Raw genomic sequence first — 110,502 nt, 5'->3', positions numbered from 1 at the left:
GACGACGGTCAGCCTGCGCTTGCGTTCATCAAGCGAGACGATGGTCAGCCCGCTCGCAACCACCAGCAGGATGCCGCAGACCGCCAGGGCATTCGGGAACTGGCCGAACACCAGAACGCCTGAGNCCGCTCGCAACCACCAGCAGGATGCCGCAGACCGCCAGGGCATTCGGGAACTGGCCGAACACCAGAACGCCTGAGATGACCGCCCAGACGGTGAAGCAGTAGTAGAACGGCGCCACGACGCCGGTGGGACCGACGCGATAGGCCATGAAGATGAAGAAATGGCCGAAGATCAGGAAAAATCCGGCGCCGGCCATGAGCAGCAGGTGCCGGGCTTCCGGCATCACCCAGCGCTCGGAAACGAGATGCGCGGCGCCCGCGCCGATCAGCACCACCACGACGGCGGAAATGGCGACGATCATGCCCGGCACCTCGGCCGCGACCCGCCTGCCGGCAAGATCGCGCGCCGCCGCCAATGCCGCGTTGCCGAGCGCCAGCAACGCATAGACCGAGATGCCCTGCATGGTCGGCTGGGCCACCATGAGCGCACCGATGAAGCCAAGCCCGATCAGCGCCATGCGCACGCCGCCGATCCGTTCGCCGAACAGGATGGAGGAGCCGACCAGCATCAAAAGCGGGGTGATCTGCCCGAGTGCGGTCGAATCGGCGATCTGCATGTTGGCCAGCGCCACGACGTAGCAAAGGATGGCCGCCAGCTCGAGCAGGTTGCGGCGCAGCACGCGTTTGTCGAAGATCAATGGAATCTGCCTGCCATAGCCCAGCAGGAACAGCAGCGGCATGCCCCATAGCGTGGCCGCGACCCCGCGCAGGAACAGCACTTCATAGGACGGCAAGCCCGCGGTCGCGAGTTTCATCATCGTGTCGTTGACGAGGTACGACCCCGTCGAAACGATCATGAACAGCGGGCCGCGTATGGAGGTCGGTATGAATTGCATGGGGCAACCAAATCAGACCGCCGCCGTAGCGGCAATGGGCCAGGCGCTGGCTGCACATCCGGCAGGCAAAGGCCAGGACATGGGCGGGACAGGACATGGGCGGGAATAGCAAACAGGTGCTGGAGCCCGCAGCCCCCATTTCATTTCCGCTCGCGCGTTCCTATATCAGCGCCACATCCCGCAATCGGATCATCGGTTCGCACCGAGTGGACAGCGCACCCGGCCACAAGGCACTTGTGTTTTTCGGCCGTAGTCGCTAATCGCCCCGCATTCGACTGAACTGAAGGTCAAGGCCGTCCAAGGAAAGAGACTATGGCAAAAGGTAAATTCGAGCGTAACAAGCCTCATGTGAACATTGGCACGATTGGCCACGTCGATCATGGCAAGACGTCGCTGACGGCGGCGATCACGAAGTATTTTGGCGAGTACAAGCGCTACGACCAGATCGATGCGGCGCCCGAAGAGAAGGCCCGCGGCATCACGATTTCGACGGCGCACGTCGAATACGAGACNTGACCAGATCGATGCGGCGCCCGAAGAGAAGGCCCGCGGCATCACGATTTCGACGGCGCACGTCGAATACGAGACGGCAGCGCGCCACTACGCCCATGTCGACTGCCCCGGCCACGCCGACTATGTGAAGAACATGATCACGGGTGCTGCGCAGATGGACGGCGCGATCCTGGTCGTGTCGGCCGCCGACGGCCCGATGCCGCAGACCCGCGAGCACATCCTGCTTGCCCGTCAGGTCGGCGTGCCGTCGATCGTGGTGTTCCTGAACAAGGTCGACCAGGTCGACGATGCCGAGCTGCTCGAACTGGTCGAGCTCGAGGTTCGCGAGCTTCTGTCGAAGAACGAGTTCCCCGGCGACGACATTCCGATCGTCAAGGGTTCGGCGCTGGCTGCTCTGGAAGATTCCAACAAGACCATCGGCGAAGATGCGATCCGCGAGTTGATGGCTGCGGTCGATGCCTATATCNCTCTGGAAGATTCCAACAAGACCATCGGCGAAGATGCGATCCGCGAGTTGATGGCTGCGGTCGATGCCTATATCCCGACGCCGGTTCGTCCGCTGGACAAGCCGTTCCTGATGCCGATCGAAGACGTGTTCTCGATCTCGGGCCGTGGCACGGTCGTGACCGGCCGCGTCGAGCGCGGCATCGTCAAGGTCGGCGAGGAACTGGAAATCATCGGCATCCGCCCGACGACCAAGACGACCTGCACGGGCGTCGAGATGTTCCGCAAGCTGCTCGATCAGGGCCAGGCCGGCGACAACATCGGCGCGCTGCTGCGCGGCGTTGATCGTGAAGGCGTCGAGCGCGGCCAGGTTCTGGCCAAGCCCGGTACGGTGAAGCCGCACAAGAAGTTCGTGGCCGAAGCCTACATCCTGACCAAGGACGAAGGTGGCCGTCACACGCCGTTCTTCACCAACTACCGTCCGCAGTTCTACTTCCGCACGACCGACGTGACCGGCATCGTGTCGCTGCCGGAAGGCACGGAAATGGTTATGCCCGGCGACAACATCACGGTCGATGTCGAGCTGATCGTGCCGATCGCCATGGAAGAGAAGCTGCGCTTCGCCATCCGTGAAGGCGGCCGCACCGTCGGTGCCGGCATCGTCGTCACCATCAAAGAGTAATTTGGACTTAAACCGATCTGTCGCGGGCGCAGGATTTGCCCGCGCCGCGCCAGAACAAGGAAGTGACGCATGAACGGACAGAATATCCGCATCCGCCTGAAGGCGTTTGATCACCGCGTGCTTGACGCCTCGACGAAAGAAATCGTGTCGACGGCCAAGCGCACCGGAGCAAACGTCCGCGGCCCCATTCCGCTGCCGACGCGGATCGAAAAGTTCACGGTCAACCGGTCGCCTCACGTCGACAAGAAGAGCCGCGAGCAGTTCGAGATGCGCACGCACAAGCGTCTGCTCGACATCGTCGATCCGACCCCGCAGACGGTCGATGCTTTGATGAAGCTCGATCTGGCCGCCGGTGTCGACGTCGAGATCAAGCTCTAAGGGAATGAGAGCGCGGTAAGGGGCGGTGCCCCTGGCCCGGAACTCTAAAGGAATTGAACCGATGCGTTCAGGTGTGATTGCAAAGAAGGTGGGAATGACCCGCATCTATAATGATGCCGGGGAACATGTTCCCGTCACCGTTCTCCAGATGGAGAACTGCCAGGTCGTGGCTCAGCGCACGCAGGAGAAGAACGGCTATACCGCCGTCCAGCTCGGCGTTGGCCTTGCCAAGGTGAAGAACACGTCGAAGGCGATGCGCGGCCATTTCGCGACCGCTTCCGTCGAGCCGAAGGCGAAGGTCGCCGAGTTCCGCGTCTCCGCCGACAACATGATCGATGTCGGCGCCGAGATCACCGTCGAGCACTTCGTCGCCGGCCAGAAGGTCGATGTGACGGGCACGACGATCGGCAAGGGTTTCCAGGGCGTCATCAAGCGCCATCACATGGGTGGTGGCCGCGCGACGCACGGTAACTCGGTTTCGCACCGTACGCACGGTTCGACCGGCCAGCGTCAGGACCCGGGCAAAGTGTTCAAGGGCAAGCATATGGCTGGCCACATGGGCGACACCCGCGTCACCACACAGAATGTCGAGATCGTTTCGACCGACGCCGACCGCGGCCTGATCCTGATCCGCGGTGCGGTTCCCGGATCGAAGGGCGCCTGGATCCTGGTCCGCGATGCGGCCAAGGTGGCACTGCCGGCCAACGCGCCGAAGCCTGCCGCGATCCGCGCCGTTGCCGCCGAGAGTGGCGCCAAGAACGAGGCTCCGGCCGCAGAGGGAGCAGAATAATGGATCTCAAGATCACAACGCTTGGCGGCAAGGACGCCGGCAAGGTGAAACTCTCCGAGGAGATTTTCGGCCTTGATCCGCGCGAGGACATCCTGCAGCGCGTCGTGCGCTGGCAGCTGGCCAAACGGCAGCAGGGCACGCACAAGGCCAAGGGCCGCGCCGAAATCGCGCGCACCGGCGCCAAGATGTACAAGCAGAAGGGTACGGGCCGCGCCCGTCACCATTCGGCACGCGCTCCGCAGTTCCGCGGCGGCGGCAAGGCCCACGGCCCGGTCGTTCGCAGCCACGAGCACGATCTGCCGAAGAAGGTGCGCGCTCTGGGCTTGCGGCATGCTCTCTCGGCCAAGGCCAAGAGCGCGTCGATCATCATCATCGACGAGCTGAAGCTGACCGAGGCCAAGACGAAGGCGCTGATCGCGAATTTCGCGACACTGGGCCTGACCAACGCCTTGGTGATCGGCGGTGCCGAGCTTGACCAGAACTTCAAGCTGGCGGCGACCAACATCCCGAACATCGACGTGCTGCCCATCCAGGGCATCAACGTCTACGACATTCTGCGCCGCGGCACGCTGGTCCTTTCGAAGGCCGCCGTCGAGGCTCTCGAGGAGCGCTTTAAATGACCGACCTCCGTCATTACGACGTGATCGTCTCGCCGGCGATCACGGAAAAGTCGACCATGGCTTCCGAGAACAACCAGGTTGTTTTCAACGTCGCCAAGAAGGCGTCGAAGCCGGAAATCAAGGCCGCTGTCGAAGCGCTGTTTGGCGTCAAGGTTACGGCCGTGAACACGCTTGTCCGCAAGGGCAAGATCAAGCGCTTCCGCGGCACGATCGGCCGCCAGAGCGACGTCAAGAAGGCGATTGTGACACTGGCCGACGGCCAGTCGATCGACGTCGCGACGGGTCTCTGAGCTAGGCCGCGAGGACAACAAACATGGCACTTAAAAAATTCAACCCGGTAACGCCGAGCACCCGCCAGTTGGTCATCGTCGACCGCTCGGGCCTCTACAAGGGCAAGCCCGTCAAGGGACTGACCGAAGGCCTGACCAAGTCGGGCGGCCGCAACAATCACGGCCGCATCACGGCCCGCTTCATCGGCGGCGGTCATAAGCGTTCGTACCGCATCATCGACTTCAAGCGCCGCAAGTTCGACGTCGTCGGCACGGTCGAGCGCATTGAATACGATCCGAACCGCACCGCCTTCATCGCGCTGATCAAGTATGACGATGGCGAGCTGTCCTACATCATCGCTCCGCAGCGCCTTGCCGCCGGCGACAAGATCGTGGCCGGTGAATCGGTCGACGTGAAGCCAGGCAATGCGATGCCGCTGGCCTCGATGCCGGTCGGCACGATCGTCCATAACATCGAGCTGAAGCCGGGCAAGGGCGCCCAGGTTGCCCGCTCGGCAGGTGGCTACGGACAGCTGGTCGGTCGCGACCAGGGCATGGCGATCCTGCGCCTCAACTCGGGCGAGCAGCGGGTCGTTCACGGCTCCTGCATGGCCACCGTCGGCGCCGTGTCGAACCCCGACCACGGCAACATCAACGACGGCAAGGCCGGCCGCACGGTCTGGCGCGGCAAGCGCCCGCACAATCGCGGCGTGACCATGAACCCGGTCGACCATCCGCATGGCGGTGGTGAAGGCCGCACCTCCGGTGGCCGTCATCCGGTCAGCCCGTGGGGAAAGCCGACCAAGGGCAAGAAGACGCGGTCCAACAAGGCGACCGACNGGCGACCGACAAGTTCATCCTGCGCTCGCGCCATCAGCGCAAGAGCTAAGAAGAGGTAACGCCAAGTGACTCGTTCTATTTGGAAAGGCCCCTTCATCGACGGCTACCTTCTCAAGAAGGTGGACAAGGTTCGTGAAGGTGGTCGCAATGAGGTGATCAAGATGTGGAGCCGTCGCTCCACCATCCTGCCGCAGTTCGTCGGCTTCACCTTCGGTGTCTACAACGGCCAGAAGCATGTTCCCGTCTCGGTGAACGAGGACATGGTCGGTCACAAGTTCGGTGAATTCGCTCCGACCCGGACCTATTACGGTCACGGCGCGGATAAGAAGGCGAAGAGGAAATAATCATGGGCAAGGCCAAAGCTCCGCGCAGGCTTGCTGACAACGAAGCGCGCGCCGTTCTGCGCACGATCCGTATCAGCCCGCAGAAGCTGAACCTGGTTGCCGCGCTGATCCGCGGCAAGAAGGTCGCGACAGCGCTTTCCGATCTCGAATTCTCGGCCAAGCGGATTTCCGGCACGGTCAAGAAGACGCTGGAATCGGCGATCGCCAACGCGGAAAACAACCACGACCTCGACGTCGATGCACTGATCGTGGCGGAAGCCTATGTCGGCAAGTCGATCGTCATGAAGCGGTTCCATGCTCGTGGCCGCGGTCGCGCCAGCCGTATAGAAAAGCCGTTCTCGCACCTCACGATCGTCGTTCGTGAAGTCGAAGAAAAAGGGGAGGCCGCATAATGGGTCAGAAAGTCAATCCGATCGGTCTGCGCCTCGGCATCAACCGCACCTGGGATTCGCGCTGGTTCGCGAACACCGGCGAGTACGGCAAGCTGCTGCATGAGGACATCAAGATCCGCAAATATCTTGAAAAGGAACTCAAGCAGGCTGCGATTTCCAAGGTCGTGATCGAGCGCCCGCACAAGAAGTGCCGCGTCACCATCCATGCGGCGCGCCCGGGCCTGATCATCGGCAAGAAGGGCGCCGACATCGAAAAGCTTCGCAAGAAGCTGATGGAGATGACGAAGTCCGAGACGCACTTGAACATCGTTGAAGTGCGCAAGCCGGAAATCGACGCAACCCTGGTCGCCCAGTCGATCGCCCAGCAGCTCGAGCGTCGTATCGCGTTCCGCCGCGCCATGAAGCGCGCCGTTCAGTCGGCGATGCGCCTGGGCGCCGAAGGCATCCGCATCAACTGCGCCGGCCGTCTCGGCGGCGCAGAGATTGCACGCATGGAATGGTACCGCGAAGGCCGCGTGCCGCTGCATACGCTGCGCGCCGATGTCGACTATGGCACGGCCGAAGCGCATACGGCTTACGGCATCTGCGGCGTCAAGGTCTGGGTGTTCAAGGGCGAAATCCTCGAGCACGATCCGATGGCTTCGGAGCGTCGCGCGACCGAGGGTGATGCTGCGCATGGCGGTGGTGGTGATCGCGAACGCGGTCGTCGTCGCGAAAACGCCTGATTATTTAGGAATTTGGAGTTAGAACGATGCTGCAGCCAAAGCGCACAAAGTTCCGCAAGCAGTTCAAGGGCCGTATCCATGGTACCGCAAAGGGCGGCACCAACCTGGATTTCGGTGGTTTCGGGCTGAAGGCGCTTGAGCCGAACCGCGTCACCGCGCGTGAGATCGAGGCGGCCCGCCGCGCGATCACTCGTGAGATGAAGCGTGCCGGCCGCGTGTGGATCCGTATTTTCCCTGATGTGCCGGTGACGTCGAAGCCGACTGAAGTGCGCATGGGCAAGGGCAAGGGCGCTGTCGATTACTGGGCGGCGCGCGTCAAGCCGGGCCGCATCATGTTCGAGATCGACGGCGTCAACGAAGAAACCGCCCGTGAGGCGCTGCGTCTCGGCGCGGCCAAGCTCTCGGTCAGGACGCGCTTCGTACAGCGCATCGCAGAATAAGGACGGGCTGATCATGAAAGCCGAAGACATCCGGACCAAGACCCAGGACCAGCTGACCGACGATCTGGCCAGCCTGAAGAAGGAGCAGTTCAACCTGCGCTTCCAGAAGGCCACCGGCCAGCTCGAGAAGACCGCGCGCGTGCGGCAGGTTCGCAAGGACATTGCGCGTATCAAGACCATCGCTGCGGAAAAGTCCGCGGCCAAGAAGGCTTAAGGACGAAAATCATGCCAAAGCGCATTCTGCAGGGCACTGTCGTCAGCGACAAGAACGAGAAGACGGTAGTCGTCAAGGTCGAACGGCGCTTCACGCATCCCGTGATGAAGAAGACCGTGCGCATGACCAAGAAGTACAAGGCGCACGACGAGAACAACGCCCACAAGGTCGGCGATCAGGTGTTCATCCAGGAATCGAAGCCGATTTCCAAGGACAAGCGCTGGATCGTCGTGTCTTCGGACCAGGCGTAACAAACCGAATTTTGGACAGACCGGGGAGGGGCTTTGAGCCCGTCCCGTTAGAAGAGAAGAAGGCGGCCAGTCATGATTCAGATGCAAACAAACCTCGACGTCGCGGATAATTCCGGCGCCCGTCGTGTCATGTGCATCAAGGTGCTGGGCGGCTCGAAGCGGAAATACGCTTCCGTAGGCGACATCATCGTGGTGTCGATCAAGGAAGCCATTCCGCGCGGCCGCGTTAAGAAGGGCGATGTGATGAAGGCGGTCGTGGTTCGCACGGCCAAGGACATCCGCCGCCCGGACGGCAGCGTGATCCGTTTCGACAAGAACGCGGCCGTTCTCGTCGACAACAAGAAAGAGCCGATCGGCACGCGTATCTTCGGACCGGTTCCGCGCGAACTCCGCGCCAAGAACCACATGAAGATCATCTCGCTCGCGCCTGAAGTGCTGTAAGGAGCCGGACCAATGCAAAAGATTAGAAAAGGCGACAAGGTCGTCGTGCTGGCCGGCAAGGACAAGGGCCGTTCGGGCGAAGTCCTCTCGGTTCAGCCGAAGGAAGACACCGCGCTGGTGCGCGGCGTCAACATGATCCGTCGTCACCAGAAGCAGTCCCAGTCCCAAGAGGGCGGGATCATCACCAAGGAAGCGCCGATCCAGCTGTCGAACATCGCGCTCGCCGACCCCAAGGATGGCAGGCCGACCCGCGTCGGCTTCATCTTCCAGAAGGACGGCAAGAAGGTGCGCGTCGCCAAGCGCTCGGGAGAAGTCATCAATGGCTAAGGCTCAAACCACGAAGCCCAAGGCTGAAAGCAAACAGTCCAAGGCCCAGAACACGCCGCGCCTCAAGCAGGTCTACAACGAGACCATCCGCAAGGCGCTGCAGGAGCAGTTCGGCTACGAGAACGAGATGCAGGTTCCGCGCATCGACAAGATCGTGCTGAACATGGGCGTCGGCGAAGCGACCGCGGATTCGAAGAAGCCTTCGATCGCGGCCGAAGACCTGGCGATGATCGCCGGCCAGAAGGCCGTCGTCACCCGCGCCCGTAATTCGATCGCCGGCTTCAAGGTCCGCGAGAAGATGCCGATCGGCGCCAAGGTCACGCTGCGCAAGGAACGCATGTACGAGTTCCTCGACCGTCTCGTGAACATCGCACTGCCGCGCGTCCGCGACTTTCGCGGACTGAATCCGAAGAGCTTCGATGGCCGTGGCAACTACGCCATGGGCATCAAGGAACACATCGTGTTCCCGGAGATCAACTACGACAAGGTTGATCAGATCTGGGGCATGGACGTCATCGTTTGTACGACTGCGAAGACGGACGACGAAGCCAGGGCATTGCTCAAGGCCTTCAACTTCCCCTTCCGCCAGTAACGGCAGCGAGAAAAGGAAAAATCTGAAATGGCAAAGACCAGCTCAGTCGAGAAGAACAACAGGCGCCGCAAGCTTGCCGACCAGTACGGTCCCAAGCGCGCAGCGCTCAAGGCGATCATCATGGACCAGTCCAAGCCGATGGAAGAGCGTTTCCGCGCTCAGCTGAAGCTTGCTGCCCTGCCGCGCAACTCGGCCAAGATCCGCATCCGCAACCGCTGCGAAGTTACCGGCCGTCCGCGCGCCTATTATCGCAAGCTCAAAGTATCGCGCATCGCGCTTCGTGATCTCGGCAATAACGGCCAGATCCCGGGCCTGGTCAAGTCGAGCTGGTAAGGAGGACATAACATGTCATTGAGCGATCCTCTCGGCGATATGCTGACCCGCATCCGCAACGCGTATGGCCGTAAGAAGTCGAGCGTTTCGACGCCGGCGTCGCGCCTGCGTACCCGCGTCCTCGACGTGCTGAAGGCTGAAGGCTATATCCGCGACTACAGCCAGACCGACTTCGACAACGGCAAGTCCGAAATCGAAATCGAGCTGAAGTATTTCGACGGTGCTCCGGTCGTGCGCGAAATCGCCCGCGTCTCGAAGCCTGGCCGCCGCGTTTACGTTTCGGCCAAGTCGATCCCGCACGTCGCCAACGGCCTCGGCATCGCCATCCTTTCGACGCCGAAGGGCGTGATGGCCGATCACGAAGCACGCGAACAGAATGTCGGCGGCGAAATCCTCTGCCAGATTTTCTAATTCGGCAGACCTGAAACAAGAGAAGTGACGAGGACAACCAAATGTCTCGTATTGGAAAGAAACCCGTTTCGCTGCCGCAGGGCGTGACCGCGACCGTCAACGGCCAGACCGTGACGGCGAAGGGCCCCAAGGGCGAGCTGAAGTTCGTGGTGAACGACGAAGTGCTGGTCAAGATGGAAGGCAGCGAAATCGCTGTCCAGCCGCGTGACCAGACCAAGACCGCCCGCTCCAAGTGGGGCATGTCGCGCACGCAGATCGTCAACATCCTGCAGGGCGTCAAGGACGGTTTCGAGAAGAAGCTCGAGATCACCGGCGTCGGCTATCGCGCGGCACTCCAGGGCAAGAACCTGCAGCTGGCGCTTGGCTTCAGCCACGACGTCGTTTACGAGACGCCGGCCGGCATCACGATCACCGTGCCGAAGCCGACGGAAATCACCGTGACCGGCATCGACAAGCAGCAGGTCGGCCAGGTTGCAGCCGAGATCCGCGAGTATCGCGGTCCCGAGCCCTACAAGGGCAAGGGTGTCCGCTATGCCGGCGAGAAGATCGTCCGCAAGGAAGGCAAGAAGAAGTAGTAGGCCTGGCCCCGAAAAGTTGCAGACTTTTCGGAAAAGGCCAAGCCAAAGAAGTGCAACGCCGCGGGGAGCGGTCGCGGGAGGCGCTTTCGCCTACCGCACATGGCGGCCCCCGTTTTTTGAAGGCAAGGAAGACTATCATGGCTACCAAGGAATCCATCCAGCGCCGCGCGCAGCGCGTCCGCCGCCAGATCAAGAAGGTCGCCGGCGAACGTCCGCGTCTCTCGGTTCACCGCACGTCGAAGAACATCTACGTGCAGGTCATCGACGATGCCAAAGGCCATACCATCGCGGCTGCATCGACACTCGAGAAGGACCTCAAGGGTTCGCTCAAGACCGGCGCCGACACCGAGGCAGCAGCCGCTGTTGGCAAGCTGATCGCCGAGCGTGCTTCGAAGGCCGGCGTCAAGGAAGTCGTCTTTGACCGCGGCGCCTATATCTATCACGGCCGCGTCAAGGCGCTGGCCGAGGCTGCCCGTGAAGGCGGTCTGAGCTTCTAATTGCCTGATCCCGAACCGAAGGTCAGCGCAGCAAAAAGTTGCAGACTTTTCGGACAAGATCATGCAAGGAAAAATAATTCGCCCCCGGTGACCCAAAGAGGCGCACCGGATCTTATCAGCAACCGTGCTTCCGGAAAAAAACAAGGAACAGGATATGGCACAGGAACGTAGGGATGGCGGCCGCGGCCGCGATCGTGAAGAACGCGATGACGGCATGGTGGACAAGCTCGTCCACATCAACCGTGTCGCCAAGGTCGTCAAGGGCGGCCGTCGCTTCGGTTTTGCAGCACTCGTCGTCGTCGGCGACCAGAAGGGCCGCGTCGGCTTCGGTCACGGCAAGGCGCGCGAAGTGCCGGAAGCGATCCGCAAGGCAACTGAGTCGGCCAAGCGCGACATGATTTTCGTGCCGCTGCGCTCGGGCCGCACGCTGCACCACGACGTCGAAGGACGCTGGGGCGCCGGACGCGTGCTGCTGCGCGCTGCCAAGCAGGGTACCGGCATCATCGCCGGCGGCCCGATGCGCGCTGTCTTCGAGACGCTCGGCATGCATGACGTGGTCGCCAAGTCGATGGGTTCGTCGAACCCCTACAACATGGTTCGTGCCACATTCGACGCGCTGAAGAGCCAGATGCATCCCAAGGATGTGGCTGCTGCACGCGGCATCAAGTATTCGACCCTTCAGGCCCGCCGCGGCACCGCCGTTGCGGCTGAAGAATAGTCGATCTGACCAGGGATTTTGACCATGGCCAAGAAAGCAACCAAGACCATCACCGTTGAGCAGATCGGTTCGCCGATCCGCCGCCCGAAGGAACAGCGCGCGACGCTGGTCGGCCTCGGCCTCAACAAGATGCACAAGCAGCGCACTCTGGAGGACACTCCCTCGGTGCGCGGCATGATCGCTGCCGTCCAGCATCTCGTCCGCGTCGTGGACGAGGGCTGAGCAAAAGCGCAGGAGAACCCAGATGAAACTCAACGATCTGCGTGACAAGGACGGCGCGACGCACTCCAAGAAGCGTCTCGGCCGTGGCATCGGCTCCGGCTCGGGCAAGACCGGCGGTCGCGGCGTCAAGGGCCAGAAGGCGCGCTCCGGCGTTGCCATCAACGGCTTCGAGGGCGGCCAGATGCCGCTCTATCGGCGCCTGCCGAAGCGTGGCTTCAATAACATCTTCGCCAAGAGCTTTGTCGTCGTGTCGCTGGCTCGTATCCAGACGGCGCTCGATGCCAAGAAGCTTGACGCCAAGGCGACCGTGACGGCCGAGGCGCTCGTTGCCGCCGGCGTCATCCGCCGCGTCAAGGACGGCGTGCGCATCCTCTCGGACGGCGAGCTCAAGGCAAAGCTTGCCTTCGACGTCGCGGGCGCCTCCAAGGCCGCGATCGAGAAGATCGAAAAGGCCGGCGGTTCGGTCAAGCTGCCGGAAGCGGCAGCGGAGTAACGGCAATTTGAAGCGCGGTCGGCAGGAACGGTATCCGTTTTTGTTCACGATTGCGCTTTGATCCAATCAATTAGGCGGCCGCGTCAACGCGGCCGCTTGCATGTTTAGAGCCCGGAGCTTATCTCGTGAGCTTCGGTGCCACGCGCCGCCTGAGCTGCGGGCATCGAGCGTGACATACAAATCAAAGAAGTAGCGCATGACGTTGTCCGAAAACCGCTTCACACTTTTCGGCATCATGCTCTAGCGGAGAATCAGGCATGGCTTCGGCTGCTGAACAACTAGCCTCGAATCTGAATTTTGCGGCTTTCGCCAAGGCGGAGGACCTGAAGAAGCGAATCTGGTTCACCGTCGGCGCGCTGCTCGTCTATCGCCTCGGCACCTATATCCCGCTGCCCGGCATCAATCCGGATGCATTCGCGCAGGCCTTCTCTTCGCAGGCCAAGGGCGTGCTCGGCATGTTCAACATGTTCGCCGGCGGCGCCGTGCAGCGCATGGCGATCTTCGCGCTCGGCATCATGCCTTACATCTCAGCCTCCATCATCATGCAGCTGATGACCTCGGTCATTCCGTCGCTGGAGGCGCTGAAAAAGGAAGGCGAGCAGGGCCGCAAGGTCATCAACCAGTACACGCGCTACGGCACGGTACTCCTGGCGCTGGTGCAGGCCTACGGCATTTCGGTGGGCCTGGAAGGCGGCAACGGCATCGTCAATGATCCCGGCATGTTCTTCCGCATCTCGACCGTCGTCACGCTGGTTGGCGGAACCATGTTCCTGATGTGGCTGGGCGAGCAGATCACCGCCCGCGGCATCGGCAACGGCATTTCGCTGATCATCTTTTCCGGCATCGTCGCCGGCCTGCCGCGCGCCATCTCCGGCACGCTGGAGCTCGGCCGCACCGGCGCCCTATCGACCGGGCTGATACTCGCGATCATCGTGCTGGCTATCATCGTCATCGCGCTGATCGTGTTCTTCGAGCGCGCGCAGCGCCGCCTGCTGATCCAGTATCCGAAGCGCCAGGTCGGCAACCGCATGTTCCAGGGCGATACCTCGCATCTGCCGCTGAAGCTCAACACGTCGGGCGTCATTCCGCCGATCTTCGCGTCGTCGCTGCTTTTGCTGCCGGCAACGGTCGCCGGCTTCTCGCAGACGACAAACCTGCCGGCCTGGGCAAGCACCGTGCTCGCCTCGCTCGGCCACGGCCAGCCGCTCTACATGCTGTTCTATGCGGCAATGATCGTGTTCTTCGCCTTCTTCTACACGGCCATCGTGTTCAATCCGAAGGACACCGCCGACCAGCTCAAGAAGCATTCCGGCTTCATTCCGGGCTACCGTCCGGGTGAGCGCACCGCCGATTACATCGACTATGTCCTGACGCGCATCACCGTCGTCGGCGCCATCTATCTGGTGCTGGTGTGCCTGCTGCCCGAGTTCCTGATTTCGGCGACTGGCGTACCATTCTACCTCGGTGGCACATCGCTTCTGATCGTGGTCAGTGTAACCCTCGATACGGTGGCGCAGATCCAGGGTCACCTGATCGCGCACCAGTATGAGGGCCTGATCAAGAAGTCGAAGCTGCGCGGGAGGAAGAAGGCCAGATGAGATTGATATTGCTTGGGCCGCCAGGAGCGGGCAAGGGGACGCAAGCACAAAGACTGGTAGAAAAATACGGCATACCGCAGCTGTCGACGGGCGACATGCTGCGGGCCGCCGTACAGGCCGGCACTGAAGTCGGCAAGCGCGCCAAGGCGGTGATGGATGCCGGCGAGCTGGTTTCCGACGCCATTGTCAACGCGATCGTGGCCGAGCGCATCGACCAGCCCGATTGCACCAACGGTTTCATCCTCGACGGATATCCGCGCACGCTGGTGCAGGCTGATGCGGTTGAATCGATGCTCGCCGAGCGCGGCATTGGCCTCGATGCCGTGATCGAGTTCGTCGTCGACGACAAAGCGTTGGTCGGCCGCATCGTCAAGCGCGCCGACGACGCCAAGGCCGCCGGACAGCCGGTGCGCAAGGACGACAATCCGGTGGTGTTCGAAGAGCGCCTGCGGGAATATTACAAGAAGACGGCGCCGCTGATCGGCTATTATTACGCCAAACGCTCGCTTAGGAGTGTCGACGGCATGGCTCCTGTCGACACCGTGACGGCGGAGATTGAAGCGCTGCTCGCGGCGGTGACGCGGGAGACCGTTACGGTAAAGTAAAGATTGCGCTTGACTGGAACGGTTCGCTGGGTTATGGCGGCCCGTCTTCCTATCAGGCATGAGGCTTGCTTGTCCGCAAGGGCAAGGCAGCCGCATTGAAACTAGGGAACTCCCGCAAGGGCCGGCCTCCACCGGACGCGGGGTAATTTGAACAGCGCCGCGCATGCCTTGTTTTGAAGGCCGGCCGGTCCCACATGGAGAAGAGAAGAATATGGCTCGTATAGCCGGCGTCAACATTCCGACCAACAAGCGCGTCGTCATTGCGCTTCAGTACATTCACGGCATTGGCAAGAAGTTCGCCCAGGAGATCGTCGACAAGGTCGGCATCCCGGCCGAGCGCCGCGTCAACCAGTTGACCGACGCGGAAGTGCTGCAGATCCGCGAGACCATCGACCGCGACTACCAGGTCGAAGGCGACCTGCGCCGCGAAGTGTCGATGAACATCAAGCGTCTCATGGACCTCGGCTGCTACCGCGGTCTGCGTCACCGCCGTTCGCTGCCGGTTCGCGGCCAGCGCACGCACACCAATGCACGCACCCGCAAGGGCCCGGCCAAGTCGATCGCCGGCAAGAAGAAGTAAGTGAGCGAATAGCGAGTAGCCATTAGCGAGTAGGGGTCCCTATTCGCTAGTCCCTATTCACTACTCGCTTTCAAAGGTGGAGCCGCTGGCATTACGGCGGTGTAGAGATCAACTGAAAGGACTATCATGGCCAAGGACGCCGCTCGTGTTCGCCGTCGCGAACGCAAGAACATCTCGTCGGGCGTTGCCCACGTCAATTCGACCTTCAACAACACGATGATCACCATCACCGACGCGCAGGGCAATTCCATTGCCTGGTCGTCGGCCGGTGCCCAGGGCTTCAAGGGTTCGCGCAAGTCGACCCCGTTCGCCGCCCAGATGGCTGCCGAAGACGTCGCCAAGAAGGCCCAGGAACACGGCATGCGCATGCTCGAAGTCGAGGTCTGCGGACCCGGCTCCGGTCGTGAATCGGCGCTTCGCGCCCTGCAGGCGGCCGGCTTCACCATCACTTCGATCCGTGATGTGACGCCGATCCCGCACAATGGCTGCCGCCCGCGTAAGAAGCGCCGCGTCTAAGACATTACCGAACGCCGCGTGAGCGCCTCAAGGCGCTCCTCCACGGCACTCCAGGTCGCCCGCCACGATTGGATGGTGGCGGGTCAACGGAAGGAAAGCATCATGATCCAGAAAAATTGGCAGGAACTGATCAAGCCGAACAAGATCGAGTTCTCGTCGAAGAAGAAGACGCTGACCACGCTGGTCGCCGAGCCGCTCGAGCGTGGCTTCGGCCTGACGCTCGGCAACGCGCTGCGCCGCGTGCTTTTGTCTTCGCTGCGCGGTGCGGCTGTCACCGCCGTGCAGATCGACGGCGTTCTGCATGAATTCTCGTCGATTGCCGGCGTGCGTGAGGACGTGACCGACATCGTCCTCAACATCAAGGAAATCGCCATCCGCATGGAAGGCGATGGTCCCAAGCGCATGGTCGTTCGCAAGCAGGGCCCGGGTGCGGTTCTGGCTGGCGACATCCAGACGGTTGGCGACGTCGAGATCCTCAACCCCGACCACGTCATCTGCACGCTGGACGAGGGCGCTGAAATCCGTATGGAATTCACAGTCGACACCGGCAAGGGTTACGTGCCGGCAGACCGCAACCGCGCCGAAGACGCGCCGATCGGCCTGATCCCGGTCGACAGCCTGTATTCGCCGGTCAAGAAGGTCTCCTACAAGGTCGAGAACACCCGCGAGGGCCAGGTTCTCGACTATGACAAGCTGACCATGACCATCGAGACCGACGGTTCGATCTCGGGCGAGGACGCGGTGGCATTCGCTGCCCGCATCCTGCAGGACCAGCTTGGCCTGTTCGTCAATTTCGACGAGCCGCAGAAGGAAGTCGCCACCGAAGCCGTCACAGAGCTCGCCTTCAACCCGGCGCTGCTCAAGAAGGTCGACGAACTCGAGCTTTCGGTGCGTTCGGCCAACTGCCTGAAGAACGACAACATCGTCTACATCGGCGATCTCATCCAGAAGACCGAAGCCGAGATGCTGCGCACCCCGAACTTCGGCCGCAAGTCGCTGAACGAGATCAAGGAAGTGCTCGCGGCGATGGGCCTGCACCTCGGCATGGAAGTGCCGGACTGGCCGCCGGAAAACATCGAAGACCTCGCCAAGCGTTACGAAGACCAATATTGAGCATGAATTTCCAAGGATCGGCGGCGTGAGCCGCTCGATCCGACGGTCATGCGGAAAACCATCAGAGGCCACGGCCTCTTGAACAACTGAAGAAGGAAAAGAGCCATGCGCCACGGTTTTAAAGGCCGCCGCTTCGCCCGAAGCATTAGCCATCGCAAGTCGATGTTCGCCAACCTCGCCGTGTCGCTGCTCGAGCACGAACAGATCGTCACCACCCTGCCGAAGGCGAAGGATCTGCGTCCGATCGTCGAGAAGCTGGTGACGCTCGGCAAGCGCGGCGACCTCCATGCGCGCCGCCAGGTGATTGCCCAGATCGGCAATGAAGGCGTCGTCAAGCGTCTGTTCGACACGATCGCGCCGCGCTACGCCACCCGCAATGGCGGCTATCTGCGCATCATGAAGGCGGGCTTCCGCCACGGCGACAATGCCGCCATGGCGGTCATCGAGTTCGTCGACCGTGACACCGACGCCAAGGGCGCCGGCGACCGCGCTCGCCTCGAAGCTGAAGGCACCAATGAGGAAACCGCGGCCGCATAAGGCTGGGGGTTTCTGGATGAATTCAAAGGGGCCTTCGGGCCCCTTTTTGTTACCAGCGTCCTATGTTTAGCGAGCCTTACGTTTAGCGAGCAAGCGTCAGGTAGTCGCGACCGCTAAGCAGATTCCAATTGAAGGCGCCGGGGATCTCTTCGAACGCCGGTTGGGGATAGGAATAGATACTGTCGAGGGTGGCGCGGGAATCGATATCGCTGACCACTTGCGACACGGTGGAATTGGCCAGGTATTTTTGGGCGTCCCCATCTTCGATGAAGTCTGTATCGACTCGGAAATGAATCTGAATGGGACCCGCGCAGATGTTCAGCAAGATATCGTCGCTCAAGGCGGCGTAGAAAACCGCTGCCTCTTCTGGAGCCCAAAGGCCGGCAGCCAGGAATTCCGAAGGCTTCGTCTCTCCACTGAACCCATCCAATGAGAGCACAAGGCGATCGGTGAGAACCTCAAAATCACCTTCGAGATAGCCCGCTTCTTCGATCTGAAACCAGTTCATCCAATGAGGTGCTTCTTCATCAAAGGAAATTTCGAGCTTTCCGAAAATCCAATAGACCGGAATCGTCCCTGCAGGTTCCGTGACCCAGCCGTCAGGCGGACCCAGCACACCGGCGATGTCGATCATTTTCAGAGAAGGGGAAACGGGCCCAAAAGTGCCGGTCTTCAAAAAGTCACGGAATGACAGGAGTTGTTTTTTCATGAAGGTCGACGAAGGTTCTCAGTTTCAAGCCGACCTATAGCTGCTTTGCGGGCCAGAATAATCAGATTTCAGCGGCTTAGCCTTTCATTTTGCACAATCGTCGGGACAATGGCGCCCGACCTGGAGGATTCGGAATGCACTTCAAACGGCTGTTTCTTGTTGCCCTTTGCGCGCTGGCCGCCTTTGCCGCGGCACCGGCCGTGAAAGACGCCCTGGCCGAGGACGCCGCCAAGCCAGCCGATCCGGGGCTCTCCGATGTGCTGACCGACCTCTTGCATGGCGTCGAAGGCGAGAACGGCACCTCCGGTCCCGACAAGCGCGTGCCGTTCGGCCGCGAAGAGGTACAGCTGTCGTTTGCGCCCCTGGTCAAGCAGACGGCGCCGGCGGTGGTCAATGTCTATGCTTCGCAGACGGCCAAGGTCACGTCGCCCTTCGACGGCGATCCTTTCTTCGAGGAATTCTTCGGCCGCGCGCAGCCGCGCGCGCAATCATCGCTCGGCTCGGGCGTGCTGGTCGATCCAAGCGGCGTCGTCGTCACCAATTTCCACGTGATCAAGGATGCCGACGAGGTCAAGGTCGCGACCGCCGACGGGCGCGAATTCACCTCGAAGGTCATGCTCAAGGACGAGACGCTCGACCTCGCCGTGCTCAAGATCACCTCCGACAAGCCGTTTCCGGTGATCGCCATCGGCGATTCCGACGCGCTCGAGGTCGGCGACCTGGTGCTGGCCATCGGCAATCCGTTCGGCGTCGGCCAGACCACCACCAGCGGCATCGTTTCGGCGCTTGCCCGCAGCCATATCGGCGTTTCGGATTCGGGCTATTTCATCCAGACCGACGCCGCCATCAATCCCGGCAATTCCGGCGGCGCGCTGATCAACATGGGCGGCCAGCTGGTCGGCATCAACACCGCCATCTACAGCCGCAGCGGCGGCTCGATCGGCATCGGTTTTGCCATTCCGGCCAACATGGTGCGCGCCTTCGCCGACGCGGCCAAGGCCGGGCTCGATTTCTTCGAGCGGCCTTATATAGGCGCCGAGTTCGAAGCGGTCACACCGCAGATCGCCGAATCGCTTGGCATGGATAAGCCGACCGGCGCGCTGGTGTCGTCGGTTGAGGAAGCCGGACCGGCGGCCAAGGCAGGGCTGAAGCCCGGCGATGTCGTGCTGCAGCTCAACGGCACGACGGTCGAAGGCATCGAGGCGCTGGATTACCGCATGGCCACCCTGTCGATCGGCACCAAGGCGACCTTCGCCATCCTGAGCAAGGGCCAGCAGGCGACGATGGAGATTGCACTGGAGCGCGCGCCGGAAGGCGCCAAGGCGTCGGAAGTGACCCTGCATGGCCGCAGCCCGTTCTCCGGCGCCAAGGTCGCGGAACTGTCGCCCAGGCTCGCCCAGCGGCTCGGCCTGCGCACCGACCTCAAGGGGGTCACCGTGGTCGACATCAACCGCGATTCGCCGGCCGCCGATTTCGGCTTCCAGCCGGGCGACATCGTGCGCGAGGTGAACGGCACCACCGTCGATACGGCGGCGACACTGGCGCAGCTTGCCCAGCAGGATACACGCTGGTGGCGCTTTACCGTCGAGCGCGGCGGGCAGATACTGCGCCAGGTGTTGCGTTACTGAGGCGATCTTCCCATTTCTGAGGATCGTGCTCCAACCAGAAGACCTAGATGGCCGATCTGTTCAGCGTCGATGAACCGGAAAGAGCGCCGCCCGGCCGGCCTTTGGCCGATCGGCTGCGCCCGAAAAACCTTGGCGAGGTCGTCGGCCAGGAGCATCTGACCGGCCCCGACGGCGCACTGACGCGGCTCATCAACTCCGGTTCGCTCGGCTCAATGATTTTCTGGGGGCCACCCGGCACCGGCAAGACCACCGTGGCGCGGCTGCTGGCCGGCGAGACCAGCCTTGCCTTCGAGCAGATCTCAGCGGTGTTTTCCGGCGTTGCCGATTTGAAGAAAGTGTTCGAGGCGGCAAAGCTGCGCCGCACCAATGGCCGCCAGACGCTGCTGTTCGTCGACGAGATCCATCGCTTCAACCGCGCCCAGCAGGATTCGTTTCTCCCGGTCATGGAGGACGGCACCGTCGTGCTGGTTGGCGCCACGACCGAAAATCCGTCCTTCGAGCTGAACGCCGCGCTTTTGTCGCGCGCGCGGGTACTGGTGTTTCACTCGCTGGGCGAGGACAGCATCGCCAAGCTGATGACGCGCGCGGAGGAGACAGAGGGCAGGGCGCTGCCGCTCGACGAAGAGGCGCGGGCGATGCTCATCCGCATGAGCGATGGTGACGGCCGGGCCTCGCTGACGCTGGCCGAGGAAGTCTGGCGCGCCGCCAAACCCGGCGAGGTTTTTGATCCCGAAGGGTTGCAGCGCATCGTCCAGCGCCGCGCGCCGATTTACGACAAGGGCCAGGACGGCCACTACAATCTGATCTCGGCGCTGCACAAATCGGTGCGCGGGTCCGACCCGGACGCGGCGCTTTATTATCTCGCCCGCATGTTCGACGCCGGCGAGGATCCGCTCTATCTCGGCCGCCGGCTGGTGCGCATGGCGATGGAGGATATCGGGCTCGCCGACCCGCAGGCGCTGGTCGTGGCCAACGCCGCCAAGGACGCATACGACTACCTCGGCTCGCCCGAAGGCGAACTGGCCTTCGCCGAGGCCACCGTCTATCTCGCCACCGCGCCCAAATCCAACGCCGTCTATACCGCCTTCAAGGCAGCCACGCGGGCGGCGAAGGAGTTCGGTTCGCTGCTGCCGCCCAAGCACATCCTCAACGCGCCGACCAAGCTGATGAAAGAGGAGGATTACGGCGCCGGCTACCGCTACGATCACGACCAGCCCGATGCCTTTTCCGGCCAGGACTATTTCCCCGAAAAGATGGGCCGGCAGACCTTTTACGATCCGCCCGAACGCGGCTTCGAGCGCGATATCAAGAAACGGCTGGACTATTGGGCAAAGCTGCGCAGCGAGCGGGAAAAATAGGCGCGCGGGACAAACGGGACGAACTCGGCCTGCCCGCGATGAACTGAAATTCTGTCCCCGCCAGTCACAGCAGTGTGATTGTACCGCATGACAAAAAGCCCTATCACGTCGCATGACTCGGCCGGGAGGCTGCCAGGACGGGCGATAATTCGGAACGGGGACAGCGCGCCGCGCGAACAGAAAATGACAAAATCCCTTCGCAAAATGCTTCGCCAGGCTGTGATTGCTGTCCCGCTGCTCGCGCTCGGATTCTATTTCATTCCGATCCTGACCACGATCTGGATCGTCTGCGGCCTGATCGATGTGCTGCGCAACGCCAACAAGGATCTGTCGCTGTTGCGCGGCTATTTCCTCGGCAATGGCATCTTCACCTGGCTGCTGTCGCCCTTCAATCTGCTGGTCGACCTCGTTTGCTACAGGAACCCGGGCGTGTGGAAGCTGGAGCAGTTTCCCGCCGATTATCAGCGCGAGGTCAACGAGGTTCTTGACGTCTTCAAGGCGCGCAAGGACGAGATCATCGCCGATATCGACGCCAATTTCGGCACCGGTCGTCGCGGCATGTATGTCTATCAGTGGTACGGCAAGCACCGGATCGACAATGTCGCGGAATTCAACAAGGATTTCAAATACATCAAGACCATTGCCGTGTCTGTCTTCAGAGGCAAGGAATCGACTTCCTGGCATTTCGGACCGCTCCGGCTCAGCCTGCGCATCCTCTACAATCTCTTGCCGGTGAAGGCAGAGGTTTTCGTCGAATGCAACGGCGCCAGGAATTACTGGCACGACAACCCGCTCTATATTTTCGACGACACGCTGCTGCACCGCTCGGTCAACGAGTATGACGGACGCCGCTACTGCGTGTTCATGGACATAATCCGCCCGTCGCCGTTCCCCGGCTTCATCGCCGGACTTCTGGCCATCGTTTCGGTCACCGTCGAGCGCATCAATTCCATGTTCTACAAGAACTGGAAGATGATCGGCTCGAGCAAGGCAAAGAAGGTCGAGACGACCTGAGGCGTTAGCCTGAAGGGATTGACCGCACTGCCTTGGCCGGGCAGTAAACGGGCATGTTCAATCTGCTTCTTGTTGTGGTCGGCGGCGGCATCGGCGCCGGCATCCGCCACCTGACCAACATCGGCGCCTTGCGCCTCGTCGGCCCCAACTACCCCTGGGGGACGATGGTGATCAACATCGTCGGCTCCTTTGCCATGGGGCTGTTCGTCGCCGCGCTGATGCGGCGCGGCGGTTCCAATGAGCTCCGGCTGTTCGTCGCCACCGGCGTCCTTGGCGGCTTCACCACCTTCTCCGCCTTTTCGCTCGATTTCGCGACCCTATGGGAGCGCGGAGCGACGCTGCCGGCGTTGGGATATGCGCTGGCCAGCGTCGTTGGCGCCATTATTGCCCTGTTTCTGGGACTTTGGCTCGCAAGAACCGTTTCATAGTGTTATTGCCCCGACCTGGAGCACGGCGCATCCTCCTGGACGCGCTGCAGAAACTTTGATCTTGCGCATGATCCTTTCCGAAAGCCGGAGTAGATTTTCGGGGTCACGCGTTGAAACGGATAAAGCGAAAATCATGGCAGGCGTAGAACAGATCACGGTGGAGGCCGGCGAGGCGGGCATGCGGCTCGATCGCTGGTTCAAGACCCATTTCCCCGGCCTCGGCTTTGGCCATCTGCAGAAGTTGCTGCGCTCGGGCCAGATCCGCGTCGATGGCGGCCGGGTCAAGGCCGACAGCCGTGTCGAGCCCGGCCAGGTGGTGCGTGTGCCGCCGCTCGAGGTCGACAAGAAGGGCGAGAGTGCGCTTACGGGTTACTCGATCCGCAACCAGGGCGACGCCGATGTGCTGGCCAAGATGCTGATCCACGAAGATCCAAAAGTCTTCGTCTTCAACAAGCCGGCGGGCCTGGCGGTGCAAGGCGGCTCGGGCGTCACCCGCAATGTCGACGACATGCTGGAGGCCTGGCGCAGCCAGAAGGGCGAGAAGCCGCGCCTGGTGCACCGGCTCGACCGCGACACATCGGGCGTGCTGGTGGTTGCCCGCACCAGGCTTGCAGCGATGAAGCTTTCCGAGTCATTCAGGGCGCGTGAGACCAAGAAGACCTATTGGGCGCTGGTCAAAGGTGTCCCGCCCAAGCGCGAGGACAAGATCTCGACCTGGCTGATCAAGGAACCGACCGAGGACGGCGACCGCGTGCGCGTGGCAGCCCATGGCGAAAAGGGCGCCGACCACGCCGTGTCCTACTATCGCATCATCGAGCAGGCGGCTCAGACGATGACCTGGCTGGAAATGGAGCCGTACACTGGCCGCACCCACCAGCTGCGCGTTCATGCCGCCTATATCGGCTGCCCGATCCTCGGCGACCCCAAATATTTCGAGGCCGACACCAACTGGGACTTTCCGGGCGGCATTCAAAACCGCCTGCATCTGCATGCGCGCCGCATCGTCATTCCGCACCCGGACAAGGGCGTCATCGACGTCACCGCGCCGATGCCGCCGCATATGTGCCAGAGCTGGAACCTGATCGGCTTCGACGACGCCAGCGCGGAGGACTGACATTGGCCGTTGCCTCGGCATTGGATCGCCGCGATGCGGTCGATCTGGCGGCTGCTTCCATCATGGTCGGGCTGACCTTTTCCTGGGGGCTGAACTACGTCGCCGCCAAGATCTCCTATGCCGGCTTCGATCCGGTTTTCGTCTCGATCGCACGTTCGATCATTGGCGGGCTCTGTGTGCTCGGCTGGTGCTGGCTGCGCGGCATCAGGTTGTTTAAGGCCGACGGGTCGCTTGTCGCCGGCATCATTGTCGGCGTGCTGTTCGGCGTCGAGTTCCTGTGCCTCTATATCGGGCTGGAATACACGACCGTTGCTCGCAACACACTGCTGGTCAACACCATGCCGTTCTGGGTCCTGATCGGCGGCCATTTCCTGCTCGGTGAGCGTATCAACGCGCGCAAGCTTGGCGGGCTCGTTCTCGCCTTCTGCGGCCTGGTGGCGGTGTTTTCAGACGGGATTGCCGGCGGCACCGACGTGACCTTGATGGGCGATCTGCTCAGCCTCGGCTCCGGTATTCTGTGGGCGGCGACCAGTATCGTCATCAAGCGTTCGAAACTGGTCGAGACCAGTGCCGAGAAATTGCTGCTTTATCAGCTGGCCGGTGCGGCCATTGTCGGTGTCCTGGTTCTGCCTTTCGCCGGCCCGCCGATCCGGGCGGTCAGTGCCTTGCCGACATTGGCGCTGCTGTTCCAGTCGCTCTATATAGTTGCCTTCACCTATGTGCTGTGGTTCTGGCTGCTCAGGCGCTATCCGGCATCGGGCCTGTCGAGCTTCGCCTTCCTGTCGCCGGTGTTCGGCGTCCTCTGCGGCGCTATCATTCTTGGCGAGGCGCCAACGACCAGGATCTTTGTGGCGCTTGGGCTGATCGCAGTCGGCCTGATCATCGTCAACCGGCCGGCGCGCAAGCAGGTACCTGGATAGAAAGTTCGACCATGCGTGACATCCTCAACGACCTCGAAGCGGGAAAGCATCTGTCCGATCCGGATCCGGTCCGCCGCGCGCAGATCCAGATGAAGACGCACCTGCCGAAGCGCTTCTACAAGGACGTGTCGGTCGCAGCTGTGGAGGACGGTTTTGCCGTCCATCTCGACGGCAAGCCGGTGCGCACGCCGGGCAAGGCGCTGCTGGCGCTGCCGACCGAAAAGGCCGCCGCCCTGGTCGCCAATGAGTTCGCTGCACAGGGCGAGACCATCGACCCGGTCACGATGCCGGTGCTGCGTCTGGTCAACACCGCCATCGACGGCGTCGCCAGCGACCCGCAGGCGGTGCTGGAGGACGTCTTGCGCTTCGCCTCGTCCGATCTGACCTGCTACCGCGCCGACGCGCCACAGGGGCTGGTTGAGCGGCAGAACCAGCATTGGGATCCGGTGATCGACTGGGCGAGAGCGACATTAGGGGCTCGGTTCAATCTCGCCGAGGGCATCATCCATGTCGAGCAGCCGCGCGAGAGCATCGCAGTGCTCGGCGCTCATCTTGCCCAGCGTGCCGAGCCGCTGCGGCTGGCCGCAATCCATGTCATGACTTCGCTGACTGGGTCGGCGCTGCTGGCGCTGGCGGTCGATTACGGCGCGCTCGATGGCGACGCGGCTTGGGCCGCCGGCCATGTCGACGAGGACTGGCAGATCGAGCATTGGGGCCAGGATGCCGAGGCTGTCGCACGCCGCTCGGCCCGCAAACGCGACATGATGGCGGCCGTCGGCCTGCTCGATGCGCTGAAGACCTGATCCTCGGCCTTTGCCGCACTGCACCTAATACCAAAGTCATAAATCCAAGGTCTGTCTGCCTCCGGCGGTCGCTTTCTGTCATTTTTTACGCTGATGGCTGGTTCGAGTCGCGTTCAGAGGGAACGCCGACGATGACGCCCAGCGTCGAAGGCAGACGATTCACGGGAGGACAGTTCAATGGCATTGGCATCGACCGCCGGCGGAGCCAGCCGCGGCATGACACGAGAGGAGAAGAAGGTCATCTTCGCCTCCTCGCTGGGCGCGGTTTTCGAATGGTATGATTTCTATCTCTACGGAGCGTTGGCCGGCGCGATCGGCTTGACCTTCTTCAACTCGTTTCCCGAAAGCACCCGCTACATCTTCACGCTGCTGGTCTTCGCCGCCGGCTTCATCGTGCGCCCGTTCGGCGCGCTGGTGTTCGGCCGCATCGGCGATCTCGTCGGCCGCAAATACACATTCCTTGTCACCATCATGATCATGGGTCTGTCGACTTTCCTTGTCGGCCTGCTTCCGGGTTCAGAGACACTGGGCATTCTGGCGCCGATCCTGTTGATCGCGCTGCGCATGCTGCAGGGCCTGGCGCTTGGCGGCGAGTACGGCGGCGCCGCGACCTATGTCGCGGAACATGCGCCGGACGACCGTCGCGGCTTCTACACCTCATGGATCCAGACGACGGCGACGCTCGGCCTTTTCCTGTCGCTGATTGTCATCCTGCTGGTGCAGAATTCCGTAAGCAAGGACGCCTTCAACGCCTGGGGATGGCGCATTCCGTTCCTGGTCTCGGCTATCCTGCTCGGCATTTCGGTCTGGATCCGGCTGTCGCTTTCGGAATCGCCGACCTTCCTGCGCATGAAGGAAGAGGGCAAGAGTTCCAAGGCGCCGCTGTCGGAAGCCTTCGGCCAGTGGAAAAACGCCAAGATCGCCATCCTGGCGCTGTTCGGCCTCACCGCCGGTCAGGCCGTGGTATGGTACAATGGCCAGTTCTATGCACTGTTCTTCCTGGCCAATGTGCTCAAGGTCGACGCGCAGTCGGTCAACATCATGATCGCCATTGCGCTGGCACTCGGCACGGGCTTCTTCGTCTTCTTCGGCTGGCTGTCCGACAAGATCGGCCGCAAGCCGATCATCATGGCCGGTCTTGCGCTGGCGGTCGTCACCACCTTCCCGCTGTTCAAGGCGTTGACCTGGGCCGCCAATCCGGCGCTCGCCACCGCACAGCAGAACACGCGCGCCACGGTGACGGCGGCTCCGGGAGACTGCAACTTCCAGTTCAACCCGACCGGCACGCGCGTGCCGGTCAGTTCGTGCGATATCGCGACCGACTTCCTTGCCAAGAACTCGGTGCCTTACGACATCGTCTCGACGGCGGCGGCGGGGACCCCGGCGAGTGTCATGATCGGCAGCGAAACCGTGGCGTCTTATGATGCCAAGGCCGCGGGCGACAAGAAGGCTGCAAGCGACGCTGCCTTCAAGAAGGGTATCAACCTCGCGCTTCAGGGTGGCGGTTACCCGTTGAAGCGCGCTGCCGCCAAGGTTGCCGACCAGAAGCTCGACGCCTTTGTCGCGGCCAATCCTGAACTGAAGCTCGATGCGGCAGCCATCCGCGCCGGCGAAAAGACCGCGGTCCCGACCGAACAGGCGATCAAGGACAAGGTGCTGACCAAGGATGAGGCCGCGGGCGCCACCGAGGTGACCGTCTACAGCGTTCCGGCAGCGGGCGCGTTCGCGATGTTTGCCGACCCCGCACAGGTCAACTGGGCCAAGGTCATCGGCATCCTGTTCATCCTGGTCCTCTATGTGACCATGGTCTACGGGCCGATCGCCGCGATCCTGGTCGAGATGTTCCCGACCCGCATCCGCTACAGCGGCATGTCGCTGCCCTATCACATCGGCAATGGCTGGTTCGGCGGCCTGCTGCCCGCAATCGTGTTCGCGTTCAGCGCCTACAAGGGCGATATCTACTATGGCCTTTGGTATCCGGTGGTGATCGCGGCGGTGACGCTGATCATCGGCATGATCTTCGTCAGGGATACGCTCGGCACCGACCTGCATACCAAGCAGTAGCCGACGGCTCTGTATCAAACAAAAAACCCGGCGCGAGCGATCGCGCCGGGTTTTTGATTTGTGGGCCTGTTCGATCTATCAGCGCGGAAGACGCCTAGCTCTTGCGAGGCTGTTCGGCCTCCGCAATGGCGGCCTCATGATACCAGGCCTCGCCATGGGCAAGCGGGTGATCGCGCAGCGAAGCAAGCTCTGCCGCAAACTTGGCCTTTACGCCTAAATTTGAGGCACCCGCACGCGCTGCCACCGGGAACATCAGGATTTTGGCCGACGGACGGGCTGAGGTGATTTCCATGGTCGGTCTCCTTTCTTCTGGAGAGGCTCTTCGATTCATCTTTCCATCAAGGTAGGTCCTGCAATCCTTTTAGGCAAGATGCCTAAAGAAAGATCGGCATTTGCCTGTTATTTAAGCAAATTCTGCCTTTAATTGATCGGGGCGCATTGCTTAGGCGGCTTGCCATCACCGGCGGGATGAAAGGGCATTTTTGCCGCACCCTGACCAACTGAAGTGGCACACGATTTGCATTTTATCGACCGGCAGCTGGGCTGCTGGATGGCTCGGCGCGCCGGCGTCATCCAGGTTCGGTGATCAAGCAACGAGAGGCTCTAGAATGACGAAATACAAGCTCGAGTATATCTGGCTCGATGGTTACACGCCGGTCCCCAATCTTCGCGGCAAGACCCAGATCAAGGAGTTCGCCGAGTTCCCGACGCTCGAGCAGCTGCCGCTGTGGGGCTTCGACGGTTCTTCGACGCAGCAGGCCGAAGGCCACAGCTCCGACTGCGTGCTGAAGCCGGTCGCCGTATTCCCGGACCCGGCCCGCAGCAATGGCGTGCTGGTGATGTGCGAAGTGATGATGCCAGATGGCGTGACGCCGCATGTGTCCAACAAGCGCGCCACCATCCTCGACGACGAGGGCGCCTGGTTCGGCTTCGAGCAGGAGTATTTCTTCTACAAGGACGGCCGTCCGCTCGGCTTCCCCGAGAGCGGCTATCCGGCGCCGCAGGGCCCGTACTACACCGGCGTCGGCTATTCGAATGTCGGCCCGATCGCGCGCCAGATCGTCGAGGAGCATCTCGACCTTTGCCTCGCAGCAGGCATCAACCATGAAGGCATCAACGCCGAAGTGGCCAAGGGCCAGTGGGAATTCCAGATTTTCGGCAAGGGCTCCAAGAAGGCCGCCGACCAGATGTGGATGGCCCGTTATCTCTTGCAGCGCCTGACCGAAAAATACGAGATCGACATCGAGTATCACTGCAAGCCGCTTGGCGACACCGACTGGAACGGTTCGGGCATGCACGCCAACTTCTCGACCGCCTATATGCGCGAAGTCGGCGGCAAGGCCTATTTCGAAGCGCTGATGGCTCAATTCGACAAGAACCTGATGGACCACATCGCCGTCTACGGCCCGGACAATGACAAGCGCCTGACCGGCAAGCATGAGACCGCGCCGTGGAACCGCTTCAGCTACGGCATCGCCGACCGCGGCGCCTCGATCCGCGTGCCGCATTCCTTCGTCAACAATGACTACAAGGGCTACCTGGAAGACCGCCGCCCGAACTCGCAGGGCGACCCCTACCAGATCGCTTCGCAGATCCTGAAGACCATCGCGGAGGTTTCGACCAGCGCCCAGGTTTCGGCGGCCGCCTAAGCATCTATAGCGGCGCAGGCTTCGTAAGCCTGCGCCGTAGCCTGCTGCTACCACGTCTACGGTCTGCTATTGGTCAAACAAAAACCCCGGCGTCTGAACTGACGCCGGGGTTTTTCCTTGTCGCTGAGGCTTATCGTTCAGACCGAATAGTACATGTCGTATTCGACCGGATGCGGGGTCATTTCGAAGCGCATCACTTCGGCCATCTTGAGCTCGATGTAAGAGTCGATCTGGTCGTCGTCGAAGACGCCGCCGGCTTTCAGGAAGCCGCGGTCCTTGTCCAAGCTTTGCAGCGCTTCGCGCAGCGAACCGCAGACGGTCGGAATCTTCTTCAGTTCCTTCGGCGGCAGATCGTAAAGATCCTTGTCCATCGGCTGTCCCGGGTGGATCTTGTTCTTGATGCCGTCGAGGCCGGCCATCAGCATGGCGGCGAAAGCGAGGTAGGGGTTCGCGCCTGGATCGGGGAAGCGGACCTCGACGCGCTTGGCTTTCGGGGACGAGCCGAACGGAATGCGGCAGGAGGCCGAACGGTTGCGCGCGGAGTAGGCGAGCAGCACCGGGGCTTCATAGCCAGGCACAAGGCGCTTGTAGGAGTTGGTCAGCGGGTTGGTGAAGGCGTTGATCGCCTTGGCGTGCTTGATGATGCCGCCGATGTAGAACAGGCACGACTCCGACAGGCCGGCATATTCATTGCCGGCGAAGGTCGGCTTGCCGTTCTTCCAGATCGACTGGTGGACGTGCATGCCCGAGCCGTTGTCGCCGAAAATCGGCTTCGGCATGAAGGTGGCCGTCTTGCCATAGGCGTTGGCGACCTGGTGCACGACATATTTGTAAATCAGCATCTTGTCGGCGTTGCGGACCAGCGTGTCGAACTTGATGCCGAGCTCGTGCTGGGCAGCGGCAACCTCGTGATGGTGCTTTTCGACGCGCACGCCCATTTCGGCGAGCACGGTCAGCATTTCGGAGCGCATGTCCTGCGCGCTGTCGATCGGCGGCACAGGGAAGTAGCCGCCCTTGACGCGCGGGCGGTGGCCGAGATTGCCGGTCTCGTAGTCGGTGTCGTCGTTGGACGGCAGTTCGGTCGAGTCCAGCTTGAACCCGGTGTTGTAGGGATCGGCCTTGTACTTGACGTCGTCGAAGACGAAGAACTCGGCTTCGGGGCCGACATAGATGGTGTCGCCGATGCCTTCGGCCTTCATGTAGGCCTCGGCCTTCTTGGCGGTGCCGCGCGGGTCGCGGTTGTAGGATTCGCCGGAGACCGGATCGAGAATGTCGCACAGGATGACCATGGTCGACTGGGCGAAGAACGGATCCATATGGACGGTGTCCGCATCGGGCATCAGCACCATGTCGGACTCGTTGATCGCCTTCCAGCCGGCGATCGAGGAGCCGTCGAACATGACGCCGTCCGCGAACATGTCTTCCTCGACCTCGATGACATCCATCGTGACGTGCTGCAGCTTGCCCTTCGGATCGGTGAAGCGCAGGTCGACGAATTTCACGTCGTTGTCCTTGATCTGCTTCATGATGTCTTTGGCTGTCGTCATGTCGTTTCTTCCCTGTGTGATGACGTTTCGAGGAGACGTTAATCTGAAATCAGAAAGCTCAGACGGCGTCCATCCCCGTTTCGCCGGTACGGATGCGAACGACCTCCTCGATATTGGAGACGAAGATCTTGCCGTCGCCGATGCGGCCGGTCTGCGCCGCCTTGCGGATGGCTTCGATGGCGCCTTCGACGGCGTCGTCGCCCAGCACGACTTCGATCTTCACCTTGGGCAGGAAGTCGACGACATATTCGGCGCCGCGATAGAGTTCGGTATGGCCTTTCTGGCGGCCAAAGCCCTTGGCCTCGGTGACGGTAATGCCTTGCAGACCGGCCTCCTGAAGCGCTTCCTTCACTTCGTCTAGCTTGAACGGCTTGATGATCGCTTCGATCTTTTTCATGTAAAAAGTGGCCTCCACTGCCAAAAAAACGGGTTGTGCGCCCCGCTTGCGCCTCCATCAAGCACGAACCGTGCCAATTTCAGCCCACGCGAAGCGGTTTCGCGCAATTCCAATGCCGCGCCGCGCCGGGATGCACATTCGCGTCATCCTCTGCTTCGGCTGCGGCAAAGCTGCCCGAAGCCTACACATTGCCGCTTCGGGCGTCTGCACGATAATTAGGCAGATTGCGCATTTTGCAGGCCCGCGCGGATCCGTGGCACCAGTCTGCGAAAGGATTGGCCGCACGCCAACGCAGCACCTGGCCGTTTGCTTCGAATCCGAAACTGGACAATGCTCGATAGGGACAAAGGGGTCGGCCTTGAACGAAATGCGGGATCGGCAATCCATGAGCAATGAAGTCCTGTCGCCGGCCGAGATGGGCGAGGCCGACCGGCTGGCGATCGCGGCCGGTCCGCTCGACGGCTATGGCCTGATGCAGCGCGCCGGCGAAGCGGTCGCTGCTGTGGTCCTGGCACGCTATCCCGCAGCAAGCCGCGTGCACGTGCTGTGCGGCCCCGGCAACAATGGTGGCGACGGCTATGTTGTAGCGCGGTTGCTGGCCGAGGCTGGTGTGAATGTGGCGCTCTGGGCCGAAGGCAAGCAGAAGCCCGGGAGTGATGCGGCGCGAGCTTCCGAGGCCTGCAATCTGCCGGTCGAGCACATCGGACACTGCTACCCGGAACCGGGTGAAGTCGTCGTGGACGCGCTCTATGGTGCGGGATTGTCGAAGAAGATATCCCTGCATGCCTCTGCCGTCTCAGGATTGGCCGCGGCGGAGCGCGTGCCTGTGGTGTCAATCGACCTGCCTTCTGGCGTGTCGGGCGAGACCGGCTTGAGCAACGCTTATTTCAAAGCCGACGTGACGGTGACGTTCGTGCGGAAAAAGCCCGGCCATCTGCTGATGCCGGGGCGCAGCCTCTGCGGCGAGATCATCGTCGCCGATATCGGCATTCCGGATGCGATCGTCGATGAGTTCAAGATCAAGACGTTCGAGAACACGCCTGACTTCTGGCTATACAGTTTTCCGAAAACGGCGGTCGATACACATAAGTATAAGCGCGGCCACGTCAGCGTCTTTTCCGGCGGGCCGAGCGCGACAGGTGCGGCGCGGCTGTCGGCGATGGCTGCAGCCAGAGCCGGGGCAGGGGCGGTGACCGTGCTCTCGCCTGAAAATGCCATGCAGGTAAACGCCGCGCATCTGACATCGATCATGCTGCGCGAGGCCGGTTCGATGGAGGAAGTGCAGGAATTTTTGTCGGCGAGGCACCCCGAAGTACTTGTGTTCGGACCAGGGCTCGGGCCGAAACCCAAGGTGGGGGATTTCGCGTTGCAATTGATCGCGACGGTCGCTGACCTAAACCGCATGTCGACGAGTTCATTCGGAATTCAGCGCCCTGCCATTGTCTTGGATGCTGACGCCATCACGTCATTGGCGCATCAGCCTCAGGCCCTGTTCGACGCCGCGCTGCTCCCGTTGGCGCCGGTATTGGTGCTGACGCCGCATGAGGGCGAATTCGCCAGACTTTTTCCCGACATCGCGAAGGACAAGAAGCAGTCGAAACTCGCCAAGGCGCGCGCAGCCGCTGAACGAGCCAACGCCATCATGGTCTACAAGGGCGCCGACACCGTCATCGCGGCGCCGGACGGCCGCGCGGTGATCAACGCCAATGGTGCACCATGGCTCGCCACCGCCGGTTCCGGCGACGTGCTGGCGGGCATTGTCGCCGCGCTGCTGGCGCAGGGCATGCAGGCATTCGAGGCCGCCTGCGCAGCGGTCTGGATACACGCCGAGGCCGGCAGCCGCTTTGGACCGGGTCTGATCGCCGAGGATCTCCCGCTGGCACTGGTGCCGGTGCTGCGTGAACTGGTCGATGCACGGCAGAAGGTGGCGATCAGATGAAGCATTTCGCGTTCGTCGTTGCGGCCATCATCGCGCTGTTCGCGTCACATGGCGTGCGTGCTCAAGAGCCCGTGACCATCGTCGACGATCCGGCGGTGCTCGCCGCCCTCGATGTCAAGGGTTTTGGCTTCGCCCGCATTTTCGCCGTCGACGGCCCGGACGATCTGAAGACGCTCTACAGTGAGGCGCCGGCCTATCGTGCCGTTGTCGACATGGTTGCGGCCGATATTGCCACGCTGCGGGCCGAGATAAAGGCCGGCGGGCGCACGCTCTACGAGGTGACCGACGGCAATGTCGGCCGCATCATGGATATGCGCTGGCTGAAGACCGAGGCCGCGCGCTTCCGCCTGGTCGGCGTCGTCAACCGGCTGGACCGGCGTGACTTCACCGCGCTGCAAGGTGACAAGAGCTGTGGCGAGGTGCGCTTTGTCTATCGCCTGGCCTACAGTTTCCGCAAGAACGGCAAGGTTCTGGCATCGCGGCTGCCATTCAATTTCAACGCCGTCTACAGCGTGGCGCCGGATGCCGATGGCGGCTGCGTCGGCGTTGCCGGGCGCTGGACACCGCAGATCGACGAAAACGTTGATGCCGGCTGGCTGGCCGGCGGGCCGCTGGCACCGGAGGAACTGAACTTCAAACAGCTTGAGCTCAATGCGCAGGTGGTGCGTTTTCCCTCGGGACAGGAGACCGAATTCGGCGGGCAGGCGGCCTATCTGATGCGGATCTTCGGCATCGATGGCGCTGCCATCAGCGAGAAGCCGCTGGAGAATACGCCTGACGTTGCGCAGCTCTCGGACAATGCTGCACTCAAGAAAAGGCTCGCCGACTACGTCATCGCCGATGTCGCGGCGGTCGATCTCGGCGTCTACGAAATCCCCGACGAATTCCTGGCGAAGAAAATCATTTCGTGGTCGACCTTCGGCAGCGCGAGACAGGCCAACCATCCGTTCACGCCGCTGTTCCAGCCAGCGGATTTCGCCGGCCTGGACTATGCGGCGCTAAAGCTGGTGCGGACACCGGAGGCGCTGGTCGAGCGGCTGGACAATGGCGCCTGCCAGGGCTGCCACCAGGCGGGCTCGACGGCCGGCTTTCACTTCATCGGCCTCGACGACAAAACGACGTCGCCGCTCAACCGCATCGAAGTCGGCATCTCGCCGCATCTCCATGCCGAGATTGCGCGACGTGAGGCCTGGCTGCGCGCGACCGAAGAAGGCAAGGAGCCGAACCGCTACCGGCCGCTGTCCTTTGCGCCGCCGGCGACATGGACCGATGCCGGCGATGTCGACTACGCCCCGGCCGAGATGGCGATGACGTGCCTGATGCCGGATGATGCAAGACGCTTCGGCGCGACTTGGCAATGCGGTAGCGGCACCGTCTGCACGCCGCTGGCGACGGCCTCAGGCGTGCGCACCACGCTGGCGCAATGTCTGTTGCCCAAGGACAGTCCAAAGATGTTTTCGGGCCATCCCTGCCTGACCGGGTCGATCGCCAGCAACCCGTCTCAGCCGTTCAACGACCGCTACAAGATCACCGGCCAGTTCGCTGCTTTTGCGCCGACCTTTTCGCGGACCGCCTACACCTGCCGGCCACCGAAAATCGGCGTACCGGCAGGCATCGCTTATCGCGGCTGCGACGACAAGGACCGCAGCTTCGCCGCCTTCAAGACGGGCAAGCCGATGCCATCGGAAATTTGCGGCATGGTCGGCGGCAAGAAATTCGACACCTGCGTCGCCACCAACAATTTCGACCAGTGCCTCGGCGGCGCGGTCAACCGCGGCAACCGTCCCGCCTGTTCGGCCGATCATTTCTGCCGCGAGGATTATATGTGCCAGTCGCTGCCGCCCGACACGCCGGGCGCCGCCAAGGTGAAAGGCATCGGCTACTGCTCGCCGACCTATTTCATCTTCCAGATGCGCATCGACAACCACGCGACGCCTTGGGCGAGCGCGACCAGCGCCCCCAGGGATGCGGGGTTCGGGGCGGCGGAAGAGGAGTGAGCCTGCGAGTTGGGCGACCACCAGTTCAGCGCTGGAGATAGTCTTCCATCCGCGCAGTCCATTTGGTGTCGAATTCCGAAATGTGGCGCTGTGCTACGCTCGAGTTCAGCAGCGTCGAGAGCGCGGTCACGGCGATCGGGTCCAGGTCGGGCGGCTCCGTGTAGCCAAGCGCCGCCAGCCGTTGAGCCAATGATGGATGGGTGGACTTTGCGTCATCCGGGCTTGCCCACGCCTTGCGGGCGCAAACATTGAGGCAAATGGGTTCTCGCAGCTGGCCGGCAGCTTCCAGCATGCGCTCGAGCGGCGGTCGCGGCGGACGCAAAGCACCTCGCAATTCATGCTGCAAAGGGTCATAGACCGTCTCCGCGAAATGCACGTCTGCCGTGGCAAGAAGCAACAGCGCGCGTGCGGCGTGCTCGGCGTCGCCGGAGGATGCCGCGTGTCGATCTGCCTTGATCTCCGCTTCGCGCGAAAGCCGGATTTCTTCCCGCTCGAACGATTGCGACAGCCAGCCGATAGCGGCGTGGAGCAGGCTGCCTGTGATCGTGGTTCCGGGCGGGGCATACTCGAAGACAAATCCGAAACCGTTTTCGAACTCAGCGAGATTGAGGCTGCCATTGGTATCCTTGTTGCGCACATGCGCGTCCTCATGGGCAAGGATCGCGGCAAGCGCTCTTTCATCGGTCACTGCGAGGAGAGGGATGCCAATGGTTAGAAACAGCCGATTGCCGAGAAGGCCGAGAAGCGTGCGCTCCTCGCGCACGCTGGCGTTCAGGTTGCCCTCTAGTATGACAACCGTGCGCGCAGCACGGCGCGGTCCGGCGACGCTCCGCCACAGCGCCCACAGGCCGGGCGCTTCTGCTTCACTGACGCCTTTGATCTTGCTGCGTCGGAAGCCCGCAAACAATGTGCCGAACAGAAATGCCAAGGCCGTGGTGGCGATCGGCATGACGACGAAGCCGCTGGCCATAAACCAGATCGGATGGTTGTCGAGCAGGGACATCCAGACGCAGAAGATGACGAGGGCGGGAACAACGAAAAACAGGACCGTGAACCTGCCAAACCGCCGACCGGCGCTGATGATCAGTCGCGACATTGGATGTTACAACGGGATGTTGTCGTGCTTCTTCCAAGGGTTCTGCATGTCCTTGTTGCGCAGCATGCGCAGTGCCCGGGCAATGCGGCGGCGGGTCGAATGCGGCATGATCACCTCGTCGACATAGCCGCGTTCGGCGGCGACGAAGGGCGACAGGAAGCGGTCTTCGTAAGCCTTTGTGTGGGCTGCGAGCTTTTCGGCGTCGCCGATATCCTTACGGTAGATGATCTCGACCGCGCCTCTCGCCCCCATCACCGCGATCTGCGCCGTCGGCCAGGCATAGTTCATATCGCCGCGCAGATGTTTTGAGGCCATCACGTCATAGGCGCCGCCATAGGCTTTTCGGGCGATGACGGTGATTTTCGGCACGGTCGCCTCGGCGTAGGCAAACAGGAGTTTCGCGCCATGCTTGATCAGGCCGCCATATTCCTGCGCGGTGCCGGGCAGGAAGCCGGGGACGTCGACGAAGGTGACGATGGGAATGGAAAAACAGTCGCAGAAGCGCACGAAGCGCGCCGCCTTGCGGCTTGCGTCGGAATCGAGCACGCCGGCCAGCACCATCGGCTGGTTGGCGACGAAGCCGACGGTGCGGCCTTCGACGCGGCCGAAACCGGTGACGATGTTCTTGGCAAAGTTCTGCTGGATCTCGAAGAAATCGCCTTCATCGGCAACTTTGAGGATCAGCTCCTTGATGTCGTAAGGCTTGTTGGCGTTGTCTGGGATCAGCCGGTCGAGCGACAGATCATGGTCGGTGACCGACTGGTAGCACTCGATCTCAGGAAGCTCCGACGTATTTGACGCGGGCAAAAGGTCTACCAGCCGGCGCATCTGCAACAGCGCCTCGACGTCATTGTCGTAGGCGCCGTCGGCAATCGACGATTTGGTCGTGTGGACGGACGCGCCGCCAAGGCTCTCGGCCGTCACCGTCTCGTTGGTGACCGTTTTGACCACATCCGGCCCGGTGACGAACATGTAAGAGGTGTCGCGCACCATGAAGATGAAGTCGGTCATCGCAGGCGAATAGACGTCGCCGCCGGCGCACGGGCCCATGATCACGGAAATCTGAGGAATGACGCCGGATGCGAGCACGTTGCGCTGAAAGATCTCGGCATAGCCGCCTAGCGCCGCCACGCCTTCCTGGATGCGGGCGCCGCCGGCGTCGTAGATGCCGATGATCGGCGCGCGGTTGCGCAGCGCCATCTCCTGCACCTTGATGACCTTTTCGGCGTGAGCCTCCGACAGCGAGCCGCCGAAGACGGTAAAATCCTTGGCGAAGAGATAGACCGGACGGCCATTGACGGTGCCCCAGCCGGTGACGACACCATCGCCGGCGATCTTGGTTTTCTCCATGCCGAAGTCGGTCGAGCGATGCTCGACATACATGTCGAACTCCTCGAACGAGCCTTCGTCGAGAAAGACATCGATGCGCTCGCGCGCGGTGAGCTTGCCCTTCTTGTGCTGGGCGTCGATGCGGGCCTGGCCGCCGCCCATGCGGGCGATCTCGCGGCGGCGCTCAAGTTCCTTCAGCACGTCCTTCATCGCTCGGTCCCCAGAAATGGCAGCTGCCTTTGTGGTAATGATGCCTGCAGGCGCGTGCAAGCGCCGCTTTCGGCCTCGATTATTGCGCTGCAACATGTGGCCCCTTGCATTCCGGAGCGAACTCAGCCATATGCAGCCCATAGGCGCTTGGGCCGGAGATTCCGGCCTTCTCGACAAATGAGACTGGTTGCGTCTGTTTTCCCTCTTTCCGGTATATCGGCCTCTCTTTCCGATACATCACGAAGTGGCGAAAGAGCCCCGTGGCATGACGCCTGCGGGCACGACAGCGCAGCCGAGTGGACGTTACCGTCCGCCCGCCTTGTCGTTTCATATCAAATTTTTCGACGGCAGGTTGCGCCCTGCCGCCATCGATGTTTGCGGCCAAGACCGCGTGAAAGAAGACTATTTTGACCAACGAAAACACCTCAGCCGGTAACGCAATCTCGGCCGGCAACACTACGGAACTCACCGGTTTCGCAGCTCTTGGAATTACCGGCGCGCTGCTCAAGGCGACGCATGGCGCCGGCTTCACCGAGCCGAAGCCGATCCAGACGCAGGCGATCCCGCCGCAGATGGAAGGCCGTGATATCTTCGGCATCGCCCAGACCGGCTCGGGCAAGACCGCTGCCTTCGCGCTGCCGATCCTGTCGAAGATCATCGCGCTCGGCACCAAGCGCCGAGCCAAGACCACTCGTGCGCTGATCCTGGCGCCGACGCGCGAACTCGCCGTCCAGATCGAGGACACCATCAAGATCCTCGCCAAGGGCGCGCATGTCTCGACCGCTCTCGTGCTTGGCGGCGTCTCGCGCTTCAGCCAGGTGAAGAAGGTTGCGCCCGGCGTCGACATCCTGATCGCCACGCCCGGCCGCCTGACCGACCTGGTGCGCGAGGGCGACCTCATTCTCTCCGACACCAAATGGCTGGTGCTGGACGAGGGTGACCGCATGCTCGACATGGGCTTCATCAACGACGTCAAGCGGATCGCCAAGGCGACCGCGCCCGACCGTCAGACGGTGCTGTTCTCGGCCACCATGCCCAACGAAATCGCCGAGCTGGCGAAGGGCCTGTTGAAGAACCCGATCCGCGTCGAAGTCGCGCCGCAGAGCACCGCGGCCGCCGAGATCGTGCAGGGCGTCGTCTTTGCCCGCACCAAGCAGAAGCGCCAGGTGCTGTCGACGATGCTCGCCGACGAGGCAATGAAGTCCGTCATCATCTTCTCGCGCACCAAGCATGGCGCCGACCGGGTGACCAAGGACCTCGAGCGCGACGGCTTCAAGGCCGCCGTCATCCACGGCAACAAGTCGCAGAACGCCCGCCAGAAGGCGCTCAACGATTTCCGCGAGGGTTCGGTGCGCATTCTCGTCGCGACCGACATCGCGGCGCGCGGCATCGACGTTCCCGGCATCAGCCATGTGGTGAATTTCGACCTGCCGGATGAGGCCGAAAGCTATGTCCACCGCATCGGACGTACCGGCCGTAACGGCATGGACGGCATCGCCATCACGCTTTGCGATCCTTCCGAAAACAGCAAGCTGCGTCAGGTCGAGCGCATCATCCGCAGCAAGCTGCCGATCGTTGCCGACCATCTCGGCAGCCCGGATCCGGTGCGCAATCCGGCCGAAAAGAACGAGCGCTTCGAGCCCGCCAATGATCGCAACGACCGCAATGGCCGTCGCGACGGCAGGCGGCCCGGTGGCCAGAACAACGGCTTCGCCAAGAAGCGTTTTGGTGACAAGCCGGCCTTTGCGGGTGCAAGCGAGCGCAAGCCGGAAGGCGCCAAGGCCTTCAAGGGCAACAACAAGCGCCGCTTCGGCGGCAAGCGGCCCGCTGCGCGGGCTGCCTGATCAGACGAACCGGTCAGGCTCGTCGAGCCTGGCTTGATTGCTGACGATTGAATATGAGGACGGCCGGGGCAATGCTTCGGCCGTCCTTTTCGTTTAGGGCTGCCCGGTAATTGCCTTCACCCACACGACGATCCGCTGCGCCAGGAAAGCCGTGGTCGGGGGCGACAGCGCGTCGCCGGCAATGACGTGGTCGTCGGGATCGCCATTGTCGTCGACGGGCACCAGTTCATGCGGTGCGCCCCAGCGGCCGGCGATTTCGCGGGTGCGATCCTGGCGCACCACCTTGTCGGAATCCGAGAAGATGAACAGCGCCGGTATGGTTGCCTTCTCCACAGGCGCTGCGTAGGCAAGGTTGGTCAGCGCCGCCATCGGTAGCACAGCTGCCATTGGATATGTGTGCGTCCAGAGTTTCTCGTGCAGCGCGTTGCGGGTCGGAAAGCTGCGCTCCTTGCCGCCGACGAAATCGGCGATCTGCCTGCCCCAGGGCATGGTCAGCAGCTCGGCGCCTGAAGCCCTGATGCCAAAATTCGGCGAGATGAATGCGATTGCAGCGACGCCGTCCGATGCGCCAGGTTCAGTCGCCGCCCATGCCGCCAGCGATCCACCGGTCGAGGTGCCGATGACGATCACCTTGTCGCCGATGGCTCGGCCGATGGCGAGCGCCTCCTCATAGTCGTTGATCCAGGCATTGACGCTGCCTTGCGCCATAGCAGCGCCGTCCTGCCCATGACCGGTGAGGCGGGTGTAGAAAAGGTTGGCGTCGAGTTGGTCGGCGACCTCGTCGGCCAGCGGGCGAACCTCGCCCTTCGATGCCGAAAAGCCATGGATATAGACGATCGCTAATGGCGTCCTGGCGTGAACCATCGGATCGGCCCAGATGATTTCTTTCTCGAGCCCGTCGCGGACGTTGGGCACGGCAGCCTCTTCATGCGCGATATACGCTTGCGGATCGTCGCCGATCACTTTGTCATCGAAATGGATCGTGGTGTCGACGGGAACGCGCGGACCAAGCAGGAAGGCCAGGACAAGGATGATGACGACGCCCAGCACCGCAAGCACGATCCGTCGCCCCATCTCAGACTCCACAACAATTCTAAAGCCTATGGCGGCCGGTGCAGTCAGGCAACAGCCGGACTGTGGACAGCTATTGGTTCGGCGGCTTGCGGTCGAAATTCAGCGGCCGCCCTGTCCAGCGGGTCGCCGTGCTGATGAACCACCGGCAGACTGGCCTTGGCAGCAGTGCCAGCACCTTCAGCCCCCAGCTCAGCCGGTGAGGGAAGGTAACCTCGAAGCCGCCATGCTCGATGCCGCGCAGCATGCGGCGCGAGGCGCGGTTGACCGGCATCAGTCCCGGCATCGGCAGCATGTTCTTTTCGGTCAGCGGCGTGTCGATGAAGCCCGGATTCATCACCTGGATCCGGACATTCATCTTGTCGAAATCGTATTTCAGCGACTCGGCCAGGATGTTGATCGCCGCCTTCGAGCCGCCATAGGCCGCCGTGGTCGGCCAGCCGAAATAGGCGGTAACCGATCCGACAAGCACGATATGGCCGCGCGCACGGATGCGCATGCGCTCCATGAGCGGGACGAGGCCATTGATGATACCGAAATAGTTGACCTCGAAGGTCTGGCGAAAGTCGCGGACCCTGAGGTCTTCGCCGGGCGTGGCGATGTAGTTGCCGGCGTTGAAGACGGCGAGCACGATCGGCCCGAGTTGCTTTTCAATCGCCGCCACCGTGCTTGCCATGCGCGGCTCATCGGTGACGTCGCAAGGGTAGGCGACGACACGTCCCGGCATCTGCGCCGTCTCGACGATGAGCGCGTCGAGTGGGTCGCCGTCGAGTGCGGTGACCGCGACGACAAAGCCCTTTGCCGCGAGGTCCTTGGCCAGCGCACGGCCGATGCCGCTGCTGCCGCCGGTTATCCAGGCGACGCCGTGCTTCGGGTTGGCCCGGTAAAGTGTCATTCTGCGCCCTGCCGATCTGTCATTAGTGCTCTAGCGGTGAAAAAATCGAATGAAAAGAGCGCTTTTCCGTACTGGTTGAAATGATCGTCATCGCGCGTTGTCCGGCCGCGGGAGATTGCAGTGCCCGAAATGCGCCCAGAGTCGGATGATGGCAGGTCGAACAGACCTGCCATCATCCGACTCTGAATCAAGGGAATAGAGCATGATGTCGGCCGAAAACCGCTCACACTTTTCGGCATCATGCTCTGGACCAGGCGAATTCTTGCCTTGAAACGCAAGCTTCGGGTTTCTAGGGTCTCGCCGCAGCTACATAAGGAATCCCGGATGCCCCGTTCTGTGATCGAAGCGATCGGCAACACGCCCCTGATCCGCCTCAACAAGGCCTCGGAGCAGACCGGCTGCGAGATCCTGGGCAAGGCCGAGTTCATGAACCCCGGCCAGTCGGTCAAGGATCGCGCCGGCCTGTTCATCATCCGCGACGCCGAACAGCGCGGGCTGTTGAAGCCGGGCGGGGTCATCGTCGAAGGCACGGCAGGCAATACCGGCATTGGCCTGACGCTGGTTGCCAAGGCGCTGGGCTATCGCACAGTGATCGTTATTCCCGACACCCAGAGCCAGGAAAAGAAGGACACGATCAAGCTGCTTGGTGCCGAGCTGATCGAAGTGCCGGCGGTGCCTTACAAGAACCCCAACAATTACGTGAAACTGTCGGGGCGGTTGGCCGAGCAGATGGCGAGGTCGGAGCCGAACGGCGCGATCTGGGCCAACCAGTTCGACAACGTTGCCAATCGCGACGGCCATATCCGCACCACGGCGGAAGAAATCTGGACGCAGACCGGCGGCAAGGTCGACGGTTTCGTCTCGGCGGTGGGTTCGGGCGGAACGCTGGCCGGCGTCGCCTTCGGGCTGAAGGCCAAGAGCAGCAACGTCAAGATCGCGCTCGCCGATCCGCTGGGTGCGGCGCTCTATTCCTTCTACACCAGTGGCGAATTGAAGTCCGACGGCAGCTCGATCACCGAAGGGATAGGGCAGGGGCGCATCACGGCAAATCTCGATGGGTTCACGCCGGACTTCTCGTTCCAGGTGCCGGACGAAGAGGCGCTGCCGATCGTCTTCGACCTGATCCAGGAAGAAGGCCTGTGCGTCGGCGGTTCGACCGGCATCAACATTGCCGGCGCGATCCGGCTGGCGCGCGAGCTTGGCCCCGGCCACACCATCGTGACCATCCTTGCCGACTATGGCACGCGCTACCAGTCGAAGCTGTTCAACCCGGAATTCCTGCGTGAGAAGAACCTGCCGGTGCCGGGCTGGATGGATGAGCGCAGCACAATTTCGGTGCCGTATGAGAAGGTCGCCTGATGGCGCACAGAACAGAAGCGCTGTTTCGCGACGACGCCTATCTCAGAGAGGCTGACGCCACCGTTGTCGCCATCAACGAGCGCGGCGGCATCATTCTCGACCGGACCATCTTCTATGCCACATCGGGCGGCCAGCCTGGCGATACCGGCACATTAGAGCGCGCGGACGGCAGCCGCATCGCCATTGCCGCCACCATCACCGGCGAGACCAAGGACGAGATCATCCATGTGCCGGCGCCGGAGCAGCCGGCACCCGAGGTGGGCGAGCGGGTGAAACTCGCCATCGACTGGGAGCGGCGGCATCTCCTGATGCGCATGCACGCAGCTTGCCATTTGCTCACCGTCGTCTGTCCGTTTCCGATTACCGGTGCTGCGGTTTCCGAAGATGACAGCCGCGTCGACTTCGACGCTCCCGATGCCGGCTTCACCAGGGAAGACGTCACCGCCGGGCTGATGGAGCTGGTGCGGGCCGATCATCCGATCTTCGTCAGGCTGATCACCGACGAGGAACTGGCAGCCAATCCTGGCCTGGTGAAATCCAAGACTGTCCGGCCGCCCGCCGGCACCGGCAAGATCCGCCTGGTCTGCATCGGCGACAACGCTTCGATCGACAGCCAGCCCTGCGGCGGCACCCATGTCAAAAGCACCGGCGAAGTCGGTGAAACCCATATCGGCAAGATCGAGAAGAAGGGCCGTGAAAACCGGCGTTTTCGCATTCGCTTCGGACCAATGCCGGTAGCTTGAACGAACCATGATCCCGAAAAGTGGAAGCGGGTTTTCGGGGAAGATCATGGTCAACAGGAAGCAATGCTTCGCCAAGGCGGAGCAGGAGAAGAACAATGGCCGATGACAGCCCTTTCACCGTCGATGCGGACTGGTTGCAGAGCCGTCTTGGCGAGCCCGGCCTGACGATCGTCGATGCATCCTGGTATCTGCCGGCGCAGAAGCGCGATGCGCGCGCCGAGTATGAGGCTGCGCATATTTCGGGTGCGCGATTCTTCGATCATGATGCGGCCTCCGATCCAGATGCCAAGCTGCCGCACACGCTGCCCTCGCCACAGCATTTCGCGCAATATGTAGGCGCCATGGGAATTTCGGCCGACGACACCATTGTCGTCTATGACGGTCCGGGTTTCTTCTCGGCGCCGCGCGCCTGGTGGATGTTCCGCGTCATGGGCGTGTTCCAGGTCTATGTGCTCGACGGCGGCTTCGACCGCTGGAAGGCGGCGGGCCGGCCGGTGACGGCGGAGCCGACCAAGATCGCGCCGAATGTGTTTCATGCCGATTTCGATGCCGCTCGCGTCGCCAGCCTTGCCGACATGCGCCGCATCGTCGAGACTGGCGAGAGCCAGATTGCGGACGCCCGAGGCGCGGGCCGCTTCACCGGCGCCGAGCCAGAGCCCCGCGCGGGTGTTCGCTCCGGCCACATGCCCGGCGCGCACAATTTGCCTTATTCGGCGCTGTCACAGGACGGCGCGCTGTTGTCGAAGGACCAGTTGCGCAAGGCCGTTGAGGATGCCGGTATCGATCTGTCGAAACCGGTCGTCACCTCTTGCGGTTCCGGCATCACGGCGGCTGTCGTCACTCTGGCGCTGGAGACGCTCGGCCACACCGACAACCGGCTCTATGACGGCTCATGGACGGAATGGGGCGGGCTGGCAGACACGCCCGTGGTGACGGGCAAGGAATGATGGCGATGGAAAATGGCGCGCTGGACGACATCGAGGTTACGGTCACGTTTCTGGAAATGCATGTGCCGCCGGCCTATTCGCCGCCCTTGCCCTACAACAGGCAGATCGCGCTGCTCAGGACCAAGGACATTCCGCTGCATTTCTACCGCTATCTGATGGATCGGGTCGGACGCAAATGGCACTGGGTCAATGTGCTGAGGCTGGACGATGACGAGCTTGCCGCCGGCATCCACCGCGAGGACCGCGACATCAGGGTGCTTTATCTCGACGGCGCGCCGGCCGGGTTCTTCGACCTCAAGCCGCATTTGCCAGAGGAAGTCGAACTCGCTTATTTCGGCATGATGGAACATGCGACCGGGCAAGGCATCGGCCGTTGGTTCCTCGGTGCGGCGATCGCCGCAGCATGGTCGTATGGGCCGAAACGGGTGACGGTGCAGACCTGCACGCTCGACCATCCGGCTGCCTTGCCGCTCTACCAGAAGCTCGGTTTTGCGCCGGTGGCGCAAAAGAAGGAGACCGTGCATCCGCTGTCGTTCGCCGAGCGCTCGGCCAGCGTCATGCGGCCGTGACTTTCTCCGACTGAAGGCCGAACCGACCGTTCATGGCGAGGAATTCCTGCTCGTGCGGACCCAAGACGAGAACTGGCGCAGCCGCCGGGTGACGCTGCGCCGCTTCGACGATTTCATCCGCTGAGCCGGCGCGGGACCTGCCCAATGCCGAAGCAGTCCGGCCTGAGACTGGCCGGGCTGCTGACAGTTGACAGGAATCGGGTGGGAAGCACCTCGGCGGGGGCATAATTTCCGGTCAACCACACCGGAGATTTAGCCATGACCGTCCAGTTCAAAGCCTTGCCGACTGAAGATGTGAGAGCGCTGCAGCGCGGCGGGGCGGACGCCTATGGCCAAACGCCGGAGCGGAAGGTTTCCGATGGCGACGGCGTGCCGTGCCGGCATTGCCTGAGAAACGTCGCCGAAGGCGATGGCTATCTGATCATGGCCTATCGGCCGTTTCCGGCGTTGCAGCCTTACGCCGAGACAGGGCCGATCTTCCTGCATGCGCTGGAATGCGAACGCGCAGCCGAGACGGAAGCGCTTCCAGAGATCCTTGAGAGCAGCGACTATATCGTGCGCGGCTATGGTGCGGACGACCGCATCGTCTATGGCAGCGGCGGCGTCATTCCGACTGGCGGCATTGCGGCGCTGGCAGAGACGCTGTTTGAGCGCGACGACATCGCCTATGTCCACGTCCGCTCGGCGCGCAACAATTGTTTTCAGTGCCGCATCGAGCGTTTCTGACAAAAAGATGCCCGCCGGTGGTCTGGCGGGCAGTTGGGAACCGTGTGACGGCTCGATCCGTCAAGTTGGCATCCCTGTCTGCGCATGTTTTTCGAATGGCTGATGTGAAGCACTTCACATAAGCGCCGCGATCGTCGCCGGCGTGGTGGCGCGCCGATTGCCGGTGAGCTGTCGCACTCCCGTCGCATTCGTCCATTAAAAGACGAGTGTCGATGGATTTGCCGACCGCGGATGAACCGGCGGGGATCTCGACAACCGAGGAAGCGGGGCTTTGGCTCCGCTTTTTGTTGTCCGCCGGCCTGTTCAATGCCGATGTCAGGTTTTGCGCAAAGAAAAAGCCCGCCGGAATTGACCGACGGGCTTCGACCGTTGCCGGAGCGGCTTTAGTTGAATTTATACTTCGCGCCGAGGCGAACGGTCTGGAAGGAAGGCTCGTCGGTCAGGAAGCCGCCCGAACCGAAATCCTCTTTCTCATACTGCGAATAGCGGTATTCGAGACCAAGCGTCATGTTGCTGGAGACGGCCGTTTCCAGGCCGCCGCCGACCGAGAAGCCGCTTGAGCCCCAGTCGGTGATGTCGCCGCCAGGCGAAGCATGCAGGTCGAAATGCTGCCAGCTGTAGCCACCGAGGACATAGGCCAGCGTCGATTCGTTGACCTTGGCGCCGATGCGGGCCAGGGCATCGAAGCCATAGTCGGCATCGCCTTTGATCGACCCACCCGGAATGTCCAACTTCGAGCGTATGCCGGAATAGCGGGCGTCGACCAGAACGCCGGCGACCCAGCCGCCGAAATCATGGTCGTAACCGATGCTCGCCTCGCCGAACACGCCTTCGCCGCCGATGCCATCCAATTCGAGGGCGCTGGCGAGCGTCAGGTCATGCACCACGGTGCCGGCGCCAAGCGCGCCGCCGACATAGAAGCCGGTCCAGTTGTAGGTCGGAGCAGCAAACGAGGCACCGCCGCCATTCTGGGCGCCGAAGCGGTAGTTGGCCGCGATGTGGAAGGTGTGGCTGGACGGCTCGACATCCAGAGAGGTTCCCGGGCCGCCGATAATGCCGAGGTCAGCCACCGAGTCGTCGCCATAGTTGGCGTAGCGGTACTCGGTCTTAATCGTCCAGTTGCCGCGCAGCACGGTTTCCATGCCAACGCCGACGACATAGCCGCCACGGTTCTCCGTGAAATCAAGACCGTCGGCAAAGCCCGAACCCTCGAGCTTGAAATGGTTCCAAGTGTAGCCGCCGAGCACATAGCCGAGCGTATCGGGGTTCAGGAGATAGCCGGCGCGCAAGCCGACGTCGAAGCCATAAGCGTTCGTCAGGTCGATATCAGCGCCCGGAAGGCTGATCGACGGACCGATATTCCCGATGTTGGCGTCGATGAAGCCGCCGAGCAGGAAGCGTTCAGAGACCATGTAGTCGTAGCCGGCGGTGATTTCGCCAAACACGCCGTTGCCGCCGAGGCCATTGAAGTCGAGAAACGGGTCGACGCTGATGCGGTGCACGGTGGCGCCGAAGCCGCCGCCGATGCCGACATAGGCGCCGCTCCAGTTGAAGCCGGCAGGTTCTTCCACCGGCTGCACAACATCGGCGGCATGCGCTACCGATATCAAAGCCATTGCCGAAACGGCGCCGAGAAGAACGGATTTAGCAGAAATGAACATTTTAGCCCCTTAGCATAGAACAAACCCGTCCGTGTTCTAACAGGATGCTCGCTAATATTGGAATGACAAAAATGCCACATCGATAGGCAAAAGCACCGCCAAGCCGGGCCGTTTCGCCGTGATGTTGCCTTAGAGCCCGCAATTTGTGAGCACGCGGCCAATAAAAAACCCGCCGGCGCAACCGGCGGGTGAGGGAGGCAGAACTGCTTGAGTCGATTAAGGCGTCTGGTCAGGCAGCCAGAACCACTTTCGGTTCGACCAGCTCATAGCCGAGTGCTTCGGCGACGGCGCGATTGGTGATCTTGCCCCTGTGGACATTGAGGCCGTTGCGCAAATGGTGGTCGTCGACCAGCGCCTTCAGGCCCTTGTCGGCCAGCTGCAGGCCATAATGCAGCGTCGCGTTGTTGAGCGCGTGCGCCGAGGTCACCGGCACGGCTCCCGGCATGTTGGCGACGCAGTAGTGGATCACGCCGTCGACCTCATAGGTCGGCTCGGCATGGGTGGTGGCGTGCGAGGTCTCGAAACAGCCGCCCTGGTCGATGGCGACGTCGACCAGCACCGAGCCCTTCTTCATGCCCGACAGCATTTCGCGAGTCACCAGCTTGGGTGCAGCAGCACCCGGGATGAGCACGGCGCCGACGACGATGTCGGCCGAGAAGCATTCTTCCTCAAGCGCCTCGACTGTGGAGTAGCGGGTGTGGACGCGGCCGGTAAAGAGGTCGTCCAGCTGGCGCAGGCGCGGGATCGAGCGGTCGATGATGGTGACGTCGGCGCCGAGGCCGACGGCCATGCGGGCGGCATGCAGGCCGACGACGCCGCCGCCGAGCACGGTGACCTTGCCGGGCAGTACGCCGGGCACGCCGCCGAGCAGCACGCCGCGGCCACCATTGGCCTTCTGCAGCGCGGTCGCGCCGGCCTGGATCGACAGGCGGCCGGCAACTTCCGACATCGGCGCCAAGAGCGGCAGGCCGCCGCGGTCGTCGGTTACGGTCTCATAGGCGATTGCGGTGACGCCGGACGCGAGCAGGCCCTTGGTCTGCTCCGGATCCGGGGCCAGGTGCAGATAGGTGTAGAGGATCTGGCCGTCGCGCAGCTGCGCCCATTCGTTGGGCTGCGGCTCCTTGACCTTGACGATCATGTCGGACTTGGCGAACACGTCGGCGGCGGTCCTGGCGATGGTGGCGCCGGCGGCGCGGTAGGCATTGTCATCGGCGCCGATGCCGGCGCCGGCGCCGCTTTCGACCAGCACTTCATGACCATGCGCGACATATTCGCGGACGGAGCCCGGCGTCAGGCCGACGCGGTATTCGTGGTTCTTGATTTCCTTGGGGCAACCGACGCGCATAGTCTTCTCCTGATCCGGCCCTTCGGGCTCGTTCCCTGTATCAACCGAGTGAACCACAAATCGTTGCGCAGGTGTTTGCGAATGCGCTTGCGCGGGGTCACGCGTTTCGATAATCGTTGCGCGAAATCAAGGAAATTTCGCAGGAATCACGAGAAATGCCGCTCGACAGGATCGATATCGCCATTCTCGAGGCACTGCAGAAGGATGGCCGCATACCCAATGCGGCGCTCGCCGAAAGGGTCGGCCTGTCGCAGTCGGCCTGTTCGCGCCGGCTCGACAATCTGGAGAAATCCGGCACCATCCGCGGCTATCACGCCCGGCTTTCGAATGCAGCGCTCGGTCACCAGATGACGGCGATCGTGCACATATCGCTGTCGGGACAGTTCGAAAAGACGCTGTCGGATTTCGAGGCGGCGATCAAGCGCTGCCCGAATGTGCTGTCGTGCCACCTGATGTCGGGCGAATACGACTATATCCTGCGCATCGCCGCCAAGGATCTGGTCGACTATGAGCGCATCCACAAGGAGTGGCTGTCGGCGATGCCGCATGTGACCAAAATCAACTCATCCTTTGCCCTGCGCGAGATCGTCGATCGGACCGCCATGGGAATGAAGCCGGAACTGGCTTAACGCCACAAACATACTCGGACGTCCTTCCCGATATAGCATGCGCCTTCGCGGCGAAGTTCTTCCCAGCGTTCATCACCGTGGGTGGCGCGAATGTCGGAGTTTGCATAGCCCGCCCAGACATCACCGTCCTTGTAGACATCCGCCCAGTAATCTTTAGACATTTCACCAGCGCCACTATGCGGATCAGGATAGTCGATCCCTGCAAAAACTTGCTTCGGTCCCTGGATATTGAAATCGCCGCCCTGCTCGATTTGATAAGAGCACCTTCCGGATATGCGGGTCTGACCGCCAACAACAAGCAGGCAGCGGCCCCATTTGTAGCCGCTCGGCAAACGATGCCGTGGTTGCGCATGCAAAGGCGAAAGGGAAAACGCAATTGCGAGGGTAATTGCTATGGTTCTTCCGATCATCTCGCCACCCGTTGCGAAGCAGCCAATTCAAGAGCGGCTCGACACTGTTGGATCCGCCCGAAGCGCATGTCGAAGCGGTTCGCTGCAGCATGGTTCCCTTAAAGAGTATTTATCGACCACGTCGGATTTTTGTCACGTAACATTTGTGTTGCTACACGGCGGTCAACCGGCCTCGATGCGGCGATAAAGTGCTGCCCAAATGTGCTGTCCTGCCACCTGATGTCGGGTGAATACGACTACATCCTGCGCATCGCGGCGAAGCACCTCGTGGGCTATCAACGCATCCACAAGAAGTGGCTGTCTGTTATGCCGCACGTGATGAAGATCAGTTCGTCCTTTGCCTTGCGCGATTGTTGATCGCGCGGCGATGGAGAAGAAGCGGAGAGGCTTAGGAGCTGAGTAGCGGAGTGCACGGAATTGTGCTTAAAACAAATAAAGTGGATACTAGAAAAGCCGCTGAAGAGGTGAAGATAATCGCCGACAGTGCCAATGACATGGCCCGATTGATTGAGCTTCCGTCTGCAGGTGCGCTACACGCGCGCACCGGAGATCCGCTTGTCTTTCTGAAAATTCTGTTCAGTGTGTATCGCCGCATTCGTTTGTTGGCCGAGTATAAAGATGCCGGTAAGGCGGATATTCCTCAGTTGCCTGGGAATGACACCAACGGCGATCTTTTCTAAGCGTGATATTTATGAATATGTGCGATCACACGGAGGGTCTCTGAATCTCATCACGCTAGGCTTTTAATACCTCGGTCACCAGTTGGTCCATCGGGATGTCGTGCGGCTGCGGGTAGATGGTGGGGATGCGCTGCAGTTCGTAGCCGACGCCGATGACCAATGGCTTGAACGGCATGGCAGCCAGCGTGCGGTCGAAGAAGCCGCCGCCATAGCCCAGGCGGTAGTTTCGCGGGTCGATGCCGACGATCGGCGAGATGACGATGTCGGGCAGCACCGGGTCGCCTTCGGCGGGGATAGGGATGTTCCAGATGCCTTTTTCCAGCCGGTCGCCGGGCACATAAGCGCGGAAGATCAGCGGCTGGCCTTTCTCGATCACGATGGGCAGCGCCGTGCGGCCGCCGCGTTCGTTGATCGACGCCATCCACGGCCGCAGGTCCGGCTCGCCGCGAAACGGCCAATAGAGGCTGACCATGCGGCCGGCAATGTCGCCGATTGCCGCGTCGAGCCCTTCGGCGATAGCCCGCGACATCGCCACCCGCGCATCGGCGGAAACCGCCAACCGTGCCGCGATCAGACGCTCGCGCTCGGCCTTGCGCCAACGGCGCACATCGGTCCAGTCGGTCAATGGCGCGCGAAATTCCGGATCGAGTTCGTGCATGAAGCAAGGCGGCGAAGAATATTGCCCCCGCCCTTTGCCATCTTTGTCATCGTCGTTGGCCATGCTTCACTCCCGTGGTTCCAGCCTGCAAGGCTATACCCGTCCATGCTTGCCGACATAGGCATTCGCGACATCCGGCGACGAGTCCTGGGCAGCCTTAAGCGGCAATCTAGCTCGCCGCGACATTGTTGCGGTGCACAAAAATCGCTAGATAGAGGGAGACAAATAGGGGTGAATGCGATGAGTGAAACCAGCCATCATGTCGTTGTCGTCGGCGCAGGGTTCGGCGGTCTCGAACTCACGCGGGCGCTGGCCGGCGCACCCGTGCGCATCACCATGATCGACAAGCGCAACCATCACCTTTTCCAGCCGCTGCTCTACCAGGTGGCGACCACCTCGCTGGCGACCTCGGAAGTTGCCTGGCCGATCCGTCATCTGCTGCGCAAGCGCGAGGACGTGACGACCCTGCTCGGCAACGTCACCGGCGTCGACCGTCCAGGCAAACGCGTGGTGCTTGAGGACGGCAGTTCTGTTCCCTACGACACGCTGGTGCTCGCCACCGGCGCGCGTCATGCTTATTTCGGCCACGACGATTGGGAGCCTTTCGCGCCCGGGCTGAAGACGCTTGAAGACGCAACCACCATTCGGCGGCGCATCCTGCTCGCCTTCGAGCAGGCCGAGCGCGAGACCGATCCGGCCAAGCGCCAGGCACTGCTGACACTGGTCATCGTCGGCGGCGGCCCGACCGGCGTGGAGCTTGCCGGCACCATTGTCGAACTCGCGCATGAAACGCTGCGCGGCGAATTCCGCAACATCGACACGCGTGAGGCGCGTGTGGTGCTGGTCGAGGCCGGAGACAGGATCCTAGCCAATTTCGCGCCAAAGCTGTCCGACTATGCGCGCAAGGCGCTGGAGCGGCGGGGCGTCACGGTCGAGCTTGGCCGCGCCGTCACGCGCCTCGATGCCGAAGGCGTCGTCTTTGGCGATACGCATCTGCCGGCGCGAACCATCCTGTGGGCCGCCGGCGTGGCGGCTTCACCCGCGGGAGAGTGGCTGGGCGCGCCGGTGGACCGGGCGGGCAGGGTAATGGTCGAGCCCGATCTGACCGTGCCGAACAGTCCTGAAATCTTCGTCATCGGCGACACCGCGCATGTCTTGCGGCCGGACGGCAAACCGGTGCCCGGCGTGGCGCCCTCGGCCAAGCAGGAGGGCAAGCATGTCGCCGCGACGATCAGGGCGCGGCTGGCCGGCGATGGCGCGCCGCGGCCTTTCCGCTACAAACATGCCGGCGACCTGGCGACGATCGGCAAGTGGGCAGCCGCGATCGATTTCGGCTCGATCAAGCTCACGGGATGGCTTGCCTGGTGGCTGTGGGGCGTGGCGCATATCTACTTCCTGATCGGTTTCCGCAACCGGCTCTCGGTGTCGCTTAGCTGGCTATGGATCTATTTCACCGGCCAGCGCAGCGCGCGGCTGATCACCCAGGGCGACGATGACAAGGGCTGAGGTTCTCAACCGCGGCCAAGGATATTCATCCAGCCGTCACCTTTTGCTGATCGACTGACTTCCCGATGGACATGGCCGGTTTTCGGCGCGAAGCTTCCGCCCGGGGCTGGGATCTTGTCACGTCGCTGGGAAGGAAAACCAATGCCGCATCTCAATTACCCCGTCTCCCGCCGTAGTTTTCTTGCCGGTACGGCCGCCAGCGGGGCGCTGATCATGCTCCATCCGTTTTCCGCCCGCGCGCAGGCCAATCAGGCGCATCTGAGGATCATGGAGACCACCGACATCCATGTGAATGTGCTGCCTTACGACTACTACGCCGACAAAGCCAACGACACGATGGGCCTGTCACGGACGGCCTCACTGATCGCGGCGGTGCGCAAGGAAGCCACCAATGCGATGCTGATCGACAATGGCGATCTTTTGCAGGGCAATCCGATGGGCGATTACATCGCCTATGAGAAGGGCCTCAAGGAAGGCGATCTGCATCCGATCATGAAGGGCATGAACCTGCTGGGCTATGAATGCTCGACGCTCGGCAATCACGAGTTCAATTACGGCCTGTCGTTCCTCGACAAGGTGCTGGCCGGAGCCAATTTCCCCTTCGTCTGCGCCAATCTGATCCGCGGCACCGAGCTTGCCGCCAAACCGCGCGACGACAAGCTCTACCTCAAGCCCTATGTCATCCTCGACAAGAAGATCAAGGACGGGTCGGGCGCCGAGCAGCCGATCAAGATCGGCATCATCGGCTTTGTGCCGCCGCAGATCATGGTCTGGGACCTGAAGAACCTGGAAGGCAATGTCAGGACGCGCGACATCGTCGAGGCGGCCAGGGCATGGGTGCCGCAGATCAAGGAGGAGGGCGCCGACATCGTCATCGCGCTCTCGCATTCCGGCATCGATATCAAGCAGGGCGACGGCATGGAGAACGCCTCCTTCTTCGTCGCCGGCGTCGAAGGCATCGATGCGGTGTTCACCGGCCATCAGCATCTCGTCTTCCCCGGCAAGAAGGATTTTCAGGCGCTCGAAGGCGTCGACACCGAGAAAGGCACGCTGCAGGGCAAGCCCGCCGTGATGGGCGGTTTCTGGGGCTCGCATATGGGAATGATCGATCTGCTTCTGGAACGGGACGGATCGAAATGGCGCGTAGCCTCGGCCACATCGGAGGCAAGGCCGATCTACCAGCGCGTCGACAAGGCAAACAAGCCGACGGTGGCGGACGACCAGCGCGTCGTCGATGCGCTGAAGGCGGACCATGAGGCGACACTTGCCTATGTCCGCCGACCGGTCGGCAAGACCTCGGCGCCGCTCTATTCCTATTTCGCGCTGGTCGCCGACGATCCGTCGGTGCAGATCGTCAACCAGGCGCAGAGCTGGTACCTCAAGGACATATTGAAGAGCACGCAGTGGAAGGATGTGCCGCTGCTGTCGGCGGCAGCACCCTTCAAGGCCGGCGGGCGCAACGGCGCCGACTACTATACCGACGTGCCGGTGGGCGACATCGCCATCAAGAACGTCGCCGACCTCTATCTCTATCCGAACACGGTGCGCGCCGTCGAAATCACCGGCGCGCAAGTGAAGGAATGGCTGGAAATGTCGGCCGGCATTTTCAGGAAGATCGAGCCGGGCAAGGCCGACCAGGCGCTCATCGACACCGAATTCCCGTCCTACAATTTCGATGTGATCGATGGCGTCAGCTACGGAATAGACCTGTCGCAGCTGCCGAAATACGATGCCAAGGGTGGCGTCGCCAATGCCGGCTCGAACCGCATCGTCGGCCTCAGCTTCGACGGCAAGCCTATTGATCCGGCAGCGAAATTCGTCGTCGCCACCAACAATTACCGCGCCGGCGGTGGCGGCAATTTCCCCGACATCAATGCCTCGAAGATCATCTACGAGGCGCCGGACACCAACCGCGACGTGATCGTGCGCTACGTCGTCAGCGAAGGCACGATCAATCCCTCGGCCGACGACAATTGGTCGTTCACGCCGCTGCCCGGCACCAGCGTCGTGTTCGAGACCGGCCCCAAAGCGAAGGATTTTATATCGGGAGTGAAATCGCTCAAGATCGAGCCGGCCGGCGAGGGCGAATCCGGGTTTGCGAAGTATCGCATCCTGCTTTGAGGCAACGTGCAGCTAACAGGGAAAACGAGCGGGCATACGCCCGCTCAATCACGCTTCGGATCAGGCTTTGTAGACCACTTGGCGCACGTCGATGTAGCTGGCTCTAAAGCCGGCTTCGCAATAGTGGAGATAAAATTCCCAAAGCTTCTTGAAGCGGTCGTCGAAGCCGAGCGGGACGATCTTTTCCCACGACGCCCAGAAGCGGTTGCGCCATTCGGCAAGCGTGCGGGCATAGTCGTCCGGAAAGACGCGCTCGCGCAGATGGGCAAGGCCATGGTCGCTGCCCAGCGTCTTCAGGATCGACGGCGTCGGCAGCATGCCGCCTGGGAAGACATAGCGCTGGATGAAATCCGGCCTCGCCCGATAGGTGTCGTAGGCGGCCTCGTTGATGGTGATGATCTGCAGGCCGGCGGTGCCGCCGGGCCTCAAGCACGCCTTCATCTTGCCGAAAAATACCGGCCAATATTTTTCGCCGACCGCCTCGAACATCTCGATCGAGGCGATGCGGTCGTAAGTGCCCGTTTCGTCTCGGTAATCCTGCAGCTTGATGTCGACCTTGTCAGACAGTCCCGCCTTCTGGATGCGCGCCTTGGCGAAATCGTGCTGTTCGCGGCTGATGGTCAGGCCGGTGACGCGGCAGCCGATCTCGCGCGCGGCAAATTCGGCAAAACCGCCCCAGCCGCAGCCGATCTCGAGCACATGGTCCTTCTTGCCGATGCCGGTATCCTTGGCCAGCGCGCGGTATTTGGCGGCCTGAGCGCTTTCCAGGTCGTTGGCGCCGGTCGCATAGAGCGCCGACGAATAGGTCATGCTGGGATCGAGCCATTGCTTGTAGAAGGCGTTGCCGAGATCGTAATGCGCCGAGATGTTGCGCTTCGAGCCGGTGCGGGTGTTTTCGTTGAACCAGTGGCGGATGCGCTGGACCGTGTTGATGAGCCAGTTGGCGCCGCCGGCAATGCGTTCCCCAACGGCCGAGTTGACGACGAACAGTTCGAGGAAGCTGGTTACATCAGGGCTTTCCCAGTCGCCGTCCATGTAGGATTCGGCAACGCCGATGGTGCCGCCGGAAAAGGCACGGCCGGGCAGGCGCCAGTTCTTCAACACCAGCTCGGCATCCGGCCCGGGTCCGTTGCCGCCGACAAGCACCGCCCGGCCATCCGGCATCCTCACCTTCAGCGAACCGCGCGGCAATTTCATCGCCGCCGACAGCACCATGCGCGCCTTGGCCGGCAGGCCCTTGACGATCTCGGCGAAATTGAGTTCGTCCAGCCTGATGGCGTCGCCGATGCCTTTGTATTCCCTGACAGCCATCTCACACCCCCCTGGACTTCCGCGGGGGCGGCGCAAGATCTGCCGGCCTCCACATCCTCCACTTTCATTCGCCAGGCGCGAACGCCGTAGCCTGCTTAAATTTTCGCCACAATCTTCCACCGCATCGACCGGAACTTCAAGAGGCAAGCCGTGCCCGGCAACTGGCCCAGGTGGCGTGCCTGGGGCCAGAATCGGTGAGGGCGAGCGACCGCCGGTGAAATCGCTATGGTTAGGAACAGCCACATACGTTAGTTTCAGCCATGCGTTACGTCATCGTCATCACCGCCATCGCCTTTTTCCTGATCTGGGATGGCCTCTATAATCAGGGCCACTATCTCGACACGACGGTCAGGGAAATGTCGCGCGTCGTGCGCTACGTCACCGGCAAAGCCTAGCTTTTGCGCCTCTGCAAAGTCGCCTGCCGGCATTGCCGGGCGCGACATCGTGGCGGTTGACGCGACGGTCCCGCTCACACAAAACATGCCGCAAATCGAACGTGGAGGCAGGTGTGATCCGGCATATCGTTTTCTTCAGCGCGCGGCGCAAGGACGATGTCGAGGCCGTGCGCACGGGCTTGCTCGCGCTGGGCAAGATCCCGCATTCAAGCCTCTTCGAGGTGACGCTCAACACCAAGGTCGATCCGCTGTCGGATGCGATCGACGTGGTCGTCTATGCCGAGTTCGAGGATGATGCCGCGCTTGCCGCCTACAAGGCGCACCCGNTCGGATGCGATCGACGTGGTCGTCTATGCCGAGTTCGAGGATGATGCCGCGCTTGCCGCCTACAAGGCGCACCCGCTCTATGCCGAGACGACCAGTCGGGTCAAACCATTGCGCGAATTGCGCTATTCGGCCGATGTCGTGGCGATGGCCTGATCGGGCTGGCAAGAGGCCTTGAACCGATTTCCGGAATGATGCACACCGCGCCGGCATGACCAGCACGATCCATCCGCTTGACCATCTTGTGTTGCCGACGGCGAGCCTCGCCGTGGCGCGGGCGCGGCTGACATCGCTTGGCTTCATCGTCGCACCAACCGGCATCCACCCTTTCGGCACCGAAAATTGCTGCGTCTTCTTCGCTGACCGCACCTACCTCGAACCGCTGGCGGTCGGGAATGAACAGGCTGCAGACGAGGCATTTGCCGGTGGCAATGTCTTTGTCGCGCGCGACCGGCTCTATCGCGCCAGGCTGGGCGATGAGGGCTTTTCCGCCGTGGTGCTGGCCACCGACGATGCCGATGCGGACCATGCGCGCTTTATCAAAGCCGGCCTGTCGGCGGGAGACGTACTGAGCTTTTCCCGCGCCTTCACCGACACGGCCGGAAAGAGCGACATGGCCTCGTTCAAACTGGCTTTCGCCGCCGGCGCCGAGACGATGGACGCCTTTCTGTTCGCTTGCGAGCGGATCAACGCCCCTCAAATCGACCGTACGGCACTGCAGGCCCATGCCAACGGCGTGACCGGCATTGCCGAAATCGTCGCGGTCAGCGGCGTGCCATCCGAAAAGCGCCACCTGATCGAGACAGCGACGGGTTCGAGGCAGAGGAGCAGCACGGCGTTCGACCTGGCGAACGCGCGTTTGAGCGTTCTCAAGCCCGCGGCTTTCGCTGAGCGCTTCGGCATGTCGGCTGGCGCGCCGACGGACCTTCGCTTCGCCGCGATCGTCTTTTCGGCCCGCAGTGTCGGCGCTGTCGCGAGGCTGCTTGCAGACAACGCCGTCGGGCACGATATAGCGGGCAACGAAATCGTCGTGCAGCCGGCATCCGGACAGGGCGCGGCTTTCATCTTCCGGGAGACCCCATGAGCAAGCCGCAAGGGCCCAATTCGCTGGCGCCGAATTCGTCAGTAACCGTCGGCAACGTCGTCTTCGACAACAGCGGGCCCTTGGCGTTGATCGCCGGCCCGTGCCAGTTCGAATCGCGCCAGCACGCTTTCGACATGGCCGGCGCGCTGAAGGAACTGACCGGCAAGCTCGGCATCGGCCTCGTCTACAAGACCAGCTACGACAAGGCCAACCGCACCTCGCTGTCGGCAACGCGCGGCGCCGGCATGGACGCGGCGCTTCCGGTGTTCGACGAGTTGCGCAAGGCGTTTTCGCTTCCCATTCTGACCGATGTCCACACCGAGGAGCAGTGCGCGATCGTCGCACACCATGTCGATGTGCTGCAGATTCCGGCCTTCCTGTCGCGCCAGACCGACATGCTGGTCGCCGCCGCCAAGACCGGCAAGGTGATCAACGTCAAGAAGGGGCAATTCCTGGCGCCTTGGGACATGAAGAACGTGGTGGCCAAGATCACCGGTTCGGGCAACCTCAATGTGCTGACCACCGAGCGCGGCGCGTCTTTCGGCTACAACACGCTGGTGTCGGACATGCGGGCTTTGCCTGTGATGGCCGAGATCGGCGCGCCGGTGATTTTCGACGCCACCCATTCGGTGCAGCAGCCGGGCGGGCAGGGCGGTTCCTCCGGTGGTGAGCGCCGCTTTGTCGAGACGCTGGCGCGGGCTGCCGTTGCCGTCGGCGTCGCCGGCGTGTTCATAGAGACCCACCAGGATCCCGACAATTCGACCTCCTCCGACGGGCCCAACATGCTGCCGCTGAAGGACATGCCGGCGCTGCTCGAAAGACTGATGGCATTCGACCGCATCGCCAAGAATGCTGCTGACCTGAACCGAGGCTGATGCTTTCGGCTATGGCGCGCGCGCTGCCCTGCTTGTGGAAGGCATAAGCCGGCTGTAGGCTCGCTCCTGCAAATGAGCGTCTTGGCAGGAGGAAGCCATGTCCGTCGCCCGCGTCACCGAAATCACGTCGTCGTCGAAAAAGAGCTTTCAGGACGCCATCGAGAAGGGGATTGAGCGCGCATCCAAAACCCTGAAGAACGTCGAAGGCGCCTGGATCCAGGACCAGAAGATCGTCGTCGAGGACGGCAGGATCGCGGCGTATCGCGTCAACATGAAGGTGACGTTCATCCTCGCGGAGTAACCGCCCGCCGCTCGAAAAAACGGGAACTTTCGCCCGCGCCCCTCATTGTCAAAGTATCGATCAACGACATGAGGAGCAGCAGCCATGACCACCCAGACAGGCCACACCGAAGCCATCGCCGCTTCGCGCGTCATCGGCACGTCGGTCTACAACACCGAAGGCACGAGCATCGGCAGCATCGAGGACATCATGCTCGACAAGACGTCGAACGGCATCATGTTCGCGGTGATCGGGTTCGGTGGATTTCTCGGCATTGGCGAGAAGTATCACGCCATTCCGTGGGCGAGCCTCGACTATGACGAGGACAAGGGCGGCTATGTCGTGCCGTTCTCGAAGGAGCAGCTGAAGGCAGCACCCGCCTATTCGATCAATGAACTGGCCGGCGCCGATGGCGAGGCCGCGCGTGATGCTTCCTATGATTACTACAAGGTCACGCCGTATTGGCATTGATCAGCTGCGCTGACGCCTGACGTGAAAAGGCCCCCGAATTCCGAAACGGGGGCCTTTTCAGTGTAACCCGACAGTTTCTATTCTGCTGCGTAAAGCGTGGACAGTTGCGTCGCCGCCCTTGGCGGCTGCCGCGTATCGCAGGACGTCAGGAACGCCGCCGCGATCAGGAACAAACTCACGATACCGCTCAACTCGGACATGGCGAAACTCCTCCTGTTTCGCCCCGCGCATCACCATCCTAGTCGACACAGAGATTGTTATCTCTGAATTATGATGACGTGGTGTTGTCGAACGTGATCCGAGGCATGCTCAGCCGAGGAGTCCGGCATTCTTGACCGCCTTGAAAACCTTCTCATGCCAGGCGATCCGATCCGCTTCGCCATTGGCCTGCGTGGCGGAATTGGCGTTGCCGACGTTGATCGCGCGCGAGATCTTTTTGATCAGGCCGGCATCGGCAAAGGCATTGCAGCCTGACCCTTTCCATTCGGCGCAAGCTGCGAGCAGCGAAGTCTGCGGATCCTCGATCAGTTCAGGATGATTGGCGAGGTCAACCTTGGCGAGCTTGCCCTTGGCCGTGTACGCGTCGCGCCCGGTGGTCTGGAACGTGCCGCCGCCGCGGAAATTGAAGCCGTCCAACGTTCCCTTCACATTGCCCATGCGGCCGCCATAGGCCCAGTCGCCCAGGGCTTGCGGCTTGCGCAGCAGGTTGTCCTTGATCCACTGATCCGTCTTGCCCGCGGCTCGCGACCTCCATGCGTTCCGGATTGCCGCCACGGTCGTGTAGGTCAGGGATTCGCGAATGAGGGTGAAGCCACCGGTTTCCATCGCCGCTTGAGCGAAGAAATGCATCAGCCGATCATAGTTGTTGCACACGCCATGATCGCCAAGTGTCTTGAGGCCCTTGTCGGAGGTAAAGGCGCCGATGTAACCGTCATAGATTGTTCGCTTGGAACCGCTTGCCGGTCTCGGCGCGAATTTCTGGAAGACCGCTGCCGGCAAACCCTTGTTCGGATCGCCCGCAACGGCTTCGAGACACGCTCTCGACACTCTCGGTCGAGAGCACCGGTTCGCCTTCGACGACCACCGAAGCATTGGGAATTCGCTTGCCGTTGCTTTTCGGGAAGCCACCGCCGGCAAAGGTTTTCAGATCGTCGATGAGGGCGATTACGCGTGTCCGGCTCTCCGTGAAATCCATGTCGGAAAGCGGACCGCTCACCTTCTTCGTCGGATTGATGCACCCGACGCTGGACAGGAAATTGACGCCCGGATGGATCAGGATTTCGGTGCGCTTGTTGGTCTTCAGCAGTTCGAGTCCAGGTTTGGGTGGCGTCTTGCCGCCAGTGTAGCCGATGGTCACATATTTGCCTCCGGCCTGCGTCGCCAGTGGATAGGTGCCGGGCTCGATGCGCCTGCCATTGTCTTCTTTGGAATTGTCGCCTGGGCCGCGAGATTCACACACGAACCCCGATAGACCCGTTACTGCCGTGCCGTTGTGAAAGACTTTATAGGTACCAACTGTCCTGCGTCTGGTGCCCCCCGTATGTTCGACTTGGCGACTAATAAGAAGTTCCCAGCCAGTACCTGAAATCGCTGCCATTGCCGCCTCCCCAAAGAGTTCAAGTTTGTTGATTTCACTGTGGTCGCCAAATAGTTCGCGTTGTAGATGTGACCCTAACATCTTCGAATTCTCTGCATTGTGAAGTTTGTCACGTTGGCGGTAGCCTCTTTTGAAGCATCGGGTGGAGTTTGTGTGCCGCCTGGTTTCGTGACAAAGGCATTGCCGCAGGGGCGGGGCACCCACCCCATGCCGCGCCAGACATATGACGTCAGGGCGGGCTGTTTGCGTTCAGATGGCGTCGCCCATGCCCCACGGCCTGAGCGCATGGGGCGACTGTCACCATTATTTCATGCCATTCCTGATTGCCTTTTGCGGCACTTTGGCTAAGAGGGGCGCGACGCTTTCAATCGATCAATCGGGGACATCGCAATGACCGCCATCATCGACATTGTCGGGCGTGAAATCCTGGACAGCCGTGGAAATCCGACCGTCGAGGTCGACGTCGTCCTCGAAGACGGCTCGATGGGCCGCGCCGCGGTGCCGTCGGGCGCGTCGACCGGCGCGCATGAGGCCGTCGAACTGCGCGACGGTGGCGCCCGCTATCTCGGCAAGGGCGTGCTCAAGGCGGTCGAGGCCGTCAATGGCGAGCTGTTCGAGGCGATCGGCGGCTTGGAAGCCGAAAACCAGATCCACATCGACCAGACCATGATCGAGCTCGACGGCACGCCCAACAAGAGCCGGCTCGGCGCCAACGCCATCCTCGGCGTCTCGCTGGCGGTCGCCAAGGCCGCGGCGGAAGCCGCCGGCCTGCCGCTCTACCGCTATGTCGGCGGCACCAAGGCGCATTTGCTGCCGGTGCCCATGATGAACATCATCAATGGCGGCGCGCATGCCGACAATCCGATCGATTTCCAGGAATTCATGATCCTGCCGGTCGGCGCGCCGACGCTGCGCGAAGGCGTGCGCTGGGGCTCGGAAATCTTCCACACGCTGCGCAAGAAGCTCAAGGATGCCGGCCACAACACCAATGTCGGCGACGAAGGCGGCTTCGCGCCCAATCTGAAGAGTGCGCCGGTGGCGCTCGATTTCATCATGGAATCGATCGAGAAGGCCGGCTTCAAGCCGGGCGAGGAGATCGCGCTTGGTCTCGACTGTGCGGCGACCGAATTCTTCAAGGACGGCAATTACGTCTATGAGGGCGAGAAGAGGACCCGCGATCCCAAGGCGCAGGCCAAGTACCTGGCCAAGCTTGCCGCCGACTATCCGATCATCTCGATCGAGGACGGCCTGGCCGAGGACGACTGGGAGGGCTGGAAGTACCTGACCGACCTGATCGGCAACAAGACGCAGCTGGTTGGCGACGACCTCTTCGTCACCAACACGGCGCGGCTGCGCGACGGCATCCGCATGGGTGTCGCCAATTCGATCCTGGTCAAGGTCAACCAGATCGGCTCGCTCACCGAAACGCTCGACGCTGTCGAGACCGCGCACAAGGCAGGCTACACAGCCGTCATGTCGCACCGTTCGGGCGAAACCGAGGATTCGACCATCGCCGACCTCGCCGTCGCCACCAATTGCGGGCAGATCAAGACCGGTTCGCTGTCGCGCTCGGATCGCATGGCCAAGTACAACCAGCTGATCCGCATCGAGGAAGAGCTCGGCAAGCAGGCGCGCTACGCCGGCAAGTCGGTGGTCAAAGCTTAAATTCTGCCGAACTGGCGAAAACGACGAAGGGCGGGATTTTCCCGCCCTTTTTCGTTGCGGCCGCTGGCTAATGCACCTGTCCGTAACCGTCCATTAAGCACAATCGAGCGACAAATGGCGGTCAAAGGATTGCGACCATGTGGACACGCCAGCACAAGCAGAGAAACACCGGCCGGCTGATCATCCCGTCGCTTTGCGTGGCGTTCCTGGCCTATTTCGGCTTCCATGCCTATCATGGCGAGTTCGGCATCAATTCCAAATATCAGCTCGAAGCGCAGACCATCGAATTGCAGGCCAAGTACGATGCCATCAAGGCGCGCCGGATCGATCTGGAGCGGCGCGTCCAGCTGATGCATGAGGGCACGCTTGAAAAGGATATGCTCGACGAGCAGGCACGCCGGGCGCTCAATCTGTCCCAGCCCGATGAAATCACCATCATGCTGCCGGCCAATTCGAAATAATCGAATTTCGGTTAATCGCTGTTATCTCTAACGATTCTGGGCGTTTAGGCGCATGCCAGCCATGCGTTTTTCTGCATGGCGAAACGCGGTCTCGCATGTTAGCTTCCTTCCAATCGGTGGGGAGGAGCTGATCCTCCCCGGAGCAGACATGGTCTGCTTTAGTGTCCGCGAAGAGACGCCAACAGGGAGTGATGCATGGCCACCGCCGCCAAAAAAGCGCCTGCCAAATCCGTTAAATCGACATCCGCCAAATCAACGGGGCTTTCCGCCCCCAAGCCGGCCGACTTCACCAAGGACGAGGAGCTTGCCGCCTACCGGCACATGCTGCTTATCCGTCGCTTCGAGGAAAAGGCCGGCCAGCTCTACGGCATGGGCTTTATCGGCGGCTTCTGCCACCTCTATATCGGCCAGGAAGCGGTCGTCACCGGCATGAAGATGTCGCTGATCAACGGCGACCAGATGATCACCGCCTATCGCGACCATGGCCACATGCTGGCGATGGAACTGTCACCGCGGGGCGTCATGGCAGAGCTGACCGGACGCCGTGGTGGCCTGTCGAGGGGCAAGGGCGGCTCCATGCACATGTTCTCCAAGGAGAAGCATTTTTACGGCGGCCACGGCATTGTCGGCGCGCAGGTCTCGCTCGGCACCGGTCTCGCCTTCGCCAACCGCTACCGTGACAACAACAATGTGTCGCTGACCTATTTCGGCGATGGCGCTGCCAATCAGGGTCAGGTCTATGAAAGCTTCAACATGGCCTCGCTGTGGAAGCTGCCGGTGATCTACATCATCGAGAACAACCGCTACGCCATGGGCACTTCGGTGTCGCGCTCGTCGGCCGAAACCAATTTTTCGCATCGCGGCGCCTCGTTCAAGATTCCCGGCATTCAGGTCGACGGCATGGATGTGCGTGCGGTCAAATCCGCCGGCGATCAGGCGACCGAATGGTGCCGTGCCGGCAACGGTCCGATCATCCTCGAGATGCAGACCTATCGCTATCGCGGTCACTCGATGTCGGATCCGGCAAAATACCGCTCCAAGGAAGAAGTGCAGAAGATGCGCTCGGATCATGATCCGATCGAGCAGGTCAAGGTGCGGCTGACGGCCAAGAAGTGGGCGACCGAGGACGAACTCAAGAACATCGACAAGGAAGTCCGCGACATCGTCGCCGACGCCGCCGAATTTGCCCAGCACGACGCAGAGCCGGATCCGTCCGAGCTCTGGACCGACATCGTATTGTAACGGGAGGGCAAGGACATGCCGATCGAAATTCTCATGCCCGCTCTCTCGCCGACCATGGAAGAGGGCAATCTTTCCAAGTGGTTGAAGAACGAGGGCGACAAGGTCGTCGCCGGTGATGTCATCGCCGAGATCGAAACCGACAAGGCGACCATGGAAGTCGAAGCCGTCGATGAAGGCACGATCGGCAAGATCGTGGTTCCCGCCGGCACCGAAGGCGTCAAGGTCAATGCGGTGATCGCCGTGTTGCTGCAGGACGGGGAAAGTGCAGGCGACGTCGAAAAGAGCGGCAAGCCTGCCTCCACCCAGGATGCCATTTCCGCTGGCGGTCAGCGGACCGATGCAGCCGAGGAAGGCTCAAAGGCGGCTCCCCAGGATGCCGGCGAGGCTCCGAAGGCAGTTCCCGCCGCTCCGGCAGCCAAACCTGCCGCCGATCCGGATATTCCCGCCGGCACCGAGATGATCTCGACTACGGTGCGCGAGGCCTTGCGCGATGCCATGGCCGAGGAAATGCGCCGCGACGGCGATGTCTTCGTCATGGGCGAGGAGGTCGCGGAATACCAGGGCGCCTACAAGATCACGCAAGGGCTGCTGCAGGAATTCGGGCCGCGCCGCGTCGTCGACACGCCGATCACCGAGCACGGCTTTGCCGGCGTCGGCGTCGGTGCGGCGATGGCCGGCCTGAAGCCGATCGTCGAGTTCATGACCTTCAACTTCGCCATGCAGGCGATCGACCAGATCATCAACTCCGCGGCCAAGACGCTCTATATGTCGGGCGGCCAGATGGGCGCACCGATCGTGTTCCGCGGACCGAACGGTGCGGCCGCCCGCGTCGGCGCCCAGCATTCGCAGTGCTATGCCGCCTGGTACAGCCATATTCCCGGGCTAAAGGTGGTGATGCCGTACACGGCTGCCGACGCCAAGGGCCTGCTCAAGGCGGCGATCCGCGATCCGAACCCGGTCATCTTCCTTGAAAACGAAATCCTCTACGGCCAGTCCTTCGACGTGCCGAAGCTCGATGATTTCGTGCTGCCGATCGGCAAGGCGCGCATTCACAAGCAGGGCAAGGACGTCACCATCGTCTCGTTCGGCATCGGCATGACCTACGCCATCAAGGCGGAAGCCGAACTGCGCGGCATGGGCATCGATGCCGAGATCATCGATCTCAGGACCATCCGTCCGCTCGACCTCGACACCGTCATTGCCTCGGTGAAGAAGACCAACCGCTTGATCGTGGTCGAAGAAGGTTTCCCGCAAAGTTCGGTCGGCGACCACATCGCCAACCAGGTTTCTCAGCGCGCCTTTGACTTCCTCGATGCGCCGGTCATCACCATCGCCGGCAAGGACGTGCCGATGCCTTATGCGGCGAACCTCGAAAAGCTGGCCTTGCCCAATGTCGGCGAGGTCATCGAGGCCGTCAAAGCCGTCACGTATCGCTGAGCCGGTCGGGAGGACATCATGCCAATCAACATCACCATGCCGGCGCTGTCGCCCACGATGGAAGAGGGCAATCTTTCCAAGTGGCTGGTCAAGGAAGGCGACAAGGTTTCGCCGGGCGACGTGATCGCCGAGATCGAGACCGACAAGGCGACGATGGAAGTCGAGGCCGTCGATGAGGGCACGGTCGCCAAGCTGGTCGTTCCGGCCGGCACCGAAGGCGTCAAGGTCAATGCGCTGATCGCCATTCTCGCCGGCGAAGGCGAGGATGCAGGGGCGGCGGCAAAGGGTGGTGGCGATGCCGCGCCCGCGAAAGCCGATGCCAAGCAGGATAAGGCGTCAATCTCCCCACCCGTGGGGGAGATGTCGACGAAGTCGACAGAGGGGGGCGCTGCCCCGCCGACCTCTCAGTCTGTCGCGCCCCCCTCTGGCCTGCCGGCCATCTCCCCCACAAGGGGGGAGATCAGCCAATCGTCAGGCGAGCGCACCTTCGCTTCGCCGCTGGCTCGTCGCATCGCCAAGGATGCCGGAGTCGACGTGTCCGCCGTAACCGGCACCGGCCCGCATGGCCGTGTCGTCAAGGCCGATGTCGAGGCGGCGATTGCCGGCGGTGGCGCCAAGGCTGCACCGGCCGCGAAAGCCGCACCTGCCGGCGCTCCGGCACCTGCGGCTCCGGCTGCGGCACCCAAGGCGATGTCGGACGAACAGGTGCTGAAGCTGTTTGCCGAAGGGTCCTATGAGCTCGTCCCGCACGACAATATGCGCAAGACCATTGCGCGCCGCCTGGTCGAGGCCAAGACAACCATCCCGCATTTCTACCTGACGCTCGACTGCGAGCTCGATGCGCTGCTGGCGCTGCGCACACAGATCAATGCGGCTGCTCCGACGAAGAAGACCGACAAGGGCGAGGCTCCCGTCTACAAACTCTCGGTCAACGACATGGTGATCAAGGCGATGGCGATGGCGCTGATGGCGGTGCCGGATGCCAATGCATCGTGGACCGAAAGCGCCATGGTCAAGCACAAGCACGCCGATGTCGGCGTTGCCGTGTCGATCCCCGGCGGCCTGATCACGCCGATCATCCGCCACGCCGACGAAAAGACGCTGTCCACTATCTCCAACGAGATGAAGGATCTGGCGAGCCGTGCCCGCAGCCGCAAGCTGAAGCCTGAGGAATATCAAGGCGGCACGACGGCTGTCTCCAATCTCGGCATGTTCGGCATCAAGGACTTTGCCGCCGTCATCAACCCGCCGCATGCGACGATCCTGGCGGTGGGTGCGGGCGAGCAGCGGCCGGTGGTCAAGAATGGCGAGATCAAAATCGCCAATATCATGTCGGTGACGCTGTCGACCGATCACCGCGCCGTCGACGGTGCGCTCGGCGCCGAACTTCTGGTCGCCTTCAAGCGCATGATCGAAAACCCGATGGGCATGCTGGTCTAGGAAGGAAAGGCTGTGCGGAAATTCGTCACCAGCCTTTTCGCCCTGATCCTTTCCGGCCTGGCCGGCGGGCTGGTGGCGCTGTGGCTGGCAATCGCCACCAATGCGAACTCGGAATTCATCCTTGTCTTCATGGCCTCGGCGCTGGTCTCTATCGTTGCGACGGTGGCGTTTTTCATCGCGCAATTGGTGCCAAACCTACAAAGGGCGATCAATCTGACGGGGCTTGTTGGGGTTGCGTTGTTCGTGCTGGCCGGGATCGGGCTGATTGCCTGGACCTTCTCTCAGCCGCCGGGCAAAGCCCAGTGGTCGGGCGATCTCCCCGTTGTCGCCGGTCTGATTTTGCCAAGCATCGCCACGGTCATCGTGCAGTGGCTGTTCGTGGGATGGCGCGTGCGGCGCGGGCTTAAGGCGGAGGCGGGTGCGGGTGCATGAAGACGATCCTCTGCTACGGCGATTCCCTGACCTGGGGCTATGACGCGGCAAGCCTCGGGCGCCATGCGCTGGAGGATCGCTGGCCGAGCGTGCTCAAGGCGGCGCTGGGCGACGATGATATCGAAGTCATTGCCGAAGGTCTGAACGGCCGCACCACGGCTTTCGACGATCACCTGGCTGGTGCCGACCGCAATGGCGCCAAGGTGCTGCCGACGATCCTGACCAGCCATGCGCCGCTCGACCTGATCATCATCATGCTTGGCGCCAACGACATGAAGCCCTGGATCCACGGCAATCCGGTCGCGGCCAAGCAAGGCGTGCAGCGGCTGATCGACATCGTACGCGGCCACGATTATCCGTTCGACTGGGCCGCGCCGCAAATCCTGATCGTTGCGCCACCCGCGGTCAGCCGCACCGACAATGCCGAATTCAAGGAAATGTTTGCCGGCGGCGACGAGGCCTCGAAGCGGCTGGCGCCGCAATATTCCGCGCTCGCCGACGAGGCCGGCTGCGGCTTTTTCGATGCCGGCACGGTGGCCGAGACCACACCGATCGACGGCGTCCATCTCGATGCCGAAAACACGCGCAATATAGGTGAGGCATTGGCGCCATTGGTGCGCGTGATGCTGGAACTCTAGAGAAAAATCAGGGAGAAACCCCGTGGCTGAATCCTACGACGTGATAATCATCGGCTCAGGCCCCGGCGGCTATGTCACGGCGGTGCGCTCCGCCCAGCTCGGCTTCAAGACTGCCATCGTCGAGCGCGAGCATCTCGGCGGCATCTGCCTCAACTGGGGCTGCATCCCGACCAAGGCGCTGCTGCGCTCGGCCGAGATCATGCACTATTCCGATCATCTGAAGGACTACGGCCTGAAGCTCGAAGGCGGCAAGGTCAGCGCCGACACGGCCGCTGTCGTCGACCGCTCGCGCAAAGTGTCGTTGAGGCTCAATGGCGGCGTCGCCTTCCTGATGAAGAAGAACAAGGTCGACGTTATCTGGGGCGAGGCCAAGCTCTCCAAGCCGGGTGAAATCGTCGTCTCCAAGACGGCCAAGAAACCGATGGAGCCGCAGCCGCCGGTGCCCAAGGGCGTCAAGGGCGAGGGCACCTATACCGCCAAGCACATTATTCTCGCCACCGGCGCCCGGCCGCGCGCGCTGCCCGGCATCGAGCCGGACGGCAAGCTGATCTGGACCTATTTCGAGGCGATGGTGCCGAAGGAGATGCCGAAGTCGCTGCTGGTCATGGGTTCGGGCGCCATCGGCATCGAGTTCGCCTCCTTCTACCGCACCATGGGCGCCGAGGTGACGGTGGTCGAGCTGTTGCCGGCGGTGATGCCGGTCGAGGACGCCGAGGTCTCGAAATTTGCGCAGAAGCAGTTCGAGAAGCAGGGCATGAAAATCATCCTCGAGGCCAAGGTGACCAAGGTCGAGAAGGGTGCCAACTCGATCACCGCCCATGTCGAGATGAAGGACGGCAAGGTCGAGAAGATCACCGCCGGCCGCATGATCTCGGCCGTCGGCGTGCAGGGCAACATCGAGAATCTCGGCCTCGAGACGCTCGGCGTGAAGACCGATCGCGGCTGCGTCGTCATTGACGGCTATGGCAAGACCAACGTTCCCGGCATCTACGCTATCGGCGATGTCGCCGGACCGCCTATGCTTGCCCACAAGGCCGAGCATGAAGGCGTGGTGTGTATCGAAAAGATCGCCAATTTCCCCGGCGTGCATGCGACAGACAAGCTGAAGATCCCGGGCTGCACCTATTGCAACCCCCAGGTCGCATCGGTCGGGCTCACCGAAGCCAAGGCCAAGGCCGAAGGCAAGGACATTCGTGTCGGCCGCTTCCAGTTCGGCGCCAACGGCAAGGCGATCGCGCTTGGCGAGGACCAGGGCTTCATCAAGACCATCTTCGACAAGAAGACCGGCCAGCTGCTCGGCGCGCATATGGTCGGCGCCGAGGTGACGGAGCTGATCCAGGGCTTTGTCGTGGCGATGAACCTGGAGACCACCGAGGAAGAACTGATGCACACCATCTTCCCGCATCCGACGCTGTCGGAGATGATGAAGGAAAGCGTGCTCGATGCCTATGGCCGTGCGCTCAACGCGTGATAAATTGCTGCCGCGAGACTCAGACGCATGCGCCGGAGGAACCTTACGGCAAGACAGTTCGTTTCCGGATGCATTTTCACCTGACACTGGAGGAGTTGGCATATGGACGTGAATGGCGTGGGCTGGATTGCGGCCATCATCATCGGCGGTTTGGCCGGGTGGCTGGCCGAGATGGTCATGAAGAGCAATACCGGCGTCTTGATGAATATCATTATGGGCATTGTCGGCGCGGTGGTGCTGAACGCAATTCTCAGGGCGCTCAACATCGAACCCTTCGGTGTCGGCTGGCTCGCCTACCTGATCACCGGCTTCATCGGCGCCTGCCTGCTGATCTTTGCCGGGCGGCTGATACGCCGCTAGACTACCGCTATGCGAAAACGGCTGTGGCGGCATGCGCCGCCGCGGCCTTTTTCTTTGCACCGAAAAGTCCTAGATGACGTCAGAAGGGCGAATGCCGACGGGCAGACGCCAACAAGTCAGGTTTGAGATGGTCACTGTTCTCGACACGATCGCCAACGCGCCGCGCCTGCGGCACCCCGAGAAGGCACACAAGCCTGATCAGGACGTGCTGCGCAAACCCGACTGGATCCGCGTCAAGGCGCCGATGTCGAAGGGCTATGCCGAAACCCGCGAGATCGTGAAGTCGCACAAGCTGGTCACCGTGTGCGAAGAGGCCGGCTGCCCCAATATCGGCGAGTGCTGGGAAAAGAAGCACGCCACCTTCATGATCATGGGCGAGATCTGCACGCGCGCTTGCGCCTTCTGCAATGTCGCCACCGGCATTCCCACCGCGCTCGATGCCGATGAGCCGGCGCGTGTCGCGCATGCCGTCAAGCAGATGGGGCTGACCCATGTCGTCATCACCTCGGTCGACCGCGACGATCTCGCCGATGGCGGCGCGCAGCATTTCGCCGAGGTTATCCGGGCGATCCGAGCAGCGACGCCCTTGACCACGATCGAAATCCTGACGCCCGATTTCGTGCGCAAGGAGGGCGCGCTGGAGATCGTCGTGGCGGCCAAGCCCGATGTCTTCAACCACAATCTCGAAACCGTGCCGTCGAACTACCTGACGGTGCGGCCGGGTGCTCGCTATTTCCACTCGATCCGGCTGTTGCAGCGGGTCAAGGAGCTCGACCCGTCGATCTTCACGAAGTCCGGCATCATGGTCGGCCTCGGCGAAGAGCGCAACGAGATCCTGCAACTGATGGACGACCTGCGCTCGGCCAATGTCGACTTCATGACCATTGGCCAGTATCTGCAGCCGTCGAAGAAGCACCACCCGGTGATCCGCTTCGTCACGCCGGAGGAGTTCAACTCCTTCGCGACGATCGGCAAGACCAAGGGTTTCCTGCTGGTGGCGTCGAGCCCGCTGACGCGCTCCTCGCATCATGCCGGTGACGATTTCGCCAGGCTGCGGGCGGCGCGTGAGGCGCAGCTCAAAAAAGCCAGTTAAATCCTGCTTCAATGCCGAAATTCGAAGCCACACGCCGCGTTGCCCACACGCCGGAGCAGATGTTTGCGCTGGTCGCCGATATCGAGACCTATCCTGAATTTCTGCCGCTGTGCGAGGCGCTGACGGTGCGCTCTCGCAAGGAGCGTGATCGCCGCACCATTCTCCTCGCCGATATGAGCATCGGCTACAAGGCGATCCGCGAGACCTTTACGACGCAGGTGCTGCTGAAGCCGGACGAGAACACAATCGACGTCAAATACATCGATGGGCCGTTCAAATATCTCAGCAATATCTGGCGCTTCGAGCCGGCCGACGGCGGCGGCTGCAACGTTCGCTTCTTCATCGACTACGAGTTCAAGAGCCGTATCCTCGGCGTGTTGATGGGCACCATGTTCGATCGCGCCTTCCGCATGTTTTCCGAAGCCTTCGAAAAACGTGCGGACGTCATCTACGGAACGACGCCCATCTCATGAGTGTCGCCGAGCGCGCGCAGGCCGATCTCCAGCGCATGCTTGACGGTCTCACGGCGGATGAAGTCGCGGCCATTGTCGGCAAACATATTGAGCTCGGCAGCCACCGGCCCACCTCTTAGGGCAACTCCGAACCAGACGAGGCCGACCGGTTTTTCCGGCGAGCCGCCGCCTGGGCCGGCAATGCCGGTGACGGCAAGCGCCAGCCCGGCGCGCGAGCGCGCCAGAGCGCCCTCCGCCATCTCCAGAACCGTTTCGCGCGAGACGGCGCCATGCGCCTCGAGTGTGGCGGGCGAGACGCCGAGCATCTCCATCTTTGCTTCATCGGAATAGGTGATGAGGCCGCGATCGACGACAGCGGACGAGCCGGCGATGTCGGTCAGTGCCGAGATGATCATGCCGCCGGTGCAGCTCTCGGCCGTCGCCAGCATGATGCCGCGTTGCTGGCAGACCTGGAGCAGGGCATTGGCGAGATCGCTGTTGTTCATGCGGGAACCTCCCCGGGGAAGACGACACTGGCGGTGGCAATGGCGGCGATGCCTTCCTCGCGGCCGACAAAGCCGAGTTTTTCGTTGGTCGTCGCCTTGATGGAGATGCGATCGCTGGAAATGCCCAGCATCGCCGACAACGCGTTGGTCATGGCCTCGCGATGCGGGCCGACGCGCGGCGCCTCGCAGATCAGCGTGATGTCGGCATTGGCGATGCGGCCGCCGCGTTCGCGCACCAACCTGGCCGCATGCTCGACGAAGATCTTTGACGCCGCGCCCTTCCATTGCGGATCGGAAGGCGGGAAATGCGTGCCGATGTCGCCGGCGCCGCAAGTGGCGAGCAGCGCATCGGTCAGCGCATGCAGGCCGACATCGGCATCCGAATGTCCCGAAAGCTTCTTGCCGTGCGGGATGGCGACGCCGCACAAAGTGACATGGTCGCCAGCCTCGAAGGCGTGCACGTCATAGCCATTGCCGGTGCGAATGTCTGGAAAACGCTCGCCAGTAAGCCGCTGATCCGCCATCGCAATATCCCTTGCCCAGGTCAGTTTGACATTGTCCGGCGACCCCTGAACGATTTTCACCGGAATATGCGCCCATTCGGCGATCGCGGCATCGTCGGTGAAATCCGTCTTGCCGAGATGATGGGCTTTTTCGTGCGCGGCGAGCAACGGCCAGAACGGAAAGCCTTGCGGCGTCTGCGCGGCATGAAGGCCGGCCCTTGGCACCGTCTCCTCGATCATGCCGGTGGCCGACTCGCGCTTCAGCGTATCGGCGACGGGCAAAGCGGGCAGCGCGCCCTGGCGCTCGCCAATGGCGGCGATGATACGGTCGATCAGGGCCATGTCGACAAACGGCCGCACCGCGTCATGGACAAGGACACGGCCGGGCGTACGTTCCCTCAGCGCCAGCAGGCCGAGCCGGACCGAGGCCTGGCGCGACTCGCCACCGACCACGGCGGTAACCCGCTCGGCATACAGGCCGGCTGCCTTGTCGAAAAGCGCGCGGTCATCGGCATGGATGGCGACGACGACGGGACCAATTTCGGGATGCGCCAGGAATGTCTCCAGCGTGCGCGCGATGACGGCACGGCCACCGACGCGCTGATATTGCTTCGGCCCGTCGGCCTGTCCGGCGCGCGCGCCGCGGCCGGCTGCAACGATGACCACGCCGACCTTGTCGGTCGTCGCCTCGGCCGGTTTTTCGCTTGCGTCTGTCATGCCGAGAGGCTTAGTCGCGGCTTATGGCCAAGGCCAGCATTTTCCCAAATGCGCCGCAATGTGACGTCATTGCGCGTTGCACAATGCCTTTCTTATGGCTAGAGAATGTGCAGCAATCCGATATGCTTGGTTTTTGTGCATGCCTGAAGTGACAAAATTGGCTTCGCCGCTCGACGTTGGCGGCGTGACGATCCGCAACCGCGTCTTCCTCGCGCCGATGTCGGGAATAACGGACGAGCCGTTCCGGCAGCGCGCCTACGCGCATGGCGCGGGCCTGGTCGTGTCGGAAATGGTGGCGAGCGGCGAGCTTGCCAAGGGCAGGGCCGGCTGCGACCTGCGCATCCGTCATTCCGGGCTGCCCGTCCATATGGTTCAGCTTGCCGGCCGCGAGGCCGAGCACATGGCCGAGGGCGCGCGCATCGCTGCCGGCGAGGGCGCCGACATCATCGACATCAATATGGGCTGCCCGGCCAAGAAGGTGACCGGCGGCTATGCCGGCTCGGCGCTGATGCGCGATCTCGACCACGCGCTGTCGCTGATCGAAGCGGTGATCGGCGCGGTCCAGGTGCCGGTCACGGTCAAGATGCGGCTCGGCTGGGACGACAATGCGCTCAATGCACCCGTTTTGGCGCGCCGCGCCGAAGAGGCCGGTGTTAAAATGGTGACCGTGCATGGGCGCACGCGCTGCCAGTTTTATCAAGGCAAGGCCGATTGGGGCGCCATCGCCCGCATCAAGGACGCCGTCTCGATCCCGGTCGTCGCCAATGGCGATGTGGGCTCGCCCGCGGAGGCCGCCGAAATCCTTGAACAGTCGGGCGCCGACGCGGTGATGATCGGTCGTGCCCATTATGGCGCGCCATGGACGGCGGGCCGCATTGCGGCGACGGCTGCGGGCGACGCGCTCTCGGGCGTGCCGGAAAGCCCGCAAGCCATGGCCGACTACATCGTTTCCCACTACGAGGACATGCTGACGCTTTACGGCGTCGAAAGTGGCTTGCGCCAGGCGCGCAAGCATCTCGGCTGGTATCTCGACCGCCACGCTGCTGGCGTTTCCGATGAGCGGCGGAAAGCCATCCTCACCTCTTTCGAACCCGCCCGCGTCATTGCCTTGCTGCATGAGGTGTTTTCCGGCGAAGCCACGCCCTTGCGGAGCGCCGCATGAACGCCACCGTCACACCGAGCTCCGACATGGCGGATGCCGCCAGTATAGTGCTGAACACCATCCGCCGTCCCGTCATCATGGTCGATCCGGACGGGTTCATCACCTATGCCAATGCCGATGCGGAAGACTTCTTCCGCTCAAGTGCCAACATGCTTGCCCGCAACACACTCTCCAAGCTGATCCCGTTCGGCAGCCCGTTGCTGCAGCTGGTCGACCAGGTGCGCGAGCGCCGTGCGCCGGTCAACGAATACCGTGTCGACGTGTCGTCGCCGCGTCTCGGCATCGAGAAGGTTGTCGATCTCTATGTCGCGCCGGTGCCGGAATTCCCAGGCTCGATCGTGGTGATGTTCCAGGAACGCTCGATGGCCGACAAGATCGACCGGCAGATGACACACAGGGGTGCCGCGCGTTCGGTCACCGGCCTTGCCGCCATGCTGGCGCATGAGATCAAGAACCCGCTGTCCGGCATTCGTGGCGCCGCACAGCTGCTCGAACTCTCGGCGTCCGACGAGGATCGCGCGCTGACCCGCCTCATCACTGACGAGACTGATCGCATAGTCTCCCTCGTCGACCGCATGGAAGTGTTTTCCGACGAGCGGCCGATTGACCGCTATCCTGTCAACATCCATATCGTGCTGGATCATGTGAAGGCAATCGCGAAGAACGGTTTTGCCAAGAGAATCAGGATATTGGAGGACTATGATCCATCATTGCCTCCGGTTTTCGCCAACCGCGACCAACTGATCCAGGTGTTTCTCAACCTGGTCAAGAACGCTGCCGAGGCGATCGGCGGCGACCCGCAGGGCGAGATCGTGCTGTCGACCGCGTTCAGGCCGGGCATCCGCGTTTCCGTTCCCGGAACCCAGGACCGCGTGTCGCTACCGCTTGAATTCTGCGTGCGCGACAATGGGTCCGGCGTTTCGGAAGACATTCTGCCGATCCTGTTCGATCCGTTCATCACCACCAAGCCGAACGGCTCGGGGCTCGGCCTGGCGCTGGTGGCGAAAATCGTCGGCGAGCATGGCGGCATCATCGAATGCGATTCGACGCCGCGCGGCACCACCTTCCGAATCCTGATGCCGGCCTGGAAAGAAACACCCATCGACACTGCCGATGATGAAGGCGAAGGAGACCGCAAATGACGGTTCGCGGCAATATTCTCGTCGCCGACGACGATGCGGCCATCCGCACCGTGCTCAATCAGGCGCTGTCGCGCGTCGGCCATGAGGTGCGCGTGACCTCCAACGCCTCGACGCTGTGGCGCTGGGTGGCGGCGGGCGAGGGCGATCTGGTGATCACCGACGTTGTCATGCCGGACGAGAACGCCTTCGACATGCTGCCCCGCATTAAGAAGGCCCGGCCGGAGCTGCCGGTCATCGTGATGAGCGCGCAAAACACTTTCATGACGGCGATTCGTGCTTCCGAAACAGGTGCTTATGAATATCTGCCGAAGCCGTTCGACCTGACCGAGCTGCTCAACATCGTCAACCGGGCGCTGTCAGAGCCGCGCCGACCGAAGATCGATACGCGACCGGAAGAACAGCCTGACGCGATGCCGCTGGTCGGCCGCTCGGCCGCCATGCAGGACATCTACCGCATGCTGGCGCGCATGATGCAGACCGACCTGACGGTGATGATCTCGGGCGAGTCCGGCACCGGCAAGGAATTGGTGGCGCGCGCGCTGCACGAATATGGCCGCCGCCGAGGCGGTCCGTTCGTCGCCATCAACATGGCGGCAATCCCGCGCGACCTCATCGAATCGGAACTGTTCGGTCATGAGAAGGGTGCCTTCACCGGCGCACAGAACCGCTCGACAGGCCGCTTCGAGCAGGCCGAGGGCGGCACGCTGTTCCTCGACGAGATCGGCGACATGCCGATGGAGGCGCAGACGCGGCTGCTGCGCGTGCTGCAGCAGGGCGAATACACCACGGTCGGCGGGCGCACGCCGATCAAGACCGATGTGCGCATCGTCGCCGCCACCAACAAGGATCTGCGCACGCTGATCAACCAGGGGCTTTTCCGCGAGGATCTGTTCTATCGCCTGAACGTCGTGCCGCTTCGGCTGCCGGGTTTGCGTGAGAGGTCGGAAGACATTCCCGATCTGGTGCGGCATTTCTTCAAGATCGGCGCCAGCGAAGGCTTGCAGACCAAGCGCATTTCGACCGGCGGCATCGAATTGATGAAGCGCTATCCGTGGCCGGGAAACGTGCGCGAGCTGGAAAACCTGGTGCGCCGGCTTGCGGCGCTCTATTCGCAGGACGAAATATCAGCCGAAATCATCGAAGCCGAACTGAAGACAGGCGAAAGGCCGGTCGTTCCCGGCGGCGGCAATTTGATCCCGGACGATCTGTCCATCGGCCAGGCGGTGGAGCACTTCCTGCAGCGCTATTTCGCCTCTTTCGCCGGTGATTTGCCGCCGGCAGGTCTCTATCAACGCATCTTGTCGGAGGTCGAATATCCGCTGGTGCTCGCTTCCATGACGGCAACGCGCGGCAACCAGATCAAGGCGGCCGAATTGCTCGGCTTGAATCGCAACACGTTGCGCAAGAAGATTCGCGAGCTGGGCGTCAACGTCTACAAATCGTCGAGACCATGAGCGCCTGCTGCCCGAAGTGACGCGAGGTCATCCCCTTTTCAGGGGATCGGCGGCCGAAAGATTTCCGTCACGGCCACACTTGTTGCATAATCGCCACAATGCGTTGCATACATCCAACGCAATCACTGGCTCTTAGACGGCGACATGGCTTCGCAAGCTCTGACATCAAACGAACCGCTTTTCAGCAGATCCGGCCAGAGGGATGGACGGCGGCTGCTTGCGTTGCCTGGCGTTGTGGCAATTGCCGGCGCGCTGGTTACGGCGGCAATCTCGTTTGCGATTCTTGTCGGCGCCACGCCGATCACGCCAGACGCAAACACAACGCTGACGCTGATTGCGGCCAATGCCTTATTTGTGCTGGCGCTGATTGCCCTCGTCGGCCGCGAGGTGCATCGCATCACCATGGCGCGCCGGCACGGCAAGGCGGCGTCGCGGCTGCATGTGCGCATCGTGACGATGTTTGCGCTGGTCGCGGCCATCCCAGCCATCATGGTGGCCATCATCGCCTCGATCACGCTCGATATCGGCCTCGACCGCTGGTTCGAGATCCGCACCAAGGCGATCGTCAACTCGTCGCTGTCGATCGCCGACGCCTATGTGCAGGAAAACGCTCGCAATCTTCAGGGCACGACGCTGTCGATGGCCTACGATCTCGATGCGTCGCGCACGCTTTACGGCCTCGATCGAACCGGCTTTCTCGACCTGATGAACAAGGAAGCCGTCGGCAGAAGCCTGGTGCATGCGGCGCTGGTCAGGGAAGACGGCTCCTTTGTCGTGAGTGCCCAGACCGATGCGGACTTCGCCATGCCGGCACCGCCTGAGGGCGCGGTGGCAAGTGCGGCCGACGGCAAGCCGGTGCTGATCGAGCCGAAGACGCGCAACATCATGGGCGCCATCATCAAGCTGCGGGAGATCGAAGGCCTCTACCTCTACACCAATCGCCTGGTCGACCCCGAAGTGATCAAGGCGAGGGCGATCGTCCAGTCCAACACCGCCGAATATCGCGGCCTGGAAGACAACAGGCGGACGTCGCAGGTGGCGTTCGCGCTGCCCTATCTGTCGCTGACGCTGATCATCATCCTGTCGGCCATCTGGACCGGCATAGCGGTGGCCGACCGTCTGGTGCGGCCCATCCGTCAGCTCATCGGCGCGGCTGACGAGGTTGCGACCGGCAATCTCGATGTCGCCGTGCCGGTACGGCCTTCCGACGGCGATGTCGCCTCGCTTGGCGATACGTTCAACAAGATGCTGCTGGAGCTTAAATCGCAGCGCAACGAGATCCTGTCGGCCAAGGATTTGATCGACGAACGGCGTCGTTTCTCGGAAGCGGTGCTGGCCGGCGTCACCGCCGGCGTCATCGGCGTCGATCCCTACGGCATCGTCTCCATCGTCAACAAATCGGCCGAAACGATGCTGGCCATATCGGCCACGGCGGCGCTGGGGCAGAACCTGTCCGCCGTGCTACCGCATGTCGGCCGTGTCTTCGAGATCGGCCGCAAATCCGGCAAGCCGGTCTATCGCGAGCAGGTCACCTTCTATCGCACCGGCGCCGAGCGTACCTTCAACGTGCAGATCACCATCGAGGCCGGCGACGACGGCGAGGAGGAGAAATCCTACGTCGTGACTGTCGACGACATCACCGATCTGGTCCAGGCACAGCGCTCGTCGGCCTGGGCGGATGTGGCGCGGCGTATCGCACATGAAATCAAGAACCCGCTGACGCCGATCCAGCTCTCGGCCGAGCGCATCAAGCGACGCTTCGGCAAGGTCATCACCGAGGACCGCGAGATTTTCGACCAGTGCACCGACACGATCATCCGGCAGGTCGAGGATATCGGCCGCATGGTCGACGAGTTCTCGGCTTTCGCCCGCATGCCCAAGCCCGAGATGAAAGCCATCGATCTGCGTGAATCGCTGCGCGAGGCGTCGTTCCTGGTCGAAGTCAGCCGCGCCGACATTGCTTTCGAACGCGTGTTCGGCAACGAGCCGCTCAAGGGCACGTTCGATAGCCGATTGATGGCGCAGGCTTTCGGCAACGTCATCAAGAACGCGGCCGAGGCGATTGACGGGCTGGAACAAAAGGACGGTTCGCACGGCATAATCCGGATTCAAGCTGCCCGGCAGAATGGCGCGATCAGAATCGACGTCATCGACAATGGCAAAGGCTTGCCGCGCGAGAACCGCCAAAGGCTGCTCGAGCCCTACATGACGACGCGCGAGAAGGGCACCGGGCTCGGTCTCGCCATCGTCAAGAAGATCGTGGAGGACCATGGCGGGCGGCTCGAATTGCACGATGCGCCCGCGGATTTCCACGGTGGACGCGGCGCGATGATCTCGATCATCCTGCCGCCAGCTGCCGCAACCGCGCCGCCACGCGGTCAAGGCGAAACGGAACACGAACGAGAAACTGAAAAGGTCGGTAATGGCGTCTGATATTCTCATCGTCGATGACGAGGAAGACATCCGTGAACTCGTCGCGGGCATATTGAGCGACGAAGGGCATGAAACCCGCACGGCATTCGATGCCGACAGCGCGCTCGCGGCAATCGCCGACCGGGCGCCGCGGCTGATTTTCCTCGACATCTGGTTGCAGGGCTCGCGCCTCGACGGGCTGGCGCTGCTCGACGAGATCAAGACGATGCATCCGAGCCTGCCGGTGGTGATGATCTCCGGCCACGGCAATATCGAGACAGCGGTGTCGGCCATCCGCCGCGGCGCCTATGATTTCATCGAGAAGCCGTTCAAGGCCGACAGGCTGATCCTGATCGCCGAGCGGGCGCTCGAAACCTCGAAATTACGGCGCGAGGTGTCCGACCTCAAGCAGCGCAGCGGCGAAACTTTCGACTTGATCGGCATGTCGTCGGCGATGAGCCAGCTGCGCCAGACCATCGAGCGCGTTGCGCCGACCAACAGCCGCGTCATGATCATCGGTCCGTCCGGTTCGGGCAAGGAGCTCGCCGCGCGCGCCATCCACACGCTGTCGACGCGCAAGGGCGCGCCGTTCGTGACGCTGAGCGCGGCCAACATCACGCCCGAGCGCATGGAGATCGAGCTGTTCGGCACCGAATCGAACGGCACCGAGCGCAAGGTCGGCGCGCTTGAAGAGGCGCACCGCGGCATTCTCTACATCGACGAAGTGGCCGACATGCCGCGCGAGACGCAGAACAAGATTTTGCGCGTGCTGGTCGAACAGCAGTTCGAGCGGGTCGGCGGCACCAAGCGGGTCAAGGTCGACGTCCGCATCATCTCCTCGACCTCGCAGAACCTGGAGGCGATGATCGCCGACGGCCGTTTTCGCGAAGACCTCTATCACCGCCTGGCGGTGGTTCCGGTCATGGTGCCGGGACTGGCCGAGCGACGCGAGGACATTCCCTACCTCGTCGACAATTTCATGAAGCAGATCGCGCGCCAGGCCGGTATCAAGCCGCGCCGCATCGGCGACGATGCGCTTGCCGTGCTGCAGGCGCACAACTGGCCGGGCAATGTCCGCCAGCTGCGCAACAATGTCGAACGGCTGATGATCCTGGCGCGTGGCGACGATATCGATGCGCCGATCACCGCCGACCTGTTGCCGTCGGAGATCGGCGATGTCATGCCGCGCACGCCGAACCAGTCCGACCAGCACATCATGGCGCTGCCGCTGCGCGAGGCGCGCGAACAGTTCGAGAAGGACTATCTGATCGCCCAGATCAACCGTTTCGGCGGCAACATCTCGAAGACGGCGGAATTCATTGGCATGGAGCGCTCGGCGCTGCACCGGAAACTGAAGTCGCTGGGGGTCTGATCCCCATTGTTGTTGGTCCAGCGGGCCGTGGCCCGTGCAATTGCCGGTTACGGCAGCGGCGGAATCGCCTAGAAATAGCGAGACTGTTCTGAGGGATAACCCATGCCGCGCATTGCCTATGTGAACGGGCGCTATGTCGCCCATGCCGACGCTGCCGTGCATATCGAGGATCGCGGCTATCAGTTCGCCGACGGCGTCTACGAGGTCTGCGAGGTGGCGCAGGGCTTTGTCGTCGACATGCCGCGCCATCTTGCCCGGCTGAACCGCTCGCTTAGCGAATTGTCGATCAACTGGCCGGTCACCAAGGGCGTGCTGCCGCTTCTTCTGCGCGAAATCGTCCGGCGCAACCACGTCGTCAACGGCCTGGTCTATGTCCAGGTTACGCGCGGTGTTGCCAGCCGCGACTTCGTTTTCCCGGCCGATACACCGTCATCGCTGGTGATTACGGCCAGAAAGGCCGACCCGGTGGCGGCCGCCAAGCGAGCCGAGGCGGGCATCAAGGTCATCACCGTGCCGGAAAACCGTTGGGACCGGGTCGACATCAAGAGCACCGGCCTGCTGCCCAACGTGCTGGCCAAGCAGAAGGCCAAGGAGGCCGGCGCCCAGGAAGCCTGGTTCGTCGACACCGATGGCAACGTCAAGGAGGGCGGCTCGTCCAACGCCTGGATCGTTACAAGGGACGGCGTTCTGGTCACCCGGCCGGCGGAGCATGGCATCCTGCGCGGCATCACCCGCACGACCATGTTCGAAGTGGCGGCAAAGCTCGGGTTGACGATCGAGGAGCGCGGGTTTTCAGTCACTGAAGCCAAGGCGGCGCGAGAAGCTTTCATCAGTTCGGCAACGACAATCGCCATGCCGGTCGTGGCAATCGACGGTGCCGCGGTCGCCAATGGGCACCCCGGTTCGATAACACTTTCATTGCGGCAAGCCTTTTTTGACGTTGCGGAAAAAAGTCCAGCCTGATAACCGCACAGACGGACTGCACATCAATATATCTCGTTCTGCTTGTCGTTACTGACGGCAAGGGGGTGTTTGCAAGCTTGACATGTGCCCGCTAATTTGGCGCATTAGCCTGCAAACCGAAGGGGATCGGCGAAAGACAAGAACAATGGCGGAACGATCGCAAAACCTTCAGGACCTGTTCCTGAATTCTGTTCGCAAGAGCAAAAATCCACTCACCATCTTTCTCATCAACGGCGTCAAGCTGACCGGCGTGGTCACTTCCTTCGACAATTTTTGTGTTTTGCTGCGCCGTGACGGCCACTCCCAGCTCGTCTACAAGCATGCCATTTCCACGATCATGCCGAGCCAGCCGGTTCAGATGTTCGATGGCGAGGAAAGCCAGGGCGCCTGATTGGCACGTGAAAAAGACGCGGACCGCGGCGTCCGCGGGAAACCAGCACATAATTCCGGGACGGAAGCCACAGGTCCGACCCGGGCGGTTGTCATCGTGCCGGTGCTTACCCGGCATCAGCGCAACGATGACGAAACGAACCGTCCACGGCTGACGCGTTCGGCGGATGCGCGCCACGACGAAGCGGTCGGCCTTGCCCGCGCCATCAACCTGGATCTGATCCACACGGCGGTGGTCACCGTCAACGATCCACGCCCGGCAACCTTGCTCGGCAGCGGCAAGGTCGCGGAATTCGCCGAGATCGTCAAAGAGGGTCACGCGGAGGTGGTCATCGTCGACCATCCGCTGACGCCGGTGCAGCAGCGCAATCTCGAAAAAGAAATGAATGCCAAGGTGCTCGACCGCACCGGATTGATCCTGGAGATTTTTGGCGAGCGCGCGCGGACCAAGGAGGGCACGCTGCAGGTCGAACTTGCCCATCTCAACTACCAGAAGGGCCGCCTGGTGCGGAGCTGGACCCACCTTGAACGCCAGCGCGGCGGCGCCGGCTTCCTCGGCGGCCCCGGCGAAACCCAGATCGAGTCGGACCGGCGGCAGCTGCAGGAAAAAATCATCAAGCTCAAGCATGAGCTGGAAACGGTGCGCCGCACCCGCGACCTGCACCGCGCCAAGCGCAAGAAGGTGCCGTTCCCGGTGGTGGGGATCGTCGGCTACACCAATGCCGGAAAGTCGACGCTGTTCAACCGGCTGACCGGGGCCGACGTGCTGGCCGAAGACATGCTGTTTGCAACGCTCGACCCGACGCTGCGCCGCGTGCGCCTGCCGCACGGCACGCCGATCATCCTGTCGGACACAGTCGGCTTCATTTCGGACCTGCCGACGCATCTGGTCGCCGCCTTCCGGGCCACACTGGAAGAGGTCGTCGAGGCCGATCTGGTCATCCACCTGCGCGATATCTCGGATCCGGATACCGCAGCGCAAGCCGAGGACGTCGAGCGCATTCTCGCCGATCTCGGCGTCGATGCCGGCGATGCCAAGCGCGTCGTCGAAGTGTGGAACAAAGTCGACCTTCTCGACGACGGCAACCGGGAGCGCCTGCTCGCCGACGGCACTGACGCCAACAAGGCGCCGCCGATCGCCATCTCGGCCGTCACCGGCGAAGGCATCGATGCGCTGAAGGCGCTGATCGAGACCAGGATGTCGGGCGAACTGGAGGAATTGACGGTGACGATCGAACCGGCGCAGTTCGGCCTTGTCGACTGGCTCTACCGCAATGGCGACGTGGTTTCGCGGGTAGACAATGAGGATGGCAGCGCGACCATCGCACTCAAGGCCACGCACAGCGCGCGGCATGAGATCGAAAGCCGATTGCACCGCAAAAACAGGCAGTAAGCCTGATTATTTCGCGCTCTTGGCTTGCTGCCAGAGCGCTTCCATCTCGTCCAGCGTGGCTTTTTCGAGCGTGCTTCCCGATGCATCGATCGCGCGCTCGACATAGTGGAAGCGCGAGCGGAACTTTTCGTTGGTGCCGCTGAGCGCCGCTTCCGAATCGAGCTTGAGGTGACGGCCCAGATTGACGACGGCAAACAGCATGTCGCCGAATTCGTCCTTGATCTCAGCCGTTTCGCCCTTAGCCAGTGCCTCGCGCAATTCGCCGATCTCTTCCTCGATCTTGTCGAGGATGGGTGCTGCCTCGCTCCAGTCGAAACCGACACGCGCTGCCTTTTCCTGCAGCTTCAGTGCCCGCGTCAAAGCGGGCAGGGCGACGGGCACGCTGTCCAGGAAACCCTTGCCATGGTCTTCGGGGTCGAGGCCGCGGGCGAGGCGCGCACTTCGCTTTTCGGCTTTTTCCTCAGCCTTGATCTTTTCCCACATGCCCTTTGCCATGCCGGCGCTGCGCGCCTTCTCGTCGCCGAAGACATGCGGATGGCGGCGGATCATCTTGGTGGTGATGGCCTCGACCACATCACCGAAGGCAAAATCGCCGGCTTCCTCAGCCATCTGCGCGTGGTAGACGACCTGCAGCAGGAGATCGCCTAATTCGTCGCGCAGATCGTCGAGATCGCCGCGCGCAATGGCGTCGCCCACCTCATAGGCTTCCTCGATCGTATAGGGCGCGATGGTCGAGAAATCCTGCTCGATGTCCCAGGGACAACCGGTCTTCGGCGCCCTGAGCGCCGCCATGATCTCGATCAGCCGGGAAATGTCGCGCGAAGGTTTCATGCGGCGAATGCTATCCCGCTGCCTGTCGTGCGGCCAACGGCGTCAGCCGGAGAGGGGAGATTGTCCACAGCGAGCTTCAGCCGAGTACCGACACAACCGCCTTGGCGAGGTCATCCATGCCGTCCTCGGGCAGGCCGGCGACGTTGATGCGGCTGTCGCCGACCATGTAGACGCCATACTCGGCACGCAGCCGCTCGACTTGCGCCTCGGTCAGGCCAAGCCTGGAAAACATGCCGCGATGGCTGGCGATGAAGTCGAAGCGGTCGGAGTTGGACTGCCGGCGCAGCGCGTCGGCGTACTGGACGCGCAGCCTCAGCATGCGCAGCCGCATCTCCTCCAGCTCCGCCTCCCAGTCGGCGCGAAGGCCATCATCTTCCAGCACCATGCGCACGGCGGCGGCGCCATGGTCCGGCGGCATCGAATACATGGCGCGCGCCGCCGCCAGCATCTGGCTCATCGCCACATCGGCTTGCGCACCATCCTTCGCCAGGATCATCGCCGCGCCGACGCGGTCGCGGTAGACGGCAAAGTTCTTCGAGCAGCTCGAGGCAACGACCATTTCAGGCACCTTGCCCGCGAGAAGGCGCAAGCCGGCCGCATCGGCGTCCAGGCCTTCGCCAAAGCCCTGATAGGCAATGTCGACAAAGGGCAACAGCCCGCGCTCGACGACAAGATCGGTGACGCTGGCCCATTGCGCAATATCGAGATTGGCGCCGGTCGGGTTATGGCAGCAGCCATGCATCAGCACGATATCGCCGGGCTCGGCTGCGCCAAGCGTTGCCAGCATCTCGTCGAAGCGCACCGCGCCGGAAACGGCATCGAAATAGGGATAATCGCGCACCTTGAGGCCGGCCCCGCGCATCACCGGCGGGTGGTTCGGCCATGTCGGGTCCGACAGCCAGACGGTTGCGTCGGGGCGGGTCCGCTTCAACAGCTCCGCCACCAGCCGCAGCGCGCCGGAACCGCCAGGCGCTTGCGCGGCGCGGATGCGCGTCATGTCGGCAGCGGGGCCGAAGGCCAGCTTGACCATCGCCGTGTTGAAGCCGGTGTCGCCGGCAAGGCCGAGATAGGTCTTGGTGTCCTGGTCCTGCAGCAACCGCTTCTCGGCCTCGCGCAGGGCGCGCATGACCGGCGTCCTGCCGTCGCGGTCCTTGTAGACGCCGACGCCGAGATCGATCTTGCCGGGGCGCGGATCGGCGCGATAGAGGCCGATCAAGGCGATGATCTTGTCAGCCGGGGCAGGTTGCAGGGTCTCGAACATCAATACGGCTCCAATGGCGGCGGAGTAATACGCAAAGCGGCCGCGTTTCGCCAGTGCTTCCATCTGCGCCAGTCCGCTAGCGTACTGGACCGTTACGCCAAGCTTTGTCTGTACGGCAGGGGTCGGCGGCTATGGCGACGGGTTCATTCCAATCCGCCGGATAAGCACCCGTCCAATCACGGCGAGACCGATGCCGGTCAGCAGGGAGAAACCGCCGAGCATGCCGGCCAGCCCGGCAAGGAACCAGCGTCCGGCGAAGCTGTCGACGGAGGCATTTTGCGGATTGGTTGGGTCGTAAGCGACAGGGACGCTGTCGCCATCACCCCAGAACGAGCTGTGGACGGCATTGTTGAAGCGGATGACGGTGCCGTCGGCGGTCGAGAACTCGATGCGGGGATTGTATTCGGCGGCGACAATCCTGCCTGTCGCCGAAGCGGTACGAGGGCCGTACATCTCGACGATGGCCAGCACGCCGGAAGCGATCAGTCCGACAATGCCAAAGATGATGAACACCCTGCCGACGATCGGCAACGCTGCAAAACCCGTTACACGACTACCATTGGCCATCTTTTGCTCCTGGGACAGACGGATAAGGCTAGACTTCATCCATAAAGCAAACATCTGCCGCACGGGAGATGGGTAAGTGCGCAGCGGACTTCTGATTGCATGATGTCTATTGTGGCGACGCAAAAAAGTTTTGGTGGCGATGGATTAAGATCCCCGCCTGTTTCGTAAACGGGGCATGAAACGGTCGATGCCACGCTTCGATATTGTCGGACAGCTGGGTTCGCTCAGGCGCTACGCACGCTCGCTGACGCGCGACGGCACTGACGCCGAGGATCTGGTGCACGATGCGCTGGTGCGCGCCTACGAGCGGCGCGACACATTCCGCTCGGGCGGCAATCTGCGGGCATGGTTGCTGTCGATCGTCCACAACGCTTTCATTGACAAGATGCGCTCGCGCCGGTCGGAAGCAGCACGTGTCGAGCAGGCCGGCTATCTCACCGATGCCAGCACGCCGGCGCCTCAGGAACATTCCGTGCGACTGGCGCAGGTGCGCGAGGCCTTTTTCAGTCTGCCGGAGGAGCAGCGTTCGGCGCTGCATCTGGTCGCCATCGAGGGCCTTTCCTACCAGCAGGCCGCCGACGCCAGCGGGGTGCCGCTGGGCACGCTGATGTCGCGCATCGGCAGGGCGCGCGCAGCACTGCGCGAGATGGAAAACGCTGCACCTTCGCCGGCCAAAAGCCATCTGAGGATCGTGGGAGACCCGTCATGACCGACCTGTTGCGGGACCCGGTGACCGATACCGATCTCGATTCTTATGTCGACGACCAGCTGGATGTCGCGCGCCGCATCGAGGTCGAGGCGTTCCTCTCGGTTCGTCCGGAGGCTGCGGCGCGGGTGATGTCCGACTTGAGGACGCGCGACGAACTGCGCCTGGCGCTGGCTGCTTCCACAGGAATGGCGCGGCCGGCGACGACTGAAGTCGCGCGCCGGCTGGGCAGGGGACTGGCCAGTCGCCGCGTCTTCGCCGTGCTGCAGCGGGCGGCCGCGGTCGCCGTCTTTGTCGCTGCCGGCTGGCTGGCGAACGGCCTCTTCGGGCCGCTGCTGGTGACCAAGGTCGTGGCTTCGCCGCCGCCGCCCGCCTATGTCGAAGAAGCGATCCGGGCGCACAAGACGACGCTCATGCGCGAGGCGATGCCCTCGCAGCTGGAGGCGCCCAACTACAATGGCGACGAAATCCGCGCCGCCACCGCAATCGTCATGCCATCGCTGCCCAAGGACTGGAAGGTCCGCGACGTGCAGATCTATCCGTCGCGCTTCGGGCCGAGCGTCGAGGTGGCGCTGGAGACGAAGGATATGGGGCTGGTCTCGCTGTTTGCGATCCGGCCCGGAACCTTCGACGTGGTCAAGCCTGCCATCGCGCCCTCCGGCGACATCTCCTCTGCCTATTTCCAGATCGGCGAGGTCGCGTACGCGGTCGTCGCGCGCAGCGATGTCCACGACCTCGACCGCGCCGCCGAGACGCTTGCCAAGACACTTTACTGATCCAGACGCTTTACTGAGACCACATAAGGAGAACCCGCATGAATACCCCTGACCTCGGATACCGCATGGGCACTGGCGCGCGCGCCGGCACCGTCTATGACGAGGGCCTGCGCAGCCACATGCTGCGTGTCTATAACTACATGGGCATCGGCCTCGTCGTCACCGGCATCGTCGCCATGGTGGTCGCTTCGACGCCGGCCCTCTACGTGCCGATCTTTTCCAGCCCGCTGAAATGGGTGGTAATGCTGGCGCCGCTCGCCTTCGTGCTGCTGTTCTCGTTCAAGATGCAGACGATGTCGGCGGCGAGTGCCCAGGCGATGTTCTGGGCCTTCTGCGCGGTGATGGGCCTGTCGCTGGCTTCGGTGTTCCTGGTCTTTACCGGCACCAGCATCGCGCGCACCTTCTTCATCACCGCCACCATGTTCGGCGCCACCAGCCTCTACGGCTACACGACCAAGCGCGACCTGACCCAGTTCTCGTCCTTCCTGATCATGGGCCTGATCGGCGTGGTGATCGCCAGCGTCGTCAACATCTTCCTTGGCTCGACCGCGCTGCAGTTCGCCATCTCGGTGGTCGGCATTGCCGTCTTTATCGGCCTGACCGCCTGGGACACGCAGACGATCAAGGAACAGTATGCGGAGAATTTCGACGCGGAATCGCAGCAGAAGCTCGCCGTCTTCGGCGCGCTGTCGCTGTACCTGAACTTCGTCAACATCTTCCAGCTGTTGCTGAATTTCACCGGCGAGCGCGAATAGTCGAACCGTAGCAGGACAACAATCTCGATCTCGCAGTGGCCGGAGGAGAATCTCCGGCCACTGTCGTTTTGCCGTGGAGACATCGCTCCGCTATCAGCGCGATGTCGCTGCGCCCTTGAGTCCATGCGGGCTTTTGCTAACCTGCCGCTCGCACGCAGCTTTCCGCGAGAACGCATGGAACAAGTGACGCTTCACGGCGACGGCATCTCGGCAACCATTGTCGGGCAGGGGGCCGAGCTCGTCTCCTTGCGCAATGCCGAGGGTCTGGAGTTTTTGTGGCAGGCCGGGCCGGAATGGCGGCGGCATTCGCCGGTGCTGTTTCCGATCGTCGGCCGGCTGAAGGGCGACCAGCTCCGCCATGGGGGCCAGGTCTATCCCCTGACGCAGCACGGATTTGCGCGCGACAAGCCGTTTGTGTGGGCTGACGCGAGCCCCCGATCCTGCACGCTGGTGTTGACCGACGATGCCGATACACGCACGCGCTATCCGTTCGCCTTTCGCCTTGCCATCACCTATACGCTCGAGCGTCGCGAACTTGGTGTGAGCTTCGAGATTGCCAACACCGGCGACGAGACGCTGCCAGCCTCCATCGGTGCACATCCGGCTTTCAATTGGCCATTGCAGCCGGGGCTCGCCAAGACCGACTACCACCTGACCTTTGCCCAGGACGAGCCGGCGCCGATCCGCCGGCTGAAGGATGGCCTGGTGCTGGCTGCACCGCGGCCGACGCCCATCGAAGGCAAAACGCTGGCGCTTTCCGAACAGCTGTTCGAGGCAGACGCCGTGATCCTCGACCGGCCGGCCAGCACCAGCGTGCGCTATGCCGCCGCGAACGGTGCGGCGATCGAGATGTCGTGGCAGGGTTTCAAGGAATTGGGCATCTGGTCGAAGCCGGGCGGCGCTCCGTTCCTGTGTATCGAACCCTGGCACGGGCTTGCCAGCCCCGTGGATTTCGATGGCGAGTTCGCGGACAAGCCGGGCGTGATGCTGATCGCGCCCGGTGAAAAGCGCGTGCTGAGCTATCAGGTACGGCTCGAGCATGCGCCGCTGTGACCGATGAACCAGAGACAGGCGCGATGAAACTTGGCTTCATCGGCACGGGTGCCCTTACAGCGGCCATTGTCAGCGGGCTCAAATCCGTCGCGGATAACTCCGTCTCCGTGCTGCTGTCGCCGCGCAATGAAGAGATCGCCGCAGAGCTGGCAGCCCGTTATCCGGATGTGTGTATCGCTGATGACAATCAGGCGGTTCTCGATCAATGCGACCTAGTCATGCTGGCTGTCCGGCCGCAAATTGCGCATGACGTCCTGCCGGGTTTGCGGTTTCGGCGCGAGCATCACCTCATCAGCTTGATCGCCACGCTGCCGCGCGAGGAGATTGCCGGCTTGACCGCACCCGCGCACCAGGTGACGAAAGCGCTGCCCATGCCGATGATTGCCCACCGGCTGGGGGCAACGATCATCTGCCCGCCGGATGCCACTGTCGCTGCCTTGTTCGGCAGTCTGGGGAAAGTGATCGAGGTCGAGAACCCAGCCGAATTCAATGCGCTGAGCGTGGTCACCGCGACCTATGCCAGCTACTTCAGATATCTCGATACGATCAACAGCTGGCTCAAGAAGAATGGCGTCGAGGAAGGAAAGGGGCGCGATTACATCGCATCGCTTTTCAAAGCCTTGGGAAGCGCTCCTGATATGTCGCCGGATGCCGACTTCATGCATCTGGCGCAGGACTATGCGACGCGCGGCGGCATCAACGAACAGGTTCTTCGCGAACTCACGGCGCGAAACGTGTTCGAGGCGCTCACCGAGAGCCTGGACGGCGTACACCGGCGCATCGTCGGCGATACGCCTTGATGGGCGGCACCTTGAAAGTCCCTGATGATCAGGAGTATGGCTCCAACGGATGTTCCGGACCGTTTCGGGAGGGTCGGCGGGTGCCTGGATGCTTGAAATTGGGCTTTGTGGCAGCGGCGCTGGCTGTGCTGATTGTCTTTCCGGTCGCTGCCGCCGACATCGACCGCGCCAGCCTCTACCGCGCGCAATCGGTGACCAGCGGCACTGGCGAGGAGAACCGGGCCTGGGGCCTGGCGCCGTGCCTTGAAGAGGTGCTGGTCAAGGTTTCCGGCGACCCGCGGCTGATCGGCGACCCGCGTGTTGCGGACATGAGCCGGCACGCGGCCGACTATGTCACTGGTGTCGGCTACCGCGACCTGCTCAACAACCGCCCGCCGCATGACGAGCAGGGCACCCACGACCGGCCGCATTACATCACCGCCGATTTCGACCCGGACAAGATCGATGCCTTGCTGGCGTCGCTCGGGCGCAAACCGTGGGCGGTGCCGCGGCCAAAAATGGTCGCACTGCTGGATGTAAGGCCGATGAAAGGCGACGGCTTCACGCTGGTGCGCGATGGCGGCGGCGAGCTTGCGGCGGATATGCGCGTTGCGCTGGCGGACGCGGCGCACCGGACCGGTTTGCCGCTGGAGTTGCCTCGGCCGTCCGACGTCGCGCTCGCCGACGTGGCCAACACGCTGGATGGGGACGCCCTGCTTGCCGGCACTTTGGTATGGCGCCAGGAAGCGCTGGGCTGGGTCGGCGACTGGCGGCTCAGCTTCAAGGATAAGGAGTATCGCTGGCAGGTACGTGGCGTCAGTTTCGACGATGCGTTCCGCAACGCCACGCGCGGAACGCTGCAGATCCTGTCGGGCAATGGAGAGCCGGAAGCCGTCACGCCCTGACTTCAAGGGAACCTTCTTGCCCGAGCGCCGTAAACAAAGTGGCGGGCAAGCTTTGAGCAAGGAGGTATAATTGCAACATCGCCGGATCGACATTGACGGAAACAGCATCTTCTATCGCGAAGACGGCCCGCCTGATGCTCCCGTCCTTCTCCTGCCGCACGGCTATCCGTGCTCGTCCTATCAATTCCGACGGTTGATGCCGGCACTTGCCGATCGCTGGCATACATTCGCGCCGGACTTTCCCGGCTTTGGCTACAGCGGCACGCCCGAAATGTCGGACTTTGGCTATGATTTCGATGCCTATGCCGGGTTTCTGACAGCTTTCGCCGATGCGCTCGGCACGTCGCGCTATGCGCTCTGGCTGCACGATTATGGCTCTCAGATCGGACTGCGCCACGCCATCGCACATCCCGAGCGCATCGCGGCACTCATCATCCAGAACGGCGATATATACCAGGATGTTCTCGGGCCGAAATACGCTGGGATAAAAGCCTATTGGAAGGAAAAGACGCCCGAAAAGCACCGGCCGTTGGAAGAGGCGGTAAGCGAGAAGGGCTTCCGGCACGAGTTTGTCGGAGAGGTGGATTACGCTGTAGCCGAGCGCGTGCCTCCCGATCTTTGGAAACTCCACTGGCCTTTGATGGACACGCCGATCCGCCGGCGGCTCGCGGTCGGCCTGATGGAGAAGCTGGAGGCGAACCTCGGCTGGTTCCCGCGCTATCAGAGCTATCTGCGCGAGCACCAACCGCAAACGCTCATCGTCTGGGGCCCCGAGGATGGTTACATGCCGGCACAATCGGCGCATGCCTACCAGCGCGATTTGCGGGAAGCGGAGCTTCATCTGATCGATGGCGCCGGCCACTGGTTGCTCGAAACGCATTTCGATGAGGCACTTCCGCTGGTGCGCGATTTCCTGGCGCGCGTCCACAGTCAGGAAGCGAAAGGGACGGGCAGGGCGGCCGGCCGGGCGTAGACCCCTCCGTTGCGGTCATCGGATCGATCTGCAACCATGGCGTCATGATAGAAAAGTCTGCCGCGCCCTGGCCTCTGCTGCAAATCGCGATCGAGCCGAAGTCGCGGGCGGATCAGGAGAAGCTAGCTACTGCCTTGTCGAAGCTGGCGGACGAGGATCCCTGGTTGCACGTCAAGCAGGATGCGGAATCGGGCCAGACGATCGTCGCCGGCAGGGACGAACTCCACCTCGACATAGTCATCGACCACCTGCGCCGCGAGTCTCGCATTGAGGTGAATGTCGGCGCGCCCAAGGTAGCGTATCGCGAGACGATCACCCGTAAGCACGAGCAGGACTACACGCACAATAAGCAGTCCGGTGGTACGGGTCAGTTCGCCCGCGTCAAGATTGCGTTCGAGCCGAATGGCGGTAGCTGGGACTTCGTCTTCGGGTCCAAGGTCGCCGACGGTGCGCTTCCGAACGAATATGTTGCGGGCGTCGAAAAGGGGCTGCGGAACATTCTGTCTTCAGGCCCGTTTGCTGGCTTCCCGATGCTTGGCGTGAAGGCAACGCTGATCGACGGCGCGTATCACGACACTGATTCCTCGCCCCTGACTTTCGAGATCGCCGGCCGAGCCTGCTTCCGTGAAGCCGCTCCCAAGCTGGGCGTGCAGCTCTTCGAGCCGATCATGCAAGTCGAGGTGAACACGTCGGCGGCCTATGTCGACAAAATCATCGCCGAACTGCACAGCCGCCGGGGCCTGATCCGGAGTCGGGAAATCAGCGGCGTGGTCGTCGTTGTCAAAGCGACAATGCCGCTCGCGAACATGTTCATGCTGGAGGATGCGCTCCGGTCCTGTTCGAACGGACTGGCACGCCTGCGCGCCGACTATTCCGGATACGCTCCCGTACCACTGCCACCCGGCGGCGACCCACCGGCCGCCATGGCCATGGCCAGATGACGTCGCCAAAATTCTCCTCGCGGGCAGGGTTCCTTGTCGGCCTCGGCGTCACGCCGGTCGCCTTTTTCCTGGCGCTCTATTCGGCCGGGGCCGGGCATGGCGACTATGTGCTGGCGCGACTTCTCTATCCGGTCCCCATGCTGGCAACGCTTTTGACCAACACAACGATCACCAGCCTTTCCATCGGATTGGCTGCGCTGCAGTTTCCTGCCTATGGGGCATTTGTTGCGGGCGCCGGCGGCTCCAGATGGCTGGCCCTTGGCGTCTTCCATCTTGTTGCAATCGCAGCAGCCTTCAGCGGCCTCCTGGAAAGCTTTTCGGGATGACGCTCCTGTTCGTTATCCCGGCGCGGGCCGGTCGAGCAGGAAGTCGAGGCCTTTGCGAAAGGCGCCATCCCTTGAGAAATGAAGACCACGCCAACTCATTTCGCCACTGCTTCGTCAACGTTCCTCCCGCCAAGCAATCAGAGCCGCCGGCCCGCATCTCAGTCAGCAGGGCGTATATTGGCACGTCCGTAATGGAAGCAGCAGCCACATATGAAAGTCGCATAAGATAGATTATGGAACTTGTGCATTAGACTGAAGCTGGAAATTGCTGCGATTTTCACGGGTTTGGCATGATCGACGCGTGTTGCCTTGAGCCGATGGCCAACGCTACGCTGTGTCGATGACGACAGCAAAGCGTGACATCGAAGCGGCGATCGAAGTGTTCGTGCACGGCTTCAGCACCGACAAGAGCCGTTCCTTTCCCTACGAGGCCAGCCGCGTCGGACCCTTGTGGCTGATGCGCGATGCCGAGCGCAAGAATGCACGCGACTACCGTGGCGAAGAATGGATCGTCCATGACGTCGCCGCCGAGGAAGCCGATGCCATCGTGCGGCAGCATGCGCGGCCAAGCTTTGCCGTTTCGGTCGTGATCGCGAATGACGGCCCGGACGAACCGACGCGAACTGCCTACAAGGCGCTCGGCTACCGGCTGCTGCGGACGGAAGGCTTTTTCGTCCAGTCGCTGCGCCAAATTCCAGACCCGCCAGTAATCGTCTCTATCGAACGCGTGAGGACGGCTGAACGCGCTGCACAACTGGGAAAGGTCATACGCAGGCGGCCACTTCCAGACGATCAACTCGGCGACGATGCGCCGTTTCGCCAGTATGTGGCGCTCGATGGCGACGCCATCGTCGGGCGTGTGCGCAGCATAGACGCCATCGGCGCCACATGGTGCTCGGCAATGTTTGTCGAGCCTTCGTACCGGCGTCGAGGCATCGGCCAGGCGCTGATGGCCAAAATGCTGCATGACGACAAAGCGCATGCGTCGCGGTGCTCGATGCTGTTGGCGACGCGTGCCGGAGCGCTGCTTTATCCCCGCATGGGCTATGAGCGGATTGGAACGCTGCTGATCTTCGCGCCGAAGAACCGAACGTCCTTATAAAGATCTGCTCGTATCATGCTGTCTCATAAAGGAATTTCGATCACCATGCCGTCATAGGCCGGAGTGACGTTGGCCGGCACCTCGGCCTTCACCGTGGCATAGTCGAGCGGCACATGCATATGCGTCAGCACGGCCTGTTTCGGCGCCAGTTTTTCAATCCAGCCAAGCGCCTGACCGAGCGACAGATGACTGGGATGGGTATGGTACTGCAAGGCATCGATGACCAGCATTTCCAGGCCGCGCAGCCGCTCGGCGGTGGTATCCGGGAAGTCGCTTATATCGGGGCAGTAGGCCAGCCCGCCGATGCGGAAGCCGAGCGAAATGATGTCGCCATGGATCTGCGGCAGCGGCTCGAGGGTGAGGGCACCGCCCTCGCCTTCGATCGTCACCGCCCTTGCGTGATCGATGATGTGCGGCCTGACGATCGGCGGATAGGAACTGCCAAGCGGCGTCTCGAAGCAATAGCCGAACGCTTCGCGCAGCCTGAGCATGGTCGGCTGGTCGGCATGGACATCGATCAAATGGCGCTGCTCCAGCACGTAGCCGCGCAGATCGTCGATGCCGTGGATGTGGTCGGCGTGCGGATGCGTATAGACGACGGCGTCGATGCGCCGGACCGCCGCCATCAGCATCTGCTCACGGAAATCAGGCCCGGTGTCGATGACGACCGTGGTTCTGGCGCCGTTGGCTGCTATCCGCTCGACGAGCGCGGCTGAGCGTGTACGCCGGTTTTTCGGATTGGCCGGGTCGCAATTGCCCCAATCGCCGGTGATGCGCGGCGTGCCAGGTGACGAGCCGCAGCCGAGGATGGTGAGGCGCAGCCGGTCGCTCATGCGTCAGAGCCCGGCGGGCCGCGGCATCTTGCCGAACAGCCGGAAGAAGTTTGCCGTCGTCAGCGTCGCGATCTCGGCTTCGCCAACGCCGACCGTCTCCGCCAGCACCTTGGCTGTATGCGCGATATAGGCCGGCTCGTTGCGTTTGCCGCGGAACGGCACCGGCGCCAGATACGGTGCGTCGGTCTCGACCAGCAGCCGGTCATGCGGCACATCGGCTGCGATGGCGCGTAAATCGGCGGAGTTCTTGAAGGTCAGTATGCCCGAGAAGGACACATAGCCACCAAGCGCCACGCCGACCTCTGCCAGCCGTCGCCCCGACGAAAAACAATGCAGGATGAAGGGGAAGGCGCCCTTCCCTGTTTCGTCTTCGAGGATGGCAGCCATGTCGTCATCGGCATCGCGCGAATGGATCACCAGCGGCAAGCCGGTCTCGCGCGCGGCCGCTATGTGAGTGCGAAAGCCCTGCGCCTGCGCATCGCGTGGCGCCTTGTCGTAAAAATAGTCGAGCCCGGCCTCGCCGATCGCCACCACCTTCGGGTGCGCGGACAGGCGCACAAGGTCCTCAGCCGTCACATCCAGCTCTTCGCCGGCATTGTGAGGATGAGTGCCGACCGAGCAATAGATTTCGTCGAAACTCTCGGCAATCTCAAGCACTTGCGCAAACCGCTTCACGCGTGTCGAGATGGTCACCATGTGACCTATACCGGCAGCCTTGGCGCGGGCGACGATGGCCGCCCGCTCCTCGGTGAAATCCGGAAAGTCGAGATGGCAATGGCTGTCGACGAGCATCAGGCGCTCGCCTCAGGGTTTTCGACATAACGCGGAAACACGCCCTCCGGCGCGGGCAGCGCCGTGCCGGGCACCAGCGCATAGTCGGCATGGACATGCGCGAAGTCACGCTTGTCCGCCGGCACCGCCAGCAGGTCCAGCAGCTTGCCGGCCGACCCCGGAATGTAGGGCTGGCACAGCAATGCCACGCGCCGCACCAGTTCGGCGGTCGTCCACAGCACTGTTTCCATGCGCGCCGGATCGGTCTTCTTCAGCGCCCAGGGCGCCTGCGAGGCGAAGTAGCGATCCGCTTCCGCCACAACGCCGAAGATCGCCGCCAACGCGAGATGGATGCCCTGTTCCGCCATCGCCTGGCGCGCGGTACCCAGCGCTTCCACCGCCTGGTCGAGGATCGCGCTGTCGGCTTCGGTCAGCTCGCCGCGATGCGGCACCACGCCGCCGCAGTTCTTGGCGATCATCGACAGCGAGCGCTGCGCCAGATTGCCGAGACCGTTGGCGAGATCGGCATTTGTGCGGTTGACGATCGCGTCATGGCTGTAGCTGCCGTCCTGGCCGAATGGCACCTCACGCAAGAAGAAATAGCGCACCTGGTCGAGGCCGTAATGCTCGACCATGGTGAAGGGGTCTACGACATTGCCGACCGACTTCGACATTTTCTCGCCGCGGTTGAACAGGAAGCCATGCGCGAAGACGCGCTTCGGCAGTTCGATGCCGGCCGACATCAGGAAAGCCGGCCAGTAGACGGCATGGAAGCGGACGATGTCCTTGCCGATAATGTGCGTGGCCGGCCAGTAGCGCCATTGCTCGGCCTTGGTGTCGGGATAGCCGGCAGCGGTGATGTAGTTGGTCAAGGCATCGACCCAGACATACATCACATGCTTGTCGTCGCCGGGCACCGGCACGCCCCAATTGAAGGTCGTGCGCGAGACCGAGATGTCCTTGAGGCCGGACCTGACGAAGCTCATCACCTCATTTCGGCGCTCGGCCGGACCGACGAAATCGGGCTGGCTTTCGTACAGCGCAAGCAATTTGTCCTGATAGGCGGAAAGCCTGAAGAAGTAGCTTTCCTCCTCATTCCATTCGACCGGCGAGCCAAGCGGCTCGCGGCGCACGCCGTCGTCGCCGAGCGTGGTTTCGCTCTCTTCGAAATAGGCTTCCTGGCGGATCGAATACCAGCCACTGTAGCGGTCGAGATAGATGTCGCCATTGGCCGCCATCGCCTTCCAGATCGCCTGGCACGACTCGTAGTGGCGTGGTTCCGTCGTGCGGATGTAATCATCATTCGAGCCGCCCAGGACCTCTGTCATCGAACGGAAGATCGCCGAGTTGCGGTCGGCAAGCGCGAGTGGCGTTATGCCTTCCTTCTCGGCCGTCTGCTGCATCTTGAGGCCGTGTTCGTCAGTGCCGGTGAGGGAGAGCACGTCCTTGCCGTCCAGGCGCTGGAAGCGGGCCAGCGCGTCGGTCGCAATGACCGTATAGGCGTGGCCGATATGCGGCTTGCCGTTCGGATAGAAAATTGGTGTCGTGATGTAGAATGTGTCGCGTGACATGAATTAACCGTCATGAATGGCCGAATGAATGTGAGCGGTGGATATCGCATCGAGACGGCGATTGCCATCCCGCCCCAATGCCGAAACCGGTCACATTCGCATTGCGGAATTCAGGCGGTCGATCATGGTCAAGGCGTGCTGCTTCTTGTCAAGATTGTAGGTATCGGTCTCAGATATGGCGTTCAGCGCCTCGTGCCAAGTGTCGGACAGCGTTTTCGCCCGCGCGAGATCCCCAGCCAGCGCGGCTTCACTGGCGCCGGTGGAGAGCAGATCGAGCGCGCGGCGGTTGAAGATGTCGAACTGGATCGCCTGGTCGCGGCCGGCGACGGCCTCGGCAAGGCGATAGGCGCCGGCGATGTCGCTCCTGCCCGACGTGACCAGGGCGTCGAGCGTGCCGGCAATCTCCAGCCCGCCATATTGGGTCAGAAGGATCGCATTGCGGGCGCTGCCCCCTGCCCGTTCCGCCAGTGCCGCGCGCGCGGCAGGATCGGAAGGTGGCGGCGGCTCGACGGTTTCCAGAACGCTCATCAGGCTGCCGGCATCGAGCGGCGTCAGCCGCACCATCTGGCAGCGCGAGCGGATGGTCGGCAAAAGGCTGCCCGGCGCATGCACGATGAGGATGAACAGCGTGCGGCTCGGCGGCTCCTCGAGGTTCTTCAGCAAGGCATTGGCGGCGTTGGTGTTCATGTCGTCGGCCGGATCGACGATCACCACCCGGTAGCTGCCGTCATGCGAGGTCAGCGACAGGAAGCGGTTGACCTTGCGGATCTCGTCGACGGTGACGACCGTCTTGAAGCTCTTGGTCTTGTCGTTCAGCGGCCTGGTCAGATGCAGCACGCCGGGATGCGCCCCGGTGGCGATCTGGCGAAACAGCGATGAGGCCGGATCGGGAACGGCAAACACATCCGGCGCCTGGTCGAAGGCCGGATGCTTCAACAGATGGTGCGCCAGGTGAAAGGCAAGCGTCGCCTTGCCGATGCCGATCGGCCCGGCAAAGATCACCGCATGCGGCAGTTTTCCCGAGCGATAGGCGGCAGCGAGCATCGCGGCCGCCTGCTCATGGCCGACCAGGCGCAGCGTCTCGGACGGCTCCGGTACACCGTCCAGCGTGTCGTGCTGCTCGGGAGCGATGCGTTCGAAGATCATGCGGGCGCCGCCTGTCGGTTGCGCGCGGGCGCCCTCGCCTCAAGTGCGGCGAACACCACCGCGGTGATGACATCCTCCACCGTAGCGGGAGGCGCCGACGCGTCGATCACGATGCAGCGGTCCGGCTCGGCGGTTGCGATCGCCAGGAAGGCGTCACGGCGGCGCTGGTGGATGTCCAGCGTCTCCTTTTCGAAGCGGTCCGGACCGTCCTCGGCGCCACGCCGCGCGGCGGCGCGCCGCAAGCCCTCGGCGGGGTCAATGTCAAGGATCAGCGTCATGTCCGGCATCATGCCGTTGATGGCGACCTCCTCCAGAGCTTCCATGAAAGCCGGATCGAGGCCGCCGGTGACGCCCTGATAGACGCGCGACGAATCCAGGAAACGGTCGCAAAGCACGATGGAGCCGCGCTCCACCGCCGGCCGGATGACCTGCTCGACATGGTCGGAGCGCGCGGCGGCAAACAGCAGCGCCTCCATCTTCGGCCCGAAAGGCTCGGCGGCGCCGGACAGGAGCACGTGCCTGACCGCCTCGGCGCCGGGTGACCCCCCGGGTTCGCGGGTGAGGAGGACATCGTATTTCTTGGCGCGCATCTTCTGGGCCAGCCGTTCGATCTGCGTCGACTTGCCGGCGCCCTCGCCGCCTTCGAAGGTGATGAAAAATCCGCTTGCCAATCGAAAGGCCTTTGTCCTGCTTTGCGCTGGTGTCTTAGTCCGCGCCCGAGAAAAGGTCCACGCCGCAGGAACTCAACGCAGCCAGCCTACGGCCAGTTCCCTGGCGGCATCAAACGCGCGTTGCGGCAGTGTGCCGACGCCGACCGATTCGGCGGCGAAAAGCGGCGTTTCCTGGCTCAGCGTATCGCCGATCCAGACGCGCAGCGCGCCGACGGGTTGCCCCTCCTCCACCGGCGCCGATACCGGCCCCTGATAGACGATCCTGGCGGTCAGCTTGTCGCGGTTGGCGATCGGCAGCAGGACGTCGATCGGCGCCTTTGCCTTCAGCGCTACGCTGGATTTGGCGCCGCCGAACACCTGGGCCTCGCCGACCACTTCGTTGCCAGCGAAAATCTCGGTCTTCTCGAAGGAGCGGACGCCCCATTCGAGCAGCTTGCGCGCTTCCTCGGCGCGCTCGCGATCATTGGCCAATCCGCTCATCGCCGCGAACACCCTGGTTCCGTCATGGCTGACCGAGCCGACAATGCCGAAACCGCCCGCCTCGCTCGACCCGACCGCCAGCCCATCGGCGCCGATGCCCATGGCCAGCAACGGGTTGCGATTCTTTTGCGAGATCTTGTTCCAGGTGAAATCGGCCCGGCCGTAATAGAGATAGAGATCCGGATATTCGCGCCATATATGCAGGCCAAGCTGCGCCAGTTCGCGCACTGTCGTCTGCTGGCCGTCGGCCGGCAGGCCGGTGGAATTGACAAATGTCGATTTCGGCAGCCCGATCTGGCGCGCGCGATCGTTCATCTGCGCCGCGAAATTCTCTTCCGAACCGGCCATGCCTTCGGCCAGCACCATGCAGCCGTCATTGGCGGCCTGTATGGTGACCCCCTGGATCAGATCCTCGACCCGGATCGCCGATTTGAGCTTGGCAAACATGGTCGACGTTCCCGAAGGCGCACCGCCCTTGCGCCAGGCATTTTCCGAAACCACGAAGGTGTCGTCGAGGCTCATGCGCTTCGACTTGATGGCGTTGAAGACCATCTCCATCGTCATCAGCTTGGCCATCGAGGCCGGCGGGATCGGTTGGTCGGCATCCTTGGAAAACAGCACCGTGCCGGTTTCGGCATCGATCATGAAAGCCTGCGTCGCCTTGGTCTCGAAAAGCTGCGCGTTGGCCGGAACCAGCGCGGCAAGCAAGAAGCCAAGGCCAAAAAGCCCGGCAAAAGGGTGGAAAAGGCGAAATCGCATGAAGAGGCTCGACTGTTAGCCGGCAGAAACTTGCCGCAACGCTATCAGGCTTCTTCCCGGCGGATCAACCGCGCAATGACAAAACCGGCGTGCCTTTGTTGGTCAGTTGCGCACAGCCAGCGCGTCCGGCGCGCCATGCGACCATGCCGCGCGCAAGAGGTCGTCGACATTGCCATGGCCATCCGGATAGAGATTGACCGCGTACCAGTCATTGCCGTCGAGTTCGGTGCTCTGGATTTCGGTCCTGCCGAACGGTTCGAGAGCCGCAGCCACCCGCTTTGCCTCGGCGGCATCGTCGAAGGATCCGGCGGCGACATAGTCGGAAACGGCAGGCGATGCCTGCGGGTTGGATTTCTTCCACGATTGCAGGATGTCGGCTGGCGACATGCCCTGGTCGTCAAGCGCTGCAAAGACGTCGGCGCGCTGTACGCGCTCATCCGCATAGGAGAGCGAAGCCACGGCAAAGGGCGATTCCGGGCGCTGAGGCACGATCGGCCCGAATTCAGGCAGCGTCACATCGCTTGAGGCCGGTGCCTGCATCGACATCACTGGCTGTGTGTCGGAATTCGTCAACTGACCAGGAAACGGCACTACGGCAGGGGGTGCGCCAACAGATAGGCTCGGCGAAGGTCCGTTCATCGCCACCATGACGCCGGTCGGCAAGCCATCGGACGGGTCCGGGCGGTTGCCCGGGCGGTAGGAGGCGACCAGATATTGGTCGTCGTCGCCGTCGAGCGGTGCGCGGCCAATATATTCCACCTTGACCCTGGCCGTGCCGACCTTGGCATAGTCGAGCATTTGCGCGGCGCGTTCCGAGACATCGATGATGCGTCCCTCGTGATAGGGGCCGCGGTCGTTGACGCGCACGATGACCGAGCTTCCGGTCTCGGTGTTGGTGACACGGGCGTAGCTTGGCAGCGGCATGGTCGGATGCGCCGCCGTCAGATGGGTCATGTCGTAGACTTCGCCATTGGCTGTGAGGCGACCGTGGAAGGCATCGCCATACCAGGAGGCGAGACCGACCTTGGCGTAGCGCTTGTCTTCCTTGGGGTAATACCACTTGCCGCGCACCTGATAGGGCTTGCCCAACTGGTCGCGGCCGCCGCCGCGCCGCATGTACTGAACGCGCGGGCTGGCCTTCACGCCGTACTCGGTCTCGGCAAAATATTCCTTCGAGCGAGGCTTCTTGTAGACCATGGCTTTCGGCTCGGACTGCGGCGACGCGCACGCGGCCAGCAACGCAGCCGAAAGAGCGCACAACACCAAAGCAGGAGCGCGACGAAGACGCCGATGCGTCGTGGTCTGCATGTTTTCCGATGTCCCCTACCGTCTCGACACAGGCGCCGCTTCTAGAATTTCGGCGGAGCCAGATGAGCAATGCCTGCGACGCGCCAATCCCCATCCCTTGTGCGCAGGAATTGTTTATCAGCGTATTAATCGATTGTGTCCGGAACCGGGCAGGAATGTGGCGGCCAGGTCCCGGGCTGGCCGGGCGCCTGTGAGGAGGCATCCGAGACCTCTGTCCTTTGGAGTCTGGAAGTGAACCTGTGGCATGAAGCGCGGCTGCCTGGAACCGACCGACCCGAGATACGTTCTGCGCCTCATGGATGAATTCATTGAACGTTTCGGGCAACAGACGTGGCTGCCCTTTTCCGTAATTTCAGCCAGGCTTTTGCTCGCGGCCGTCCTTGGCTCCATCGTTGGGATCGAACGCGAATGGCGTAACCGACCGGCCGGATTGAGGACACACATCCTGGTCTGTGTTGCGACGGCTCTAATTGCCATCCTCACGATCGAGATTACTCATCTTCACGTCTTCGATGGTCAGGAAATCGCCATTGATCCTATCCGCTTGATCGAAGCCACGACTGCCGGCGTGGCATTTCTGGCCGCGGGCTTGATCTTCTTCTCCAAGGGCGAGGTTCAAGGGCTTACCACTGGGGCGGGCATGTGGCTGGCAGGCGCCATAGGCCTGGCGGTTGGGCTCGGGTTCTGGCAGATCGCGGCTTTGGCTACCTTGCTCGCACTTGTCGTGCTGGGTCTTCTGCAACTTGTGCAGGTCGGCAGCAAGGATCGCAATTAGATCCCGGCTCCTTCGAAAACGGGTTCGCAGCTCCGTTCGGGTAACGAACGCCACCCCCTATTATCCATGGCAGCGCCGATGGTTGACTTGGCGATGGGCAACGCTCTAGAGAAATGAACCGCAAGCTGGTCCGGAAGGATAGGTATCATTCGATACCAACTGTCGTTCACTGGGTCGGTTGATGTTCCTAGATGATTGAAAAGTCACGTTGGAGGGATGGCCGAGCGGTTTAAGGCACCGGTCTTGAAAACCGGCGTGGGTGCAAGCCCACCGTGGGTTCGAATCCCACTCCCTCCGCCAGATATTTGGCTACCGTGCTGAATTGCCTCTGTATTTTCAAAGAGGGCCAAATCTTTCCTAAGTTATTCCTAACTTCCTAAAACGAAGAAGCCTGCCACCGCGAGGCAGCGGGCCAGCGTGAGCGCAAACGTTGCGCCAGCCTCAGGATCAACGTTCGTCCTGGCGATAGAGCCGTTTGGTCGCGCGGTCGCTTTCCATGCGTTCTGCAGGACCACGGTGGCGTCGGGTCATAAGAACGTATGCCATCAATAGGGCCAGCAACAGTGGGCCACCAGCAACGACGATCAACCACATCACACTTTCAAACATGAGGCATCTCCTTCACGTCACAACCGTCAAGGAGAAAAACCGTTCCGTTCAAAGTTACAGCAACACCAGCACCTCCTGCTATGAGGGCCGTTTTCCCATGTGACCGTTTCGGAAATCCGGGCTCCGCTGCAACAAAAGGCTGCGGCTGCACGTTGCGGTTGATCATATAACCAGGAGCAAAGCAAATGGCCGACGACAAAACGAAGACGGACTTCCGCGATCGGGACCGCGTCTCTGCCGATGAGGATTATGAAGTCGAGTATTTCGCCACCAAGGCCGGCATCACCCCGCAGCAGGTCAAGGAATTGATCGCGAAGCACGGCAACCAACGCGAGACGCTGGAGCGGGAAGCGAAGGCTCTGGGGAGCGGTAGGTAGGCCGGCATGCCAGAGTACCAGGTGGAAGAGTGGCATGGAGAGGAGTGTGTCTCAACTCAGGCCACGAGCGCCGATGATCCGTTATCTGCGGTAGAGAAGGTCACGGGCCAAAGGGTGTCGCCTAGAGCGCTTCAGGAGCATTGGTTTCGTGTGGTCGATGAAGATGCGCGAAGCACGCATGAATTCAGCCTTGAGGACGGCGGCCCGGCTGGAGATTTCGCAAAATAGCCATGACCAGAATCTCGGACCTGCATTGGGACCAACGCTGCAGATAGGCGAGAAAGGTGCAGCCGCCGGGCGGACCCGACGGCTTATCGTCGATTGGATCGCTGCCGCCGCATGGGGCCTTAAGGCGCGGCCGGCGCCAGCTTGGCGGCTACTTGGTCGATCTTGTCGGCAAGTACGCTATTGGCCCAATCTGTCACCTCAGGGTCAACGGGCTTGTTGGCCATTTGGGCAAGGGCTGCATCGATCGATGGGACGTTGGCAGCGGCAGCTGTGGCGGCGGTCTGAGCAGCGGCCGCATCCTGGGTGGCGTCATCGAGCGCTGCCTGTGCTGCATCGAGGTCGGCGTGCGTCGGGACATCTTCGGGCGGGGTATTCGGGTCAGCCGCTTTCGCATTCAGCGCGTCGAGCGCCGCTTTGGCGTCGGCAACCGCCTGATTAGCGGCATCGAGCGCCGATTGAGCGTTCTTGGCTATTGCCGACTGTGTCACAAAAGCCTGCACGCCAGCGAAGTTCTTGCTCTTGGAGTGCATAAAGGCGTTGGCGTTGCGCTGCAGTGAGTTCAATCGGCCCAGCTTGGCATGGATATTCTTTTCCTTGGACACTGAACCGGTAGCGGCCTTGGCGACCTGGCCCTTGGCGGATGCCGACTTGCCGAGCGAACCGCCGCCTCCGCCATTGCCGCCAGCATTACCGTTTCCTCCGCTATTGCCATTGCCATTGCCATTGCCGTTACCGTTACCATTGCCATGGCCGTTACCATGGCCGTTGCCACCAGCAGCAGCCAGGGCCGGCGACACCAGAAGCGAGAACACCGCAAATGCAGCAAAAAGGGTCTTTCGGGATGTCATAACTACCTCCGAGATTGCCACCGCCACTAACCGCTATAGCGGGCAACATGAGGAATCGCTAACACAAAGGGTAAACTTGGATATAGCTGTGCTTTCATTGCGAGAACGAAGCGGCCGGCCGGCGAAACGCCAACCAGCATAACTCTTTGAAATTGCTGAAGTAGATCACCCTCGTTGGGACCGGCCGGCCTTCCGAACTCAAAGGTCCTAGACCGCTCGGACCAAGGTCTTAAGCCGTGGTTTCGGCCGCGACTCAGAAGTCGTGACGGCGCGGCGACCTTCGGTAGTCGGCACCGTATCGGCCTGAGGCCGAGCTCGACATCGATCCGCTGCTGTGTCCCAAAACACCGCCTAAGTGGTTGTATTCTCTGTCTTTTGATATAAGCGCTAGTCTGAGGTAAATTTCGACCGGCATCTGGCGGGCTTACGTTATGCAGCATCGAACGTTCTTTGGCGGCAAGGTCACCGAGATCCCCACTTCGTTACATTGCGATCCCAGGGGAATGCTGACCGCTATCGAGTTCAGCGGTTACAATTTCCAGGCCGTGCGGGCGTTCGTCGTCACCGCGCCGCGCGGCACGTCGCGGGGCGGACATGCACACGGCTCGGGCCGGCAATTGATGATGCAGCTGTCGGGCGAGATCGGCATCGAATTTCGCTATCAGGAACAGATCGAACGGCTGACGCTCACCGCATCGAACCGCGCGGTGCTGGTCGATGCCCCGGTGTGGGCGCTGCAGACCTATGAAGGCGAGAACCCGTCTTTGCTGGTTTTCTGCGATACCGAATACGACCCTGAAAACTACGTATCGAACCCCTGATGACACTCATCGGGAAAGGAGAGGCCGCGATGCGCGCCAGGACATGACAGCGCCTCGCGGCAGAATGGCTATTCTCGGCGCCGGCATCATGGGCGCCAGCCTCGCTCTCATGATGGCCCGCAGAGGCTACGCGGTGTCCCTCTTCGACAAGGAGAGCGAGCCGATGGCCTGCGCCAGCCGTTGGACCGAGGGCAAGATTCACCTCGGCTATCTCTACGGGAACGATCCCTCGCTGCTGACCGCCCGGCATCTGCTTTCGGGAGGACTGTGTTTCGGCAGGCTTGTTTCCGAGCTGATCGGAAGCAATCTGGAAGCGCACACGACCTTTTCGGAAGACCTTTATCTGGTCCATCGCAACTCGATCGTCGCTGCCGAGGCGCTGGGGGCGATCTTTGAACGTGTGGATGTATTGGTGCGCAGCCACGCTGACGCCACCAGCTACCTTGCCGACGTATCGGCGGCGCGATCGAATCGGCTTTCCAAAACTGAATTGGCCGATGTCACCAACTCGGACCAGATCGTCGGGGGCTTCCAGGTGCCGGAGCGATCCGTCAACACGCGATGGGTTGCCGACCGGCTTTGCGCGGCGCTTCGGGGTGAACCCAATATCAGCTTGCGGATGGCGTCCAAAGTCCTGTCGGCACAGCCGGTGGACGGAATTGACGGGAAATGGCGCGTGGCGGTCGCAAGCGAAAAAAGTGAGGCGTTCGACATCGTCGTCAATTGCCTTTGGGAGGGGCGGCTGGCTGTCGACCGCACGGCCGGCATCGAGCCGGTTCCCGGATGGTCGCACCGCTACAGGCTTTGCCTGTTCGGCCGCACCAGGCAGCCTGTCGATGTGCCGTGCGCGGTCGTCGCCCTTGGCCCGTTCGGCGACATAAAAAACTATGACGGGCGCAACTTCTATCTCTCCTGGTACCCGAGCGGGTTGCTTGCGGAGAGTGGCGAATTCTCGATCGAAACGCCACAAGCGCTCGATGCCGACGCACGACAGCGGTTCATCGGCGACGTTCGCGCCACGCTCGCCCGGTTGGTGCCCAGTGTTTCCAGCATGTTCGACGATGCCGAGGAGCTTGAGGTACGCGGCGGCTTCGTGTTTGCGCAAGGGCGTGGTTCGCTCAGCGACCCGAAAGCCACAATCCATCGCCGCGACCAATTCGGGGTCAACCGCCTGGGCAACTACATCTCGGTCGACACAGGTAAATATTCGACGGCGCCGTGGCTTGCCGACAGGCTGGCGCGGCAAATCTGCGGGATCGAGTGAATGGGTGAGACAGAACAGGGCGGCGCGAAGCAGGTAGCGCAGAAACAAGTCCAGCTTCGATCCGGCTGGCGGCCGAAGGTCACGGCGCTGGTGCCATGCTACAATTCGGCGGCATTCATTTCGCGTACGCTGGACAGCCTCGCCGCGCAGACCTGGGACAATATCGAGATCCTGGTCGGCGAGGACAATTCGACCGACGCGACATTCGAGATCGTTTCAGCCTTCGCCGGCGGCCGCGACGATGTCCGTATCCTGCGCCGGGACAAAAACCTGGGATGGCTGAAGAATTCCAACGATCTGATGGCCAATGCCAGCGGCGAATTGATGTTCTTTGCCTTCCATGACGACGTCATCGATCCAAACTATATCGAGGCGCTGGTGCGGGCGCTCGATGCCAATCCCGAGGCCGTACTGTCGTTCAGCGACGTCGAAGTGATCGAAGTCAGCGGCGAAAGTGCCACGTGGAAGTTCGACCTGCTGGAGGGCTTGCAGGACGGTTTTGCGCGTGGCCGGGTGATGGCGCGCCAGCCGCATGGATGGTGGGTTCCCAACCGTGGGGTATTCAGGGCCTGGGCGTTCCACCGCAGCGGCGGGATCAAGCCCAACAGCCAAGGCGAATTCAGCGCCGACTGGACCTGGCTTCTGCATCTGTCGCTGCTCGGCGGCTTTGTCCGCGTGCCGCAAGTGCTCTGCCACAAATACTATCGGGCGGGCAGCATCAGCCGGCGCTGGGAACGCAACAGCACCCAACGAAGGGCATTGAGGGCGGCGGGGATAAGGGAGGTCTGGCACAGCGAGGCCGGCCTTGCACAGAGAACCTTCCTCGCTGCCTATATCGCCTTGCGGCCATGGCGGTGGCTGCCGCGATCGCGAGAAGCGGAAAGACGGCGAAATGGGCAATCGGTGCATGGCAGCCCGGACAATTAAGAATGGCGCCGGCGACGTGTCAAAGCGGCTGCGTCAAGACACCCTGCCCGGCCAACGACGATTTCCGCGCATATCCGGCTGCCCCAAAATGGCACTCCGGTTGATTTTTCACGCGAGTTATGGTCGTTCTCCCGCCCATGAAAAAACTATTCCTTGCGGCGCTGGCCTCGGTGACGCTGGCCTGGCCCGCCCACGCGATGGACGCCGCCCTGCGCGCCGGCCTGCTGAAACTCGACCCGGAGACCCGGCTGGAGCAGAGATGCGACGCCGAAGTGCTCGACCGTATCAGCCATGACGACCACAAGTACAAGGCCGACCGCGTCGTCGCCTACGCCTTCGCGACGCCGGAAATGAAAGCCGATGCCATCCGCAGCCCGGGCGCTGCCTTCCGCAGCAAGGGACAGTGGTACCGGCTGAAGTTCAAATGCGAGACGGCGCCGGACCATATGGAGGTCCTGCAGTTCCGTTACCGCATCGGCGACGAGATTCCGGAAGCCGACTGGGCGAAGTACAATCTCTACGACTGAATTCGCTGCGACCAGAATTCTCCCTGGCAGAACGATCTTCCCTATTCCCGTGGCTTTCAGCGTCGGCCGTTAGAGCGGTTCAGCTTTTTATGGAGCAGCTGACCCACTCTAACTCTTTGTTTTTGCATAATTCCGGACGGAAAACCGCTACGGACTTTTCCTGGAATTGCGCCGGCAGTCTCTTGACGCGCGGGAACCATACACGTTAGGGCGTCGGCATATCCGACGACGAACACGCCGATACAGCAAGGGGCTCCGGTCGATGGACATTTTCAGCGCTGCAAGCATGACGGCCCTCCTCCAGGTCATCGCCATCGATCTGGTGCTTGCCGGCGACAATGCCATCGTCATCGGCCTTGCCGCCGCCGGCCTGCCGGTCGAGCAGCGCAAGAAAGCCATCCTGATCGGCGTTTTGGCGGCGACTGTGCTGCGCATCCTGTTTGCCGCCGTCACCGTCAAGCTTCTTGCCATTGTCGGCCTGCTGCTGGCCGGCGGCATCCTTTTGTTGTGGGTGTGCTGGAAGATGTGGCGCGAGCTGCGGACGTCGCATGCCGACGAGTTCGAGGCGACCGAGGCGCTGTCCGATTCCGACCTCAACAGCGACAGAACGGTGGGCGGCAAGGCGCCGCGCAAGACGCTCGGCCAGGCGGCCCTGCAGATCGTCGTCGCCGATGTTTCGATGTCGCTGGACAATGTGCTGGCGGTCGCCGGTGCGGCGCGCGATCATTTTCCCGTGCTTGTCATAGGCCTGGTGCTGTCGATTGCCTTGATGGGCTTGGCCGCGAGCTTCATTGCCAAGCTGCTGCATCGCCACCGCTGGATCGCCTATGTCGGCCTGCTGATCATTCTCTACGTCGCGATCGATATGGTCTATCGCGGCCTTGTCGAGGTCTGGCCGCATGTCAGTCCTGTGGTGAGCTGACGCTGCCGGTCCTACAGCTTCTGTATAGTACGGGTATCTGCCGGAGGCAGTGGTCGCGTTCGCCGCAGCCGCTGCCCATACCAATGCCGCAATAAGTGTGGTACTGGCCGCCGATCCCGAAAAAACCCGGAATGTTTTCTCATGTCTGCGCCTCGCGTCAGTTTCGTCAGCCTTGGATGCCCGAAGGCGCTTGTGGATTCCGAGCGCATCATCACGCGCCTGCGCGCCGAAGGCTATGAGATCGCGCGCAAGCATGACGGCGCGGACCTGGTCGTCGTCAACACCTGCGGCTTTCTCGATTCGGCCCGCGACGAATCGCTCAACGCCATTGGTTCGGCGCTTTCGGAAAACGGCCGGGTGATCGTCACCGGCTGCCTCGGCGCCGAGCCGGACGTCATACGAGAGAAGCACCCCAACGTCCTCGCCATCACCGGCCCGCAGGCCTATGAGAGCGTGATGGCCGCGGTGCATGAGGCGGCGCCGCCCAGCCACGATCCGTATATCGACCTTCTGCCGCCGCAAGGCGTCAAGCTGACGCCGCGCCACTACGCCTATCTCAAGATTTCCGAAGGCTGCAACAACCGCTGCACCTTCTGCATCATTCCGGCGCTGCGCGGCGACCTCGTCTCGCGCCCGGCGGCCGATGTGCTGCGCGAGGCCGAGAAGCTGGCCAAGGCCGGCGTCAAGGAACTGCTGGTCATCTCGCAGGACACCAGCGCCTACGGCATCGACATCAAGTACCAGACGTCGATGTTCGGCGACCGCGAAGTGCGGGCGAAATTCCTCGACCTGTCGGAGGAGCTCGGCAAGCTCGGCATCTGGGTACGCATGCACTATGTCTACCCCTACCCGCATGTCGCC

120 protein-coding genes, 1 tRNA gene and 6 pseudogenes (1 of these 127 running past the window's edge) are annotated in these 110,502 nt (G+C 62.2%); 96 read left to right on the top strand and 31 right to left on the bottom strand.

The genetic code is table 11. The features are described 5' to 3' along the window. Positions 1-28 precede the first annotated feature (28 nt). A complete protein-coding gene (locus tag X730_RS0133165) occupies positions 29-958 on the bottom strand; it encodes a DMT family transporter (protein ID WP_245261295.1) in 930 nt (309 codons plus the stop codon). A 312-nt stretch (positions 959-1,270) separates the two neighbouring features. On the opposite strand from X730_RS0133165, the pseudogene X730_RS01000000164160 reads away from it, so the two are divergent. The 28 genes and pseudogenes from X730_RS01000000164160 to rplQ all read left to right on the top strand — a co-directional run bounded on the left by X730_RS01000000164160 (position 1,271) and on the right by rplQ (position 17,421). Next, positions 1,271-2,597, top strand: a pseudogene (locus X730_RS01000000164160) (elongation factor Tu). Positions 2,598-2,666: 69 nt separating this feature from the next. Next, entirely contained in the window at positions 2,667-2,975 is a 309-nt protein-coding gene (rpsJ, locus tag X730_RS160080) for a 30S ribosomal protein S10 (RefSeq protein WP_010909272.1), read from the top strand. Positions 2,976-3,036: 61 nt separating this feature from the next. After that, complete coding sequence (gene rplC / locus X730_RS160085; protein WP_023682606.1) at positions 3,037-3,765, top strand: 50S ribosomal protein L3; 729 nt, start codon at positions 3,037-3,039, stop codon at positions 3,763-3,765. After that, on the top strand, positions 3,765-4,385 hold the full coding sequence (gene rplD / locus X730_RS160090; protein WP_023672750.1) for a 50S ribosomal protein L4: 621 nt from the start codon (positions 3,765-3,767) through the stop codon (positions 4,383-4,385). Before rplC ends, rplD begins: the two co-directional genes overlap by 1 nt. Then, positions 4,382-4,675, top strand: a complete 294-nt coding sequence (locus X730_RS160095; protein ID WP_023672751.1) for a 50S ribosomal protein L23 — start codon at positions 4,382-4,384, stop codon at positions 4,673-4,675. The genes rplD and X730_RS160095 overlap by 4 nt, the downstream gene beginning before the upstream one ends. Positions 4,676-4,698: 23 nt before the next feature. Continuing rightward, positions 4,699-5,543, top strand: a pseudogene (gene rplB / locus X730_RS01000000164155) (50S ribosomal protein L2). Positions 5,544-5,559: 16 nt separating this feature from the next. After that, positions 5,560-5,838: a 30S ribosomal protein S19 gene (gene rpsS, locus X730_RS160100; RefSeq protein ID WP_006205463.1), complete on the top strand. Its 279-nt coding sequence runs from the start codon at positions 5,560-5,562 to the stop codon at positions 5,836-5,838. Between the two features lie 2 nt (positions 5,839-5,840). Beyond that, on the top strand, positions 5,841-6,230 hold the full coding sequence (gene rplV, locus X730_RS160105; RefSeq protein ID WP_006205462.1) for a 50S ribosomal protein L22: 390 nt from the start codon (positions 5,841-5,843) through the stop codon (positions 6,228-6,230). Further along, positions 6,230-6,955 (top strand): 30S ribosomal protein S3, encoded by a 726-nt coding sequence (gene rpsC / locus X730_RS160110; RefSeq protein WP_023672753.1) that lies wholly within the window; start codon positions 6,230-6,232, stop codon positions 6,953-6,955. The genes rplV and rpsC overlap by 1 nt, the downstream gene beginning before the upstream one ends. Before the next feature lie 26 nt (positions 6,956-6,981). Next, positions 6,982-7,395, top strand: coding sequence for a 50S ribosomal protein L16 (gene rplP / locus X730_RS160115; protein ID WP_006205460.1), 414 nt, complete (start codon positions 6,982-6,984; stop codon positions 7,393-7,395). A gap of 13 nt (positions 7,396-7,408) precedes the next feature. Then, the gene (gene rpmC / locus X730_RS160120) at positions 7,409-7,609 is read left to right on the top strand and encodes a 50S ribosomal protein L29 (protein ID WP_006205459.1); all 201 of its coding nucleotides are present in this window, start codon (positions 7,409-7,411) and stop codon (positions 7,607-7,609) included. Between the two features lie 11 nt (positions 7,610-7,620). Then, a complete protein-coding gene (gene rpsQ / locus X730_RS160125; RefSeq protein ID WP_010909280.1) occupies positions 7,621-7,860 on the top strand; it encodes a 30S ribosomal protein S17 in 240 nt (79 codons plus the stop codon). Between the two features lie 72 nt (positions 7,861-7,932). Continuing rightward, positions 7,933-8,301 (top strand): 50S ribosomal protein L14, encoded by a 369-nt coding sequence (gene rplN / locus X730_RS160130; protein ID WP_006205457.1) that lies wholly within the window; start codon positions 7,933-7,935, stop codon positions 8,299-8,301. Positions 8,302-8,313: 12 nt separating this feature from the next. Continuing rightward, complete coding sequence (rplX, locus tag X730_RS160135) at positions 8,314-8,628, top strand: 50S ribosomal protein L24 (protein ID WP_023691245.1); 315 nt, start codon at positions 8,314-8,316, stop codon at positions 8,626-8,628. Further along, positions 8,621-9,220, top strand: coding sequence for a 50S ribosomal protein L5 (rplE, locus tag X730_RS160140; protein ID WP_023672755.1), 600 nt, complete (start codon positions 8,621-8,623; stop codon positions 9,218-9,220). The genes rplX and rplE overlap by 8 nt, the downstream gene beginning before the upstream one ends. Before the next feature lie 27 nt (positions 9,221-9,247). Then, positions 9,248-9,553, top strand: a complete 306-nt coding sequence (gene rpsN, locus X730_RS160145) for a 30S ribosomal protein S14 (protein WP_010909282.1) — start codon at positions 9,248-9,250, stop codon at positions 9,551-9,553. A gap of 12 nt (positions 9,554-9,565) precedes the next feature. Continuing rightward, a complete protein-coding gene (gene rpsH, locus X730_RS160150) occupies positions 9,566-9,964 on the top strand; it encodes a 30S ribosomal protein S8 (RefSeq protein WP_006205453.1) in 399 nt (132 codons plus the stop codon). A 41-nt stretch (positions 9,965-10,005) separates the two neighbouring features. Further along, positions 10,006-10,539 carry a 50S ribosomal protein L6 gene (gene rplF, locus X730_RS160155; RefSeq protein WP_023682603.1) on the top strand — a complete coding sequence of 178 codons (534 nt, stop codon included), beginning with the start codon at positions 10,006-10,008 and terminating at the stop codon, positions 10,537-10,539. Positions 10,540-10,679: 140 nt separating this feature from the next. Then, the gene (gene rplR / locus X730_RS160160) at positions 10,680-11,039 is read left to right on the top strand and encodes a 50S ribosomal protein L18 (RefSeq protein ID WP_023682602.1); all 360 of its coding nucleotides are present in this window, start codon (positions 10,680-10,682) and stop codon (positions 11,037-11,039) included. Positions 11,040-11,193: 154 nt separating this feature from the next. Next, positions 11,194-11,757 (top strand): 30S ribosomal protein S5, encoded by a 564-nt coding sequence (rpsE, locus tag X730_RS160165; protein WP_006333394.1) that lies wholly within the window; start codon positions 11,194-11,196, stop codon positions 11,755-11,757. A 24-nt stretch (positions 11,758-11,781) separates the two neighbouring features. After that, positions 11,782-11,979 carry a 50S ribosomal protein L30 gene (gene rpmD, locus X730_RS160170; protein ID WP_006205449.1) on the top strand — a complete coding sequence of 66 codons (198 nt, stop codon included), beginning with the start codon at positions 11,782-11,784 and terminating at the stop codon, positions 11,977-11,979. 22 nt (positions 11,980-12,001) lie between these two features. Then, positions 12,002-12,472 carry a 50S ribosomal protein L15 gene (gene rplO, locus X730_RS160175; protein ID WP_023672760.1) on the top strand — a complete coding sequence of 157 codons (471 nt, stop codon included), beginning with the start codon at positions 12,002-12,004 and terminating at the stop codon, positions 12,470-12,472. Positions 12,473-12,729: 257 nt separating this feature from the next. Continuing rightward, complete coding sequence (gene secY / locus X730_RS160180) at positions 12,730-14,070, top strand: preprotein translocase subunit SecY (protein WP_023825602.1); 1,341 nt, start codon at positions 12,730-12,732, stop codon at positions 14,068-14,070. After that, positions 14,067-14,675 carry an adenylate kinase gene (locus X730_RS160185; protein WP_023701778.1) on the top strand — a complete coding sequence of 203 codons (609 nt, stop codon included), beginning with the start codon at positions 14,067-14,069 and terminating at the stop codon, positions 14,673-14,675. Before secY ends, X730_RS160185 begins: the two co-directional genes overlap by 4 nt. Before the next feature lie 211 nt (positions 14,676-14,886). Then, entirely contained in the window at positions 14,887-15,255 is a 369-nt protein-coding gene (gene rpsM / locus X730_RS160190) for a 30S ribosomal protein S13 (RefSeq protein WP_006205445.1), read from the top strand. 126 nt (positions 15,256-15,381) lie between these two features. Then, on the top strand, positions 15,382-15,771 hold the full coding sequence (gene rpsK, locus X730_RS160195) for a 30S ribosomal protein S11 (protein WP_023825601.1): 390 nt from the start codon (positions 15,382-15,384) through the stop codon (positions 15,769-15,771). Positions 15,772-15,873: 102 nt separating this feature from the next. Next, entirely contained in the window at positions 15,874-16,884 is a 1,011-nt protein-coding gene (locus X730_RS160200; RefSeq protein WP_023682599.1) for a DNA-directed RNA polymerase subunit alpha, read from the top strand. Between the two features lie 105 nt (positions 16,885-16,989). Beyond that, positions 16,990-17,421: a 50S ribosomal protein L17 gene (rplQ, locus tag X730_RS160205; RefSeq protein WP_023736689.1), complete on the top strand. Its 432-nt coding sequence runs from the start codon at positions 16,990-16,992 to the stop codon at positions 17,419-17,421. 82 nt (positions 17,422-17,503) lie between these two features. On the opposite strand, the gene X730_RS160210 is transcribed toward rplQ, so the two are convergent. Beyond that, complete coding sequence (locus X730_RS160210) at positions 17,504-18,130, bottom strand: hypothetical protein (RefSeq protein ID WP_155922398.1); 627 nt, start codon at positions 18,128-18,130, stop codon at positions 17,504-17,506. Between the two features lie 134 nt (positions 18,131-18,264). Here X730_RS160210 and X730_RS160215 point away from each other — a divergent pair, with 134 nt between their 5' ends. The 8 genes from X730_RS160215 to X730_RS160250 all read left to right on the top strand — a co-directional run bounded on the left by X730_RS160215 (position 18,265) and on the right by X730_RS160250 (position 27,459). Further along, positions 18,265-19,758, top strand: coding sequence for a DegQ family serine endoprotease (locus X730_RS160215; RefSeq protein WP_023825600.1), 1,494 nt, complete (start codon positions 18,265-18,267; stop codon positions 19,756-19,758). 47 nt (positions 19,759-19,805) lie between these two features. After that, positions 19,806-21,116, top strand: a complete 1,311-nt coding sequence (locus tag X730_RS160220; RefSeq protein ID WP_023825599.1) for a replication-associated recombination protein A — start codon at positions 19,806-19,808, stop codon at positions 21,114-21,116. A gap of 183 nt (positions 21,117-21,299) precedes the next feature. Continuing rightward, complete coding sequence (locus tag X730_RS160225; protein WP_023701775.1) at positions 21,300-22,130, top strand: aspartyl/asparaginyl beta-hydroxylase domain-containing protein; 831 nt, start codon at positions 21,300-21,302, stop codon at positions 22,128-22,130. Between the two features lie 53 nt (positions 22,131-22,183). Further along, a complete protein-coding gene (crcB, locus tag X730_RS160230) occupies positions 22,184-22,558 on the top strand; it encodes a fluoride efflux transporter CrcB (RefSeq protein WP_023745020.1) in 375 nt (124 codons plus the stop codon). Positions 22,559-22,691: 133 nt separating this feature from the next. After that, the gene (locus X730_RS160235) at positions 22,692-23,672 is read left to right on the top strand and encodes an RluA family pseudouridine synthase (protein WP_023825598.1); all 981 of its coding nucleotides are present in this window, start codon (positions 22,692-22,694) and stop codon (positions 23,670-23,672) included. A gap of 2 nt (positions 23,673-23,674) precedes the next feature. After that, the gene (locus X730_RS160240; protein ID WP_023682592.1) at positions 23,675-24,592 is read left to right on the top strand and encodes a DMT family transporter; all 918 of its coding nucleotides are present in this window, start codon (positions 23,675-23,677) and stop codon (positions 24,590-24,592) included. A gap of 11 nt (positions 24,593-24,603) precedes the next feature. Beyond that, entirely contained in the window at positions 24,604-25,395 is a 792-nt protein-coding gene (locus tag X730_RS160245; protein ID WP_023738898.1) for an ATP12 family chaperone protein, read from the top strand. 177 nt (positions 25,396-25,572) lie between these two features. Further along, complete coding sequence (locus tag X730_RS160250; protein WP_023682590.1) at positions 25,573-27,459, top strand: MFS transporter; 1,887 nt, start codon at positions 25,573-25,575, stop codon at positions 27,457-27,459. A 94-nt stretch (positions 27,460-27,553) separates the two neighbouring features. Here X730_RS160250 and X730_RS160255 read toward each other — a convergent pair whose 3' ends face one another. Then, the gene (locus X730_RS160255; RefSeq protein ID WP_023682589.1) at positions 27,554-27,751 is read right to left on the bottom strand and encodes a DUF2735 domain-containing protein; all 198 of its coding nucleotides are present in this window, start codon (positions 27,749-27,751) and stop codon (positions 27,554-27,556) included. Between the two features lie 316 nt (positions 27,752-28,067). Between X730_RS160255 and X730_RS160260 the strand changes: the two genes are divergently transcribed. Next, on the top strand, positions 28,068-29,108 hold the full coding sequence (locus X730_RS160260; protein WP_023691256.1) for a glutamine synthetase beta-grasp domain-containing protein: 1,041 nt from the start codon (positions 28,068-28,070) through the stop codon (positions 29,106-29,108). A gap of 137 nt (positions 29,109-29,245) precedes the next feature. Here the strand turns inward: X730_RS160260 and glnA are convergent, their stop codons facing one another. Together glnA and X730_RS160270 are read right to left on the bottom strand one after the other, a co-directional pair. After that, a complete protein-coding gene (gene glnA / locus X730_RS160265; protein ID WP_023672775.1) occupies positions 29,246-30,655 on the bottom strand; it encodes a type I glutamate--ammonia ligase in 1,410 nt (469 codons plus the stop codon). 58 nt (positions 30,656-30,713) lie between these two features. After that, entirely contained in the window at positions 30,714-31,052 is a 339-nt protein-coding gene (locus X730_RS160270) for a P-II family nitrogen regulator (protein ID WP_006205430.1), read from the bottom strand. Positions 31,053-31,437: 385 nt separating this feature from the next. On the opposite strand from X730_RS160270, the gene X730_RS160275 reads away from it, so the two are divergent. Together X730_RS160275 and X730_RS160280 are read left to right on the top strand one after the other, a co-directional pair. Then, complete coding sequence (locus X730_RS160275; RefSeq protein ID WP_023825597.1) at positions 31,438-32,991, top strand: bifunctional ADP-dependent NAD(P)H-hydrate dehydratase/NAD(P)H-hydrate epimerase; 1,554 nt, start codon at positions 31,438-31,440, stop codon at positions 32,989-32,991. Then, entirely contained in the window at positions 32,988-34,988 is a 2,001-nt protein-coding gene (locus X730_RS160280) for a hypothetical protein (protein WP_023755201.1), read from the top strand. The genes X730_RS160275 and X730_RS160280 overlap by 4 nt, the downstream gene beginning before the upstream one ends. A 25-nt stretch (positions 34,989-35,013) precedes the next feature. Here X730_RS160280 and X730_RS160285 read toward each other — a convergent pair whose 3' ends face one another. Then, positions 35,014-36,084, bottom strand: a complete 1,071-nt coding sequence (locus X730_RS160285) for a M48 family metallopeptidase (RefSeq protein ID WP_023688425.1) — start codon at positions 36,082-36,084, stop codon at positions 35,014-35,016. Between the two features lie 6 nt (positions 36,085-36,090). Next, positions 36,091-37,623, bottom strand: coding sequence for an acyl-CoA carboxylase subunit beta (locus X730_RS160290; protein ID WP_023701765.1), 1,533 nt, complete (start codon positions 37,621-37,623; stop codon positions 36,091-36,093). A gap of 440 nt (positions 37,624-38,063) precedes the next feature. Here X730_RS160290 and X730_RS160295 point away from each other — a divergent pair, with 440 nt between their 5' ends. Next, a complete protein-coding gene (locus X730_RS160295; RefSeq protein ID WP_023688427.1) occupies positions 38,064-39,467 on the top strand; it encodes a DEAD/DEAH box helicase in 1,404 nt (467 codons plus the stop codon). A 93-nt stretch (positions 39,468-39,560) separates the two neighbouring features. On the opposite strand, the gene X730_RS160300 is transcribed toward X730_RS160295, so the two are convergent. Next, positions 39,561-40,541: an alpha/beta fold hydrolase gene (locus X730_RS160300; protein ID WP_023825596.1), complete on the bottom strand. Its 981-nt coding sequence runs from the start codon at positions 40,539-40,541 to the stop codon at positions 39,561-39,563. Positions 40,542-40,611: 70 nt separating this feature from the next. Next, positions 40,612-41,433 carry an SDR family oxidoreductase gene (locus X730_RS160305; protein ID WP_023825595.1) on the bottom strand — a complete coding sequence of 274 codons (822 nt, stop codon included), beginning with the start codon at positions 41,431-41,433 and terminating at the stop codon, positions 40,612-40,614. Positions 41,434-41,757: 324 nt separating this feature from the next. Here X730_RS160305 and X730_RS160310 point away from each other — a divergent pair, with 324 nt between their 5' ends. The 6 genes and pseudogenes from X730_RS160310 to X730_RS160330 all read left to right on the top strand — a co-directional run bounded on the left by X730_RS160310 (position 41,758) and on the right by X730_RS160330 (position 45,777). Then, positions 41,758-42,792 (top strand): cysteine synthase A, encoded by a 1,035-nt coding sequence (locus tag X730_RS160310; protein WP_023825594.1) that lies wholly within the window; start codon positions 41,758-41,760, stop codon positions 42,790-42,792. Further along, positions 42,792-43,535: an alanyl-tRNA editing protein gene (locus X730_RS160315; protein ID WP_023825593.1), complete on the top strand. Its 744-nt coding sequence runs from the start codon at positions 42,792-42,794 to the stop codon at positions 43,533-43,535. Before X730_RS160310 ends, X730_RS160315 begins: the two co-directional genes overlap by 1 nt. A gap of 95 nt (positions 43,536-43,630) precedes the next feature. Continuing rightward, positions 43,631-44,482: a 3-mercaptopyruvate sulfurtransferase gene (sseA, locus tag X730_RS160320; protein ID WP_023825592.1), complete on the top strand. Its 852-nt coding sequence runs from the start codon at positions 43,631-43,633 to the stop codon at positions 44,480-44,482. 5 nt (positions 44,483-44,487) lie between these two features. After that, on the top strand, positions 44,488-45,051 hold the full coding sequence (locus X730_RS160325) for a GNAT family N-acetyltransferase (RefSeq protein WP_023682574.1): 564 nt from the start codon (positions 44,488-44,490) through the stop codon (positions 45,049-45,051). 31 nt (positions 45,052-45,082) lie between these two features. Next, positions 45,083-45,175, top strand: a pseudogene (locus X730_RS1000000168485) (OmpA family protein); the annotation flags it as partial. A gap of 134 nt (positions 45,176-45,309) precedes the next feature. After that, positions 45,310-45,777 (top strand): DUF1203 domain-containing protein, encoded by a 468-nt coding sequence (locus tag X730_RS160330; protein WP_023825591.1) that lies wholly within the window; start codon positions 45,310-45,312, stop codon positions 45,775-45,777. Positions 45,778-46,160: 383 nt separating this feature from the next. Here X730_RS160330 and X730_RS160335 read toward each other — a convergent pair whose 3' ends face one another. Beyond that, entirely contained in the window at positions 46,161-47,438 is a 1,278-nt protein-coding gene (locus X730_RS160335) for an outer membrane beta-barrel protein (RefSeq protein ID WP_031196598.1), read from the bottom strand. 229 nt (positions 47,439-47,667) lie between these two features. Then, positions 47,668-48,783, bottom strand: coding sequence for an alanine dehydrogenase (ald, locus tag X730_RS160340; protein ID WP_023688436.1), 1,116 nt, complete (start codon positions 48,781-48,783; stop codon positions 47,668-47,670). A gap of 155 nt (positions 48,784-48,938) precedes the next feature. On the opposite strand from ald, the gene X730_RS160345 reads away from it, so the two are divergent. Beyond that, positions 48,939-49,412 (top strand): Lrp/AsnC family transcriptional regulator, encoded by a 474-nt coding sequence (locus X730_RS160345; RefSeq protein ID WP_023668897.1) that lies wholly within the window; start codon positions 48,939-48,941, stop codon positions 49,410-49,412. Here the strand turns inward: X730_RS160345 and X730_RS1000000167370 are convergent. After that, positions 49,409-49,822, bottom strand: coding sequence for a hypothetical protein (locus tag X730_RS1000000167370; RefSeq protein WP_155922397.1), 414 nt, complete (start codon positions 49,820-49,822; stop codon positions 49,409-49,411). The genes X730_RS160345 and X730_RS1000000167370 overlap by 4 nt on opposite strands. Positions 49,823-49,996: 174 nt before the next feature. Here X730_RS1000000167370 and X730_RS01000000164150 point away from each other — a divergent pair. Both X730_RS01000000164150 and X730_RS160350 read left to right on the top strand, forming a co-directional pair. Beyond that, positions 49,997-50,179 (top strand): annotated as a pseudogene (locus X730_RS01000000164150) (Lrp/AsnC ligand binding domain-containing protein); the annotation flags it as partial. A gap of 50 nt (positions 50,180-50,229) precedes the next feature. Next, the gene (locus X730_RS160350) at positions 50,230-50,502 is read left to right on the top strand and encodes a hypothetical protein (protein ID WP_031203541.1); all 273 of its coding nucleotides are present in this window, start codon (positions 50,230-50,232) and stop codon (positions 50,500-50,502) included. A gap of 55 nt (positions 50,503-50,557) precedes the next feature. Here X730_RS160350 and X730_RS160355 read toward each other — a convergent pair whose 3' ends face one another. Then, entirely contained in the window at positions 50,558-51,223 is a 666-nt protein-coding gene (locus tag X730_RS160355) for a 5-formyltetrahydrofolate cyclo-ligase (RefSeq protein ID WP_023825589.1), read from the bottom strand. Positions 51,224-51,400: 177 nt separating this feature from the next. Here X730_RS160355 and X730_RS160360 point away from each other — a divergent pair, with 177 nt between their 5' ends. Both X730_RS160360 and X730_RS160365 read left to right on the top strand, forming a co-directional pair. Beyond that, complete coding sequence (locus X730_RS160360; RefSeq protein ID WP_023825588.1) at positions 51,401-52,666, top strand: NAD(P)/FAD-dependent oxidoreductase; 1,266 nt, start codon at positions 51,401-51,403, stop codon at positions 52,664-52,666. A 141-nt stretch (positions 52,667-52,807) separates the two neighbouring features. Continuing rightward, positions 52,808-54,787, top strand: a complete 1,980-nt coding sequence (locus tag X730_RS160365; protein WP_023825587.1) for a bifunctional 2',3'-cyclic-nucleotide 2'-phosphodiesterase/3'-nucleotidase — start codon at positions 52,808-52,810, stop codon at positions 54,785-54,787. A 60-nt stretch (positions 54,788-54,847) separates the two neighbouring features. Here X730_RS160365 and X730_RS160370 read toward each other — a convergent pair whose 3' ends face one another. Next, on the bottom strand, positions 54,848-56,098 hold the full coding sequence (locus X730_RS160370) for a cyclopropane-fatty-acyl-phospholipid synthase family protein (protein ID WP_023668904.1): 1,251 nt from the start codon (positions 56,096-56,098) through the stop codon (positions 54,848-54,850). Between the two features lie 260 nt (positions 56,099-56,358). Here X730_RS160370 and X730_RS1000000169055 point away from each other — a divergent pair, with 260 nt between their 5' ends. From X730_RS1000000169055 to X730_RS160390, 7 genes and pseudogenes are all read left to right on the top strand, one after another. Beyond that, a complete protein-coding gene (locus tag X730_RS1000000169055; RefSeq protein ID WP_023825586.1) occupies positions 56,359-56,493 on the top strand; it encodes a hypothetical protein in 135 nt (44 codons plus the stop codon). Between the two features lie 113 nt (positions 56,494-56,606). After that, a complete protein-coding gene (locus tag X730_RS1000000165165) occupies positions 56,607-56,864 on the top strand; it encodes a Dabb family protein (protein ID WP_155922396.1) in 258 nt (85 codons plus the stop codon). Then, positions 56,821-56,973 (top strand): annotated as a pseudogene (locus X730_RS1000000168480) (Dabb family protein); the annotation flags it as partial. The gene X730_RS1000000165165 and the pseudogene X730_RS1000000168480, both read left to right, overlap by 44 nt. 55 nt (positions 56,974-57,028) lie before the next feature. Continuing rightward, positions 57,029-57,901 (top strand): VOC family protein, encoded by an 873-nt coding sequence (locus X730_RS160375; RefSeq protein WP_023825585.1) that lies wholly within the window; start codon positions 57,029-57,031, stop codon positions 57,899-57,901. After that, positions 57,898-58,776 carry a 3-deoxy-8-phosphooctulonate synthase gene (gene kdsA, locus X730_RS160380; RefSeq protein ID WP_031196594.1) on the top strand — a complete coding sequence of 293 codons (879 nt, stop codon included), beginning with the start codon at positions 57,898-57,900 and terminating at the stop codon, positions 58,774-58,776. The genes X730_RS160375 and kdsA overlap by 4 nt, the downstream gene beginning before the upstream one ends. A gap of 97 nt (positions 58,777-58,873) precedes the next feature. Then, positions 58,874-59,077 carry a dodecin family protein gene (locus X730_RS160385; protein WP_023668908.1) on the top strand — a complete coding sequence of 68 codons (204 nt, stop codon included), beginning with the start codon at positions 58,874-58,876 and terminating at the stop codon, positions 59,075-59,077. A gap of 84 nt (positions 59,078-59,161) precedes the next feature. Further along, on the top strand, positions 59,162-59,527 hold the full coding sequence (locus X730_RS160390; protein WP_023668909.1) for a PRC-barrel domain-containing protein: 366 nt from the start codon (positions 59,162-59,164) through the stop codon (positions 59,525-59,527). Between the two features lie 77 nt (positions 59,528-59,604). Here X730_RS160390 and X730_RS1000000169050 read toward each other — a convergent pair whose 3' ends face one another. From X730_RS1000000169050 to X730_RS0133125, 3 genes are all read right to left on the bottom strand, one after another. Then, positions 59,605-59,727, bottom strand: coding sequence for a hypothetical protein (locus X730_RS1000000169050; RefSeq protein ID WP_023755211.1), 123 nt, complete (start codon positions 59,725-59,727; stop codon positions 59,605-59,607). A gap of 109 nt (positions 59,728-59,836) precedes the next feature. Then, on the bottom strand, positions 59,837-60,526 hold the full coding sequence (locus X730_RS1000000165160; protein ID WP_023825584.1) for a hypothetical protein: 690 nt from the start codon (positions 60,524-60,526) through the stop codon (positions 59,837-59,839). Further along, positions 60,459-61,124, bottom strand: a complete 666-nt coding sequence (locus X730_RS0133125; RefSeq protein WP_196814792.1) for a hypothetical protein — start codon at positions 61,122-61,124, stop codon at positions 60,459-60,461. The genes X730_RS1000000165160 and X730_RS0133125 overlap by 68 nt, the downstream gene beginning before the upstream one ends. A 390-nt stretch (positions 61,125-61,514) precedes the next feature. Between X730_RS0133125 and eno the strand changes: the two genes are divergently transcribed. The 11 genes from eno to X730_RS160445 all read left to right on the top strand — a co-directional run bounded on the left by eno (position 61,515) and on the right by X730_RS160445 (position 71,836). After that, on the top strand, positions 61,515-62,789 hold the full coding sequence (gene eno, locus X730_RS160395) for a phosphopyruvate hydratase (protein ID WP_023701745.1): 1,275 nt from the start codon (positions 61,515-61,517) through the stop codon (positions 62,787-62,789). A 137-nt stretch (positions 62,790-62,926) separates the two neighbouring features. Next, positions 62,927-63,250, top strand: a complete 324-nt coding sequence (locus X730_RS160400) for a septum formation initiator family protein (RefSeq protein WP_023682560.1) — start codon at positions 62,927-62,929, stop codon at positions 63,248-63,250. A 195-nt stretch (positions 63,251-63,445) separates the two neighbouring features. Beyond that, complete coding sequence (gene pdhA / locus X730_RS160405) at positions 63,446-64,492, top strand: pyruvate dehydrogenase (acetyl-transferring) E1 component subunit alpha (RefSeq protein ID WP_023668914.1); 1,047 nt, start codon at positions 63,446-63,448, stop codon at positions 64,490-64,492. Positions 64,493-64,507: 15 nt separating this feature from the next. Further along, entirely contained in the window at positions 64,508-65,929 is a 1,422-nt protein-coding gene (locus tag X730_RS160410; RefSeq protein ID WP_023668915.1) for a pyruvate dehydrogenase complex E1 component subunit beta, read from the top strand. 18 nt (positions 65,930-65,947) lie between these two features. Beyond that, positions 65,948-67,369: a pyruvate dehydrogenase complex dihydrolipoamide acetyltransferase gene (locus tag X730_RS160415; protein WP_023668916.1), complete on the top strand. Its 1,422-nt coding sequence runs from the start codon at positions 65,948-65,950 to the stop codon at positions 67,367-67,369. Between the two features lie 12 nt (positions 67,370-67,381). Continuing rightward, positions 67,382-67,801, top strand: coding sequence for a hypothetical protein (locus X730_RS160420; RefSeq protein ID WP_023748669.1), 420 nt, complete (start codon positions 67,382-67,384; stop codon positions 67,799-67,801). After that, positions 67,798-68,439: an SGNH/GDSL hydrolase family protein gene (locus tag X730_RS160425; protein ID WP_023748668.1), complete on the top strand. Its 642-nt coding sequence runs from the start codon at positions 67,798-67,800 to the stop codon at positions 68,437-68,439. The genes X730_RS160420 and X730_RS160425 overlap by 4 nt, the downstream gene beginning before the upstream one ends. A gap of 22 nt (positions 68,440-68,461) precedes the next feature. Next, a complete protein-coding gene (gene lpdA / locus X730_RS160430) occupies positions 68,462-69,910 on the top strand; it encodes a dihydrolipoyl dehydrogenase (RefSeq protein WP_023825582.1) in 1,449 nt (482 codons plus the stop codon). A 102-nt stretch (positions 69,911-70,012) separates the two neighbouring features. Then, the gene (locus tag X730_RS160435) at positions 70,013-70,270 is read left to right on the top strand and encodes a GlsB/YeaQ/YmgE family stress response membrane protein (RefSeq protein WP_023668920.1); all 258 of its coding nucleotides are present in this window, start codon (positions 70,013-70,015) and stop codon (positions 70,268-70,270) included. Between the two features lie 127 nt (positions 70,271-70,397). Beyond that, positions 70,398-71,363: a lipoyl synthase gene (gene lipA / locus X730_RS160440; protein WP_023825581.1), complete on the top strand. Its 966-nt coding sequence runs from the start codon at positions 70,398-70,400 to the stop codon at positions 71,361-71,363. 11 nt (positions 71,364-71,374) lie between these two features. Continuing rightward, positions 71,375-71,836, top strand: a complete 462-nt coding sequence (locus X730_RS160445; protein ID WP_023736661.1) for a type II toxin-antitoxin system RatA family toxin — start codon at positions 71,375-71,377, stop codon at positions 71,834-71,836. Here the strand turns inward: X730_RS160445 and X730_RS160450 are convergent. Continuing rightward, positions 71,812-72,321, bottom strand: coding sequence for a CinA family protein (locus X730_RS160450; RefSeq protein ID WP_023696095.1), 510 nt, complete (start codon positions 72,319-72,321; stop codon positions 71,812-71,814). The genes X730_RS160445 and X730_RS160450 overlap by 25 nt on opposite strands. Beyond that, positions 72,318-73,541 carry a bifunctional 2-C-methyl-D-erythritol 4-phosphate cytidylyltransferase/2-C-methyl-D-erythritol 2,4-cyclodiphosphate synthase gene (locus X730_RS160455; RefSeq protein WP_023825580.1) on the bottom strand — a complete coding sequence of 408 codons (1,224 nt, stop codon included), beginning with the start codon at positions 73,539-73,541 and terminating at the stop codon, positions 72,318-72,320. The genes X730_RS160450 and X730_RS160455 overlap by 4 nt, the downstream gene beginning before the upstream one ends. A gap of 139 nt (positions 73,542-73,680) precedes the next feature. On the opposite strand from X730_RS160455, the gene dusB reads away from it, so the two are divergent. From dusB to hflX, 8 genes are all read left to right on the top strand, one after another. Then, positions 73,681-74,703: a tRNA dihydrouridine synthase DusB gene (gene dusB / locus X730_RS160460; protein WP_023825579.1), complete on the top strand. Its 1,023-nt coding sequence runs from the start codon at positions 73,681-73,683 to the stop codon at positions 74,701-74,703. After that, positions 74,700-75,845: a nitrogen regulation protein NR(II) gene (locus X730_RS160465; protein ID WP_023825578.1), complete on the top strand. Its 1,146-nt coding sequence runs from the start codon at positions 74,700-74,702 to the stop codon at positions 75,843-75,845. Before dusB ends, X730_RS160465 begins: the two co-directional genes overlap by 4 nt. After that, positions 75,842-77,299, top strand: coding sequence for a nitrogen regulation protein NR(I) (ntrC, locus tag X730_RS160470; RefSeq protein ID WP_023701735.1), 1,458 nt, complete (start codon positions 75,842-75,844; stop codon positions 77,297-77,299). The genes X730_RS160465 and ntrC overlap by 4 nt, the downstream gene beginning before the upstream one ends. A 144-nt stretch (positions 77,300-77,443) precedes the next feature. After that, complete coding sequence (locus X730_RS160475; RefSeq protein WP_023706551.1) at positions 77,444-79,732, top strand: PAS domain-containing sensor histidine kinase; 2,289 nt, start codon at positions 77,444-77,446, stop codon at positions 79,730-79,732. After that, entirely contained in the window at positions 79,722-81,083 is a 1,362-nt protein-coding gene (locus X730_RS160480; protein WP_023668929.1) for a sigma-54 dependent transcriptional regulator, read from the top strand. Before X730_RS160475 ends, X730_RS160480 begins: the two co-directional genes overlap by 11 nt. A gap of 102 nt (positions 81,084-81,185) precedes the next feature. Next, the gene (locus X730_RS160485; protein WP_023682546.1) at positions 81,186-82,046 is read left to right on the top strand and encodes a D-amino-acid transaminase; all 861 of its coding nucleotides are present in this window, start codon (positions 81,186-81,188) and stop codon (positions 82,044-82,046) included. Between the two features lie 145 nt (positions 82,047-82,191). Then, complete coding sequence (gene hfq / locus X730_RS160490; protein WP_006202172.1) at positions 82,192-82,437, top strand: RNA chaperone Hfq; 246 nt, start codon at positions 82,192-82,194, stop codon at positions 82,435-82,437. After that, entirely contained in the window at positions 82,438-83,829 is a 1,392-nt protein-coding gene (gene hflX / locus X730_RS160495; protein ID WP_023825577.1) for a GTPase HflX, read from the top strand. It begins immediately after the preceding gene. Between the two features lie 6 nt (positions 83,830-83,835). On the opposite strand, the gene mazG is transcribed toward hflX, so the two are convergent. From mazG to X730_RS160510, 3 genes are all read right to left on the bottom strand, one after another. Continuing rightward, positions 83,836-84,660, bottom strand: coding sequence for a nucleoside triphosphate pyrophosphohydrolase (mazG, locus tag X730_RS160500; protein ID WP_023825576.1), 825 nt, complete (start codon positions 84,658-84,660; stop codon positions 83,836-83,838). Between the two features lie 76 nt (positions 84,661-84,736). Continuing rightward, a complete protein-coding gene (locus X730_RS160505) occupies positions 84,737-85,921 on the bottom strand; it encodes an amino acid aminotransferase (RefSeq protein ID WP_023825575.1) in 1,185 nt (394 codons plus the stop codon). Between the two features lie 129 nt (positions 85,922-86,050). Continuing rightward, positions 86,051-86,488 carry a DUF3592 domain-containing protein gene (locus X730_RS160510; protein ID WP_023706554.1) on the bottom strand — a complete coding sequence of 146 codons (438 nt, stop codon included), beginning with the start codon at positions 86,486-86,488 and terminating at the stop codon, positions 86,051-86,053. A gap of 187 nt (positions 86,489-86,675) precedes the next feature. On the opposite strand from X730_RS160510, the gene X730_RS160515 reads away from it, so the two are divergent. The 10 genes and pseudogenes from X730_RS160515 (at position 86,676) to X730_RS160560 (ending at position 94,804) form a co-directional block, all read left to right on the top strand. Beyond that, positions 86,676-87,197 carry a sigma-70 family RNA polymerase sigma factor gene (locus X730_RS160515; protein ID WP_023728022.1) on the top strand — a complete coding sequence of 174 codons (522 nt, stop codon included), beginning with the start codon at positions 86,676-86,678 and terminating at the stop codon, positions 87,195-87,197. Then, the gene (locus X730_RS160520; RefSeq protein WP_023696103.1) at positions 87,194-87,970 is read left to right on the top strand and encodes an anti-sigma factor; all 777 of its coding nucleotides are present in this window, start codon (positions 87,194-87,196) and stop codon (positions 87,968-87,970) included. Before X730_RS160515 ends, X730_RS160520 begins: the two co-directional genes overlap by 4 nt. A 38-nt stretch (positions 87,971-88,008) precedes the next feature. Then, positions 88,009-88,725 (top strand): Bax inhibitor-1/YccA family protein, encoded by a 717-nt coding sequence (locus tag X730_RS160525; protein WP_023825574.1) that lies wholly within the window; start codon positions 88,009-88,011, stop codon positions 88,723-88,725. 174 nt (positions 88,726-88,899) lie between these two features. Beyond that, the gene (locus X730_RS160530; protein WP_023825573.1) at positions 88,900-89,778 is read left to right on the top strand and encodes an aldose 1-epimerase family protein; all 879 of its coding nucleotides are present in this window, start codon (positions 88,900-88,902) and stop codon (positions 89,776-89,778) included. 23 nt (positions 89,779-89,801) lie between these two features. Next, on the top strand, positions 89,802-90,578 hold the full coding sequence (locus X730_RS160535) for a pyrroline-5-carboxylate reductase (protein ID WP_023734024.1): 777 nt from the start codon (positions 89,802-89,804) through the stop codon (positions 90,576-90,578). Between the two features lie 107 nt (positions 90,579-90,685). After that, positions 90,686-91,462: a DUF2066 domain-containing protein gene (locus X730_RS160540; protein WP_245261307.1), complete on the top strand. Its 777-nt coding sequence runs from the start codon at positions 90,686-90,688 to the stop codon at positions 91,460-91,462. Positions 91,463-91,532: 70 nt separating this feature from the next. Continuing rightward, entirely contained in the window at positions 91,533-92,435 is a 903-nt protein-coding gene (locus tag X730_RS160545) for an alpha/beta hydrolase (protein ID WP_023682543.1), read from the top strand. A 23-nt stretch (positions 92,436-92,458) separates the two neighbouring features. Next, positions 92,459-93,376 (top strand): annotated as a pseudogene (gene fusA / locus X730_RS160550) (elongation factor G); the annotation flags it as partial. Continuing rightward, positions 93,373-93,702 (top strand): hypothetical protein, encoded by a 330-nt coding sequence (locus X730_RS160555; protein WP_023668943.1) that lies wholly within the window; start codon positions 93,373-93,375, stop codon positions 93,700-93,702. The pseudogene fusA and the gene X730_RS160555, both read left to right, overlap by 4 nt. Positions 93,703-94,042: 340 nt before the next feature. Next, the gene (locus tag X730_RS160560; protein WP_023708498.1) at positions 94,043-94,804 is read left to right on the top strand and encodes a GNAT family N-acetyltransferase; all 762 of its coding nucleotides are present in this window, start codon (positions 94,043-94,045) and stop codon (positions 94,802-94,804) included. A 23-nt stretch (positions 94,805-94,827) separates the two neighbouring features. On the opposite strand, the gene X730_RS160565 is transcribed toward X730_RS160560, so the two are convergent. From X730_RS160565 to X730_RS160595, 7 genes are all read right to left on the bottom strand, one after another. Beyond that, positions 94,828-95,637 carry an MBL fold metallo-hydrolase gene (locus X730_RS160565; RefSeq protein ID WP_023682541.1) on the bottom strand — a complete coding sequence of 270 codons (810 nt, stop codon included), beginning with the start codon at positions 95,635-95,637 and terminating at the stop codon, positions 94,828-94,830. A gap of 3 nt (positions 95,638-95,640) precedes the next feature. After that, positions 95,641-96,429 (bottom strand): TatD family hydrolase, encoded by a 789-nt coding sequence (locus X730_RS160570; RefSeq protein ID WP_023696113.1) that lies wholly within the window; start codon positions 96,427-96,429, stop codon positions 95,641-95,643. Beyond that, positions 96,429-97,979: a methionine--tRNA ligase gene (gene metG / locus X730_RS160575; RefSeq protein WP_023825572.1), complete on the bottom strand. Its 1,551-nt coding sequence runs from the start codon at positions 97,977-97,979 to the stop codon at positions 96,429-96,431. Before metG ends, X730_RS160570 begins: the two co-directional genes overlap by 1 nt. A gap of 90 nt (positions 97,980-98,069) precedes the next feature. Then, the gene (locus X730_RS160580) at positions 98,070-99,125 is read right to left on the bottom strand and encodes a DNA polymerase III subunit delta' (RefSeq protein WP_023745049.1); all 1,056 of its coding nucleotides are present in this window, start codon (positions 99,123-99,125) and stop codon (positions 98,070-98,072) included. Beyond that, positions 99,122-99,796: a dTMP kinase gene (gene tmk, locus X730_RS160585; protein ID WP_023701723.1), complete on the bottom strand. Its 675-nt coding sequence runs from the start codon at positions 99,794-99,796 to the stop codon at positions 99,122-99,124. The genes X730_RS160580 and tmk overlap by 4 nt, the downstream gene beginning before the upstream one ends. Before the next feature lie 72 nt (positions 99,797-99,868). Continuing rightward, positions 99,869-101,035: a D-alanyl-D-alanine carboxypeptidase family protein gene (locus X730_RS160590; RefSeq protein ID WP_023688475.1), complete on the bottom strand. Its 1,167-nt coding sequence runs from the start codon at positions 101,033-101,035 to the stop codon at positions 99,869-99,871. A 102-nt stretch (positions 101,036-101,137) separates the two neighbouring features. After that, positions 101,138-102,343 (bottom strand): septal ring lytic transglycosylase RlpA family protein, encoded by a 1,206-nt coding sequence (locus X730_RS160595; RefSeq protein WP_023701721.1) that lies wholly within the window; start codon positions 102,341-102,343, stop codon positions 101,138-101,140. Between the two features lie 295 nt (positions 102,344-102,638). Between X730_RS160595 and X730_RS0133120 the strand changes: the two genes are divergently transcribed. Both X730_RS0133120 and X730_RS160600 read left to right on the top strand, forming a co-directional pair. Next, complete coding sequence (locus X730_RS0133120) at positions 102,639-103,118, top strand: MgtC/SapB family protein (protein WP_027050850.1); 480 nt, start codon at positions 102,639-102,641, stop codon at positions 103,116-103,118. Between the two features lie 210 nt (positions 103,119-103,328). Next, positions 103,329-103,418: transfer RNA gene (locus tag X730_RS160600), tRNA-Ser, on the top strand. A gap of 147 nt (positions 103,419-103,565) precedes the next feature. Here the strand turns inward: X730_RS160600 and X730_RS1000000168060 are convergent. After that, positions 103,566-103,727 (bottom strand): hypothetical protein, encoded by a 162-nt coding sequence (locus X730_RS1000000168060; protein ID WP_023691300.1) that lies wholly within the window; start codon positions 103,725-103,727, stop codon positions 103,566-103,568. Positions 103,728-103,912: 185 nt separating this feature from the next. Here X730_RS1000000168060 and X730_RS160605 point away from each other — a divergent pair, with 185 nt between their 5' ends. Then, complete coding sequence (locus X730_RS160605) at positions 103,913-104,104, top strand: DUF3606 domain-containing protein (protein WP_023825571.1); 192 nt, start codon at positions 103,913-103,915, stop codon at positions 104,102-104,104. Positions 104,105-104,451: 347 nt separating this feature from the next. Here the strand turns inward: X730_RS160605 and X730_RS160610 are convergent, their stop codons facing one another. Next, positions 104,452-105,180, bottom strand: coding sequence for a hypothetical protein (locus tag X730_RS160610; RefSeq protein WP_023825570.1), 729 nt, complete (start codon positions 105,178-105,180; stop codon positions 104,452-104,454). A gap of 431 nt (positions 105,181-105,611) precedes the next feature. Between X730_RS160610 and X730_RS1000000165155 the strand changes: the two genes are divergently transcribed. The 6 genes from X730_RS1000000165155 to rimO form a co-directional block, all read left to right on the top strand. After that, on the top strand, positions 105,612-106,001 hold the full coding sequence (locus X730_RS1000000165155) for an FdtA/QdtA family cupin domain-containing protein (protein WP_023696117.1): 390 nt from the start codon (positions 105,612-105,614) through the stop codon (positions 105,999-106,001). A 43-nt stretch (positions 106,002-106,044) separates the two neighbouring features. Further along, a complete protein-coding gene (locus tag X730_RS160615) occupies positions 106,045-107,265 on the top strand; it encodes an FAD-dependent oxidoreductase (protein WP_196814791.1) in 1,221 nt (406 codons plus the stop codon). Beyond that, entirely contained in the window at positions 107,266-108,192 is a 927-nt protein-coding gene (locus tag X730_RS160620) for a glycosyltransferase family 2 protein (RefSeq protein WP_023682531.1), read from the top strand. 119 nt (positions 108,193-108,311) lie between these two features. Further along, a complete protein-coding gene (locus X730_RS160625) occupies positions 108,312-108,719 on the top strand; it encodes a DUF930 domain-containing protein (protein WP_032889884.1) in 408 nt (135 codons plus the stop codon). A gap of 262 nt (positions 108,720-108,981) precedes the next feature. After that, positions 108,982-109,641 (top strand): TerC family protein, encoded by a 660-nt coding sequence (locus X730_RS160630; protein ID WP_023682529.1) that lies wholly within the window; start codon positions 108,982-108,984, stop codon positions 109,639-109,641. Between the two features lie 141 nt (positions 109,642-109,782). Beyond that, positions 109,783-110,502, top strand: the 5' portion of a protein-coding gene (gene rimO, locus X730_RS160635) for a 30S ribosomal protein S12 methylthiotransferase RimO (RefSeq protein WP_023825568.1). Its footprint extends 594 nt past the window's final position; the window shows 720 of its 1,314 coding nt (coding positions 1-720); its start codon is at positions 109,783-109,785; its stop codon lies beyond the right edge, outside the window.

Origin of the sequence: Mesorhizobium sp. L103C131B0 (assembly GCF_000502275.1) — a bacterium.
Classification (GTDB): domain Bacteria; phylum Pseudomonadota; class Alphaproteobacteria; order Rhizobiales; family Rhizobiaceae; genus Mesorhizobium.
The sequence above is the reverse complement of the archived record's forward strand: the minus strand, read 5'-3'. Positions and strand labels throughout refer to the sequence as shown.

Bases quoted from the DNA above. Each gene is read 5' to 3' on its own strand.
- rpsJ (WP_010909272.1), top strand. From the start codon at position 2,667: ATGAACGGACAGAATATCCGCATCCGCCTGAAGGCGTTTGATCACCGC.
- rplC (WP_023682606.1), top strand. From the start codon at position 3,037: ATGCGTTCAGGTGTGATTGCAAAGAAGGTGGGAATGACCCGCATCTAT.
- rplD (WP_023672750.1), top strand. From the start codon at position 3,765: ATGGATCTCAAGATCACAACGCTTGGCGGCAAGGACGCCGGCAAGGTG.
- X730_RS160095 (WP_023672751.1), top strand. From the start codon at position 4,382: ATGACCGACCTCCGTCATTACGACGTGATCGTCTCGCCGGCGATCACG.
- rplV (WP_006205462.1), top strand. From the start codon at position 5,841: ATGGGCAAGGCCAAAGCTCCGCGCAGGCTTGCTGACAACGAAGCGCGC.
- rpsC (WP_023672753.1), top strand. From the start codon at position 6,230: ATGGGTCAGAAAGTCAATCCGATCGGTCTGCGCCTCGGCATCAACCGC.
- rplP (WP_006205460.1), top strand. From the start codon at position 6,982: ATGCTGCAGCCAAAGCGCACAAAGTTCCGCAAGCAGTTCAAGGGCCGT.
- rpmC (WP_006205459.1), top strand. From the start codon at position 7,409: ATGAAAGCCGAAGACATCCGGACCAAGACCCAGGACCAGCTGACCGAC.
- rpsQ (WP_010909280.1), top strand. From the start codon at position 7,621: ATGCCAAAGCGCATTCTGCAGGGCACTGTCGTCAGCGACAAGAACGAG.
- rplN (WP_006205457.1), top strand. From the start codon at position 7,933: ATGATTCAGATGCAAACAAACCTCGACGTCGCGGATAATTCCGGCGCC.
- rplX (WP_023691245.1), top strand. From the start codon at position 8,314: ATGCAAAAGATTAGAAAAGGCGACAAGGTCGTCGTGCTGGCCGGCAAG.
- rplE (WP_023672755.1), top strand. From the start codon at position 8,621: ATGGCTAAGGCTCAAACCACGAAGCCCAAGGCTGAAAGCAAACAGTCC.
- rpsN (WP_010909282.1), top strand. From the start codon at position 9,248: ATGGCAAAGACCAGCTCAGTCGAGAAGAACAACAGGCGCCGCAAGCTT.
- rpsH (WP_006205453.1), top strand. From the start codon at position 9,566: ATGTCATTGAGCGATCCTCTCGGCGATATGCTGACCCGCATCCGCAAC.
- rplF (WP_023682603.1), top strand. From the start codon at position 10,006: ATGTCTCGTATTGGAAAGAAACCCGTTTCGCTGCCGCAGGGCGTGACC.
- rplR (WP_023682602.1), top strand. From the start codon at position 10,680: ATGGCTACCAAGGAATCCATCCAGCGCCGCGCGCAGCGCGTCCGCCGC.
- rpsE (WP_006333394.1), top strand. From the start codon at position 11,194: ATGGCACAGGAACGTAGGGATGGCGGCCGCGGCCGCGATCGTGAAGAA.
- rpmD (WP_006205449.1), top strand. From the start codon at position 11,782: ATGGCCAAGAAAGCAACCAAGACCATCACCGTTGAGCAGATCGGTTCG.
- rplO (WP_023672760.1), top strand. From the start codon at position 12,002: ATGAAACTCAACGATCTGCGTGACAAGGACGGCGCGACGCACTCCAAG.
- secY (WP_023825602.1), top strand. From the start codon at position 12,730: ATGGCTTCGGCTGCTGAACAACTAGCCTCGAATCTGAATTTTGCGGCT.
- X730_RS160185 (WP_023701778.1), top strand. From the start codon at position 14,067: ATGAGATTGATATTGCTTGGGCCGCCAGGAGCGGGCAAGGGGACGCAA.
- rpsM (WP_006205445.1), top strand. From the start codon at position 14,887: ATGGCTCGTATAGCCGGCGTCAACATTCCGACCAACAAGCGCGTCGTC.
- rpsK (WP_023825601.1), top strand. From the start codon at position 15,382: ATGGCCAAGGACGCCGCTCGTGTTCGCCGTCGCGAACGCAAGAACATC.
- X730_RS160200 (WP_023682599.1), top strand. From the start codon at position 15,874: ATGATCCAGAAAAATTGGCAGGAACTGATCAAGCCGAACAAGATCGAG.
- rplQ (WP_023736689.1), top strand. From the start codon at position 16,990: ATGCGCCACGGTTTTAAAGGCCGCCGCTTCGCCCGAAGCATTAGCCAT.
- X730_RS160210 (WP_155922398.1), bottom strand. From the start codon at position 18,130: ATGAAAAAACAACTCCTGTCATTCCGTGACTTTTTGAAGACCGGCACT.
- X730_RS160215 (WP_023825600.1), top strand. From the start codon at position 18,265: ATGCACTTCAAACGGCTGTTTCTTGTTGCCCTTTGCGCGCTGGCCGCC.
- X730_RS160220 (WP_023825599.1), top strand. From the start codon at position 19,806: ATGGCCGATCTGTTCAGCGTCGATGAACCGGAAAGAGCGCCGCCCGGC.
- X730_RS160225 (WP_023701775.1), top strand. From the start codon at position 21,300: ATGACAAAATCCCTTCGCAAAATGCTTCGCCAGGCTGTGATTGCTGTC.
- crcB (WP_023745020.1), top strand. From the start codon at position 22,184: ATGTTCAATCTGCTTCTTGTTGTGGTCGGCGGCGGCATCGGCGCCGGC.
- X730_RS160235 (WP_023825598.1), top strand. From the start codon at position 22,692: ATGGCAGGCGTAGAACAGATCACGGTGGAGGCCGGCGAGGCGGGCATG.
- X730_RS160245 (WP_023738898.1), top strand. From the start codon at position 24,604: ATGCGTGACATCCTCAACGACCTCGAAGCGGGAAAGCATCTGTCCGAT.
- X730_RS160250 (WP_023682590.1), top strand. From the start codon at position 25,573: ATGGCATTGGCATCGACCGCCGGCGGAGCCAGCCGCGGCATGACACGA.
- X730_RS160255 (WP_023682589.1), bottom strand. From the start codon at position 27,751: ATGGAAATCACCTCAGCCCGTCCGTCGGCCAAAATCCTGATGTTCCCG.
- X730_RS160260 (WP_023691256.1), top strand. From the start codon at position 28,068: ATGACGAAATACAAGCTCGAGTATATCTGGCTCGATGGTTACACGCCG.
- glnA (WP_023672775.1), bottom strand. From the start codon at position 30,655: ATGACGACAGCCAAAGACATCATGAAGCAGATCAAGGACAACGACGTG.
- X730_RS160270 (WP_006205430.1), bottom strand. From the start codon at position 31,052: ATGAAAAAGATCGAAGCGATCATCAAGCCGTTCAAGCTAGACGAAGTG.
- X730_RS160275 (WP_023825597.1), top strand. From the start codon at position 31,438: ATGAGCAATGAAGTCCTGTCGCCGGCCGAGATGGGCGAGGCCGACCGG.
- X730_RS160280 (WP_023755201.1), top strand. From the start codon at position 32,988: ATGAAGCATTTCGCGTTCGTCGTTGCGGCCATCATCGCGCTGTTCGCG.
- X730_RS160285 (WP_023688425.1), bottom strand. From the start codon at position 36,084: ATGTCGCGACTGATCATCAGCGCCGGTCGGCGGTTTGGCAGGTTCACG.
- X730_RS160290 (WP_023701765.1), bottom strand. From the start codon at position 37,623: ATGAAGGACGTGCTGAAGGAACTTGAGCGCCGCCGCGAGATCGCCCGC.
- X730_RS160300 (WP_023825596.1), bottom strand. From the start codon at position 40,541: ATGGGGCGACGGATCGTGCTTGCGGTGCTGGGCGTCGTCATCATCCTT.
- X730_RS160305 (WP_023825595.1), bottom strand. From the start codon at position 41,433: ATGACACTTTACCGGGCCAACCCGAAGCACGGCGTCGCCTGGATAACC.
- X730_RS160310 (WP_023825594.1), top strand. From the start codon at position 41,758: ATGCCCCGTTCTGTGATCGAAGCGATCGGCAACACGCCCCTGATCCGC.
- X730_RS160315 (WP_023825593.1), top strand. From the start codon at position 42,792: ATGGCGCACAGAACAGAAGCGCTGTTTCGCGACGACGCCTATCTCAGA.
- sseA (WP_023825592.1), top strand. From the start codon at position 43,631: ATGGCCGATGACAGCCCTTTCACCGTCGATGCGGACTGGTTGCAGAGC.
- X730_RS160325 (WP_023682574.1), top strand. From the start codon at position 44,488: ATGGAAAATGGCGCGCTGGACGACATCGAGGTTACGGTCACGTTTCTG.
- X730_RS160330 (WP_023825591.1), top strand. From the start codon at position 45,310: ATGACCGTCCAGTTCAAAGCCTTGCCGACTGAAGATGTGAGAGCGCTG.
- X730_RS160335 (WP_031196598.1), bottom strand. From the start codon at position 47,438: ATGTTCATTTCTGCTAAATCCGTTCTTCTCGGCGCCGTTTCGGCAATG.
- ald (WP_023688436.1), bottom strand. From the start codon at position 48,783: ATGCGCGTCGGTTGCCCCAAGGAAATCAAGAACCACGAATACCGCGTC.
- X730_RS160345 (WP_023668897.1), top strand. From the start codon at position 48,939: ATGCCGCTCGACAGGATCGATATCGCCATTCTCGAGGCACTGCAGAAG.
- X730_RS1000000167370 (WP_155922397.1), bottom strand. From the start codon at position 49,822: ATGATCGGAAGAACCATAGCAATTACCCTCGCAATTGCGTTTTCCCTT.
- X730_RS160355 (WP_023825589.1), bottom strand. From the start codon at position 51,223: ATGGCCAACGACGATGACAAAGATGGCAAAGGGCGGGGGCAATATTCT.
- X730_RS160360 (WP_023825588.1), top strand. From the start codon at position 51,401: ATGAGTGAAACCAGCCATCATGTCGTTGTCGTCGGCGCAGGGTTCGGC.
- X730_RS160365 (WP_023825587.1), top strand. From the start codon at position 52,808: ATGCCGCATCTCAATTACCCCGTCTCCCGCCGTAGTTTTCTTGCCGGT.
- X730_RS160370 (WP_023668904.1), bottom strand. From the start codon at position 56,098: ATGGCTGTCAGGGAATACAAAGGCATCGGCGACGCCATCAGGCTGGAC.
- X730_RS1000000169055 (WP_023825586.1), top strand. From the start codon at position 56,359: ATGCGTTACGTCATCGTCATCACCGCCATCGCCTTTTTCCTGATCTGG.
- X730_RS160375 (WP_023825585.1), top strand. From the start codon at position 57,029: ATGACCAGCACGATCCATCCGCTTGACCATCTTGTGTTGCCGACGGCG.
- kdsA (WP_031196594.1), top strand. From the start codon at position 57,898: ATGAGCAAGCCGCAAGGGCCCAATTCGCTGGCGCCGAATTCGTCAGTA.
- X730_RS160385 (WP_023668908.1), top strand. From the start codon at position 58,874: ATGTCCGTCGCCCGCGTCACCGAAATCACGTCGTCGTCGAAAAAGAGC.
- X730_RS160390 (WP_023668909.1), top strand. From the start codon at position 59,162: ATGACCACCCAGACAGGCCACACCGAAGCCATCGCCGCTTCGCGCGTC.
- X730_RS1000000169050 (WP_023755211.1), bottom strand. From the start codon at position 59,727: ATGTCCGAGTTGAGCGGTATCGTGAGTTTGTTCCTGATCGCGGCGGCG.
- X730_RS0133125 (WP_196814792.1), bottom strand. From the start codon at position 61,124: ATGGCAGCGATTTCAGGTACTGGCTGGGAACTTCTTATTAGTCGCCAA.
- eno (WP_023701745.1), top strand. From the start codon at position 61,515: ATGACCGCCATCATCGACATTGTCGGGCGTGAAATCCTGGACAGCCGT.
- X730_RS160400 (WP_023682560.1), top strand. From the start codon at position 62,927: ATGTGGACACGCCAGCACAAGCAGAGAAACACCGGCCGGCTGATCATC.
- pdhA (WP_023668914.1), top strand. From the start codon at position 63,446: ATGGCCACCGCCGCCAAAAAAGCGCCTGCCAAATCCGTTAAATCGACA.
- X730_RS160410 (WP_023668915.1), top strand. From the start codon at position 64,508: ATGCCGATCGAAATTCTCATGCCCGCTCTCTCGCCGACCATGGAAGAG.
- X730_RS160415 (WP_023668916.1), top strand. From the start codon at position 65,948: ATGCCAATCAACATCACCATGCCGGCGCTGTCGCCCACGATGGAAGAG.
- X730_RS160425 (WP_023748668.1), top strand. From the start codon at position 67,798: ATGAAGACGATCCTCTGCTACGGCGATTCCCTGACCTGGGGCTATGAC.
- X730_RS160435 (WP_023668920.1), top strand. From the start codon at position 70,013: ATGGACGTGAATGGCGTGGGCTGGATTGCGGCCATCATCATCGGCGGT.
- lipA (WP_023825581.1), top strand. From the start codon at position 70,398: ATGGTCACTGTTCTCGACACGATCGCCAACGCGCCGCGCCTGCGGCAC.
- X730_RS160445 (WP_023736661.1), top strand. From the start codon at position 71,375: ATGCCGAAATTCGAAGCCACACGCCGCGTTGCCCACACGCCGGAGCAG.
- X730_RS160450 (WP_023696095.1), bottom strand. From the start codon at position 72,321: ATGAACAACAGCGATCTCGCCAATGCCCTGCTCCAGGTCTGCCAGCAA.
- X730_RS160455 (WP_023825580.1), bottom strand. From the start codon at position 73,541: ATGACAGACGCAAGCGAAAAACCGGCCGAGGCGACGACCGACAAGGTC.
- dusB (WP_023825579.1), top strand. From the start codon at position 73,681: ATGCCTGAAGTGACAAAATTGGCTTCGCCGCTCGACGTTGGCGGCGTG.
- X730_RS160465 (WP_023825578.1), top strand. From the start codon at position 74,700: ATGAACGCCACCGTCACACCGAGCTCCGACATGGCGGATGCCGCCAGT.
- ntrC (WP_023701735.1), top strand. From the start codon at position 75,842: ATGACGGTTCGCGGCAATATTCTCGTCGCCGACGACGATGCGGCCATC.
- X730_RS160475 (WP_023706551.1), top strand. From the start codon at position 77,444: ATGGCTTCGCAAGCTCTGACATCAAACGAACCGCTTTTCAGCAGATCC.
- X730_RS160480 (WP_023668929.1), top strand. From the start codon at position 79,722: ATGGCGTCTGATATTCTCATCGTCGATGACGAGGAAGACATCCGTGAA.
- X730_RS160485 (WP_023682546.1), top strand. From the start codon at position 81,186: ATGCCGCGCATTGCCTATGTGAACGGGCGCTATGTCGCCCATGCCGAC.
- hfq (WP_006202172.1), top strand. From the start codon at position 82,192: ATGGCGGAACGATCGCAAAACCTTCAGGACCTGTTCCTGAATTCTGTT.
- mazG (WP_023825576.1), bottom strand. From the start codon at position 84,660: ATGAAACCTTCGCGCGACATTTCCCGGCTGATCGAGATCATGGCGGCG.
- X730_RS160505 (WP_023825575.1), bottom strand. From the start codon at position 85,921: ATGTTCGAGACCCTGCAACCTGCCCCGGCTGACAAGATCATCGCCTTG.
- X730_RS160510 (WP_023706554.1), bottom strand. From the start codon at position 86,488: ATGGCCAATGGTAGTCGTGTAACGGGTTTTGCAGCGTTGCCGATCGTC.
- X730_RS160515 (WP_023728022.1), top strand. From the start codon at position 86,676: ATGCCACGCTTCGATATTGTCGGACAGCTGGGTTCGCTCAGGCGCTAC.
- X730_RS160520 (WP_023696103.1), top strand. From the start codon at position 87,194: ATGACCGACCTGTTGCGGGACCCGGTGACCGATACCGATCTCGATTCT.
- X730_RS160525 (WP_023825574.1), top strand. From the start codon at position 88,009: ATGAATACCCCTGACCTCGGATACCGCATGGGCACTGGCGCGCGCGCC.
- X730_RS160530 (WP_023825573.1), top strand. From the start codon at position 88,900: ATGGAACAAGTGACGCTTCACGGCGACGGCATCTCGGCAACCATTGTC.
- X730_RS160535 (WP_023734024.1), top strand. From the start codon at position 89,802: ATGAAACTTGGCTTCATCGGCACGGGTGCCCTTACAGCGGCCATTGTC.
- X730_RS160555 (WP_023668943.1), top strand. From the start codon at position 93,373: ATGACGTCGCCAAAATTCTCCTCGCGGGCAGGGTTCCTTGTCGGCCTC.
- X730_RS160560 (WP_023708498.1), top strand. From the start codon at position 94,043: ATGACGACAGCAAAGCGTGACATCGAAGCGGCGATCGAAGTGTTCGTG.
- X730_RS160565 (WP_023682541.1), bottom strand. From the start codon at position 95,637: ATGAGCGACCGGCTGCGCCTCACCATCCTCGGCTGCGGCTCGTCACCT.
- X730_RS160570 (WP_023696113.1), bottom strand. From the start codon at position 96,429: ATGCTCGTCGACAGCCATTGCCATCTCGACTTTCCGGATTTCACCGAG.
- metG (WP_023825572.1), bottom strand. From the start codon at position 97,979: ATGTCACGCGACACATTCTACATCACGACACCAATTTTCTATCCGAAC.
- X730_RS160580 (WP_023745049.1), bottom strand. From the start codon at position 99,125: ATGATCTTCGAACGCATCGCTCCCGAGCAGCACGACACGCTGGACGGT.
- X730_RS160590 (WP_023688475.1), bottom strand. From the start codon at position 101,035: ATGCGATTTCGCCTTTTCCACCCTTTTGCCGGGCTTTTTGGCCTTGGC.
- X730_RS160595 (WP_023701721.1), bottom strand. From the start codon at position 102,343: ATGCAGACCACGACGCATCGGCGTCTTCGTCGCGCTCCTGCTTTGGTG.
- X730_RS0133120 (WP_027050850.1), top strand. From the start codon at position 102,639: ATGGATGAATTCATTGAACGTTTCGGGCAACAGACGTGGCTGCCCTTT.
- X730_RS1000000168060 (WP_023691300.1), bottom strand. From the start codon at position 103,727: ATGTTTGAAAGTGTGATGTGGTTGATCGTCGTTGCTGGTGGCCCACTG.
- X730_RS160605 (WP_023825571.1), top strand. From the start codon at position 103,913: ATGGCCGACGACAAAACGAAGACGGACTTCCGCGATCGGGACCGCGTC.
- X730_RS160610 (WP_023825570.1), bottom strand. From the start codon at position 105,180: ATGACATCCCGAAAGACCCTTTTTGCTGCATTTGCGGTGTTCTCGCTT.
- X730_RS1000000165155 (WP_023696117.1), top strand. From the start codon at position 105,612: ATGCAGCATCGAACGTTCTTTGGCGGCAAGGTCACCGAGATCCCCACT.
- X730_RS160615 (WP_196814791.1), top strand. From the start codon at position 106,045: ATGACAGCGCCTCGCGGCAGAATGGCTATTCTCGGCGCCGGCATCATG.
- X730_RS160620 (WP_023682531.1), top strand. From the start codon at position 107,266: ATGGGTGAGACAGAACAGGGCGGCGCGAAGCAGGTAGCGCAGAAACAA.
- X730_RS160625 (WP_032889884.1), top strand. From the start codon at position 108,312: ATGGTCGTTCTCCCGCCCATGAAAAAACTATTCCTTGCGGCGCTGGCC.
- X730_RS160630 (WP_023682529.1), top strand. From the start codon at position 108,982: ATGGACATTTTCAGCGCTGCAAGCATGACGGCCCTCCTCCAGGTCATC.